General features: G+C 61.3%; 95 protein-coding genes and 2 pseudogenes (1 of these 97 only partly in view). 55 read left to right on the top strand and 42 right to left on the bottom strand.

The genetic code is table 11. From position 1 onward, the window contains the following. Positions 1-145 (top strand): annotated as a pseudogene (locus MHM84_RS06400) (electron transfer flavoprotein subunit alpha/FixB family protein); the annotation flags it as partial. Positions 146-532: 387 nt separating this feature from the next. Here the strand turns inward: MHM84_RS06400 and MHM84_RS06395 are convergent. After that, positions 533-1,789 carry a M20/M25/M40 family metallo-hydrolase gene (locus MHM84_RS06395; RefSeq protein WP_239263752.1) on the bottom strand — a complete coding sequence of 419 codons (1,257 nt, stop codon included), beginning with the start codon at positions 1,787-1,789 and terminating at the stop codon, positions 533-535. Between the two features lie 320 nt (positions 1,790-2,109). Continuing rightward, positions 2,110-2,334, bottom strand: coding sequence for a hypothetical protein (locus MHM84_RS06390; RefSeq protein WP_239263749.1), 225 nt, complete (start codon positions 2,332-2,334; stop codon positions 2,110-2,112). A gap of 324 nt (positions 2,335-2,658) precedes the next feature. Here MHM84_RS06390 and MHM84_RS06385 point away from each other — a divergent pair, with 324 nt between their 5' ends. Then, the gene (locus MHM84_RS06385) at positions 2,659-2,916 is read left to right on the top strand and encodes a hypothetical protein (protein WP_239263746.1); all 258 of its coding nucleotides are present in this window, start codon (positions 2,659-2,661) and stop codon (positions 2,914-2,916) included. On the opposite strand, the gene MHM84_RS06380 is transcribed toward MHM84_RS06385, so the two are convergent. Then, a complete protein-coding gene (locus MHM84_RS06380) occupies positions 2,873-3,184 on the bottom strand; it encodes a manganese efflux pump (protein WP_239263868.1) in 312 nt (103 codons plus the stop codon). The genes MHM84_RS06385 and MHM84_RS06380 overlap by 44 nt on opposite strands. A gap of 174 nt (positions 3,185-3,358) precedes the next feature. Here MHM84_RS06380 and MHM84_RS06375 point away from each other — a divergent pair, with 174 nt between their 5' ends. Next, positions 3,359-3,748, top strand: a complete 390-nt coding sequence (locus tag MHM84_RS06375; protein ID WP_239263743.1) for a hypothetical protein — start codon at positions 3,359-3,361, stop codon at positions 3,746-3,748. 82 nt (positions 3,749-3,830) lie between these two features. On the opposite strand, the gene MHM84_RS06370 is transcribed toward MHM84_RS06375, so the two are convergent. Then, positions 3,831-4,049 (bottom strand): hypothetical protein, encoded by a 219-nt coding sequence (locus tag MHM84_RS06370; RefSeq protein ID WP_239263740.1) that lies wholly within the window; start codon positions 4,047-4,049, stop codon positions 3,831-3,833. Positions 4,050-4,316: 267 nt separating this feature from the next. Further along, positions 4,317-4,532: a hypothetical protein gene (locus MHM84_RS06365; RefSeq protein WP_239263737.1), complete on the bottom strand. Its 216-nt coding sequence runs from the start codon at positions 4,530-4,532 to the stop codon at positions 4,317-4,319. Positions 4,533-5,233: 701 nt separating this feature from the next. Between MHM84_RS06365 and rnk the strand changes: the two genes are divergently transcribed. Further along, positions 5,234-5,644 carry a nucleoside diphosphate kinase regulator gene (gene rnk / locus MHM84_RS06360; RefSeq protein ID WP_239263734.1) on the top strand — a complete coding sequence of 137 codons (411 nt, stop codon included), beginning with the start codon at positions 5,234-5,236 and terminating at the stop codon, positions 5,642-5,644. A gap of 15 nt (positions 5,645-5,659) precedes the next feature. After that, on the top strand, positions 5,660-6,268 hold the full coding sequence (locus MHM84_RS06355) for a LysE family translocator (protein ID WP_239263732.1): 609 nt from the start codon (positions 5,660-5,662) through the stop codon (positions 6,266-6,268). Positions 6,269-6,288: 20 nt separating this feature from the next. Here MHM84_RS06355 and MHM84_RS06350 read toward each other — a convergent pair whose 3' ends face one another. Continuing rightward, positions 6,289-7,935 carry an acyl-CoA dehydrogenase family protein gene (locus MHM84_RS06350; RefSeq protein ID WP_239263730.1) on the bottom strand — a complete coding sequence of 549 codons (1,647 nt, stop codon included), beginning with the start codon at positions 7,933-7,935 and terminating at the stop codon, positions 6,289-6,291. 131 nt (positions 7,936-8,066) lie between these two features. Here MHM84_RS06350 and MHM84_RS06345 point away from each other — a divergent pair, with 131 nt between their 5' ends. Together MHM84_RS06345 and MHM84_RS06340 are read left to right on the top strand one after the other, a co-directional pair. Further along, entirely contained in the window at positions 8,067-8,612 is a 546-nt protein-coding gene (locus MHM84_RS06345) for an NUDIX hydrolase (RefSeq protein ID WP_239263728.1), read from the top strand. A gap of 120 nt (positions 8,613-8,732) precedes the next feature. Next, complete coding sequence (locus MHM84_RS06340) at positions 8,733-9,227, top strand: glutathione peroxidase (RefSeq protein ID WP_239263726.1); 495 nt, start codon at positions 8,733-8,735, stop codon at positions 9,225-9,227. A gap of 6 nt (positions 9,228-9,233) precedes the next feature. Here MHM84_RS06340 and MHM84_RS06335 read toward each other — a convergent pair whose 3' ends face one another. Then, positions 9,234-9,626 carry a hypothetical protein gene (locus MHM84_RS06335; RefSeq protein ID WP_239263724.1) on the bottom strand — a complete coding sequence of 131 codons (393 nt, stop codon included), beginning with the start codon at positions 9,624-9,626 and terminating at the stop codon, positions 9,234-9,236. Positions 9,627-9,796: 170 nt separating this feature from the next. Here MHM84_RS06335 and fabV point away from each other — a divergent pair, with 170 nt between their 5' ends. The 3 genes from fabV to MHM84_RS06320 are packed head-to-tail and all read left to right on the top strand — an operon-like array spanning position 9,797 to position 12,672. Next, a complete protein-coding gene (gene fabV / locus MHM84_RS06330; RefSeq protein WP_239263722.1) occupies positions 9,797-11,002 on the top strand; it encodes an enoyl-ACP reductase FabV in 1,206 nt (401 codons plus the stop codon). Between the two features lie 19 nt (positions 11,003-11,021). Continuing rightward, positions 11,022-11,705, top strand: coding sequence for a DUF2959 family protein (locus tag MHM84_RS06325; RefSeq protein WP_239263720.1), 684 nt, complete (start codon positions 11,022-11,024; stop codon positions 11,703-11,705). Further along, positions 11,695-12,672: a GlxA family transcriptional regulator gene (locus tag MHM84_RS06320; RefSeq protein WP_239263718.1), complete on the top strand. Its 978-nt coding sequence runs from the start codon at positions 11,695-11,697 to the stop codon at positions 12,670-12,672. The genes MHM84_RS06325 and MHM84_RS06320 overlap by 11 nt, the downstream gene beginning before the upstream one ends. A gap of 31 nt (positions 12,673-12,703) precedes the next feature. Here the strand turns inward: MHM84_RS06320 and MHM84_RS06315 are convergent, their stop codons facing one another. Both MHM84_RS06315 and MHM84_RS06310 read right to left on the bottom strand, forming a co-directional pair. After that, on the bottom strand, positions 12,704-13,336 hold the full coding sequence (locus MHM84_RS06315; RefSeq protein ID WP_239263716.1) for a class I SAM-dependent methyltransferase: 633 nt from the start codon (positions 13,334-13,336) through the stop codon (positions 12,704-12,706). Positions 13,337-13,408: 72 nt separating this feature from the next. Next, a complete protein-coding gene (locus tag MHM84_RS06310; protein ID WP_239263714.1) occupies positions 13,409-14,203 on the bottom strand; it encodes an SDR family oxidoreductase in 795 nt (264 codons plus the stop codon). 252 nt (positions 14,204-14,455) lie between these two features. On the opposite strand from MHM84_RS06310, the gene MHM84_RS06305 reads away from it, so the two are divergent. The 5 genes from MHM84_RS06305 to astB all read left to right on the top strand — a co-directional run bounded on the left by MHM84_RS06305 (position 14,456) and on the right by astB (position 20,728). Continuing rightward, positions 14,456-15,670 (top strand): aspartate aminotransferase family protein, encoded by a 1,215-nt coding sequence (locus MHM84_RS06305; RefSeq protein WP_239263712.1) that lies wholly within the window; start codon positions 14,456-14,458, stop codon positions 15,668-15,670. Between the two features lie 63 nt (positions 15,671-15,733). Further along, positions 15,734-16,798, top strand: coding sequence for an arginine N-succinyltransferase (locus MHM84_RS06300; protein ID WP_239263709.1), 1,065 nt, complete (start codon positions 15,734-15,736; stop codon positions 16,796-16,798). Continuing rightward, entirely contained in the window at positions 16,798-17,814 is a 1,017-nt protein-coding gene (gene astA / locus MHM84_RS06295) for an arginine N-succinyltransferase (protein ID WP_239263706.1), read from the top strand. The genes MHM84_RS06300 and astA overlap by 1 nt, the downstream gene beginning before the upstream one ends. An 80-nt stretch (positions 17,815-17,894) precedes the next feature. Beyond that, positions 17,895-19,367 (top strand): succinylglutamate-semialdehyde dehydrogenase, encoded by a 1,473-nt coding sequence (gene astD / locus MHM84_RS06290; RefSeq protein ID WP_239263704.1) that lies wholly within the window; start codon positions 17,895-17,897, stop codon positions 19,365-19,367. Positions 19,368-19,384: 17 nt separating this feature from the next. Continuing rightward, on the top strand, positions 19,385-20,728 hold the full coding sequence (gene astB / locus MHM84_RS06285; RefSeq protein WP_239263702.1) for an N-succinylarginine dihydrolase: 1,344 nt from the start codon (positions 19,385-19,387) through the stop codon (positions 20,726-20,728). Between the two features lie 68 nt (positions 20,729-20,796). Here astB and MHM84_RS06280 read toward each other — a convergent pair whose 3' ends face one another. Continuing rightward, positions 20,797-21,372, bottom strand: a complete 576-nt coding sequence (locus MHM84_RS06280; RefSeq protein ID WP_239263700.1) for an NAD(P)H-dependent oxidoreductase — start codon at positions 21,370-21,372, stop codon at positions 20,797-20,799. 140 nt (positions 21,373-21,512) lie between these two features. On the opposite strand from MHM84_RS06280, the gene MHM84_RS06275 reads away from it, so the two are divergent. The 3 genes from MHM84_RS06275 (at position 21,513) to MHM84_RS06265 (ending at position 24,090) form a co-directional block, all read left to right on the top strand. Continuing rightward, positions 21,513-22,406, top strand: coding sequence for a LysR family transcriptional regulator (locus tag MHM84_RS06275; RefSeq protein ID WP_239263698.1), 894 nt, complete (start codon positions 21,513-21,515; stop codon positions 22,404-22,406). Between the two features lie 147 nt (positions 22,407-22,553). Next, on the top strand, positions 22,554-23,522 hold the full coding sequence (locus MHM84_RS06270; protein WP_239263696.1) for an SDR family oxidoreductase: 969 nt from the start codon (positions 22,554-22,556) through the stop codon (positions 23,520-23,522). 70 nt (positions 23,523-23,592) lie between these two features. Beyond that, complete coding sequence (locus MHM84_RS06265) at positions 23,593-24,090, top strand: GNAT family N-acetyltransferase (RefSeq protein ID WP_239263694.1); 498 nt, start codon at positions 23,593-23,595, stop codon at positions 24,088-24,090. A gap of 48 nt (positions 24,091-24,138) precedes the next feature. Here MHM84_RS06265 and MHM84_RS06260 read toward each other — a convergent pair whose 3' ends face one another. Continuing rightward, the gene (locus MHM84_RS06260) at positions 24,139-25,176 is read right to left on the bottom strand and encodes an SDR family oxidoreductase (RefSeq protein ID WP_239263692.1); all 1,038 of its coding nucleotides are present in this window, start codon (positions 25,174-25,176) and stop codon (positions 24,139-24,141) included. 195 nt (positions 25,177-25,371) lie between these two features. Here MHM84_RS06260 and MHM84_RS06255 point away from each other — a divergent pair, with 195 nt between their 5' ends. Continuing rightward, positions 25,372-26,694 carry a DUF2252 family protein gene (locus MHM84_RS06255; RefSeq protein ID WP_239263690.1) on the top strand — a complete coding sequence of 441 codons (1,323 nt, stop codon included), beginning with the start codon at positions 25,372-25,374 and terminating at the stop codon, positions 26,692-26,694. Positions 26,695-26,696: 2 nt separating this feature from the next. On the opposite strand, the gene MHM84_RS06250 is transcribed toward MHM84_RS06255, so the two are convergent. Further along, a complete protein-coding gene (locus MHM84_RS06250) occupies positions 26,697-27,401 on the bottom strand; it encodes a response regulator transcription factor (protein WP_343218273.1) in 705 nt (234 codons plus the stop codon). A 134-nt stretch (positions 27,402-27,535) separates the two neighbouring features. Between MHM84_RS06250 and MHM84_RS06245 the strand changes: the two genes are divergently transcribed. Both MHM84_RS06245 and MHM84_RS06240 read left to right on the top strand, forming a co-directional pair. Next, positions 27,536-28,051, top strand: coding sequence for a molybdopterin-dependent oxidoreductase (locus MHM84_RS06245; RefSeq protein ID WP_239263688.1), 516 nt, complete (start codon positions 27,536-27,538; stop codon positions 28,049-28,051). Beyond that, on the top strand, positions 28,038-30,302 hold the full coding sequence (locus tag MHM84_RS06240) for an ATP-binding protein (RefSeq protein WP_239263685.1): 2,265 nt from the start codon (positions 28,038-28,040) through the stop codon (positions 30,300-30,302). Before MHM84_RS06245 ends, MHM84_RS06240 begins: the two co-directional genes overlap by 14 nt. 502 nt (positions 30,303-30,804) lie before the next feature. On the opposite strand, the gene MHM84_RS06235 is transcribed toward MHM84_RS06240, so the two are convergent. The 3 genes from MHM84_RS06235 to MHM84_RS06225 all read right to left on the bottom strand — a co-directional run bounded on the left by MHM84_RS06235 (position 30,805) and on the right by MHM84_RS06225 (position 35,062). Then, on the bottom strand, positions 30,805-31,995 hold the full coding sequence (locus tag MHM84_RS06235; RefSeq protein ID WP_239263683.1) for an EAL domain-containing response regulator: 1,191 nt from the start codon (positions 31,993-31,995) through the stop codon (positions 30,805-30,807). Between the two features lie 159 nt (positions 31,996-32,154). After that, positions 32,155-33,843 (bottom strand): methyl-accepting chemotaxis protein, encoded by a 1,689-nt coding sequence (locus MHM84_RS06230; RefSeq protein ID WP_239263680.1) that lies wholly within the window; start codon positions 33,841-33,843, stop codon positions 32,155-32,157. Between the two features lie 184 nt (positions 33,844-34,027). Continuing rightward, entirely contained in the window at positions 34,028-35,062 is a 1,035-nt protein-coding gene (locus MHM84_RS06225) for a LacI family DNA-binding transcriptional regulator (RefSeq protein ID WP_239263677.1), read from the bottom strand. A gap of 109 nt (positions 35,063-35,171) precedes the next feature. On the opposite strand from MHM84_RS06225, the pseudogene ltnD reads away from it, so the two are divergent. From ltnD to MHM84_RS06170, 11 genes and pseudogenes are all read left to right on the top strand, one after another. Next, positions 35,172-36,119 (top strand): annotated as a pseudogene (ltnD, locus tag MHM84_RS06220) (L-threonate dehydrogenase); the annotation flags it as partial. After that, the gene (gene otnK / locus MHM84_RS06215) at positions 36,116-37,435 is read left to right on the top strand and encodes a 3-oxo-tetronate kinase (protein WP_239263673.1); all 1,320 of its coding nucleotides are present in this window, start codon (positions 36,116-36,118) and stop codon (positions 37,433-37,435) included. The pseudogene ltnD and the gene otnK, both read left to right, overlap by 4 nt. After that, the gene (gene otnC / locus MHM84_RS06210; protein ID WP_239263671.1) at positions 37,432-38,079 is read left to right on the top strand and encodes a 3-oxo-tetronate 4-phosphate decarboxylase; all 648 of its coding nucleotides are present in this window, start codon (positions 37,432-37,434) and stop codon (positions 38,077-38,079) included. The genes otnK and otnC overlap by 4 nt, the downstream gene beginning before the upstream one ends. A gap of 37 nt (positions 38,080-38,116) precedes the next feature. After that, positions 38,117-38,911, top strand: coding sequence for a 2-oxo-tetronate isomerase (gene otnI / locus MHM84_RS06205; protein ID WP_239263669.1), 795 nt, complete (start codon positions 38,117-38,119; stop codon positions 38,909-38,911). Positions 38,912-38,964: 53 nt separating this feature from the next. Next, positions 38,965-39,933, top strand: coding sequence for a D-erythronate dehydrogenase (gene denD, locus MHM84_RS06200; protein WP_239263667.1), 969 nt, complete (start codon positions 38,965-38,967; stop codon positions 39,931-39,933). Between the two features lie 83 nt (positions 39,934-40,016). Beyond that, the gene (locus tag MHM84_RS06195) at positions 40,017-41,021 is read left to right on the top strand and encodes a TRAP transporter substrate-binding protein (RefSeq protein ID WP_239263665.1); all 1,005 of its coding nucleotides are present in this window, start codon (positions 40,017-40,019) and stop codon (positions 41,019-41,021) included. Between the two features lie 62 nt (positions 41,022-41,083). Then, positions 41,084-41,722, top strand: a complete 639-nt coding sequence (locus MHM84_RS06190) for a TRAP transporter small permease (protein WP_239263663.1) — start codon at positions 41,084-41,086, stop codon at positions 41,720-41,722. Next, positions 41,719-42,993 carry a TRAP transporter large permease gene (locus tag MHM84_RS06185; RefSeq protein ID WP_239263661.1) on the top strand — a complete coding sequence of 425 codons (1,275 nt, stop codon included), beginning with the start codon at positions 41,719-41,721 and terminating at the stop codon, positions 42,991-42,993. Before MHM84_RS06190 ends, MHM84_RS06185 begins: the two co-directional genes overlap by 4 nt. Before the next feature lie 15 nt (positions 42,994-43,008). Continuing rightward, positions 43,009-44,469: an aldehyde dehydrogenase family protein gene (locus MHM84_RS06180; protein WP_239263659.1), complete on the top strand. Its 1,461-nt coding sequence runs from the start codon at positions 43,009-43,011 to the stop codon at positions 44,467-44,469. Positions 44,470-44,479: 10 nt separating this feature from the next. Next, positions 44,480-45,595, top strand: a complete 1,116-nt coding sequence (locus MHM84_RS06175; protein WP_239263656.1) for a tartrate dehydrogenase — start codon at positions 44,480-44,482, stop codon at positions 45,593-45,595. Beyond that, a complete protein-coding gene (locus tag MHM84_RS06170; RefSeq protein WP_239263653.1) occupies positions 45,592-46,473 on the top strand; it encodes an NAD(P)-dependent oxidoreductase in 882 nt (293 codons plus the stop codon). Before MHM84_RS06175 ends, MHM84_RS06170 begins: the two co-directional genes overlap by 4 nt. 48 nt (positions 46,474-46,521) lie before the next feature. Here MHM84_RS06170 and MHM84_RS06165 read toward each other — a convergent pair whose 3' ends face one another. Genes MHM84_RS06165 through MHM84_RS06155 form a run of 3 tightly spaced genes read right to left on the bottom strand, consistent with a single transcriptional unit; the run spans position 46,522 to position 49,988 of the window. Continuing rightward, on the bottom strand, positions 46,522-47,862 hold the full coding sequence (locus MHM84_RS06165) for a four-carbon acid sugar kinase family protein (RefSeq protein ID WP_239263651.1): 1,341 nt from the start codon (positions 47,860-47,862) through the stop codon (positions 46,522-46,524). Continuing rightward, complete coding sequence (locus tag MHM84_RS06160; RefSeq protein WP_239263649.1) at positions 47,859-49,121, bottom strand: ribulose-bisphosphate carboxylase large subunit family protein; 1,263 nt, start codon at positions 49,119-49,121, stop codon at positions 47,859-47,861. The genes MHM84_RS06165 and MHM84_RS06160 overlap by 4 nt, the downstream gene beginning before the upstream one ends. 39 nt (positions 49,122-49,160) lie before the next feature. After that, on the bottom strand, positions 49,161-49,988 hold the full coding sequence (locus tag MHM84_RS06155) for a phosphogluconate dehydrogenase C-terminal domain-containing protein (RefSeq protein ID WP_239263646.1): 828 nt from the start codon (positions 49,986-49,988) through the stop codon (positions 49,161-49,163). 179 nt (positions 49,989-50,167) lie between these two features. On the opposite strand from MHM84_RS06155, the gene nanR reads away from it, so the two are divergent. Further along, positions 50,168-50,875 (top strand): transcriptional regulator NanR, encoded by a 708-nt coding sequence (nanR, locus tag MHM84_RS06150; RefSeq protein WP_239263644.1) that lies wholly within the window; start codon positions 50,168-50,170, stop codon positions 50,873-50,875. A gap of 7 nt (positions 50,876-50,882) precedes the next feature. Here nanR and MHM84_RS06145 read toward each other — a convergent pair whose 3' ends face one another. The 4 genes from MHM84_RS06145 to MHM84_RS06130 all read right to left on the bottom strand — a co-directional run bounded on the left by MHM84_RS06145 (position 50,883) and on the right by MHM84_RS06130 (position 56,337). Further along, positions 50,883-51,656 carry a PEP-CTERM/exosortase system-associated acyltransferase gene (locus MHM84_RS06145; protein WP_239263642.1) on the bottom strand — a complete coding sequence of 258 codons (774 nt, stop codon included), beginning with the start codon at positions 51,654-51,656 and terminating at the stop codon, positions 50,883-50,885. Positions 51,657-51,732: 76 nt separating this feature from the next. Further along, a complete protein-coding gene (locus MHM84_RS06140; RefSeq protein WP_343218277.1) occupies positions 51,733-54,528 on the bottom strand; it encodes an EAL domain-containing protein in 2,796 nt (931 codons plus the stop codon). A 137-nt stretch (positions 54,529-54,665) separates the two neighbouring features. Beyond that, positions 54,666-55,781, bottom strand: a complete 1,116-nt coding sequence (locus MHM84_RS06135) for a hypothetical protein (protein WP_239263640.1) — start codon at positions 55,779-55,781, stop codon at positions 54,666-54,668. A 67-nt stretch (positions 55,782-55,848) separates the two neighbouring features. Next, positions 55,849-56,337: a hypothetical protein gene (locus MHM84_RS06130; RefSeq protein WP_239263638.1), complete on the bottom strand. Its 489-nt coding sequence runs from the start codon at positions 56,335-56,337 to the stop codon at positions 55,849-55,851. A gap of 378 nt (positions 56,338-56,715) precedes the next feature. On the opposite strand from MHM84_RS06130, the gene MHM84_RS06125 reads away from it, so the two are divergent. Both MHM84_RS06125 and MHM84_RS06120 read left to right on the top strand, forming a co-directional pair. Then, positions 56,716-57,540 carry an SHOCT domain-containing protein gene (locus tag MHM84_RS06125; RefSeq protein ID WP_239263636.1) on the top strand — a complete coding sequence of 275 codons (825 nt, stop codon included), beginning with the start codon at positions 56,716-56,718 and terminating at the stop codon, positions 57,538-57,540. A 155-nt stretch (positions 57,541-57,695) separates the two neighbouring features. Further along, positions 57,696-58,409, top strand: a complete 714-nt coding sequence (locus tag MHM84_RS06120; RefSeq protein WP_239263633.1) for a DUF3581 domain-containing protein — start codon at positions 57,696-57,698, stop codon at positions 58,407-58,409. Positions 58,410-58,433: 24 nt separating this feature from the next. Here the strand turns inward: MHM84_RS06120 and MHM84_RS06115 are convergent, their stop codons facing one another. The 3 genes from MHM84_RS06115 to MHM84_RS06105 all read right to left on the bottom strand — a co-directional run bounded on the left by MHM84_RS06115 (position 58,434) and on the right by MHM84_RS06105 (position 60,378). Then, a complete protein-coding gene (locus MHM84_RS06115; RefSeq protein ID WP_239263631.1) occupies positions 58,434-58,823 on the bottom strand; it encodes an AAA family ATPase in 390 nt (129 codons plus the stop codon). A gap of 21 nt (positions 58,824-58,844) precedes the next feature. Next, on the bottom strand, positions 58,845-59,789 hold the full coding sequence (locus MHM84_RS06110; RefSeq protein WP_239263629.1) for a 2-dehydropantoate 2-reductase: 945 nt from the start codon (positions 59,787-59,789) through the stop codon (positions 58,845-58,847). 142 nt (positions 59,790-59,931) lie between these two features. After that, positions 59,932-60,378, bottom strand: a complete 447-nt coding sequence (locus MHM84_RS06105) for a nuclear transport factor 2 family protein (protein ID WP_239263627.1) — start codon at positions 60,376-60,378, stop codon at positions 59,932-59,934. Between the two features lie 123 nt (positions 60,379-60,501). Between MHM84_RS06105 and MHM84_RS06100 the strand changes: the two genes are divergently transcribed. The 5 genes from MHM84_RS06100 to MHM84_RS06080 all read left to right on the top strand — a co-directional run bounded on the left by MHM84_RS06100 (position 60,502) and on the right by MHM84_RS06080 (position 64,291). Next, complete coding sequence (locus MHM84_RS06100) at positions 60,502-61,560, top strand: ribonuclease Z (protein WP_343218272.1); 1,059 nt, start codon at positions 60,502-60,504, stop codon at positions 61,558-61,560. After that, a complete protein-coding gene (locus MHM84_RS06095) occupies positions 61,557-62,168 on the top strand; it encodes a cyclodeaminase/cyclohydrolase family protein (RefSeq protein ID WP_239263625.1) in 612 nt (203 codons plus the stop codon). The genes MHM84_RS06100 and MHM84_RS06095 overlap by 4 nt, the downstream gene beginning before the upstream one ends. Positions 62,169-62,242: 74 nt before the next feature. Then, positions 62,243-63,184 (top strand): DUF808 domain-containing protein, encoded by a 942-nt coding sequence (locus MHM84_RS06090; protein ID WP_239263623.1) that lies wholly within the window; start codon positions 62,243-62,245, stop codon positions 63,182-63,184. Between the two features lie 92 nt (positions 63,185-63,276). Then, on the top strand, positions 63,277-63,699 hold the full coding sequence (locus tag MHM84_RS06085) for a YqaA family protein (protein WP_239263621.1): 423 nt from the start codon (positions 63,277-63,279) through the stop codon (positions 63,697-63,699). A 100-nt stretch (positions 63,700-63,799) separates the two neighbouring features. Further along, on the top strand, positions 63,800-64,291 hold the full coding sequence (locus tag MHM84_RS06080; protein ID WP_239263619.1) for a hypothetical protein: 492 nt from the start codon (positions 63,800-63,802) through the stop codon (positions 64,289-64,291). A gap of 54 nt (positions 64,292-64,345) precedes the next feature. On the opposite strand, the gene MHM84_RS06075 is transcribed toward MHM84_RS06080, so the two are convergent. Beyond that, positions 64,346-65,815, bottom strand: coding sequence for an alpha/beta hydrolase (locus MHM84_RS06075; RefSeq protein WP_239263616.1), 1,470 nt, complete (start codon positions 65,813-65,815; stop codon positions 64,346-64,348). A 192-nt stretch (positions 65,816-66,007) separates the two neighbouring features. On the opposite strand from MHM84_RS06075, the gene MHM84_RS06070 reads away from it, so the two are divergent. From MHM84_RS06070 to MHM84_RS06060, 3 genes are all read left to right on the top strand, one after another. Further along, positions 66,008-66,334 carry a thioredoxin family protein gene (locus tag MHM84_RS06070; RefSeq protein ID WP_239263614.1) on the top strand — a complete coding sequence of 109 codons (327 nt, stop codon included), beginning with the start codon at positions 66,008-66,010 and terminating at the stop codon, positions 66,332-66,334. A gap of 362 nt (positions 66,335-66,696) precedes the next feature. Continuing rightward, on the top strand, positions 66,697-67,134 hold the full coding sequence (locus tag MHM84_RS06065) for a phage holin family protein (protein WP_239263611.1): 438 nt from the start codon (positions 66,697-66,699) through the stop codon (positions 67,132-67,134). Beyond that, positions 67,131-67,730, top strand: a complete 600-nt coding sequence (locus MHM84_RS06060) for a DUF3618 domain-containing protein (protein WP_239263608.1) — start codon at positions 67,131-67,133, stop codon at positions 67,728-67,730. Before MHM84_RS06065 ends, MHM84_RS06060 begins: the two co-directional genes overlap by 4 nt. Before the next feature lie 92 nt (positions 67,731-67,822). Here MHM84_RS06060 and MHM84_RS06055 read toward each other — a convergent pair whose 3' ends face one another. The 6 genes from MHM84_RS06055 to flhD all read right to left on the bottom strand — a co-directional run bounded on the left by MHM84_RS06055 (position 67,823) and on the right by flhD (position 73,648). Further along, the gene (locus tag MHM84_RS06055; protein ID WP_239263605.1) at positions 67,823-68,527 is read right to left on the bottom strand and encodes a YrhK family protein; all 705 of its coding nucleotides are present in this window, start codon (positions 68,525-68,527) and stop codon (positions 67,823-67,825) included. A 100-nt stretch (positions 68,528-68,627) separates the two neighbouring features. Then, positions 68,628-70,814, bottom strand: a complete 2,187-nt coding sequence (locus tag MHM84_RS06050; protein ID WP_239263602.1) for a pyrroloquinoline quinone-dependent dehydrogenase — start codon at positions 70,812-70,814, stop codon at positions 68,628-68,630. Beyond that, complete coding sequence (locus MHM84_RS06045; protein ID WP_239263599.1) at positions 70,811-71,215, bottom strand: hypothetical protein; 405 nt, start codon at positions 71,213-71,215, stop codon at positions 70,811-70,813. Before MHM84_RS06045 ends, MHM84_RS06050 begins: the two co-directional genes overlap by 4 nt. Positions 71,216-71,924: 709 nt before the next feature. Beyond that, positions 71,925-72,542: a cell wall hydrolase gene (locus MHM84_RS06040; protein WP_239263596.1), complete on the bottom strand. Its 618-nt coding sequence runs from the start codon at positions 72,540-72,542 to the stop codon at positions 71,925-71,927. Positions 72,543-72,744: 202 nt separating this feature from the next. Further along, positions 72,745-73,308 (bottom strand): flagellar transcriptional regulator FlhC, encoded by a 564-nt coding sequence (gene flhC / locus MHM84_RS06035; RefSeq protein ID WP_239263593.1) that lies wholly within the window; start codon positions 73,306-73,308, stop codon positions 72,745-72,747. A gap of 19 nt (positions 73,309-73,327) precedes the next feature. Further along, on the bottom strand, positions 73,328-73,648 hold the full coding sequence (flhD, locus tag MHM84_RS06030) for a flagellar transcriptional regulator FlhD (RefSeq protein ID WP_092843187.1): 321 nt from the start codon (positions 73,646-73,648) through the stop codon (positions 73,328-73,330). A 279-nt stretch (positions 73,649-73,927) separates the two neighbouring features. On the opposite strand from flhD, the gene MHM84_RS06025 reads away from it, so the two are divergent. Next, positions 73,928-74,122 carry a hypothetical protein gene (locus MHM84_RS06025; RefSeq protein WP_239263589.1) on the top strand — a complete coding sequence of 65 codons (195 nt, stop codon included), beginning with the start codon at positions 73,928-73,930 and terminating at the stop codon, positions 74,120-74,122. Between the two features lie 26 nt (positions 74,123-74,148). Next, positions 74,149-74,397 carry a hypothetical protein gene (locus tag MHM84_RS06020; protein WP_239263587.1) on the top strand — a complete coding sequence of 83 codons (249 nt, stop codon included), beginning with the start codon at positions 74,149-74,151 and terminating at the stop codon, positions 74,395-74,397. Between the two features lie 63 nt (positions 74,398-74,460). Here the strand turns inward: MHM84_RS06020 and MHM84_RS06015 are convergent, their stop codons facing one another. Beyond that, positions 74,461-75,036: a hemerythrin domain-containing protein gene (locus tag MHM84_RS06015; RefSeq protein WP_239263585.1), complete on the bottom strand. Its 576-nt coding sequence runs from the start codon at positions 75,034-75,036 to the stop codon at positions 74,461-74,463. Positions 75,037-75,198: 162 nt separating this feature from the next. On the opposite strand from MHM84_RS06015, the gene MHM84_RS06010 reads away from it, so the two are divergent. Beyond that, a complete protein-coding gene (locus MHM84_RS06010; RefSeq protein WP_239263583.1) occupies positions 75,199-75,495 on the top strand; it encodes a YciI family protein in 297 nt (98 codons plus the stop codon). 9 nt (positions 75,496-75,504) lie between these two features. Then, positions 75,505-76,485, top strand: coding sequence for a GlxA family transcriptional regulator (locus tag MHM84_RS06005; protein WP_239263581.1), 981 nt, complete (start codon positions 75,505-75,507; stop codon positions 76,483-76,485). Positions 76,486-76,499: 14 nt separating this feature from the next. Here MHM84_RS06005 and MHM84_RS06000 read toward each other — a convergent pair whose 3' ends face one another. The 4 genes from MHM84_RS06000 to MHM84_RS05985 all read right to left on the bottom strand — a co-directional run bounded on the left by MHM84_RS06000 (position 76,500) and on the right by MHM84_RS05985 (position 79,810). Further along, complete coding sequence (locus tag MHM84_RS06000) at positions 76,500-76,967, bottom strand: thioesterase family protein (RefSeq protein WP_239263579.1); 468 nt, start codon at positions 76,965-76,967, stop codon at positions 76,500-76,502. Continuing rightward, positions 76,967-77,923: an L-carnitine dehydrogenase gene (locus tag MHM84_RS05995; protein ID WP_239263577.1), complete on the bottom strand. Its 957-nt coding sequence runs from the start codon at positions 77,921-77,923 to the stop codon at positions 76,967-76,969. Before MHM84_RS05995 ends, MHM84_RS06000 begins: the two co-directional genes overlap by 1 nt. Continuing rightward, entirely contained in the window at positions 77,920-78,840 is a 921-nt protein-coding gene (locus MHM84_RS05990; protein WP_239263575.1) for a 3-keto-5-aminohexanoate cleavage protein, read from the bottom strand. The genes MHM84_RS05995 and MHM84_RS05990 overlap by 4 nt, the downstream gene beginning before the upstream one ends. 103 nt (positions 78,841-78,943) lie before the next feature. After that, positions 78,944-79,810 (bottom strand): cobalamin biosynthesis protein CbiX, encoded by an 867-nt coding sequence (locus MHM84_RS05985; protein WP_239263859.1) that lies wholly within the window; start codon positions 79,808-79,810, stop codon positions 78,944-78,946. 263 nt (positions 79,811-80,073) lie between these two features. On the opposite strand from MHM84_RS05985, the gene MHM84_RS05980 reads away from it, so the two are divergent. The 3 genes from MHM84_RS05980 (at position 80,074) to MHM84_RS05970 (ending at position 82,807) form a co-directional block, all read left to right on the top strand. Next, complete coding sequence (locus MHM84_RS05980; RefSeq protein WP_239263573.1) at positions 80,074-80,421, top strand: hypothetical protein; 348 nt, start codon at positions 80,074-80,076, stop codon at positions 80,419-80,421. Positions 80,422-80,884: 463 nt separating this feature from the next. After that, the gene (locus MHM84_RS05975; protein WP_239263570.1) at positions 80,885-82,009 is read left to right on the top strand and encodes a phosphatidylserine/phosphatidylglycerophosphate/cardiolipin synthase family protein; all 1,125 of its coding nucleotides are present in this window, start codon (positions 80,885-80,887) and stop codon (positions 82,007-82,009) included. Between the two features lie 99 nt (positions 82,010-82,108). Continuing rightward, positions 82,109-82,807, top strand: a complete 699-nt coding sequence (locus MHM84_RS05970) for a response regulator (protein ID WP_275445701.1) — start codon at positions 82,109-82,111, stop codon at positions 82,805-82,807. A gap of 10 nt (positions 82,808-82,817) precedes the next feature. Here MHM84_RS05970 and MHM84_RS05965 read toward each other — a convergent pair whose 3' ends face one another. Continuing rightward, the gene (locus MHM84_RS05965) at positions 82,818-84,809 is read right to left on the bottom strand and encodes a PAS domain S-box protein (RefSeq protein WP_239263566.1); all 1,992 of its coding nucleotides are present in this window, start codon (positions 84,807-84,809) and stop codon (positions 82,818-82,820) included. 191 nt (positions 84,810-85,000) lie between these two features. Continuing rightward, complete coding sequence (locus tag MHM84_RS05960; protein WP_239263564.1) at positions 85,001-85,900, bottom strand: LysR substrate-binding domain-containing protein; 900 nt, start codon at positions 85,898-85,900, stop codon at positions 85,001-85,003. A 152-nt stretch (positions 85,901-86,052) separates the two neighbouring features. On the opposite strand from MHM84_RS05960, the gene MHM84_RS05955 reads away from it, so the two are divergent. Continuing rightward, a complete protein-coding gene (locus tag MHM84_RS05955) occupies positions 86,053-86,388 on the top strand; it encodes a hypothetical protein (RefSeq protein ID WP_239263562.1) in 336 nt (111 codons plus the stop codon). Positions 86,389-86,504: 116 nt separating this feature from the next. On the opposite strand, the gene MHM84_RS05950 is transcribed toward MHM84_RS05955, so the two are convergent. Beyond that, the gene (locus MHM84_RS05950) at positions 86,505-87,419 is read right to left on the bottom strand and encodes a LysR substrate-binding domain-containing protein (RefSeq protein ID WP_239263560.1); all 915 of its coding nucleotides are present in this window, start codon (positions 87,417-87,419) and stop codon (positions 86,505-86,507) included. A 162-nt stretch (positions 87,420-87,581) separates the two neighbouring features. On the opposite strand from MHM84_RS05950, the gene MHM84_RS05945 reads away from it, so the two are divergent. Beyond that, positions 87,582-88,427 carry an EamA family transporter gene (locus MHM84_RS05945; protein WP_239263558.1) on the top strand — a complete coding sequence of 282 codons (846 nt, stop codon included), beginning with the start codon at positions 87,582-87,584 and terminating at the stop codon, positions 88,425-88,427. Between the two features lie 21 nt (positions 88,428-88,448). Here the strand turns inward: MHM84_RS05945 and MHM84_RS05940 are convergent, their stop codons facing one another. Next, positions 88,449-88,874, bottom strand: coding sequence for a hypothetical protein (locus MHM84_RS05940; protein ID WP_239263556.1), 426 nt, complete (start codon positions 88,872-88,874; stop codon positions 88,449-88,451). Between the two features lie 8 nt (positions 88,875-88,882). Beyond that, positions 88,883-89,215: an antibiotic biosynthesis monooxygenase gene (locus tag MHM84_RS05935; RefSeq protein WP_239263554.1), complete on the bottom strand. Its 333-nt coding sequence runs from the start codon at positions 89,213-89,215 to the stop codon at positions 88,883-88,885. Between the two features lie 462 nt (positions 89,216-89,677). On the opposite strand from MHM84_RS05935, the gene MHM84_RS05930 reads away from it, so the two are divergent. The 3 genes from MHM84_RS05930 to MHM84_RS05920 form a co-directional block, all read left to right on the top strand. After that, the gene (locus tag MHM84_RS05930) at positions 89,678-89,902 is read left to right on the top strand and encodes a hypothetical protein (protein WP_239263551.1); all 225 of its coding nucleotides are present in this window, start codon (positions 89,678-89,680) and stop codon (positions 89,900-89,902) included. A gap of 327 nt (positions 89,903-90,229) precedes the next feature. Then, positions 90,230-90,967: a PRC-barrel domain-containing protein gene (locus MHM84_RS05925; RefSeq protein WP_239263548.1), complete on the top strand. Its 738-nt coding sequence runs from the start codon at positions 90,230-90,232 to the stop codon at positions 90,965-90,967. 83 nt (positions 90,968-91,050) lie between these two features. Beyond that, a protein-coding gene (locus MHM84_RS05920; protein WP_239263545.1) for a metallophosphoesterase crosses the window boundary here: on the top strand, positions 91,051-91,215 show its 5' portion. Its footprint extends 780 nt past the window's final position; 165 of the gene's 945 nt are visible here — the first part of the coding sequence; its start codon is at positions 91,051-91,053; its stop codon lies beyond the right edge, outside the window.

The raw sequence follows: 91,215 nt of genomic DNA, 5'->3' as shown, positions 1-91,215 counted from the left end.
GATTCAGCACCTGGCGGGGATGAAAGACTCCAAGGTCATCGTGGCGATCAACAAGGACGAGGAAGCACCGATCTTCCAGGTCGCGGATTATGGTCTGGTTGGCGACCTGTTCCAGATCCTGCCGGAGATCGAGCCGAAGCTATAGGGAAGTTTTCACTTGGCCTTTCTTGGTGTTGCCACGGGGCAACACATAAGACTGCATCGAACTGTGCACACAGCGGCTCGTCACGATCAGGCCCGAATGGTCCAGTAGATCCCCTTACCGTCGTCATGCTTTCTCCGGCGTGAGCCAGCAGGCTCGCATAGCTGTGCTGCAAGTCATGAAAGCGCAGGTCGGACCGGTCTATATCGCACCTCGCATTCTCCCAGGTATGTCGTAGCTTGGCGTGGGTCGTATCGAACGGCAGCGCTTCGAGCCAAGGTCGTGCGCCATTGGTGATGGCACGACCCTGGTTCTACCCGACTTCGTATAGTCAGCCGCTGCACAGGAAGCCGCTGTACTTATCGTCCTGTCTGTCGTTCCGAGTGGCTGTCAGTGTTCCGGTTCGTCCTTGTCGGGGCAGGCCGAGCCCTGATGCCCAAGCGGACTGGCCTGATCCAGGCGTGGATGGTTGTCGAGAAATTCCCTATGCGGATCCGGCAGGGCGTCCAGCGCCTGGATCGTGCGGGTCAGGCCATGGATGGCTGCCAGCATGTCCTGGGTATTACCCGTCTCGGAGATCGTGTGCATGTTGCGGATAGGGAAGCCAATGGACGTGGCGGCACAATCCACGGCGGCCAGCACGCCGGCCATGCCGTCAGTGCCCGTGTCCGCTCCCACGATATCGCGCTGCATGGGAATGCCGTGATCTTTCGCAGTACTCTCGATAATCCGGTTCAACTGCTCGCTGGCGATGGCGCCAACCGCCAGGGTGAAGCCCTTGCCCATCTCCAGCGGCTGCATGCGCCTATCGCCGATACCTGGTGCTGCCACGTAGTCGTGATTCACGTCCACGCCGATCAGTACATCGGGCTTGAGTTCTCCGGCCAGTACCCGGCTGCCGAAACGTCCGATTTCTTCATAGCTGGCGATGGCATAGAGCATGCGTACCTGCCGGGTGCCGCCTGCCTCGGCGATTAGCCGCGCGACTTCGGCCGTGACAAAGCAGCCCAGGCCGTTATCCAGATAGGCGCCATAGAAGGTGTTGGGGCTGAAACCGGGGCGGATGGGACGGTTCAGGATGATGGAATCGCCGGGACGCACGCCCAGATTCAGTACCTGCTGTTTCTTGTTCTCGCCATGGATCTGCAGGTCCAGATAGATCTGCTCTTTCTTGATGCCTTTCTCGCCCGAGCGGACCGCCGGGTCGGCGAAATGGATGGCGCCCAGCGCTTCCACCGTGCCGCCTTGGATCGTGCGATAGCTGCCCGGCTCCTCCGGGTCTTCGCTGAACAGGATGACCTCGTGACCGACCACGACCGTAGGCAGGAAGGCATCGGTATTGATCCAGACCTTGCCGTCGTCGCCGATGCTGCGCACCTGCATGCGAATCTTGTCGGCGTGGCCAATGATCATGACCTTGAGCAGATCCTCCCGGCCCGGGTGGGAGTCCAGTACGATACCGGCATGCCCCTTGAACTGATGAACATGCCAGTCATCCGGTGCGAAGGACTCGAAATGCGGCTTGAGCACACCGTAGGTCATGGCGCCTTCCAACCCCACCGGGCTGGGTGCGGCGAGAATACGGCGCATCAGGTCGAACTGCTCGTCCGGCATGGGCCGGGTCCAGGGCTGATTCGTTTCGTCCATGGTTTTCTCTTTTCGTGCATGAAATTAAGGGTGTCTTCAAGCCCGGCAGTTTCCCACCGGCAGAGATGCGCTGGTGCTTGAGTGTAAACGTACCAGGAGGATATCGATGAGACGCGGGTCACTCGAGCCTTGTTATCTGGATACTACAGATAACTGATTCAAAAGGTCATGCGGGGCAACACGAAAGGGGATCGTCACCACCTGCAACTGATACGCGTCAAGCGCTGCGAGGCCCGGCTCGGCACCACGGCTTATTACTTAGGCGGGATCCTGGCATGACTACATGCCGCCCAAGGTATGCCAGGGCGGCATTCGACGACTTACCCTTGGACGACGATGGGGTCGTCCTGGTCGGCGTCTACCTGAATTTCAACGCCCATGAAAAGATTGGGGTTGGTGTCCGCCATCGTGGTCTTGGCCTGTTCCAAGCTATGCTGCATCAACTCAGCCATCTTGACGGGCGTCACGGTAATGGCTTCAGGGTAACGGCGCTTAGCCAGGCGATAATCGGTAATGGCGGCTTTCAGTTCGTCGGTAATGCTCATGTGCCCTCCTAAATGGCCGCGTACCTTAACATCGTAAGGCATGCTCCCCAAGCCACAATCTTACAGAATGGCTCTATCCCATGGGGGGTGTACACGACTTGTGCGTATCGACAGGCCCTGATTGAATCAATCTTTTCTTGTGGACGTAACGAATTGTCTGCAAAGAGAAATTTTGGTTCCTTCGTGTATACCTTGGTTGTACTTGGCTTGCCCATAGCGAATTTTGCTATATGCTGGTCACTCGTTAGCCACCGAGTGGATCGGCTGCGCTAGCACAGTCTGGTCACGGACAGACCAGGAAAATCCATTGTGGCAGGAGGCCATATGCTCAATCGTTCCAGAGAAGTGACGTGTTCCACGTGTTCTGGCATCAACTTCTGGAAAGGCAACCCGGAACCCACTTCATCATTGCATTGCCGTTACTGCGATAGCTTCGTCACAACCTACGATGAATACATCCGCAGTGCCATCCAGCGCGAAGCCGAGCAGTTGCTGGCACAGTTCACCGAAGCGCGTACCGCCGATGATCTGGCTTATCTCAAGCGCGTCCTGGCCGAGCCGGAGCAACGGCTGAGCGCTTGAAGCTCGCTGATTCATCCTGTTCGTACGTCAAGCCCAGGCAATGGCTTGGCGTACGAAGCGGGCGCAGCGCCTCAAGCTCAGGCGAATAGGCCCAGATGCTCGGCGAGGATCGCCGAGCCGATACCGATAAGAATGACTCCCCTGCGATTTCCGTCCGTTTACCCACGATCGTTCCCAGTACGCGTCCCGGCATCACGCCGAGCGTCGCCATAAGTAGCGTGGCTAGGCCGATAGCCAAGGCCGTCCATAGGATATGGACGTTACCCATGGAGGCCAGGCCGACGCCGACTGTCAGGGTGTCGATGCTGGCCTGGCACTCATGCCGCAGTATGGCATCCGTCACGATAAAGCAGGACGCACCAAAGCCTGATTAGGTGGCATTTCGAGGTTGTAGTCGGAGTGGTACGTTACGTTCGATAACAACACAAAGGCAGGAGGCCTTATGTTCAACCTTTCACGCTCAGTCGCTTGCCCACATTGCCAAGGCACCAACTTCTGGAAAGGCGACCCTGCGCCTGCCGATACACTAACCTGTCGTTACTGCCGATCTTTCATCACAACCTATGACGAGTACATCTACGAATTCGTCCGCGAGGAAGCGGCGCGTATGCTGGCTCAGTTCATGGAAACCGACTCCAAGCGTGACTTGGCATTGATCAAGCATGCATTGTCACAGCAAAGTCTGCCTGGCTACAGAAAGCCGTCATTGAGACGAGAGGCGACACTGGAACATGAGGTGGAGGTTGAAAACGCTCGCAGGGCAACGAAAGGGCAACTGATGCCGCGAGCAAGCCACTGGTACCGATACGATGAAAATTCCTTGAATTCGTAACGGAAAGGGCCGCTTTGTAACGATAACGAGGGGCGGCATATGCCGCCCCTCGTCACTGTGATAGGGATGCAGCGTCGACCATTCAGTGCACCACCTTCCATAGCTGTAGCAGCGGTTCCTTGACGCCATTGCGCCGAGCTACGTACTCCGCTTCCCGCCGGGCATTGGCAGCCTGCTCCACGCTCATCGGTCCATCGTCGAGGCTACGGCGGGCTGTCGCAATGGAGTGGTCTGCCCGGGAAATCTTGTCGATACCCAACCAGACGCGAATCGAATGTGCCGTTCTCTGTGTCTTATCCATAAGGGGCTCCTCCGTGTTTTCGCCTAGGCATTCCGTGCCTTCTCTATACGTTAGTACACATGCCGTTACATTCAAGGAAAAAAACGCCCTCATGGCACCATGGCAGAACGGCCATGCTGGATGTCGAGAGCAAGTGTGAAAACCGGTGAGTCTGACAGCAGGGGACTGGATTGCTTGCAGTGTGTTGCAGGGGGAGGGGCTATCAGCCCGGTGTGCCACCGGGCTGTCGTACACATTGGGGTTGGATGAAACGAAACGCCATGAGAGTCAATTCATCCGCTTTAGGACGGTGCAACGGCAGGTGTCGTGGCATACTTCGTCGACACGCAGCTGGTAGTAGGCCAGCTTCGTTACGTTGCCTTCCTTGGATACTGGGGAGTTACGATCGATGACATGGCATGTAACGCCTTCAGCCAGTTGATTCACGCGCGGCTTCAGCCACCATTGCGGTACTTCCAAAACTCTTCCGTTCACGAAATCCATTTCGATCTTCTCCTTCCTTGTTGGGGTGCCTACGCTAGGCTTCGTGCGGTTTCCTTCCGCTCGGCTATAAAACTAGACGACATGCCTCTGCTTGTCATGCTTGGCGTCATCATGGGCAGGCAGTTCGCACGGTATTGGTCAATGCCCGCTGACGAGAAGGAGGTTCGTCTGTTCGGCAATGTGGCGAATCGTTTCGATCACGATGTTGCCAGGGAACGTGCCGACAAAGTGCACGGCAAAACGTTAACTTTGTTGTCATGCATTAATTGTACATTAACTGTACATTGGCATGCGATGCCTATCTAAACTTGTACGGTAAGCAAGAACGTTGCCGTGGGGAAGTAATGGCGTTGGCAGGGCTGCGCCATCGTCCGCTGAGTGTCTTTGCCAAGCGTTTAATTCCCAATTTATTCACATGAGCTAATAAAGCCTATAAACCAGCGGCATCTCATTCGATAGGCATGTTAACTATGCGGTGTACAATGCCCCAGCTGTATCCCAGCTTTTGCATTCGCCCGGTGACTCGCGTCCCGGGCTTTTTTCGTATGTCGGTAAAGGGGTGAACTTTAGTCGCATGCGTTTGGCCTTACCGACAGGCGAGATAGGCGTTATGATCGGCAGGTCGACAGTCCTTCATGAATTTCGCATGAAGGACTGTTTTTTCTGCGCGATTGCGCATGGCCAAAGAGAAGGAGTCTCTGATGCCACGCCCGATGCTTGTCATGAATCGGCTGGATGCCGAACGTGTGCAACACCTGATCGACACCTGCGATCACCACAACCGTTCCGTTGCCGAAATTTTGCAAGCCGAACTGTTGCGTGCCGAAATCTTCGACCCCGAAGAGATGCCGGCGGATGTGATCAGTATGAACAGTCGATTCTGCTTCACCGAGCTGACCTACGGTAACGCCATCACGCGTACTCTGGTCTATCCACATGCCTTGGCGGAAACCCCGGATGGGCTATCGATCCTGGCCCCGGTCGGTGCTGCCCTGTTGGGGCTGCGGGTAGGCGAAGTCATCGATTGGCTACTGCCCGATGGGCGGCCGACGCGCTTGCGTGTCGACGCCATCCTTTGGCAACCGGAAGCCGCCAAGCAGTACCACCGCTAGCCAACCGAGGAAGATATGCCGCTAACGCTATGGTTATCACTGGCTGCCGTCTGCGCGATGGGGGCCATGTCGCCGGGGCCCAGCCTGGCCATGGTGCTGCGGCATACCCTGGGAGGCGGGCGTACACCCGGCGTCGTGGCTGGGCTCAGTCATGCGCTGGGGGTTGGGTTCTATGCGTTGCTGACCGTCTGGGGGCTAGGTGCCGTAATCACGCACCAACCCGTACTGTTTCAGACGATCACTTGGGGCGGCGCGGCCTATCTGGCGTGGTTGGGGATCAAGGCGCTGCGTGCTGGGCGTGGTGGCGCGCTGGAAGCCCAGGCCGCCATTACCAACCCCGTTCAGGCGGCGCGTGACGGCATCGTTGTCGCCCTGGCCAACCCCAAGCTGATCCTGTTCTTCGTCGCGCTACTCAGTCAGTTCGTCAGTGCCGACATGGGATGGGCAGCCAAGGCGATCATCGTGGCGACGGCGACGCTGATCGACGGTGCCTGGTATGTACTGGTTGCCGTGGCGCTGTCGCATTCCCGGGTGCTGCCATGGCTCCAGGCCCGTGCACACTGGATCAACCGCATCACCGGTGTATTGCTGATCGCCCTGGCATTGCGGGTATTGCTCGGCTGACCGCGTATCGGTGCTGTCCGTCAAGGCACGATACGCGACAGGATGGCGTCGAGCGGGGCGTCGAAGGGTAGCACGCCATACACGGGGCTGATGTCCCGGCCCAGCCGGCTGCGGCAGAAGGTCTGTGCCACTGCCTCGGGCGCATGCCGCAACAGCAATGCAGCCTGCAGGCACTGGGCCATCCGCTGAGTCAGCCAGCGGGCACTGGCTTCGGTCTCCTCCTGCGAGCTTTGCAACAGCGTGTCGAGCTGTACCAATGACCGGTCATAATCGTTCGACTGGCCGCGCGCCGTGGCTAGTTCGTCGCGCAGGGCGTCGATGCACTCGGGATGCCGCTCCAAAATACGCAGCACATCCAGGCAGATCACATTGCCCGAGCCTTCCCAAATCGAGTTGACCGGCGCCTCGCGATACAGGCGGGCGAGAGGCGTTTCCTCGACATAGCCGATGCCGCCCAGGCACTCCATGGCTTCGGCCATGAAGCCGGGGCCTCGCTTGTTGTGCCAGTACTTGGCGAGTGCCGGCAGCAGGCGGGCCAGGGCGCGTTCATGAGGGTCGTTCGGCATATCGAACGCACGCGCGGTACGCATCGTCAGTGCCAGGCTGGCTTCGGTTTCCAAAGCAAGATCGCCGATGACCCGTTTCATCAGCGGCTGCTCGGCGAGCCGGCGACCGAAGGCATGGCGCTCGCGAACGTGTAGCCAAACCTCCAGCAACGCCTGGCGCATCATGCCGGGCGGAGCGGTAGCGGCATCCAGCCGGGTCTGCTGCACCATCTCCAGGATAGTGGCGATGCCCCGATTCGGCGCACCGACGGCTTCGGCCCAGGCGCCACGGTATTCGATTTCCGCCGACGCATTGGCGCGATTGCCGCACTTGTCCTTGAGGCGCTGCAGTTCGATGGCGTTGCGCTCGCCATCCGGTGTGAAGCGCGGCACCAGAAAGCAGCCAAGGCCATCGTCGGTCTGAGCCAGGGTCAAAAAGGCATCGGACATCGGCGCGCTACAGAACCACTTGTGGCCGGTCAGGCGATAACCCCCGTCGTCGCGAACGGCCTGGGTGGTGTTGGCGCGAACGTCGCTGCCACCCTGTTTTTCGGTCATCGCCATGCCCATGGTGACGGCGGGTTTTTCCCAGGCGGGCACGGCGCGCGGATCGTAGTCCCAGGCCTGCAATCGCGAACACCAGGCATCGTAAACGCTCGGCTCACGGCGTAGCGCAGGTACGGCGGCATGGGTCATGGTCACCGGGCAGCAGAAGCCCGGCTCGGCCTGGGTAAGTAGATAAAGGGCTGCGACATGCGCCTGATGGCCGCCCTGATGCTCTTCCTCCCAGGCGACCGTATGCCAGCCATGATCGAAGGCCAAGTGCATGAGCTGATGATAGGCGGGATGGTAGCGGACCTCATCGAGACGGCGCCCGTGGCGGTCGAACAGGTGTAGTTCGGGAGGGTGGCGATTGGCTTCCTCGCCCAGCAACTGGAACTCGCGGCTGCCGACGGCGGCGCCCAGTGGGGCGAGACGCCTTGCCACCCATGCCGGCGCTTCGCGGGCCAGGGTGTCGCGGAGCGGCCTATCCAGGGCCAGAAAGTCGCGATCACGCGGGGGGAGCGGCTGGTTATCGACGCTGTGCGTGGCCAAACGGCTACGAGGGGCGCGGTCGTGCATGGCGGATCTCCTTGTTCGCTTGAGCATGGAACCCGGTCTTCCCTCGGTCAATACTGCCCTTGTCGAAGCGACGATGACGCCAGGTCGGGGTTTCTGGCATGCTGGACCGCTCTCATTTCGAGGAGCCAGACATGCCCGCCGACATGGCACGCACTGTTTCACCTGTCATCAAGAAAGAGCGTATTCAGCTCGTCGATGCCGCCAACCGGCCTTGCGGCAGTGCCGAGCGCGCCATGATGCGGCGCTTTCATTTCTGGCATCGTGCCACGTATGTGTTCGTGCTCAACGTACGCCAGGAACTCTGCGTCCAGGTACGCACCATGACCAAGGAGGTCTTTCCGGGACACTACGATTTGGCCACCGGTGGCGTGGTGGGTGCCGGCGAGCCGGTGCACGTGGCGGCGCAGCGGGAACTGGCCGAGGAATTGGGTATCGAAGGCGTACGGCTGCAACCGTGTTTCGGGTTTCGTTTCGCCGAGCAAGGCAATCACATTTTCGGCAGTGCGTTCCTGACCCGTTACGACGGCCCGCTGTCTCTTCAACCGGAAGAAGTGGCCGATGCACTCTGGCTACCGGTGACCGAGGCGTTGGCCCTCGAGCGGGCCACGCCGGACAGTCGCCTGGCATTGGAAATGATGCTCGAGCGCGGCCTACTGGGAGAAGAGATCCATGGCTGATGAGCGGAGTCGTTGGCATGCCGCCACGAGACATGGCATCGTTGACGTTTGGCCTATGGCCGGGCGATGTTTCCCGATAGCCGATGCGGCCTGAAGGCGACCATAGCGAATCGGCGGGTTATGCAAATCTATACACAGGACTGCCGTACCCAAAGCGGCGAACCTTTTAACCTGCGCGCACTGCGCGGCCAAGTGCTGCTTATCGTCAACGTTGCCAGTCGCTGCGGATATACGCCGCAGCTCAGCGAGCTCGAACGCCTCTACCAGCGTTATCGGTATAGGGGCTTCACCGTGCTGGCCTTTCCCTGCAACCAGTTCGCCAATCAGTCTCCGGAATCGGCGCGAGACTTTGCCGAATTCTGTGAGCGTAACTTCGGTGTGACCTTTCCGATCATGGAAAAAGTGCGGGTCAACGGCAGCCGGGCGCATCCCCTGTTTACGCTGCTGCGACGACAAGCACCGGGCGTGCTGGGCAGCACACCGATCAAGTGGAACTTCACCAAGTTTCTGGTTGGGCGTGACGGTCAGGTGATTTGCCGCTTCGCGCCACGTGATGGCATGCAGCGCATCGTGCCGAAGTTGGAAGCGGCGCTGGACACGCCGTTTTCAGCCTGATCGCGGTCAGGTAGGCGTTTCGCCGCGCTCTTCCATCAGTCGCGTCATCAGCAGGTTCCAGCGGTGCCGGGTCATCATCGTGGTCAGTCCGGAGAACAACGTCCAGAAGCCCTTGCGCCAGCCGCTCAGGCGCCGGTAATGAATGACCAGATGCGTCAGCAGGCGATTCTCGTCGAAACTGCGCCAACCTCCGGTCATCGACATCTGATGGCGCGAAAGCACCGGCGCCAGTTCCAGGCGAAAGATCCATTCCAACTGATCGAGAGACAGTTCATGACGCTCGATGACCTCGATCATGCGCTGGTAGTCGCTCTCGCGCGGCTCGCGATCGAGCCACAACGGCGCCAAGGCCAGCCATAATTCGCCGCGCCTGGCGACCAAGGTTTCGATCTCTTCCACGGCTTGCTCGCTACTTGTCGATCACGTCGGCATCTTCGACCATTGTTGGGGTGAGCTCAAGCGGGGCGGACAGAAAAACGTCTAGCCGCTAGAATAGCCGCAAATCAGCGGCTCCCGATTCGATGCCGTCTCGCGGAGCGTACTCAGTTCATGGAAAGCCGAGGTCTGACGTGATCATCAAACCCAAGGTTCGCGGTTTCATCTGCACCACCACTCATCCTGCCGGTTGTGCGCAGAACGTGCTCGAGCAGATTCAGGCAACCCGTGCCGCGATCGGCGATGCCGACAAGGCTCAGGGCCCGAAGAAGGTGCTGGTGATCGGCGCTTCCAGCGGTTACGGTCTGGCGGCGCGCATCACTGCGGCTTTCGGATATGGCGCCAGCACGCTCGGCGTATTCTTCGAGAAGCCCGGCACCGAGAAGAAGCCGGGCACGGCTGGCTGGTACAACTCTGCGGCCTTCGATCGCTACGCCAAGGAAGAAGGTCTCTACAGCAAGGCCATCAATGGCGATGCCTTCGCCAACGAAACTCGCGAGAAGGCCATCGAGCTGATCAAGCAGGACCTTGGCGAAGTCGATCTGGTGATCTACTCGCTGGCCTCGCCGGTGCGCAAGCTGCCCGACAGTGGCGAGGTCAAGCGCTCCGCGCTCAAGCCGATCGGCGAGACCTACCGCGCCACGGCCATCGACACCAACAAGGACACCATCATCGAGGCCGAGGTCGAGCCCGCTACCGAACAGGAAATTGCCGACACCATCCAGGTCATGGGCGGCGAAGACTGGGAGCTGTGGATCGATGCGCTCGACAAGGCCGGCGTGCTGGCCGACGGCGCCAAGTCGGTGGCCTTCAGCTACATCGGGACCGAGATCACCTGGCCGATCTACTGGCACGGTGCGCTGGGCAAAGCCAAGGAAGACCTCGACCGTGCCGCCGGAGAAATCGACAAGCGCCTGGGCGAGAAGGGCGGCAGCGCCAATGTCGCGGTGCTCAAGTCGGTCGTCACCCAGGCCAGCGCCGCCATTCCCGTCATGCCGCTATATATCGCCATGGTCTACAAGGTGATGAAGGAGCAGGGCCTGCACGAGGGGACCATCGATCAGCTAAACCGCCTGTTCCGTGATCGCCTGTATGCCTCTGGCACGCCAGAGACCGATGAAGCCGGCCGCTTGCGCCTCGACGACTGGGAATTGCGCGACGACGTTCAGCAGGCCTGCAAGGATCTGTGGCCACAGGTGACGACGGAGAACCTGTTCGACATTACCGATTACGCCGGTTACAAGCACGACTTCCTCAAACTGTTCGGCTTCGAGCGTGACGACGTCGACTACGATGCCGAGACCGATCCGGTCGCTGATTTCGATGTCATCCAACTCTGAGACAGGCAAGGGCAAGCGCATGACGAGGCGAACGCAACGCCAGCATGGCGCTGGCTGGCTATGGCCGTTGCTGCTGGTCGTGCTGATCGGCATGGCCGGCTGCCAGAGCGCCTATTACGGCGCTCTCGAGAAGGTCGGGATCCACAAGCGCGACGTATTGGTCGACCGTGTCGAGGAGGGCCGCGACGCCCAGCAGGCGGCCCAGGAGCAGTTCGCCTCGGCACTCGAGCAGTTTCGGGCGGTGGTGCAGGTACCCGAGAGCGAACTCTCCCAAACTTACGACCGCTTGAACGCGGAGTACGAGGATAGCGAGACCGCCGCCGCGCGAGTCGAAGAACGCATCGGGAGCATCGAGGAGGTGGCCGAGGCCCTGTTCGACGAATGGGAAGACGAACTCTCACTCTATCAGAGCGCCGAATACCGTCGCCTGTCCGAACGGCAGTTGCGCGAGACCCGGGTGCGCTATGGCGAAATGATCGAAGCGATGCACGATGCGGCCGACAGCATGCATCCGGTATTGCTGGCGATGCGTGACAACGTGCTGTTCCTCAAGCATAACCTCAATGCGCGTGCGATCGGGGCGTTGCGTGGCGAGGTGGAGGGGCTGGAACGTGACGTAGCGGCTTTGCGTCAGCGCATGCAGGCGGCCATAGCGCGCTCCGATGCCTTCATTGCCGAACTCGGCAGCCAAGATGCCTCATGATGCATCATTCCCTTTACCGCCCTTGGGGATAGACCGGCAGGTCGGCTTCGTGCTGCTGCCGGGCTTTTCCCTGCTCGCCCAGGCGTGCGCGTTGGAACCGCTGCATGTCGCCAATCAGTTGTCCGGGAAGCGGCTCTATACATCGGTGACCTACGGCCTGGATATGCGAGCGGTAAAGAGCGCCGCTGAACTCTCGCTATCGCCGCAGGGAGCAGTGGGAGGCGATGTCGGTGTGTTGGATGTGCTGTTCGTCTGCGCGCCCAGCCAAACAGCTAGCGTCCCCGCCGGCCTGCTGGAGTGGCTGAAGCGCCTGGCAGGGCGGGGCGTCGCCCTGGGCGGTATCGCCGGGGGAACCGACGTCCTGGCGCGTGCCGGCGTGCTGGATGGGTATCGGGCGACCCTGCCGTGGCAGAACGCCGACGCCTTCGCCCGTAACTACCCGGCGGTGCGCATGACGAATCAGTTGTTCGAGATCGATCGCGATCGGCTGACTTGCGGCGGTGGCACGGCGGCGATGGACATGATGATGACCCTGATCGGGCAGCATCATGGCCAACGCCTGGCCGAGTGCATTTCCGAGCATTTCGTATGCGAGCGTATCCGCATGGGCGACGAGCCTCAGCATGTGCCGTTGCGCTCGCGACTGGGCCACGCCCCCCATAGCCTGATCGATGCGGTCACCCTGATGGAGTCGAACATCGAGGAGCCGTTGACCACTCACGAACTCGCCGAGCATCTGGGCATTTCGCGGCGTCAGCTCGAGCGGCTGTTCAAGAAATACCTCCAGACCGTGCCCAGCCGCTACTATCTCGACCTGCGCCTGCAGCAGGCGCGCAAGTTATTGCGAGAGACCGACCAGGCGGTGGGCGACATCGCCCTGCAAACCGGTTTTTCCTCGGGGGCGCATTTCTCCACGGCCTATCGCAATCATTTCGGCATGACGCCTCGCGAAGAGCGCCTCATATGACAGGAGCGTTTGGGGCAACTCCCTCCGTAAGTCACGCTTGAGAAATGGCCGCCTTGCTGGCCACCAGTGCCCGAAATAGCGAGCCCATCATCACCGGCTCGTCCTGCTCGATCACGAATCCCGCCCGTTGCAGCATAGGGCCGGCCTGGCGGGTGATGTCGGTGGCGATGGCGGTCGTCGCCAGGTTGAGCGCGCGCCGGCCCCAGCCGGAGGGATGAGTGTCGGGCTGGAACTTGTCCATGACGCAGAGTTGGCCATTATCGGACAGGACGCGATGCGCTTCGGCCAGGCCGCGCTCGGGGTTCGGCATCACCGCCAGGATGAGATGCATGATCACTACATCGAAGTGCTTGTCGGGATAATCGAGGGACTCGGCATCCATGACGCGGGCCTGGCAATCGAAACCCAGGGTATCGGCACGCGCCCGGAAGCGCTTGACCATGGCCGGCGATAGATCGGTGCCGTGCAACTCGATGTCGCGAGGCAGGTAGGGTAGGTCGAGACCGGTCCCGGCGCCGACGATCAGTACGCACTGGCCGCTGTGCCAATCGACGGCCTCCAGAGCCTTGCGCCTCGCGCGGCGAAAGGCACGGTCGGCGACGACATCGTAGACCGGGGCGTAAAGGGTGTAGCGAAGACGGTTCCAGGCGGTGGTGTTGAGCATGCCGGCATCCTCCAGTCATTGCGCCATTCAGGCATACAATCCCTATCGGGACGCCAGCATGGCATGGGCGTGTTACGCCATGGTATCGACGATGCCGCCTTCCACGCGAAGTGCGGCGCCGGTAGTGGCACTGGCCTGGGGCGAGGCCGCATAAACGCACATGTAGGCAACTTCTTCCGGCGTGGCCAGGCGCTGGATGATCGAGGAGGGGCGGTTCTCCATCACGAAGCGCTTCTCCATGTCCTCCTGGGACACACCTTCCTTTTCCGCCATTTCGCGAATCATGTTGAGTACACCTTCGGAGCGGGTCGGGCCCGGCAGGATGGCATTGACGGTGACCTCGGTACCGGCCAGCGCCTTGGCGAGCCCACGCGAGATCGACTGCAAGGCGGTCTTGGTCATGCCGTAGTGGATCATCTCGGTGGGAATGTTCAGCGCCGACTCGCTGGAAATGAACTGCACCCGTCCCCAGTTGCGCTGCTTCATGCCTTTGGCGTAGTGACGCGACAGGCGTACCGCGCTCATCACGTTGACCTGGTAGAAATGGTTCCAGGTATCGTCATCGGTCTCGAAGAAGTCTTGGGGAGCGAAGATGCCCACGTTGTTGATCAGAATATCCGTCTCGGGCTGGGCGTCGATCACCGCCTGGCAGCCCTCGGCGGTGCCCAGGTCGGCTGCCACGCCATCGAGCCGGGCACCGCTCACCTCGCGCTGGAGCGTCTCGATGGCCTGGTCGACACGAGCCTGGGTACGCCCGGTAATGATCACGCTGGCGCCGGCCTCGGCGAGTGCCTTGGCGATGGCATGACCGATGCCCGCCGTGGACCCGGTGACGATGGCACGTTTACCGCTCAGATCGATATGCATGCGACGACTCCTACGATTGCTGGTTGGGCCAAAAGGAATACTAGCCTGCTAATGAGAATGGTGACGCTCGTGCCGCTTTCAAAGGGTGGGTATCGCAACGACTGCCGCTTTTCATAATTCGTCGTCCCATTGCTGCAAGCCGGCATTTGAGCGCCCGCTTATACTCAGGAACCAGAATGCGATAATCGTGAAACGCTATCGCCGATAACCGACGTTACGGTGCCTGACGAATCCCACTGGATGGAGACCACCATGGCCTATACCCCGACCCGCGAAGATTTCGACCGTTACATGGTGCCCAACTACGCACCGCAGAAGACCATACCGGTGCGCGGCGAGGGCAGCCGCCTGTGGGATCAGGAAGGTCGCGAGTACATCGATTTCGCCGGCGGCATTGCCGTCAATTCGCTGGGTCATTGTCATCCCGTGCTGGTCAACGCGCTCAAGGAGCAGGCCGACAAGCTCTGGCACCTGTCCAATATCTACACCAACGAACCGGCACTCAAGCTGGCCAAGGCATTGGTCGAACGGACTTTCGCCGACAAGGCCTATCTGTGCTCCTCGGGCGGAGAAGCCAACGAGGCGGCGCTCAAGCTGGCCCGTCGTTGGGCGCACGACACCTACGGCGAGCGCAAGGACAAGATCATTTCCTTCCGTCAGTCGTTCCACGGTCGCACCCTGTTTACCGTCAGCGTCGGCGGCCAGCCCAAGTATTCCCAGGGATTCGGGCCGGTACCCGGCGGCATCGTGCATGCCGAGTTCAACGATCTCGCTAGCGTACGCGAACTGATCAATGACGATACCTGCGCGATCATCGTCGAACCGATGCAGGGCGAGGGTGGCATCGTGCCCGCTACCCAGGAGTTTCTCGAAGGCTTGCGCGAGCTATGCGATCGCCACAATGCGCTGTTGATCTTCGATGAGGTGCAGTCGGGCATGGGCCGTCCCGGTACGCTGTTCGCCTACATGCGCTACGGCGTCACACCGGACATCCTGACCAGCGCCAAGTCGCTGGGCGGTGGCTTCCCGGTCGGCGCGATGCTGACCAAGGAGCATATCGCCAAGGTGCTGGTGCTGGGTACCCATGGCTCTACCTATGGCGGCAATGCCCTGGCCTCCGCCGTGGCTCTGGCTGCACTGGAAACCATCGATACGCCCGAAGTGCTCGAAGGCGTGCAGCGTCGCCACGAGCGTTTCCGCGAACACCTTGAGCGCATCAACGCCAAGTATGGCGTATTCCGCGAAATTCGCGGCATGGGCCTGCTGATCGGCGCACAGATGTCGGCGGATTATGCCGGACGCGCCCGGGATATCCTGCCGCTGGCCATCGAAGAGGGCGTGATGGCCCTGATCGCCGGTCCCGACGTACTGCGCCTGGCACCTTCGCTGGTGATTCCCGACGCCGACATCGACGAAGGAATGCAGCGCCTGGAACGCGCCATCGCCCGCCTGGTCGACAACGCTTGAGACTCGCGCCGGCTGCGGCATGATCGCGGCCGGCGCCATCGGGATCCGATAAGAGGGAACACCATGTTGGTCGTTCGTCCTGCCAAGCCGGCGGACCTGCCCGGGCTGGAACGCCTGGCCGGTACCGCCACCCCGAAACTCACCAATCTGCCTGCGCATCGCGACCGACTGGAAGAACGCATTACCCGCTCGCAGCGAGCGCTGGCGTGCGAGGTGGAGTTTCCCGGTGACGAGAGCTACACCTTCGTACTCGAGGACCTGGAACGCGGCGAAGTGGCGGGCACCGCCACCATTCGCGCCCAGGCCGGGGCCCATGAGGCGTATTACACCTATCGTCAGGAAACCCTGATCCATGCTTCGCAGCAGCTCAACGTGCGCCGCGAAGTCCAGACGCTGGCTCTGTCCCACGAAGTCTCCGAGGCCACGCTGCTATGTGCGCTGTCCTTGGACCCCCGCTACAAGGGGACCAGCGCCGAGAGTCTGCTGCGCCGCGCGCGGCTGATGTTCATTGCCCAGTATCCCGAGCGTTTCGCCAAGATCCTGGCGATTGCCTTTCCCGGCTATCTCGACGCCGATGGCGAATCGCCATTCTGGAACAGTGTCGGCCGCCACTTCTTCGTACGCGGCTACCAGGAGATCAATCACCTGGCCGGGGTACGCTCGAAAAGCTTCATCGCTGAGGTGATGCCGCAGTTTCCGCTCTATTTGCCGTTGCTCACGCCCCAGGCCCGGGCCGCCATCGGTCGCGAACATCCGCATCACGAGTCGGCGCTCGGCGAGATGCTCGCCGAAGGCTTCGTGCGCTCGCGGCACGTCGACATCTTCGATGCCGGTCCGGTGATAAAGGCCGAGTGCGAACGGCTGCAGACCGTGCGTCGCAGCACCTGGCATCCGGTACGCATTCGGCCGGCCTCGGCCCTGCCCGATGCCGAGCCGGCAATGATCGCCAACCAGAAGCTCGACGGTTTCCGCTGTGTCGTGGCGCGCTATGCGCTGTCGCCGACCGGCCAATTGATGCTTTCTCCGGAGCATGCCGAACTGCTCGGCGTCGAGGAGGGACGGGCGGTGTTGGCCGCGCCTTTGGCCTTGCCTGCCGGGGAAGACACCTTCGACGAGGGGGAGCTGTAATGCGCATTCGACCCATCGCTCGCGATGATCTGGACGATTTGCAACGCTTGGCCCAGGAGACCGGCGTCGGTTTCACCTCGCTGCCCGACAATCGCGAATTCCTGGCCGGCAAGATCGAGTCCGCCGCGCGTGCCTTCGAAGAGCGCACACCGGTCGATGATCGTTTGTACTTTTTCGTGCTGGAAGACGAAAGCAATGGCGAGTTGGCCGGCTGCTGCGCCATCGAGGCCCAGGTCGGGCGTGAAGTGCCGTTCTATCATTACCGGGTGGGCAAGCTGGCGCACTCGTCGGTGCAGCTCGACCTGCATCGCACCATCGACACGCTGTTTCTGAGCTCCGACCACACCGGCGATGCCGAGGTGGCCTCGCTCTATCTGCGCCCCGAGTACCGCCGCGACCGCAACGGGGCCTTGCTGTCCAAGGCGCGTTGGCTGTTCATGGCCCAGTTCCGCGATCGTTTTCCGGACAAAGTATTGGCCGAGATGCGCGGCGTGTTCGACAAGAATGGCATCAGCCCGTTCTGGCAGTGCCTGGGCAGCCATTTCTTTCCCATGGACTTCAACGAGGCCGATCGCCTGACGGGCATGGGTCAGAAGAGCTTCATCGGCGAGCTGATGCCCAAATTTCCGATTCATACCACCTTCCTCAGCGAGGAAGCCCGGGACTGCATCGGCAAGGTTCACGAGCACACCCGCCCGGCGCTGGAAATGCTCAAGAAGGAGGGCCTGCGCTGGGAAGGCTATGTCGACATCTTCGATGGCGGCCCCACGGTGGAAGCGTATATCGATGACGTTCGTGCCGTGCGCCTGTCGCGGCTGTGTCAGGTCGAGGTCGGGAAAGACCTGGCGCATACCGAGCGGCCGGGCTGGCTGGTATCGACCACCGGCATGGTCGGTTTTCGCGCCGCCTGGGTCGGCCGCGGCCCCAGCGAGGACGGCACCCTGACATTGACCGAGGAGGAGGCGTGCCGGCTGGGTGTAGGCACGGGCGATTCCCTCCGCGTTCTCGAGACGTGAGCCTGGCTGCGCTCGCTCAGGCCGCCAGGTTCGCAACAAGGTTTTGCAGTGCATCGTGATGCGCTGAACGGGAGACAACTATGCACGCCAGACAACAACTCTTGATCGGCGGCCAGTGGGTCGACGGCACGGCGCAAGCGTTCGACAAGCGCGATCCGATCACCGGCGACACGCTGTGGCAGGCCAGAGCCGCCGGCGACGAACAGGTAGCCGGCGCCGTTGCGGCAGCGCGCGAGGCGTTTCCGGGCTGGGCACGTCGTCCGCTCACCGAGCGCCAGGCGCTGCTCGAACGCTTTCGCGACCAGTTGGAAGCCAACCGTGAAGCGCTTGCCGAATGCATTGCCCATGAAACCGGCAAGCCGCTATGGGAGTCGCGTACCGAAGTCGGCGCCATGATCGGCAAGATCGGCATCTCGGTCACCGCCTACGCCGAGCGTACCGGCGAGCGCAGTCGCGACGTGGCCGGCGGCACCCAGGCCGTGCTGCGGCATCGCCCGCACGGCGTCATGGCGGTGTTCGGCCCCTACAACTTTCCCGGTCATCTGCCCAACGGGCATATCGTCCCGGCGCTGCTGGCCGGCAATACCGTGGTCTTCAAGCCCAGCGAACAGACCCCGATGACTGCCGACCTGACCCTGCAATGCTGGCAGGCGGCAGGGCTGCCCGATGGGGTGATCAATCTGGTCCAGGGCGCCGCTCCGGTTGGCCAGGCGCTGGCCGGCGATAGCGGCATCGACGGTCTGTTGTTCACCGGCAGCGTCAAGATCGGCCGGTTGCTGCACGAGCAGTTCGCCGGGCAGATGGGCAAGATCCTGGCGCTGGAACTCGGTGGCAACAATCCATTGGTGGTCAAGGACGTGCCCGACCAGGCGGCAGCGGTACTCACCATCCTGCAGTCGGCGTTTCTCTCCGGCGGTCAGCGCTGTACCTGTGCGCGACGCCTGATGGTGCCCGAGGGCGAGATCGGCGACCGGCTGATCGATGCGCTGGTCGAGGCCATCGGCAAGCTACACATTGCCGCGCCGTTCAGCGAGCCGGCGCCGTTCTACGCGGGACTGGTCAGTCCCGAGGCCGCCGAGGCGATGCTGCGCGCCCAGGACGACCTGGAGAACCGCGGCGGGATCGTGCTGTCGCGCATGCAGCGGGTGGTCGACGGCACCAGCCTGGTCACCCCGGCGCTCATCGATGTGACCGGCCTCGAGATACCCGATGAGGAGCACTTCGGGCCGCTGCTCAAGGTGCATCGCTACCGCGGCTGGGACGAGGCCATCGCCCTGGCCAACGACACCCGCTACGGCCTGGCGGCCGGTTTGATCGGCGGGAGCCGTGACGACTGGGACGACTTCCTGCTGCGCATTCGCGCCGGCATCGTCAACTGGAACCGCCAGACCACCGGCGCCTCCAGCGACGCACCGTTCGGCGGTATCGGCGACAGCGGCAACCATCGGCCCAGCGCCTACTACGCGGCCGACTACTGCGCCTATCCGATCGCCTCGATGGAGGGGGAATCGCTGGCGATGCCCGACAACCTGCCACCGGGCGTAACGTTATGAGGGGCAATGTGAACGACATGAACGTACAGGAAGTCAACTTCGACGGGCTGGTCGGTCCCACCCACAACTATGCCGGGCTGGCGCATGGCAACGTCGCCTCGATGCGCCACGGCGGCCTGGCCTCCAACCCCAGGGAGGCCGCACTGCAGGGCCTGGCCAAGATGAAGGCCCTCAAGGATGCCGGCTATCCCCAGGGCGTGCTGCCGCCGCAGCAGCGTCCGGATCTCGGCGCGCTGCGCGATCTGGGCTTCAGTGGCAGCAATGCCGAGGTACTCGAGCGCGCCGCGCGTGAAGCGCCGCAACTGCTGCGTGCAGTGTGTTCGGCGTCGTCGATGTGGACCGCCAACGCCGCCACGGTGACCCCGAGCGGAGATGCGCCGGACGCTCGCGTGCACTTTACGGCGGCCAATCTGCAGTCGAGCTTCCACCGCTTTCTCGAGCCGCAGACCACCGCTCGCGTGCTGGCGGCGATGTTCCGCGACGAGGCACATTTCGCCCATCACCCGGTGTTGCCGGCGACCCCGGCGTTCTCCGACGAGGGCGCGGCCAACCATACCCGCCTGGCCGCGACGCATGGCGAACCCGGCGTGCATCTCTACGTCTACGGTCGCCAGGCGTTCGGTGGGCGGACTGAGCCCAAGCGCTTCCCGGCCCGCCAGACCCTGGAGGCCAGTCAGGCCGTGGCACGCCAGCACGGGTTGTCCGATGCACAGACGGTGTTCGCCCAGCAACACCCGGACGCTATCGATGCCGGTGTGTTCCACAACGACGTGATCGCCGTTGGCAACGGGCCGGTACTGCTCTACCACGAGATGGCCTTCCTCGATGAGCAGCGCACGCTCGACGAACTGCGCAGCAAGATGGCCACGCCACTGATTCCGGTCCGCGTACCCAGCGAGGCGATCGGCCTGGACGATGCCGTGAGTTCGTACCTATTCAACTCGCAACTGCTCACCCAGCCCGACGGCTCTGGCGCCATGACGCTGGTGGTGCCTGGCGAGTGCGAGGAGAACGAGGCCGTGTGGCGAACCATTCAGGATCACCTGCTGGCCGGCAACAACCCGATCAACGAGGTGGTGGTCAAGGACGTCAAGCAGAGCATGCGCAACGGGGGCGGCCCGGCCTGCCTGCGCCTGCGTATCGTGCTGTCCGAAGTCGAGCGCCAGCAGTTGAGCGGGCGCGTGCTGCTCGACGACGCGCTGTATGGCGAGCTTACCGAATGGGTCAATCGTCACTACCGCGATCGGCTGGCGCCGGACGACCTCGCCGATCCGCAGCTCGCCGAGGAGACCCTCACCGCCCTGGATGCGCTCACCCGTATTCTCGCACTGGGCAATGTCTATCCGTTCCAGCTGGGCTGACGACGATCGGCCAAGGTTAGTTGCCTCTCGGTTCCCCGCCTGTCGGCGGGGTTTTCGTCAGGCTGCGTTCAGAAGGTGCGCTTGAGGTGCTCGCGATAGGCGGCGATATGGCCTTCGATATCGGGCGCCTTGATGACATCGTTGGCGAGGAAGGTGGGGAGGGCTTCCAGACCGACGAATTCCTGCGACTTGTGGAACGGGAAATAGACGGCGTCCACGCCGCGGCCCGCAAAAAAATTGCCGGGTTCGTCGAAAGCCTCGGCCGGGGCATTCCAGGTCAGCGAGAGCATGTAGTGCCGGCCTTGTAGCAGGCCTCCGCTGCCATAGTGGCGGCTGGCATCGTGACGAGAACGGCCATCGCTGGCATACAGCGAACCGTGGCCGGCCGTGAACACTTCGTCGAGGTACTTCTTGACGGTCCAGGGCGCGCCCATCCACCAGCCGGGCATCTGGTAGACGATGGCATCGGCCCACAGGAACTTTCGGACTTCCTCGTCGATATCATAGCCGTCATCGACCTTGGTCTCCTGCAGCTCATGACCCATTTCCGCCAGCGTACCGCGCGCAATGTCGTGCAGTGTATCGTTGTAGCGACCGCCAGAATGGGCAAATGCCTTGCCACCGTTAATGAGAAAAATCTTCACGGTCTCTCCTGTCGAGTGAGATTGCGATTATGGATGGACGTATTCTGGCGAGGTAGAGGTTGACGAAAAAGCCTGTAAACTGGGAAAGATAATTGACTTGAGGGCAACAATAGCGCGGCAGCATAGCCGTGAACCTAACCATGAAAACGACCCTGGAAGAATATCTGGCATTTCGGACGGTCGTGGAGGCCGGCTCGATCACGGCTGCCGCCGATCAGCTTGGCCAGACCACCTCGGGAGTGAGCCGGACGTTGCGTCGTCTGGAACAGAAATTGGGCGTCACTCTGCTGCGCCGAACCACACGCAAGCTGGAGCTGACCGACGAAGGGCGCGAGTTTCTCGGTCGCACGCGTTCGATTCTCGATGCCGTGGACGCGGCTGAAGAGCAGATGGCGTTATGCAGTCAGCAGCCGACGGGGCGCCTGCGCGTCAATGCCGCGCCGAGTTTCATGCAGCATGTCATCGTGCCGCTGGTCGGCGAGTTCCGGCATCGCTATCCCGGCATTGCTCTGGAGCTGGATACCCATGATCGCTATATCGACCTGCTCGAACAGCGCACCGACATCGCCATTCGCTTCGGGGAGCTGCAGGACTCCTCCTTGCATGCGCGGTTGATGGGGTACACGCCGCTGCGCTTGCTGGCCAGCCCCGATTATCTGCTCAGGCACGGGGAGCCCCGGAGCGTTGCCGAGCTGAGACAGCATACGCTGTGCGGCTTCAATCGGCTGGATGAACTGAATCGCTGGCCGCTGTTCGACACTGCGGGGCAGCCGTTACTGATCACGCCGGATATTGCGGCCTCCAGCGGCGCAACCCTCCAGGCCCTGGCCGTAGCGGGGCAGGGCATCGTTTGCCTGGCCGATTACATGACGCGCAGCGACCGTGAGCAGGGCCGCCTCGTGCCGGTGTTGGCGGCCCAGACTCAGCATATGCAGCAGGTCATTCATGCGGTCTACTACCGCAATACGGCATTGTCATTGCGTATCACACTGTTCCTCGATTTTCTCGCCGAGCGCCTTGACGGCCGTCTGTGAACGCGTCTCAGCATGAGGCTGGCTGGCCCTCGTCCCGCTGCCTGGCTGATGTTCGACTACGTTAAGACAGGCCCAAGTACATCCCGCGAGCCGGATTCGCGAGTTGTATGGGTTACGTATGCCGCAACCCACAGGAAGGAGACGGATATGTCCCATGATTTGCAGGATGCTGTCGTCGTCATCACCGGTGCCTCCAGCGGCATCGGGCGCGCCACTGCCCACGAGTTCGCGCGTCAGGGAGCGGCCCTGTTCCTGGCATCCCGCGACAAGCAGGCGTTGCATGACGTCGCCGAGGAGTGCCATCGGCAGGGTGGCCAAGCCAGGATCGTCGTGGCCGATGTGACGCGGTCAGAAGATGTGGAACGCCTGGCGCGGACCGCGTTCGACACGGCAGGCCGTATCGATGTGTGGGTCAACAATGCCGGTATCGGTACGTTGGGTGCCTTCGATGATATCCCTCTCGAGGCGCATGAGCAGGTCATCCAGACCGATCTTCTCGGCTATGTGCGAGGCGCCCATGCCGTATTGCCCTATTTCAAGCGCCAGCGGTCGGGCGTGCTGATCAACAACATTTCGCTGGGCGGTTTTGCCCCCCAGCCGTATGCGGCGTCCTACTCGGCGGCCAAGTTCGGCCTGCGTGGATTTGCCGAGAGCTTGCGTGGCGAGTTGCATGCCTGGCCGCATATCCACGTCTGCAACCTGTATCCTGCCGTCATGGATACGCCCGGATTCCGCGATGGCGGCAACTACACCGGACGAGACATCAAACCCGTGCCCCCCGTTTACGATCCGCGTCGTACGGCACGTGCCATCGTGAATGTCGCCCGTCGTCCGCGGCATAGCGTGTATGTAGGCAGCACGTCGCTACTGGCCAAGTTCGCTTATGCGCTGCTACCCGGTTATAACCAGGCCAATGCGCGGATGGTCGAATCGGCCCTGAGCAGGGCCGACGCCGATGCTACCTCGTCGGGTAATCTGTTCTCGCCGCCCGCTGGCGAGCGGCGTATCGATGGCGGGTTTCGTCAGCCAACCTCACGGCGAAGTGGCGCGCTCATCGTGACGACGGCCGCCGTGGCGGCGCTAGGCGTCTACTGGTATCGGCGTCAGCGGCACTGAGCCGCGGTGCGTTCCTCCTGTCGGTGGGTGATGGCGTATACTGACCCGCCATCTACCGCAGGAGGACGGTATGACCCAGCCCACCACGCCCACTATCGAGGCGTTGACTTGCGATTCTCCCCATCTGGAAACCGTCGTGACCTGGCAGCACGAGAGTTGGGGGCATCTAAACCCGTCGCTAACGTTCGATGCGCGTTACGACGAGGTGTGTGGCGAGTGCGGGCCCGGCGGGGTGCCGCGTGTTTTCGTCGCCCTGCATGAAGGGCAACCCATTGGCACCGCCAGCCTGATCGAGAGCGACATGACGACCCGCCCGCAACTGACGCCCTGGCTGGCCTCGGTCTTCGTTCCTCCCGAGTGGCGCGGGCAGGGCATTGCCTCTCGCTTGGTGCGGCGGGTCGAGGAAGAGGCACGCTGGGCGGGCATCGAACGATTCTATCTCTATACGCCCGACCAGCAGGCGCTCTATGCGCGTCTGGGCTGGCAGGCGTATGAATCCCTGACCTATCGCGGCGAGGCCGTTACCGTCATGACCCGCTACCTGAACGACGACACCCCGATCGCTTAGATCGGGGTGTAACGTTCCCCTGTCTGGCCAGGCGTAATTGGGCCAGTCTTAGCGGTGCCTGAACTTGTCGGGCGATGCCCTGCCGGTCAATGCCGCAACGCCGAGTACGGCACCGGCGACAATCGCCGTGGTCATCAGCGGATGCAGCGAACTCCGCGTATAGATGCTCGACTTCGACACATGACTCGGATAGCTGGTCGTCTCGCGCAGGTCGCCTCTAGCCGGCGTGTGGAGGCCAAAGTGCTGATGACGCTCGCTGTTTTCCGACTTCTGCTGTTTCACCGCCGTGGCTTCCATGATCTTGTCGGCCAGGCGTGGCGCGAACTGTCCCAAAGCGGAAATCATCTTGCCGCCACCGCCCACGAACATGTCGCGGTGAGGATGCACGGCACAGTGCAGGATGGCTTCTGCCACGACACGCGGATCATACAGGGGCGGTGGTAGGGTGGACTCCTCGGCCATGTAGTTCTGCGCGTGTTCGGGATAGGGCGTGGCGATGCTGCCCGGCTTGATCAAGGTCACGGCGACAGGCTCGCCGGCTTCCTCGAGTTCCATGCGCAAGGCATCGGTAAAGCCCTTGACGGCATGCTTCGAGGCGGAGTACATGCCCTGAATGGGCAGGGCGCGATCCGAGACTGTCGAGCCGAGGTTGATGATGACACCACCATGTTCACGTGGCTTCTGGGTAAAGTAGCGTGCTGCCTCCAGCGAGCCATGCACGACACCCCAAAAGTTGGTATCCATCAGCCGCCGGTTGTCTTCCATCTTGATGTCGAGCATGCGTCCGTAGATCGATACGCCGGCATTGTTGACCCAAGTGTCGAAGCCGCCGAAGCGGCCGATGGCGGTGGCGGCGACCTCGCGGACCTGGGCTTCGTCACCGACGTCGGCGACCACATAGGTTGCCTCGGTGCCGGCTTCGTGACACTCCCCGACGAGCAGCGACAGTGCAGTCTCGTCGCGTGCCGCCAGTACCAGTCTCGCGCCGTGGTCGGCCGCCATGCGCGCCGTGGCCAGGCCGATACCCGTCGTCGCTCCGGTTATCACGATGACCTGCTCATCGAGCGGTTTCAAACGCAGTGCCATATTGCTCTCCTTGCCCGTGGTCACAGGCGTTGCAGTGCATGTAGGGTTCATTTCCCTGTGGACCGTCCGCTAAGCATAGAAGCCAAGCCAGAATTGCAAAGTGCAGAAGCTCGATCGTGGGCTTGGCGTCGCGGGCCGTATCCGTCACGCTGCATGCTGGAGGCACCGTCCCATTCTTGTCGAAGGAGCCTGCGCATGTCGCAGCCATTGACGCGCCACAATCGCCCCCGCCAGGTACTCGAGGCCATTGCCACCGCCAATGCCGGGCTGTCCGATGCCCAGCGCGAGGCCAAATACACCAAGCTGGCCGAATCGCCGTACCGCTTCTTTCGCGGTACCAACCATCTGTACTGGACCGATGTCTGGCACGACTGGCGGTTTGCGCTGTACGGCGGCCTGCCTGAGACCCAGACTTGGTTGCAGGGTGATGCCCATGCCTACAACTTCGGTGCCTACGGCCATCACGACGATAGCGTCCGCTATGGCATGGACGACTTCGACGACGCATTGATCGGCGACTATCAATACGATGTCTGGCGGTTGGCGATCAGCGTGGTGCTCGATGCCCGAGAAAATGCCGGTCTGTCGCGCAAGGGCATTCGCAAGGCGCTGAAAGCGCTGCTCGAAGGCTATCATGACGAACTGGCCGGCCACGTTCGCGGCGAGACGCCCCAGGCAGTGACGCTGAACAACGCCAGGGGCATCCTGGCGCCCTTCATGCAGTCGGTGTCGGAAACCTGCAGCCGGGCGAAGATGCTGGAGAAATGGACGCGCCTCGGCGATGACGGACGCTGCTTCACCGAGCGACCGAAAAAGCTGGCGCCCCTGTCCCTGGAGCAGTCGACCCAGCTTCGTCAGGCCATCGAGCAGGAGTATCCCAAGACGCTGCAGGGGCATATCGCGCATGACGAGGCGAGCCACTTTCGTGTCAAGGACATGGCCAGCCGGCTCGATGCGGGAACCGGCTCGCTGGGGCTGGAGCGCTATTACGTGCTGATCGAGGGTGGAGCGGCACATGAGCACGACGACGTCATACTCGACATCAAGGAACAGACGCCACCGGAAGGCTGGCGGCTGATGAACCACGACGAGAAGCGTGCCTGGCGGCGGGCCTTTCCCCACGAGGGCATTCGCCATGCGGCGGCCTTCTGCGCAATCGCCGAACACCCCGATATCTATCTGGGCTGGTTGCACCTGGGCGACAAGGTATTCTCGGTGCGCGAACGCTCGCCCTACAAGGTGGATTTTCCCACCCAGCGCCTCGAAGGGGCCAAACCCTACCGCAAGCTGACCAAGCAGTGGGGGCGCATTCTGGCCCGTGAACATCTGCGCGGTGCCCGTGCGCTGAATCAGGACGATCCGGCCCGTTTTGCCCGCTGTGTGTGTCAGCGGCTCGATGGCCGTCTCGACAACTTTATCGGCATGGTCTCTACGCTGGCCAGAAGTTATGCCGACTGCGTGACGCAGGACTACCGCTTCTTCGTCGATTCACATGTCGCCGCAGCCGCTAAACGATAATGTCAATGCGCCATGACCTGCGCTTCCAGCCGGTAGCCATGCTGGTAGATGCTGCGCAGGCGCACGCCATGGCTGCCGTCCAGGGCCAGCTTGCGGCGCAGCCGGCTGATATGGGTATCCACCGTGCGTGTCGAGATGTCGCCCTTGATGCCCCAGACGACTTCCAGCAGATGGGCACGCGAGAGAAGTTCGCCGGGGTGATTGAAGAACAGCGAGACCAGGCGGAATTCGCGCTCTGTCAACGTCACCCGTTCACCGGCGAGTTGCACTTCGCGCTGGTCGCCATCGAGCGAGTAGGCCCCGAGGCGCTCGGTGGCGCCTTGTGCCTGCAATCCGGTTCGCCGGGCGAGGGCGTTGATGCGTGCAGAGAGCTCGCGGGGGCGTAGCGGCTTGGCCAGGAAATCGTCGGCGCCACTGTCCAGCGCCAGTACGATGTCTTCCTCCGTCTGGCTGGCGGTAATGAACAGGATCGGGCCTTTCCACCCGTCATGCTGACGCAGGTGAGCGGTGACGTCCATGCCGCTGGCATCCGGCAATCGCCAGTCGATGATGAACAGATCGAACGCCTGGGTCTGGATGGCCCGGCGCAATTCGCTGGCGCGCATGAACTGCGTGACCCGATGCCCGGCGGCGATCAGGCACTGTTCGATGAAGTCCTGCTGATCGGCATCGTCTTCCAGCACGCCGATATGCAATGGGTTTGGCATGTTTTTCTTCTTACCGGTAGCCACCGGTCGTTGTTTGAATACGGTCGGTCACACCCTTGTTCGTGACAATGGTTCACAGTTCGAGAGCGAGAGTTCGCAATACAATCGATGCGTCGGCAACCGAGGACACCGCCATGTCGCTTTTCCGCTCACGAGCCTTGTTGGGCGGCCTTTCGGCCTTTTTACTCTTTTCTATCGGCAGCCAGGCCCTGGCGCTTGAGGCACCGACCGGGCCGGTGATATTGGTGGTCAGCGGTCACATCACCGAAACCAACGTCGGCAGCGCGGCGCATTTCGACAGCGCCATGCTCCAGGCGCTAGAGCAACATGAGACCGTGACCGGGACGCCCTGGCATGAAGGCCGGGTGACCTTCAACGGCCCGTTGGGCCGCTCGCTGCTGGAAACCGTAGGAGCGCAAGGCGACACCATGAAGGTGACCGCTCTCAACGATTACTCGTCCAACATCCCTGTCACGGATTTCGAGCGGCATGACGTGATTCTGGCCATGTCCGCCGATGGACGCCGTCTGCGGGTGCGGGACCAAGGGCCATTGTTCGTGATCTACCCCTTCGACGAGGAGCCATCGCTGCTCAACGAAGAAGTCATTCACCGCTCGGTCTGGCAGGTGAAGGCCATTGAAATCCAGTGATACCGCTAGGGCATCGGGGGCCCTGTCGATGCAGTCGCTGTTATCGCGACGCTTTCGGATCGCCACGTTCGCGGCGATCCTGTTTTTTCTTGCCGCGCTGGTCACCGGTGGGCTGATCTATCAACGCCATCAAGCCATAGAAGGCCGTTTGTTGGAAAACCTGGTCTGGGCGGCCTATCAGTTCGACCGCGAGGTCCGAGAATTCCGTTTCGCCTTGCTGGATGAGGGCAATGACTCGATCGATGACGCCTTGCTGCGCCATGAAATACTCTACAGTCGCATGAACCTCTTGCTGCGAGGCGATATCGCTCGATCGATCGGGGACGTGGCGGGGCTGGACGAGCTCATTCAGCGCGCCAAGCGCTTGGTCGATGATACCGACGCTCTGCTGATGACCTTGCCCGACGATGTGACGCAGCTATCGGCGGGACTCACCCGGACACTTCTCGACAGGAACCAGACACTGCAATTGCTGACCGGCGATATCCTGGTCGATATCAATGCCCACGTCGCGGAAATGCGCACTTTCGAGCGCCAGGAACTGCTCAAGCTCTATTGGGTGGTATTGGTGCTGGTCGTTCTGTTGATGGCCTCCGGCGGTGTACTGGTCAGGGCGCTGGTGCAGGAGGGGCGGGCACGCTACGAAAAGGCCCGGCAACTCGAGAAGCAGGCCATTCAGCTCGATGAGGTGGCTCGCCGTGCCGAAGCGGCGAGTCGGACCAAGTCGGAGTTCATGGCAATGATGAGTCATGAGATCCGTACGCCGCTCAATGGCGTGATCGGCATGTCCGATCTGCTCGGCGACGAACGACTGACGCCTCGCGGTCATGAGTATCTATTGGCCCTCAAGCAGAGCGCTGCCGGGCTGCAGGTGGTAATCAACGATATCCTGGATTACACCAAACTCGAATCCGGGGCCCTGGATCTCGATGATCGGCCGTTCAGTCTGGCTGCGTTCATCGAACAGGTCTGTGCCGGCTATCGTTTGCGTCAGGACGACCCGGCCGTGCCGCTAACGTACCAGCTCGATGCCGAGCTGCCGACGTTCGTCAGCGGTGACATCGATCGCCTGCGCCAGGTGCTGATGAATCTACTGACCAATGCCTTCAAGTTCACGGACGAGGGTTTCGTCAGGCTCAGCGTAAGGCGCGCCGGCGAGCAAGACATTCGCTTCGAGATCCGCGATACCGGCTGTGGCATTGCAGCGAACGATCAGAAGCGTCTGTTCGCCCCATTCACCCAAGTCGATGCCTCGATTGCCCGGCGACACGAAGGTACCGGCTTGGGACTGGCCATCTGTCAGCGCCTGACCCGAGCCATGGGCGGCGAAATAGGCGTGAGCAGTCAGCCGGGGTTGGGCAGCGTGTTCTGGTTTACCGTCAGGCTCCCCGAGACGAGCCCTGTCGAGCCGTTGTCGCGCATCGTGACGGATGGAGCGGGACTCGATCGCCATACGATCCTGGTGGTGGAGGACAACCCGGTCAATCAGACCGTGACCGCCGCCATGCTCGACTGGATGGGGCAGGACACGATAGTCGTCGATAATGGCGAGGAAGCGCTGGCCTGCCTGGCATCGAACGTAACCATCGACCTGGTACTGCTCGACATGCAAATGCCGGTGCTGGATGGGCCGGAAACCGCATGCCGCTGGCGAGCGCAGGAACTCCCTGGCCAGCATCTGCCTATCCTCGCCATGACGGCCAACGTCATGCCCGAGCATCGCGAAATCTGCCTGCATAGCGGTATGGACGAGGTGATCTGCAAGCCCTTCACGCGGGAAGCGCTGTATGGCCTGCTCTGCGATCATCTTGGTCCCTGTCGTGCAACTGGCGAGGCAACGACCGCTCGAGCCCAAGACACAGCGGGGCCGGCTTCACTGCCCTCGAGCAGCGAGACGGCAGACGTTGCACTGATAGATACCGCCACTCAGGCAGAGTTGCGCGACACGCTCGAGGCAGACGCCTTGAGTGGGTTGCTGAAGACGTTCTTCGCTCGCTTCGACCGCCGCCTGGTTGCGATGCGGCAACATCTGGAAAGCGAAGACCATCAGGCATTCGAGCGTGAATCCCACTCCCTCAAGGGGGCTGCCTCATCGTTGGGCTGCCTGGCGATCGCCGAACAGGCGCGTGTCATGGAACAGCGGGGGCCGCTTGTCGATACCGCCATCCTACGGCGTGACTTGGAGCGCCTTGCCGATCTGGGCGTTGCCACGCGTGACGTGCTGCTCGGAAAATCGACAGTGCTGAATTGATACGTGGGGCTGCCGCTGTATAAGGTTTGGCCGCGTCATCCTCGAAGGACGTTTTCTCACTTTGCCCGTTGGATGGGCACGGGTTGGGCCTGTCAGGTCATTGAATGCGCGCTGCATAACGCTGGGTTTTATTTTTCAGTGGAAAAATTAAAAAAATATTAACTATTCCTTGTACAAGAAGTGGTCATCGGTTAATCTTGTACACGTTCGAGCGGCGATGAGTGGCGGTCGTCGTGCTGCAAGGATGCAGCCAATCGGATCGATTGGTCGGGGCATGGAGTGACGTACAGGACAGGATGTCCAGGGCAACAGGAAGTTGCCTGAACGACAGGGAACGTCATCGTATCAGGGAAGATACCTTCGACAGGAAGTCGAGGCCAAAGTCAGGGAAGCCCCGTACCACGCCCAAGCCCCGGTGTTAACGCACCGGGGCTGATTTGTTTGCAATTCAGGCTCCTTCCTCTCGGTAAGTTCCGGCAAGATCGCTTGCGCAGCGGTGGAACTACTCCATGCTCAGTCTGGCCTCGGGTCGAATGACACCCCCAGCGCCGGCAGCTTGGCGAAGATACCATGCATCGAATTGCATCGCGGGCATAGGGCGAGCGAATAAGTAGCCCTGGCCGATGTCGCAGTGGGCGTGACGTAACAAGGCTTGCTGCTCCGGGGTTTCGATGCCTTCGGCCACGACCTTCATGTCGAGTCGGCGACCCAGGTCGACAATGGTCAATGTAATGGCCCGGGCCTCACGGTCCTCATCGCACCGCGAGACGAAGCTACGGTCCAGCTTCAGTTCGTCGAATGGCAGTCGGTAGAGCTGGATCATCGAAGAGTAACCGGTACCGAAGTCATCCAGCGCCAGTCGGCAGCCACGTTCGCGCAAGGCCGACAGGATATGCCGTGCATAGCCGAGGCACTCGATGCCTGCCGACTCGGTCAGTTCCAGCGTCAGACCCTCGAGATGCGGGGTGTGACGGACCACGATCCGGTCGAAGGTCGTCAGCACGTTGGGTTCCTTCAACAGCTGGGCGGGAATGTTGATGGCCACGTCCAGTGCCCAGCCATTGGCCTTCCAGCGGGCCTGCTGTGCCAGGGCGAGGTCGAGTACGTGCCAGCTCAGTTCGACGATACGATGGCTGCGCTCGGCCAAGGGAAGAAAGCTATCCGGTGTGATCAGACCGCGCTGCGGATCCTGCCAGCGCAGTAGAGCCTCCACGCCCAGTACCTGCCCCGTTTGCAAATCGATCTTGGGTTGGTACGCCAGAAAGAAGTGGCCTTGACGAAGGGCATTGTCCAACGCGCCGATGGAGGGGGGCCTGTGCCGGTCGGCCAAGGATTGAATCACGCCGTCGAGCCGCTTCAGCAATTGGCCTTTGGGGATAAAACCGAGCATATGCATCCCCTGGCTCTTGCCGGTGTCGAGCACGGTTTTAGCCGTCTCGTCGTTGCAACCGCTGAGCAGCACCACGGCCGCGTTGAGGCGCAAGTCGCGCAGGTATTGCAGGATATCGAGCCCGGTAAATTCGCCCAGCCCAAAGTCGAGCAGGATCAGGTCCACGTCGAGCAGATCCGGCTGACGGGCCAACTCATCGAGGCCGCCCACCGTGATGACCTCGAAACCACGACGGCGCAACAGATGCTGGCCCAACAACTGGATTTCAACGTCATCATCGACGATCAAGGCGCGCTGTGGCATGGCATGAAAACTCCTGACAACGTGGCTGACGGCTCTTATCAAGTGTCCGGCGCAGAAGACAACGGTAGGCGGGAACAAAAAGCCCGGCGTGGTTGAGCGACACGCCGGGAAGACAGGGAAACTATTTCCTGTATGTCATGCCTGTCACGACTGGCGCGCTCAGAAGGATGTCCACTCGTCGTGCTCGGCCGTCTTGCGTGTCGTCTTTGCAGGCTTGCTGGGTGAAGGCAACGTCTTGCTCATGGTCGGCTTGGCAGCCTGACGGATTGTTGCCGAGGTGCCTTGCGCGGCGTCGCTCAGGCGGAACGAGGCCACCAGGGCATTGAGCCGCTCGGCCTGCTCGCGCATCTCGCTGGCCGCTGTACTCGATTGCTCGACCATGGAGGCGTTGTGCTGGGTCATGTTGTCGAGTTCGGTCACGGCGGTATTGACCTGGCCGATGCCGATGCTCTGCTCCTTGGCGCCGGCGCTGATCTCGCCGATCACGTCGGTGACGCGCTCGATGCTCTCGACGATCTCCAGCATGGTCTTGCCGGCGCTCTTGACCAGTTGCGTACCGGACTGAGTACGGGTCACCGAGGTGTCGATCAGCTTGCGGATGTTGCTCGACGCCTCGCTGGAGCGACTGGCCAGCGTACGAACTTCCTGGGCGACCACCGCGAAGCCGCGGCCATGTTCGCCGGCGCGTGCCGCTTCCACCGAGGCATTGAGGGCGAGGATGTTGGTCTGGAAGGCGATGCTGTCGATCAGGCCGATGATCTCGCTGATCTGGCTGGCAGATGAGTTGATACCGTCCATGGTGGTCTCGACCTGCTGCATGGCCTTCTGCCCTTGGCGGGCGATATCCATGGTCGAGTGAGCGAGCTGGTTGGCCTGCTGGGCGGCGTCCGAGGTATTGCTGACGGTCGAGGAAATCTCCTCCATCGAGGCCGAAGTCTCCTGCAGGTTGGTCGCGGCCTGCTCGGTGCGGGAGGCCAGGTCCTGGCTGCTCTGGGCGATCTCGTCGGCGGCGGTATGCACGCTTTCTGTGCTGGCGCGTACCTGCTGCAACGTCTGGTCGATACGTGCGATGAAGGCGTTGAACTGAACGGCCAGGTCGCCGATCTCATCGTTGCGCTTGCTGTCGATTCGGGCAGTGAGGTCGCCGTCGCCTTCGGTAATCTCGCGGATGCGCCGGGTGATCTGACGGATGGCGCGCGACATGAACAGCGGTCCAACCAGCGCCAGTGTCACTGCACCGAGGAAGACCAGGATCGAGAAGGTCACGATCGCGGTCTGCTGGGTATTGATGCGCTTCACGGTTGCGGCTTCCAGCACTTGTATGGTTTCTTCGGCAGTGATTTCGGCACGATCGTAAATATCGCGCAGTGCATAAAATGACTGCTTCGAAGTGGATTCAAGGTTCTCGATCGCCTCCGTCATGTTGCCTTGGGAATGAAGTGCGAAGGTTTTTGCAGATTGCTGAGTCCACGCTTGGAAATGCTTATCGAATTGCGTCAGTTTCTCGATAATTTCGGGGTGGCCATTCAATTCACGCTTGAATGTCTGCATGCCTTCATTAGCTTGGGCAGCGTTTTTGCGATACTCGTCGAAAAGCGTGTTGGCTTCCGGACTGCCGGGCTCCGCATGCAGGTATTCGAGTTCGGCGACCCGTGCCTGGTACAGGTCTCGGTCAGCGTTCAAGACAGCGCTCAATGCTGGGGTAAACGTGTCGCTGAACTCCAACATGCGCTCCTTGACGCTGCGGGTCAGCATGAAATCCGTGATGACGACCGCCAACAGGGCCAACGCCACGCCAATGAAGGCGACGGCGTATTTCACGCTGATTTTCTTGAAGTGCCTGGTCATGACGTACCTTTCTCTAGGAAGAGCTGGTGACTAACTTGGCGCAACAGTAAAACTCGGCCATATTGTTAGTCGACTACATGTCATGACTTGTCACGTTTGTTCACGTTCAAACTTACGTTTTTTTAAACTTGAACTTTTATGACGTTTTTTAAAGTGGTGTCCGGGTTTTGGGCGTGGCTGTTTTTCAAGTGCTTTCCCCTACGCAAAGTTCGAACCCGACATCATGAATCACTTGCGTAATCGGCTTACCCTCGATGCGCGCGATGACCTGTTCGGCAGCAATCCGTCCGATGGCTTCGCGCGGCGACACGATGGTGGTCAGACGAGGGGTGATGTGCTGGCCGAACGGCAGCCCGGTGAAGCCGGCGATCGCGATATCGTCGGGTACGCGAACGCCGGCCCGGCTGGCATGCAGGATGGCGCCGACAGCTAGCGTGTCATCGGCACAGTGGATGGCCTCGGTGCCCGGCCGTTGCCTCATCACATGGCGAAATGCCTTGGCGCCGATGTCCAGCGCACTGGCCTCGGGCCATTCCTCCAACGGCGCTTCCAGGCCGTATTCCTGCAACAGATCGCGATGGCCCTCGTAGCGCAGGCGGGCGCGATAGTTTCCGTCCATCTGCGCACCGGCATACACGATGCGCCGATAGCCTTGGCCGATCAGATGCTGTGCCATGCAGCGTCCGGCAGCGTAGTGCGACAGCCCCACGTTGAGATCGATGCCCTGGCCGAGCTCCATGATCTCCATGACCGGCTTCTGCCAGCGCTTGAGCATGGCGGTGCAGGCAGCGTCGTGACGCAGCCCGGTGGTCACCAGAGCGGAGGAGGACCAACCGAGGAAGGTCTGCACCAGTTCGTATTCACGGCGCATGTCGTATTCGGTGTTACCGAGCAGGATCTGGTAGCCGTGTTTCTCGAAGGTAGTCTGCAGCCCCTGGATGACCTCGATGAACACCACGTTGGACAATGACGGCACGATCACCGCAATGAAGCGCGAATTGGCCGAAGCCAGGCTGCCGGCAAGCATGTTGCGCACGTAGCCGACGCGTTCAATGGCGGCCTCGACGCGCTCGCGGGTGGCCGGGCGCACACTGTCGGGTGAGTTGAGTACACGCGAGACGGTGATCGTGGAAACCCCCGATTCGCGAGCGACGTCGGCCAGAGTCGGGTTGTCGGCCCCGCGTCGCTTACGACGTTCCGGCGGTCCTGAGTTAGACATTGGTCGCGCTCCCGTTCCCGAGGCTTGCGTGTTCTGAGAGGGTAATCTAAACCAGATGTTAGCGCTAACATCCAAGGCGATACAGCGATAACAACGACAAGGTGGAACACAGGAGACGCCAATGGCCGAGCGCGCCACGAACGCCGCAACGATAGGAGTCATCGGCCTGGGAGCCATGGGGCTGGGCACGGCCACGGCCCTGCTGGAAGCGGGGCTTGAGGTGATCGGCTGCGATATCAGCGATGTCGCCCGGCAGGCCTTCGAGTCGCGGGGCGGCACCAGCGTGGCCACGCCGCCCGAACTGGCGGAGCACTGTGATGTCGTGCTGGTGGTGGTGGTCAATGCGGAGCAGGTCGAGTCGGTACTGTTCGGCGAGACGGGGATGGTGGATCGGCTGGCACCGGGCAGCCTGGTGATGCAATGCGCCACGGTGGCGCCGAGCTACGCCAGGGCGCTCGGCGAACGGCTCGAGGCCGCTGGACTGCTGATGCTCGATGCCCCGATCAGCGGCGGGGCGGCCAAGGCACGCCAGGGCCGTCTATCGGTGATGTCATCGGGCAGCGAGGCGGCCTACATCAAGGCCGGGCCCGCCCTGGAGGCCATGGCCGAGACGGTCCATCGCCTGGGCGATGCGCCCGGTGCCGGCTCCAGCGTCAAGCTGGTCAACCAGCTACTGGCGGGGGTGCATATCGCCGCCGCCGCCGAGGCCATGGCGCTGGGCATCCGCATGGGCATCGACCCCGACACCCTCTACAAGGTCATCACGCAGTCGGCGGGCAATTCCTGGATGTTCGAGAATCGCGTACCGCACATTCTCAAGGGCGACTACACGCCGCTCTCCGCCGTGGATATCTTCGTCAAGGACCTGAATATCGTGCACCAGACCGGGCGCGAACTGACCTTTTCCATGCCGGTGGCGGCCAGCGCACTGCAGCAGTTCACCGCCGCCAGCGGTGCCGGGTATGGACGCGAGGACGACTCGGCCGTCGTCAAGGTTTACCAGCGCCTGTCCGGGATAACGCTGCCTGCAGCCAACGATGAGGAGGCTGAGGCATGAGTATCGTGCTCGGCGCCATAGCCGACGATTTCACCGGCGCGACGGACCTGGCCAACAACCTGGTACGCGCCGGCATGCGCTGCATCCAGACCATCGGCGTGCCCGACCATGACCTGGACGCCGATGACGTCGACGCAGTGGTCGTGGCGCTCAAGTCGCGCTCCTGCCCGGCGGAACAGGCCGTGAACGATTCGCTGACAGCGCTCGCCTGGCTGCAGGCGCAGGGCGCGCGCCAGATCTTCTTCAAGTACTGCTCGACGTTCGACTCCACGCCGCGCGGCAATATCGGCCCGGTCGCCGATGCCCTGCTGGAGCGTCTTTGGGCGACCCAGCAAGAGCAAGTGAAAGGCGAGCAGACGGTGATGGTACCGGCGTTTCCGGTCAATGGGCGCACCGTCTACCAAGGGCATCTGTTCGTCGGTGATCGCCTGCTCAATGACAGCGGCATGCAGCATCACCCCTTGAACCCCATGCGCGACGCCGATCTGGTGCGCGTGCTGGCCCAGCAGACGCCGCATCCGGTCGGCCTATTGGCCCATGCCACCTTGGACCAGGGGGCCGAGGCTGCCCAGGCGCATCTGGCCGAGCTGCGGCGGAAGGGCATTCGCCACGTGATCTGCGATACCCTCGATGAAAACGATCTGACTGTCCTCGCCGAGACGCTGGTCGACCTGGCGCTGGTCACCGGCGGGTCGGGGCTGGGTCAGACACTGCCCGAGGTTTACCGCCGGCGCGGCTGGCTGGCACCGGTCGCCAATGCCGGACAATTGGCGCCTTCTAGTGGCGCCGCCCTGGTGCTGTCGGGCAGCTGTTCGCGTGCCACCCTGGGCCAGGTCGAGCATTTTCTTACGTCTCATGAGGGGTTTGCGCTGGACCCGCTGACGCTGGCCGACAGCGACACGCAGATCGAGGAGGCGCTGGCTTTTGCGCGGGCGCGCCTGGACGAGACGACGCCGGTGCTGATCTATGCCTCGGCGTCGCCTGAGCAGGTCGAGCAGGCCCAGCAACGCTTGGGCGCGGCGCAGGCCGGCGAGCTGGTCGAACGGGCCATGGCCCGACTGGCCCGCGAACTGGTCGGTACCGGTGTCGGCCGGCTGGTGGTGGCCGGCGGCGAGACCTCCGGCGCCGTAGTCTCGGGGCTGGGCGTGACCGAGCTGCGCATCGGCGAGCAGATCGACCCCGGCGTGCCGTGGACGCAGACCCAAGTGGCCGGGCGCGATGCGCCGCTGTCGCTGGCGCTCAAGTCCGGCAACTTCGGTGGGGTCGACTTCTTCACCCGAGCCTTCGCGGCCCTTGGGCAGGGAGCGACCTCATGAACCGCCACGACGACAACCGCCTGCGTGAGCAGATCGTCACCTACGGCAAGTCGCTGTTCGATCGCGGCCTGACCATGGGCTCGAGCGGCAACATCAGCGTGCGCCTCGACGACGGCGGCTGGTTGATGACCCCGACCAATGCCTGCCTGGGACGGCTCGATCCGGTGCGCATCTCGCGACTCGACCGCGACGGACGCCTGCTCGACGGCGACAAGCCCACCAAGGAAAGCTTTCTGCACATGGCGATGTACGCCGAGCGCCCGCAGTCGCAGGCCATCGTGCATCTGCACTCGACCCATTCGGTGGCGGTATCGTGCCTGCCGGACATCGACACCCACGACTGCATTCCGCCGCTCACCGCCTACTACGTGATGCGCGTCGGCCGGCTGCCGCTGGTGCCGTACCACCTGCCGGGCGACACCGCACTGGGCGACGCGGTGAAGGGCCTGGCCGGCCGGCACAGCGCGGTGCTGCTGGCCAATCACGGCCCGGTGGTGGCGGGCAAGTCACTTGAGGCGGCGGTCTACGCCACCGAGGAGCTCGAGGAAACCGCTAAGCTGTTCCTGCTGCTGCGCGGCCAGAACCCGCGCTGCCTGACGCCGGAACAGGTAGCCGAGCTCGAAGCGCGCTTTCCGCGCGACTGAATCGGCAACCCACAACGACAAGAGACAGGAAGATTTCATGATCAAGCTGGCCGCCAACCTCAGCATGCTGTTCACCGAGCACGACTTTCTCGAGCGCTTCGCGGTGGCGGCCAAGGCCGGATTCCGTGGCGTCGAGTATCTGTTCCCCTACGCCTATGCGCCGCGCGAGCTGCGTGCCGCCCTGGACGACAACGGCCTGCAGCAGGTGCTGTTCAACCTACCGCCGGGCGACTGGGAAGCGGGTGAGCGCGGCCTGGCCAGCCTGCCGGGGCGCGAGGCCGAGTTTCGCGACAGCGTCCATGAGGCGCTGCGCTATGCCGAGGCCCTCGACTGCCCGCGCCTGCATGCCATGGCCGGGCTGCTGCCGGCGGAGGCCGACGAGGCGACCCGCGAAGCGCACATGGCGACCTATATCGACAACCTGCGCTACGCCGCGGGGGAACTGGACAAGGCCGGGCGAACCCTGCTCATCGAGCCGATCAATATCCACGACATGCCGGGGTTCTTTCTCAACCGCCAGGCCCAGGCTCGTGAGGTACTGGCACGGGTCGGCGCCGACAATCTGCGCGTTCAGTTCGACCTCTACCACTGCCAGATGAGCGAAGGAAACCTGTTCGCCAATCTCGAGGCACAGTTTCCCTATCTCGGGCACGTGCAGATCGCCGGCGTCCCGGGGCGTCATGAACCGGATGTCGGCGAAGTGAACTACCCCGCGGTGCTCGAACGCCTGGCAGCGCTGGGTTACGACGGTTGGGTGGGTTGCGAATACAAGCCGGCGGCGGAAACCGCCGCCGGGCTGGGGTGGGGTGCCGCCTACGGGCTGCAGGCCTGACCAGTCAGGTCTTATAAGCATGGTTGCGTGACGAACAACGATAAGGAAGGACGATGCACGTATTGATCACCGGCGCGGCCGGCTTTCTCGGTCAACGCCTGACCAGGACGCTACTCGAGCGAGGCGACATTGCTGGCAGGGCCGTGACGCGCCTGACGCTCATCGATCAGGTGGCACCGGTACCGCCATCTCACGACACGATCCGGCTCGACTGCCGGGCCATGGACATTACCCGCCCCGGCGCGCTGGACAGCCTGCTCGGCGAGCGTCCCGAGGTCATCTACCACCTCGCCGCCGTGGTCAGCGCAGCGGCCGAGGCCGACCTCGACCTGGGCATGACCGTCAACTTCGATGCCACCCGCGCCTTGCTGGAAGGCTGTCGCACGGCCGGTCTGGCCGAGACGCGCCTGATCATGGCCAGTTCGGTGGCGGTCTACGGCGGTGAGCTGCCGACAACGCTCGACGACATGACGGCACTGACGCCGCAGAGCTCCTATGGCGCCCAGAAGGCCATGTGCGAGCTGCTGATCAACGACTACAGCCGGCGTGGCCTGGTCGATGGCTGTGTGCTGCGACTGCCGACCATCGTGGTGCGCCCCGGGCGACCCAACGCCGCCGCGTCCAGCTTCGCCTCCAGCATCCTGCGCGAACCGCTCAATGGCGAGGCGGCGATCTGCCCGGTACCCACCGACATTGACCTGTACGTGATGTCGCCGGGGCGCGTCATCGATGCACTGCTGCATGCCGCGACGCTCCCGGGCGATGCGCTGGCACCGTATCGTAGCGTGATGTTGCCGGGGCTGACCGTCAGTGTCGCCGCCATGCTCGAGGTACTGCGCGAGGTTGGCGGAGAAGATGCACTGGCCCGTGTAAGTCACGCGCCCGACCCGCGCATCGAAGCCATCGTCGCCAGCTGGCCGGCACGCTTCGAGACGCGCCGTGCCGAGCGGCTCGGCTTTACCGGCGACCGCGACTTCCATGAAATCGTACGCACCTTCATCGCCGAGCGGGAGGCATCCTGAGGCAGGACTTACAAAAAGCACAATGATTCACTTGGCGGCAGCGCCGCCACACCACGAAGCGTAACGCGAACGAGGACACAACAATGACAGCACGCTTTGCACGCACCGCTCTGACCACCACCATTGCCGGCGTCGCCCTGGCATCCACCAGTCTCGGTGCCCTGGCGGCCCAGACCGTCACGGTCGGCCATACCACCTCTGACAATTCCCACTACTCGGTGGGCGTCGACGCCTTCAAAAAGACCCTGGAAGAACTCAGCGGCGGCGAGTTCGCCGTCGAGGAGCACCCTTCCGGTGCCCTGGGCGGTGAGCGCGCGATGATCGAGGGGCTGCAGATCGGCACCATCGATACCATCATCACTTCCACCGGTCCGCTCGGTAATTTCGTGCCCGAGACCTACGTGCTCGACCTGCCGTTCCTGTTCGCCGATTACGACCAGGCGCGCTGCGTGCTGGATGGCGAGATCGGTCAGGACCTGCTCGACCAGATCGGCCAGAACAACCTGGTCGGCCTGGCCTGGACCGAGAACGGCTTCCGTCACCTGACCAACAGCCTGCGTGACGTGAAGACGCCCGAGGATGCGGCGGGTCTGAAGATACGCACCATGGAAAACCAGATGCACATGGCCGCCTTCGAGGAGATGGACGTGCATCCCACGCCGATGGCTTTTCCCGAACTGTTCACGGCGCTGCAGCAGGGCACCGTCGACGGGCAGGAAAACCCCGTGTCGGTGATCCTGACCAGCAACCTGTGGGAGGTCCAGGACCATATGACGCTGACCGGCCACGTCTATTCGCCGGCCATCATGCTCGCCTCGCCGGTGCTATGGGACGGCCTCAGCGACGAGCAGAAGGGCTGGTTCACGCAGGCCGCCAAGGCCGGGGCCGAAGCGACCCGTGCCGAGGTCTCGCGCCTCGAGACCGAGGGGGTGAAGGAGCTCAAGGACAGGGGCGTGACGGTGGTCGAGAGCGTCGACAAGTCGCAGTTCCAGGAAGCCGTCGAACCCTCCTATTCGGTGTATACCGACCAGTACGGCAGCGAGATGCTCGACAAGATTCGCAACAGCGAATGTCTTGCCAGCAGCTAAACACAGCACTCTAGGAACCTCGCCACCCCCAACTCGGGGGTGGCCGATGCAAGGTGACTGCCATGCTGGAACTCTTTCTGCGCCTCGAGCGCTTCACGTCACGTATCGCACTGATCGCTGCCGTCGTGATGCTGATCGTCTCGGTATCGCTGGGCTTCTATCAGGTGCTGACACGCTTCGTGTTCGATGCACCGTCGACCTGGTCCGAGGTCATGTCGCGCTCGGCGATGATCTGGTGTGTCTTTCTGGGCGCGGCGGCCTGCTTCCGTGGCGGCTACATGATGGCCGTCGAGGTCATCTACAAGCTGGTGCCGGCCCGGGCCTTGGTGTGGCTCGAGCTGATGGTCTCGCTGTGCTGTCTCATCGTGCTGGGGATCCTGGCCTATTTCGGCACGCAAATGACGATACGGGTCAGTCCGCAGACGCTGTCGGGCATGCAGATTTCCATCGCCTGGGTCTATGCAGCCATTCCCGTTGGGGCTGCCTTTTCGGTGCTGGCCGTGCTGGCGCGCATTGCCGCCCAGGTAACCCGGCGCGAGCCGATCGGCCCCGCCGAGGCCGAGGCGTTGCCCGAGCGCAAGCAGAACCTGTCCCCGATGCCTGCCCGTCAGGCACCGCGCCCTGATGACGTGGCGGCCAGCACCGACAGAACGCCGGCCACGCCAACCCCGACCGGAGCCACCGGGAGAACCCGCTCATGAACCTGGCCATCGGACTCTCGTTGATCCTCCTGTTCGGCCTGGGCGTGCCCATTGCCGTTTCCATCCTGCTGGCCTCGATCATCGGCATCGAATTCTTCTCGCGGCTGCCGCTATTGATGGTGCCGCAGCAGATGTTCGTCGGCATCGACAATTTTCCGCTGATGGCGATCCCGTTCTTCATCCTGGCCGGCAACCTGATGGCCGCCGGGGGCATTTCGCAGCGTCTGGTGGACCTCGCCAAGTCGATCGTCGGTGGCCTGCAGGGTGGGCTGGCGATGACCTGCGTGCTGACCTGCATGATGTTCGCCGCGGTGTCCGGGTCGAGCGTGGCGACCACCTTCGCTATTGGCTCGATCCTCATCCCGGCCATGGTGCGCCACGATTATCCGCGCCCGCTGGCGGCCTCGATCCAAGCCTCGTCCGCCGAACTGGGCGTGCTGATTCCACCGTCGATACCGCTGATTCTGTATGGCGTCAGCACCGACACCTCGATCGGCCGGCTGTTCATTGCCGGTATCGGGCCGGGGCTTTTGATCGGAGGGGCGCTACTGCTGTTCCTCTACCTGTTCTGCAAGGTGCGCGGCTACGGTCTGCGCGACCGTGAGGAGCGCCAGGCCTTTCCCACGGCATTCCGGCGGGCCTGGGCGGCCATGCTGATGCCGGTAGTGGTCATCGGCGGTATCTATGGCGGCGTGTTCACGCCCACCGAGGCCTCGGCGGTGGCGGTGGTCTATGCATTGATCGTCGGCGGGCTGGTCTACCGTGAGCTGGGCTTCGGCGACCTGTGGCCGATCTTCAAGCAGAGCGTGATCTCGACCACCACGATCATGCTGATCATCGCCGCGGCAACGCTGTTCAGCTTCCTGATCAGCCGCTCCGGGTTGCCCTCGGACGTGGCGGCCTGGGTAACCCAGGTCTTCGACAGCCCGATCTCGTTTCTGCTTGCCGTCAATGTGATGCTGCTCATCGTCGGGATGTTCGTCGAGACCTCCGCCGCCATCCTGGTGCTGGCGCCGATCTTCACGCCCATCGCCGTGCAGTACGGCATCGATCCGGTGCACTTCGGCCTGATCGTCGTCGTCAACCTGGCGCTGGGCATGTTCACGCCGCCGCTGGGCGTCAACCTGTTCGCCGCCTGTGCGGTGGCCAGGCTGTCCATCGATCAATTGATCCCCTGGCTGCTGCGCTTCGTGCTGGTGGTGCTGGCCTGCCTGATGGCGATTACCTATCTGCCCTGGATATCGCTGGGGCTGGTCGATCTTCTCTACTGAGCGAGGAAAACAACAATGCATGAGCTACCCGAAATGCCACCTCGTGCGGCGCTGATTGCCGGCGAGTGGGTGACGACACCCCACACGCTGCGCGTGGAGGCACCGGCCACCGGCGAGACGCTCAGCGAGATCGCCCGCAGCGAGGCGGAACACGTCGAGGAAGCCGTCAGGGCCGCGCGGCGCGCCTTCGACGGCAAGCTGGGCGAGTGGCATCGCTGGTCTGCCCGTCAGCGCGGCGAGTGGCTGTTTGCCTTCGCGGCGGCCATCGATGCCGATGCCGAGTCACTCGCCGCGCTGGAGTGCGCCGATACCGGCAAGCCGATGAGTCAGGCCAAGGGCGACATTGCCGTCTGCGCGCGCTACTTCCGCTTCTATGCCGGCGCTGCCGACAAGCTGCACGGCGAGACGATCCCATTCGAGAACGACTTTGCAGTGATGACGCTGCGCGAGCCGTTCGGCGTCTGCGCCCAGATCATTCCCTGGAACTATCCGTCGCAGATCTTCGGGCGCTGCGTGGCTGCCGCGCTGGCCGCCGGCAACACGGTGGTGCTCAAGCCCGCCGAGGATGCCTGCCTGAGCGTGCTGCGCCTGGCCCAGATCGCCACGCGCTGTGGCCTGCCGCCCGGCGTGCTCAACGTGATTCCCGGTCTGGGCAGCGAGGCGGGCGCGGCATTGTCGGCACACTCGCTGATCGATCATCTGTCGTTCACCGGCTCGCCGGTCACCGGCACGCTGGTCACCCAGGCGGCAGCGGCCAATCACGTGCCGGTGACCATGGAACTGGGCGGCAAGTCCCCGCAGGTGGTATTCGCCGATGCCGATCTCGATGCCGCACTGGCGGCGGTGGTGCGCGGCATCATCCAGAACGCCGGCCAGACCTGCTCGGCGGGTAGCCGCCTGTTGGTCGAATCGAGCTGCTACGACGCGGTGGTGTCGCGCCTGGCCGAACGCTTTTCGGCGCTGCGTTGCGATGCCGGCGAGAAGGACCCGGATTGCGGTCCGCTGATCAACGCCCGCCAGCGCGAAAAGCTCGAGACGCGGCTCGCCGAGGCCAGGGACGACGGTATTCGCGTCGCGGCTGCCGGCCAGTTGGCGGATGGTGCGCCCGCTGGCGGCCACTTCATGGTGCCACAGATGCTCGTCGACATTCCCGAGAACCATGATGTGGTGCGCGAGGAGCTGTTCGGCCCGGTGCTGGCGGTGCAGCGCTTCGATAGCGAGGAAGATGCCGTGCGCCTGGCCAATGCCACCGACTTCGGGTTGTGCGCTGGTATCTGGACTCGCGATGGCGGGCGCCAGTTGCGCCTGGCCAAGCGCATCCGCAGTGGCCAGGTTTTCGTCAACAACTACGGCGCTGCCGGTGGCGTCGAGCTGCCGTTTGGCGGGGTGGGGCGCTCCGGCCATGGCCGCGAGAAGGGCTTCGAAGGGCTGAAGAGTTATACGCAACTGAAAACCGTCGCCATCAAGCACGGCTGAGGAGACAACGATGACCTACAGGATTGCGGTGTTACCGGGCGACGGGATCGGCCTCGAGGTCGTGCCGGAGGGGCTTCGCGTGCTGGAAGCGGCGGCGAAGCGCTTCAACCTGTCGCTGGCGTTCGAGCAGTTCGACTTCGCCAGTTGCGCCTACTACATGGCGCACGGCGACATGCTGCCGGACGACTGGTACGAGACGCTGACCCGCTTCGATGCCATCTTCTTCGGTGCGGTAGGCTGGCCGGACACCGTGCCCGATCACGTCTCGGCGTGGGGCTCGCTGCTCAAGTTCCGGCGCGCCTTCGACCAGTACGTCAACCTGCGCCCGTGCCGGCTGATGCCGGGCATCGAAAGCCCACTCAAGGGACGCGGTCCGGGCGACATCGACTTCATGGTGGTGCGCGAGAACACCGAGGGCGAGTATTCGCGTGTGGGCGGCCGCGTGTTCGAGGGCACCGACCGCGAAGTCGTGCTGCAGGAAACCATCATGACCCGCACCGGCGTCGACCGTGTGCTCAAGTACGCCTTCGAGCTGGCAGCCACCCGCTCCCGTAAAAAGCTGACCTCGGCGACCAAGTCCAACGGTCTGTCGATCTCGATGCCGTACTGGAACGAGCGGGTCAAGGCGATGAAGGCGAATTACCCGGACGTCAGTGTCGATCAGTTCCATATCGATATTCTTACCGCCAACTTCGTGCTGCATCCCGACTGGTTCGACGTGGTGGTGGCCAGCAACCTGTTCGGCGACATTCTTTCCGACCTGGGCCCGGCCTGTACCGGCACCATCGGCATTGCTCCCTCCGGCAACATCAACCCCACACGCGAGTACCCCAGCCTGTTCGAGCCGGTCCATGGCAGCGCGCCGGATATCGCCGGAAAAGGCATCGCCAATCCCATCGGCCAGATCTGGTGCGGCGCGATGATGCTCGAGCACCTGGGCGAGGTCGAAGCCGGCAAGGCCATCGTCAGCGCCATCGAGATGGTCATGGAGCGTGGCGATCCGAGCGTGATCACGCCGGACCTGAAGGGCAACGGCACGACCGAGACGCTCGGCCGAGCCATCGCCGAGGCGCTGACGGCGGGCGACGCCCAACCCCAGCCAGCCATGGAGGAGGAGCGGGCATGAGCAGACCCTATCGCGTCGGCATGGTGGGCATCGGCCTGATGGGCCATGGCATTGCCACCAGCCTGCTGCGCCACAATCATGAATTGTGTTTTCTCGATCATCCCGGCAATCAGCCGGTTGATGATCTGCTCGGCAAAGGCGCTGTGCTCAAGCACAGCGCCCGCGAGGTCGCCGAGGCGTCCGAAGTGGTCATTCTGTGCGTGACCGGCACGCCTCAGGTGGAAAGCGTGCTGTTCGAGCCGGGTGGCGTCATCGAGGGGCTGGGCAGTTGCACCATCGTCATCGACTGTTCCACGGCGATTCCCAGCTCCACGGTAAAGATAGCCGAGCGAGTCGCCGAGGCCGGCGGACAGTTCCTGGATGCCGCCATGACACGCACGCCCAGGGAGGCCGCCGAAGGTCGCCTGAACCTGATCGTCGGGGCACCGGACGAGCTGTTCCGTGACGTGCTGCCGCTGCTGCAGGACTTTGCCGAAAACATTACCCATGGCGGCCCGGTGGGCTCGGGTCACAAGCTCAAGCTGTTGCACAATTATGTCTCGCTGGGCTTCACCGCGGTGCTCGCCGAGGCTGCGTCGGCGGCACGGCATGCCGGGATCGCCGACGATGTGTTCCTCGAGGTGCTGGGTAATGGCGGAGGTGCCGGCGTGGTGCTCGAGCGATTGCGTCCGTTCATCGCCGCCGACGACCCCTCGGGGTTCCGTTTCAGTCTGGCCAATACGCTCAAGGACGTCGGCTACTACAACGCCATGGCCAAGGACGTGAAGGCACCACATCGGGTCGCCGAGGCCATCGAGGCGTTATATCGCGAGGTCAACGATCAGGGCCATGGCGACCGCCTGGCGCCGGAATTGATCCGTATCCTGGAGGAGCGCTAAGGGAGGAATTGCCGAGACGCAGACCTGGCGTCTCGGGACTAAACCCCGTCAGTGTCGGGTGCGGCCACCATCGCGGATGGCGGCGAAATAGCTGTCGCTGCCGATCTGGCCGCCCTTGAAGGCGATCTCCAGGCCATCGAAGCGCGCGTCATCGCTATAGGCCATGCACAGCGGCGACCCCGGCGTCTCCGGCAATGGCAGGCGTGTGGTCAGGGCATGGATACCCAGTTGCTCGATGGCATGGCTCGAGGTATCACCGCCGGCAACCACCACGCGTGTCAGGCCTTCGGCAATGACCAGCTCGCGCAGGATCTCACCCAGGCGCCGACCGATGCCGTGGCGGGCCTGCTCGGTATTCAGCATCGGATCGGCGGCATCGGGGCCCAGCGCGGTATGCAGGATCACGCTCACGCCGGCCTGCAGGGCCCCCAGGCCGCGCTGCAATGCCTCGTCGCGTGCCGCCTCGCCGGTTGCCGGGTCGGCCAGCCGGGCGGCGTTCACGGCAATGGTCTGGAAGCCGTGGTCTTTCGCCCAGTCAATCTGGCGGGCGGTGGTTTCCGAGCAACTGCCCGAGACCACGGCGATTCGCTCCACGCCGCCGGGGTCGGCAAAGCTTGGCGGCGGGCCGATCAGCCCTAGGTTGCGCCATTCGGGAATCAGCGCGTACTCGACACCCGAGGAGCCCACGACATAGCTGCCACCGGCCTGGCGCGTGCGCCACAACTGGTGACCTACGCTGGCCTGGGTGGCTTCATCGATGACATCGTAAAGCAGCGCCTGATGACGGCGTTGCCAGTCGTCGACACGCTGGTCGATATCCTCGGCGGTCAGCGAGGCCAGATCCGCCAGGCCGATGTCCAGTGCGGTCTGAGCGGCGAGGTGGCGGCGCAGATCGGCTTCGCGCATCGGCGTCACCGGATGGTGCGCCATCACCGGATGCCGGTCGATACGATACACGTCGCCCCGATAGGCCGCGAACAGTTGGCCGAAGGCGGTATAACGCTTCATCTGCGGCACGCCGACCACGATCGGCACGCAGGCCTGGCCGAACACATCGCGCCCGATCTCCAGCGCACAGCCGATGCTGCCGGTCCCGGGTGCGCTGTCGAAGGTCGAGCAGGTCTTGTAGTGGCACAGCCCGGCACGGCGTTCACGCAGCCAGCTCAGCGCCGACGTCAGGTGCTCGTGCATCCAGGCCGGCGACTCGCTGCGGCTGGTGCCGGCCAGCCCGATGGCGCGGCACGCCGCGAAGCGGGCCAGCTGCTCATCGTCGGGGATGGCCGTGAACAGCACCGTCGGCACGCCTCGACTGCTCAGGGCCTCCAGGGCATCGGTCGAGCCGGTCAGGTCATCGCCATAGTAGGTGATGAGTGTCTCGGTCGCGCTCATGGGAAGGTCTCCAGGGCCTGGGCGAGTTCGCGATGCTCGGCGGCATAGGCTTCCAGCGTCACGCCCTGAACGGCGGCATCCCAGGCCTGGCGCAGGCTCTTCACGCCGCTGGCGATGCCGTCGGGATGGGCCATGATGCCGCCACCGGCACAGAAGATCAGGTCGGTGCTGCCCAGCGCCTGGTAGGTATCCACCGCCTGACGTGCCGTCTGGCCGGAAGAGAATACCGGCATCACCTCGCAGCCCGGTGCAGGTGGGGCGAACATCGGCATCAGGCAGGTCCGGGCGCTGGCGATGACGCTGTCATCGGCCTCGCTGAACTTGTTGGCCAGGCCGTTGACGTGGATATGGTCGACCCCGGCCAGACGCCAAAGCTTCTGGTAGGCGATGAAACTCATGCCGATGTGCGGCGAACGGCTGTAAATACCCCAGCCGGCGCGATGACCGTGCAGGGCCAGGCGGCAATGCCTGCGCAGGTATGCGACCCCGGTCAATCCCACGCTGTTGAGCGCGACCATGGCGCAGATGCCCCCGGCGGCCGCCACGTAGTCGTGGTGACGCAGCATGGCATCCAGGTCATCGGTGATATTGAAGGCGTACATCACCTTGCGCCCGGTGCGTTCGGCATGGGCGTTGATGATCGGCATGACCGCATCGACACGCGCCTCGAGCGGGTTGTGCGGCCCGTTGGCCTGCAGCTCGTCGTCCTTGATGAAGTCGATGCCGCCCTCGACGAGCTGCTCGACGACCTCGGCGGTCTGCGCCGGCGACAGGCCCACGCTGGGCTTGATGATGGTGCCGATCAGCGGGCGTCGCTCGATGCCGGTGAGTTCGCGCGTGCCGGCGATACCGTACTGCGGTCCCGGATAGGCCGCGGCGAAGCTCGCCGGCAGCGTCAGGTCAAGCAATTTGAGGGCCGAGAACTCCTTGAGCTCGAACAGGTTGCCGGCCACCGTCGAGAGCAGGTTCGGCAGCGACGGCCCCAGGTTGGCGATCGGCCAGGACAGCGTGACCCGCGCCCGCTGATAGCGTGGCATGTCGCTGCCCCTGGTCGGACGCACCGGCAGTGAAGGTGTCTCGACGCACTCGAGCCGCTCGATGCGCTCGACGATGGCACCATGGTTGGCGCGCAACTCGTCGGTCTCGTTGGCCAGCCGGGTGAAGGTGCCCGACGATTGTTCGCCGGCCATCACCTCGGCGGCCCGCTCGACCGGGTAGGGTGTCTCGATGAGATAGCTGGCGTGGATCCGTTCGCTCATGGTGAACCTCCTGTCAGACCCTGCGGTCAACGCCTGCGATCAGGTGATGCGGCGGATGCTTTCGGCGATCTCCTCGGGCTCGAAAACCTTTTTCCAGTCGTCGCGCATCAGCATCGGCTTGCCGTTTTCGATGGCCTTGTTGCAGGCATCCGAGAACGCCCCGGGCTGCTCGTCGAAGATCACGGCGGAGAGGATGTTCATGTGGCCGAGCAGGAAGTCGCGGGCACACTGCTGGGAGACGCCGCGCGCAACGACTTCATCCATGGCTTCGCGCATGACGGCCAGCAGGGTGGCACAGACCGTCTCCGAAAGCCCTGGCTCGAGCAGGGCCATCTGCTCGACGCTGACCCGGTGCGAGCGGCCCACCGGGGCGTAGATGGTCCGGGCGATGCGCTCGCCGAGCTCGAAGCTGTCTTCCGGCCCCTGCATCAGGGCACTGACGATATGCTGGGTGGCCTTGAGGCCGCCGAAGTAATCCTTCTTGGCTTCCAGGTCCGTCTCGTCGTTGAAGATCGGCGGATGGCAGGGGTGGGTGACGAAGTAGGTCAGATCGTCACGCGCAGGCAGATGACCGGCAAAGGGCGCTGCGGCATCGAGCGTGACGACCATGGTGCCATTTTCCATCATCGGCGAGAGCTGGTGGGATATCTTGCCGACCAGCGTGTCCGGTACGGCCAGGATCACCACCTCGGCATTCGGCACGGCACGCTCGGCATCGGTGCATTCGATGCCCAGTTCCTGAGAGAGTCGCTGTCGTCCCGCCTCGCTGACCTCGACGTGGTCGACCGAAAATTCCGAGCCCTTCAGGTTGCGTGACAGCCGGAACCCCATCTTGCCGCCGGCGCCGATCAGTGCGATGCGTGTCATTGTCGTTGTCCTGCCTTTGCCGATTGGTAGGGAAGAAGCGAATTGCAACTGGTATGATGACATGACAAGTTGGTTGGGCTGTCAAACGCGACTTTGGTCGCAATATCAGCCTTTCCACCAGGCTGCACGCTGCAAGACGATTGAATACACTGCCTTCCGGCCACCGCAAGAGACACGCCATGAGCGACACCCTGAAGATTGCCCGCCGCAAGCTATCCGACGACGTGTTCGATCGGCTATACGCCATGCTGCTCAATGGCGATTACCGGCCGGGCGAGAACCTGCCGTCGGAGCGCCAGTTGATGGAGATGTTCGGGGTGGGGCGGCCGGCGGTACGCGAGGCGATGCAGTCTCTGGAGCGTGCCGGCCTGGTAAGCATTCACCATGGCCAGCGGCCCACGGTCACCATGCCGACGGCGTCGGGCGTGCTCTCGCAGATCGAACTGACGGCCATGCATATGCTGTCGAGTTCGCCGCAGTCGCTGGAGCAGCTCAAGGAGGCGAGGGCCTTCTTCGAACTCGGCATGGTTGCCCGGGCGGCGGAGAAAGCCACGAAAGCGGACACCGAGCGGCTGGAAGGCCTGCTCGAGGCGCAGCGCGCCCATCTGAATGGCGATGCCGGCGCGTTCATCAAGGCGGACATGTCCTTTCATGTCGCCATTGCCGAGATTACCGGCAATGCCATCTTCCTTGCCGTGAGCAACGCCATGCTCGATTGGCTGGCGAATTTTCATACCTCGGCGCTGCACTGGAAAGGCAACGAGCAAGTCACGCTGGAAGAGCATGCGCGCATTCTCGAGGCCATTCGCCGGCATGACGGCGATGCGGCAACCGACGAGATGCGAGCGCACCTCGATCGGGCGGGGAGGTTGTATGTGTTGACGTGAGTTCAGCTCATGAAAAAGTCACGCTATCCAGCGACAGGACTTTCTGGTGGTACTGTCGAGTCAGTGTCTCTTCGACATGGCGATACAGGGCCGCGAGTGTTGGCTGCATGTCGATGACAGCTTGGCGTTGGTCGATATAGAAAGCATGACGTTTTCCGTGAAAAACCGTCAGCTCACCCACCCGCTGAAAGCGCAATCCCTGTATAGCCAGCAGTCGAGGCAGTCGAGACTCCATCATGGCAAACACATGGTAATGACCGGTCAGCCCGACCAAAGCCGTCGCTGCAAGGAACAAGCTAATACCGATAAGCGGAAAAGTACGGGCTTCATCGGGCGAAAACGATGGATGGGTGGCATCGGCGACATCGATAAGATGCTGTTTTTGCGAACGATGGCGAAAATAGGCGGGTACGGCCAGACGAGATATCTCGCATACTTTTTCTCGAGGAAGCTTCTGCGGGTGCAGTTGGGGATGAGTCAGGCTGTCCGTACAGTGTTCTTCGAGGGGGAGTCGTTGCAAATGGGCCGGCCCAATCCCGAGTGCAGGCACCATTCGCATACAGCCGGCGCTTAGTCCACTACGCTTATGCTCCAGCATGACCATCAGCGATTTTTGATCGTAAAGGTCGCTTTCGAGCCTTAAGTCAGCATCCTCTGTCATTTGGTAATCGAGTTCCCGCCGGAAAACGGCATGGCGCAATGCATAGGCTCGTTGCCTTTCTGCTTCAGTCGCCACCAAGCGGAACTCAAACGACGACAAAAAATCGTTGAGTACGTTCAAGCCAATTCCCTTCGTTCCATATCCTTGTGATGACCGCTCGTTGTTTGCTGGTATGCGTCTTTATTGAAACGGATTGTTACTGCTTCACACCGTTTTTTGCAAGTTGCTGCGCAAGAATATCTTTTGCCGGTGAGGGGCGGCCAATATGGTATCCCTGTGCATAAGTGATGCCATACTCCTTGAGGATGGGAAGCATGGCTGGATTATCCACGAATTCAGCGATCGTCTGTTTGCCGAAGCCTGAGGCGATATCAGCGATCGCTCTGACGATGAGCCTATCCTCGGGGCTATCCAGCAGTTTCTGAATGAATGAGCCATCTATCTTGATGTAGTCAGCGGGTAACTGGGCCAGGTAATGGAAACTGCTGAAGCCCACGCCAAAGTCGTCGAGTGCAGCCTTGCAGCCAAGGTCTCTGATATCTTGCAGAACACCACGAGCCGTCGAAAAATCCGTAACCGCTGCCGTTTCGGTGACTTCGAGAATCAGTTGATGAGGGTTGGCACCGCTGGCTAATAGTTCCTGCTGCAGGAACTTTGCAAGACCACTGTCGTGAAGCGATTGGCCCGACAGGTTGACTGCCAAACTAATACCGCTGTCCCTCACTTGATTAAGTAGCCGTAGACTCTCTTTGAGCACCCAACGATCCAATTCCACGATCTGTCCGCTACGTTCGGCGATCGGAATGAACAGGCCAGGCATGACGTAATTGCCATCATTACCATGCATGCGCAGTAACGCCTCGAAATGCTGGGTTTCACCATTGTCGAGACGGGCAATGGGCTGAAGCAGAAGTTCGAAATCACCCGTGCGGAGGGCTTCGCGAATGCGCTCGACCCAGTAGACGCGCTGCTGAAGTTCCTTGCGAGAGTAGGCATCCTTGGAGAGTAAATACCACCGCTGTACTGCGCTCTCCTTGGCTCTGTACATGGCAAAGTCGGCACTTGCCATGATGTCGGCCGGGCTTGTGCCATGCTCGGGATAGAGGGCAATGCCCATACTGCCGATTGCGCGATGACGACGACCGCTAATGGCAAAGCTGGTCGTCTCCAAGGCCCTCACGATGCGCTCGGCGGTTTGTGTCGCTTCATCGGCATCGATGTTCTCGATGAGAATCGAAAACTCGTCTCCCCCCAATCTTGCGATCCTTGCTTCGTTACCGATCTCGGCTTCCAGCGTTCTGGCAACCAAACGCAACAACTGGTCACCGGCAGGGTGTCCACTGAGTTCATTGACTTCCTTGAACTGGTCGAGATCCAGGAACAGCACGGCCCCATGGGCGTCTGGGACCAATGTGCGCTCGAGCACCTCCTGGAAATAGCGCCGGTTATAAAGGTCGGTTAGCGGGTCGCGGTTCGCTAGCCAGGCGAGACGCTCCTCGGCGATTTTACGTTCGGTGATATCGATACCCACCGAGATCAGCGTCCCGTCGCCACTGTCCCTGCCGGGGAGTGGGGCGTGATACCAAACGATACGCCGGCTTTCCTGCGTGGCCGCCTTAAGAGTGCCTTCTTCCTGGCTGGGGCGGTCAAAGGGGCGAGTGCGATCCGGCTCGGCGAGCATGAACACGTCAATGAAGCGGCGACCCAACAAGGCTTTACTGGTCTGACCGGTCACGCTTTCGGCGTATTGATTGACGAGCCTGATGCGCCCTTCCCGGTCCTGAGTCAGAATCAGGACATGTGCTGTATCCAGCAGGCCGGTGATGAAATCCCGTTCGAGTCCCAGCTCTCGGAGTCGTTGAGTCAATTCCCGATCGCGGTTGGACACGGCGCGTTCCAAAGCCTCCAACTGCATTGCAAGGTCGAGGGTAGCGCGCTCCAGAGTGTCGGTTTCATCCATGAATGGACCTTGCTTGGGATGAACGGATTGGGTAATCGCCGGAAAGTCTCGCTGTGCCAACCTGGGTAGCAACGAGGCCAGGCGGCGTAGCCGTGCCATGGGAGGCCACAGTATCCACATCAGGAGTCCTTCAGCGGCCAACCAGCCCGACAAGGCGACCAATAGCGTGCTCTGGGTTTCTGTTCGGATATCCGCTATCTGGTCCGTTATGTCTGAAAGCAGCAAAAAATAACCTGCAGACGAGTAATCGCTACTCTCGCCGATGCTCAGCGCAATTAACTCATAGTTTCGGCCTTGATAATCGAATGTCCAAGGTGCGTCGAGAAGATGAGAGAGACCAATGTCGTTTGCAGCAGACTTAAGAAGCGGCAAGCTGGCTTCGCCATGGGTCAACGTCACCAAACTCCCTTTCCAGGGCGCAATGTGGCGCTCGGACCTGCCTGGGAGAGCATTGGCATCGTCATTCGTCACCAACAAGGCGACTTCGCTCTCCGACATACTGCGCAGATAGCGTGTGACGTCGGCCAATGAGCGTGAGAACAGCACCAGACCTACACTGCTTCCTTCCACCAGGACTGGAACGGCAGCATATTGACGGCAGTCGTCGGCACAGCGCAGTAAGGTCTGAGGGGTTTCCGTAGCCATGACGTGCCGGATCATGTCGGAAATTAGCTGGTCTTCATTCCCGCCCAACGATTGGCCTACGGAAGTCAGTGACTTGCCGCGAGAATCAAGGACCCGTATCTCGTCAATACCTGCATCCAGCTGTAGGGTGGGCCATAGTGGATCGAGTACATCGGCAGCCGCTTGGCCATTGTCCTGCTGCATGGCGTGACCGAGCCTGTCGGAAGCGGATACCATGCCGGCCAGCAACTGCAGTTTCTCGGCCGACTCGTCTATGGCGAGTTCGATCTCGCTGGCACGCGTCTGGTAGATGGATTGGCGTGCCTGGGCGAAGCGATCCGTCAGGCGATCGTGACTAATGACGGTGAATAGCGAGGCAAGCCCCAGCAGCAACAGGCTGGTCAGCAAGATGGCACGCCAAGTGATACTGCCCCGCAAATGCCGTATGCCTGGTACTGCCAGAAAGCGTCTAGGCGTCAATATCCACTCCTTCCTGGTCGGTCGACGATCGTGAGCGGTCGTGTGGGGCCTGTAATGAGGCACGGTCAAAAGCGAAACGAGGCTTGCATGAGCCACATGTCCCAATACTTCTCCCGGTTAGCCTCGCTTTGGCGATTGATGATGGGGAGCCAGCCTGTGCCTTCAACGAGGTGATATTCGGTGGAAAGCATGATTTGGGGGGTCAATCTCCATTGCAGCCCTGTTGTCCAGTCCTTGGCATAGCGTGAGTAGGCCGGTCCATACCCGGCGTTTTCATACTGGTTGCCCCAGCGGTCTTCCCGGTCATTGGCCAGCACGTCATAGCGCAACAGCCACTGCCAGTCTTTTTCAAAGCGACGGGTATACTGGACGTACCAGCTCTCACCAGTCATATCGAAGTTTCTACGCGAATTGTCGAACCCCTGCAGAGAGAGGCTGCGCAGGGCGTATTCCGCTGTCAGGCTCCAGTCTTCCTCGTTGTATTGAAACGACAGTATCCAGGGTTGGAAATGGAAATCGGCACTGCCCGGTCCGCCTGGGCCCGAGTCGAAATGAGCGTCAACACTAGCTGCGCTCAGAGCTCCGATGATTCGCCCACCATCGTGCTCATAGAGCAGCTGCCCAATGAAAGAGGTACGGCCATCCAGGGAACCCGGTTCCTCGCCGAGCCCCAGGGATTCGACCAGGTCATCGTCAGTTCGTGGTGTTCCAACGCCGAACTGGGTTCGCAAAACGCCTGAATCCAGGCGCTCCTCACCATAGATAGCTGCGCCATCGGCAGCCAAAGCCAAGGAACGCGTGCGCTCGAAATAGATGGACTGAGGCAACAAAATGCTGGGACGCGTAAAGGCGACATCACGTGTCTGGTTGTAGAAACCGAATGGATTCTTGAATCTCCCGATTTGAAGGCCAAGGCGTCGCTCTTCGGAAGAAAGGAACTGATAGTCGACGATGCCGTAATCGAGCACCGGTGACGTATCGTCGGAATAAATGCCTGCACGACGACTCAATAGCTGTGCCGCTACCAGAACATCACGATGTGGGCGCAATGAGGCATTCAGCCCCATCTCACGGTATTGAAAGCTGCCGTTATCGTCGCTGCTGGGGCCAAAGAAATCGTTTCCCTTGCTGATAACCCAGGCCTGACTGAGAAAACCATGTACTTGAAGAGTGTCTGCCATGTCATTTGCCATGGCCGGCGATGCAACGCAAAACAGGCCTGCTAATAGGCCCCCTCGAACCGGAGCCTTATTTTGCCAGCGACAGTATACGGACGCTGTCATTCACGTAACCTCTTTGTATGTAACCCAAGCCACCCGGTGTCGAAGCAACGTGGTGAAGGAGTTCGGCCTGTGTTGAAACTCGGTTGGGGGCCTGGCCGGTCCCCGAAAAAACGGCACGATCCCAAGCCAGTCGTAACTGGTGGGGGTAAACGTCAAGCAGTGACTTGGCGAAACGAGCATGTATAGGGTGGCTATCGGGAAGTACGAAGACACTGACAGCCTGTCCATCGGGCCAGGTTCGCTGGCGCATGCCAAAGATGGCGCGTGCCGTATCCCGCGCCAGCGTGTCTACTCGAACATTGGGATGGGCGATCATGATCACGTCGTTGGGGTCGTCTGCCCAGCTTGTCAGGCAAGCCAGGCTCAGCGCGATCAGCACCAGCCAGCGCGCAGCAAAGCTCCGGGTTAGCCTGTCCAGCTCCGTCGTTGTCCAATCCCGCCGACTAGGTGGCATTTGTCGATTCCAAATGAGGAAACCCAATATCCGCCATCATCAAAAATTTTGAGAAAAATCATTCTGTTGAGAATTTATGCTTCATGTAGTCTGGTTCAGGTGGAATGAAAATGCACCGTATTTTTGCTTACCGGATATTACGTACTTAGTGCTGCGGATTGCAAAGCGGTACATTTCTTCCTTTGCTGACCTGCCTCAGTTTGCCACGCCGACGCGCTTTCTCTTCGTTGAACATCGACGCTTTCCGAGGCGTTTTCAGGGGATGCTTGGTGCACTGTCGTCCCAAGCCGGGGCTTGTTCAGGCGCGTCCGTGAGTCATCGTTCGGTCGCGATTCTCGACTAGACTGTGGGAATCCAGTTCAGACAGGGTGGGTAGCCATGCAACGACTCACGCCGCAAGGGCAGGCGATCGTCGACGATCTTGCCCGACGCCATGGCTTCAGTGCCGATGCCGTGACCCACATGCTGTTTGCCGTGCGCAACGGCAATGGCGGCATGGCGCAGTTCTCCCATCCCGAATTCGGTGGCTCCGGCCAATGGATGCGTGGCGGAATGCTGATGCTCAGTGACATGTTCAATCACTCCCTCAAGGGGCGTGTCGACGCGCTATGTCATGAGATCGCCGATATTCTCGCCAACCAACCGGGTTTATTGCAGACGAGTGGTAGTTTTCAGTCCCAGAGCCAGGGCGGGGGCGGACAGCAACAGGCTGGCGGTACGCCGCAGGGTATCTCGAGCCTGTTCGTGTCCGACCCGGCCGATCGCTGGTGGCCAAGCGAGCTGGGCGTGCCCAACGCTACCGGGGCACAGAATGACGTGAGCTACGCTTATTTTGCCGATTCCCGTCGACTTGCCGTGCGAGCCGGTGGCAATGTCCGTATCTACGATACGGGCGATCATCGCATCGGTGGCTTCTCCCAGCAGCAGGGCATGGGCGGATCGTTCACTTTCACCAGCCAGCATGGCAGCGTCGATCTGGCCAGCTTGCCGTTGGTCTCACATGAGGATCGCTCGTCTCGAGAGTCAAGCCCCGCAAAACCGAGCACCTCAGAGCCAAGGGCCGTCACGACCAAGCCCTCCGCGGGCGCTGCGGAATCCGATGTCTTCAATGCTATCGAACGTCTCGGTGGCCTCAAGGAAAAAGGGCTTTTGACTGACGAAGAGTTTGCGGCCAAAAAAGCCGAACTGTTGAAACGACTGTAGCGATGACGGGACGCGTCACCCCGAGACTTTTTTACGCTGATGGCCGATATCCTCTGGTCTTGGCTGGCCTGGAATGATAGAAACAGTCACCCGGGCAGTCTCTGCAAACAGTAACGATACCGGTGCCTCAGTGGCGTTACCGGTGACAGGACCGTATGTTTCTCGACGATTTCTACACCTTGGCCGATGAGCGGCTTTGCATTGCCGCGGAGCAAGCCAGTCAGTTCGCCAAGCAAATGGCCGGCGATTACAACCCGATTCACGACCCTGAGGCACGCCGTTTCTGTGTCCCGGGCGATTTGCTGTTTGCGTTGGTACTGGCGCGTCATGGGTTGTCGCAACGCATGACATTCCATTTCCGCGGCATGGTCGGTGCTGATGTGCCATTGACTATCCGCGAGGACGAAGATGGCACGCTCAGTATCGTCGACGATGCCGGTAAGGAATATCTTTGCGTGGAGCGCAGTGGCGAGGCTACCCGCGATCCTGTCGTGATCGAAGCCTTTACGCGGCGCTACATTGCCTTTTCCGGACGCAACTTTCCGCATTACCTGCAGCCATTGATGGAAACCCAGGGGGTGATGTTCAACCCACAGCGGCCACTGGTCATCTATGACAGCATGGGGTTCATCCTCGATAGCCTGGACGTTGCGTCGCTCGACGTGGAGTTTGCCGGCTCGAGCTTCGAGGTCAACGGCAAGCGCGGCGAGGCTCTCCTGGAATTCCGCATGCTGTCCGGTGGCGAGGCGGTCGGCAGCGGCTCCAAGAAACTGGTGGTGAGCGGCTTGCAGCCCTATGATGCCGAGGTCATGGACGCCTTCGTCGAAGACTTCAACCGGCGCAAGCGCGACTACGACGTCACCGTCTGACCCCGATGGGTTCGACAACTAGCGCTACAGCCTGACGTTGAAGCGCTGTCGCATGCGCTCGACGTCCTCCTCGGGTACGTCGTGAAGCGAGTTGCCGCCATGGCGGTTCTCGACGATCAGCGAGAACACCCGGTAACCGTGCTCCTCGGCCAGCTTCATGTAGGGTTTCATTTCCCGGGTGCGAGTGAAGGTGTTGGCCACTGCGATGTCGTCGCCGCTCTCCATCGCCCGGGTCACGGCGACCTGGCAGTTGCGGTGCGCCGGCCACAGGCGGTCGACATCGAACCGGTAATTGCCCTCGGCATCGTAAAAGTAGTCGTCCGCCGCGAATACTCGCGACGGATCGACGATGCTGTGCGCCAACGTGGTCTTGCCCGCGCCGGGCAGGCCGCGTATGAGGTAGAGGTTGGGCATGCCGTTATCTTCCTCCGTTCCTCAGCATTCCGATGAAGGTTCGCCACGGGCCGCTCGCTCCTGGGGCAGCAGAGCGGCATAGATTAGGGCGTTGACTGGCGTTGCCACGCCGCATGCCTCTCCCAGACGCACCACTGCCCCATTCTGAGACTCCAGTTCGGACGGGTGACCGTCCATGATGTCGCGCTGCATGGAGGCGGTGCCCGAGGCTGGCAGAGCGTCAATGAACTTCAAGGCACGCTGGACGGCGTTGTCCGGCAGGGCGACGCCTCGCGCACGCCCGACCTGGACGATCTCGTCGAGGATTCGTTCGATCATGCCGCGGGTCTGCGGTAATTGGCGGCTCACGCCGATGGGCACGCGAGTGATGGCGCCGATCCCGCTCATGGCACAGATGAACAGGAATTTGCTCCAAAACGCCACGGTGATGTCTTCGGGAATTTCGGCCTGAACGCCATGTGCCCGCTCGAAGGCGAGCTTGAGCGTTTCGAGACGCTCGCTGGGGCGGTTGTCTCGCTCACCGAAACGTACGAACGGATCGACGCCCGCATGCACGATATGTCCAGGGGCGTCGCGGTAAGCGAGAATGCCGCACAGGCCACCGACGGCATGCCGTTCGCCCAATGCGGCGGCGACCTGGTCGGCGGCTTCCACACCGTTCTCGAACGGCACCACGAAGGTGTTTGCGCCAATCATCGGCCGCATGGCGTCCACGGCCTCGGCGACTTGCCAAGCCTTCACGGCCAGAATCACACAATCCACTTTACCCACCATGGCAGGGTCGTCGGTGGCCTGGGCATTGGCGATATGAAAGTCGCCGGCCACGCTCTTCACGCTCAGGCCGTCTCGCTGGATCGCTGCCAGATGCTCGCCCCGGGCGAGGAAAGTCACATCCTCGCCAGCTTCGGCGAGGCGACCCCCGAAATACCCACCGACGCCGCCAGCGCCATAGATCGCTATACGCATGTCATGCCCTTTTGCCTGGATGGCTTGGAAAAGTCATCAGTATAAGAAGCCAGGCCGAACGGACACCACCATGGCGACGTAACCCATGAGAAGGCCCGCATGAAAGCGGGCCAGGTCACCATGGGTGGGAAGGGAATGACGACTATGGCTGGAGATCGAAAAGTACCTTGCCGGTTTCCATGTCGAACGGGGCCGAGAAATGCTCGTGCACGGCTTTCCATTGGCCGCCCAGCTTGCGATAGCAGACGGTGCCTCGCATCCAACTCGCCTGCATCTCGCCTTGTTCATTGGTTCCGCCGCAGTGAGTCAGCGAATGGCTGTAGGCCACCTCATCTCCCGCCACGATCGTTACCTCATGCAGCTTGAATTCGATCGGGCCCTGGCAGAAGCCGAGACATTTCTCCCAATGTTCCCGGTAAGCCTGCTGGCCCTTGATCTGCAAGGCGAGAATTGCATCGAATGCCACGATATCCGGGGCATAGTGGGCCATGATGCCGTCCAGGTCCTTGGCCAGGAAAGCCTGGATCCAGCTATCCATGAGAGCCCGGATCTCGCTTTCTGCGCTGATGTTGGCCGTCGTCGTGTTCATGAAGGAAGTCCTCGTGCATGCCAGGGTTGAGAGCGTTGGCGTGTTGCCATGTCCTTGTCGTCTGGCATGGGGGCAAATCGACAGCCGACGGGAAATTTTTCTCACGAGGCGACGCGCAGATTGGTGAGCACGCTGGTCTGCCGCTACCCTGATCATTGCCCTGTCCTCGAGACATGGATCGTCAGTCAACGACAGTGTGTCGATATCGATATGGAAATCGTCTTTCTCGGAACCTCCGCCGGGGTGCCGACCCGCAAGCGTAACGTCACGGCCGCCGCGCTCAAGAAACAAAGCGGCAAGGCGTGGTATCTCATCGATTGCGGCGAAGGAACCCAGCACCGTGTATTGCAGACGCCTCTATCGCTGCATCGGCTGGAGGCCGTTTTCATCACTCATGTGCATGGCGATCACTGCTATGGCCTGCCCGGCCTGTTGGCCAGTGCCTCGATGGCCGGCCGCCGTCATGCACTCACCATCATCGCGCCGGCATCGATTCGCGACTTTCTGGATGCCATCCAGGCGACCACTGGATTGCATCTGACTTTTCCGCTGGAGTTCGTCGCAGTGGAAGCGATGGACGTATCGCTCAGGTTACCGGATTTCGCCGTAGAGCCCGTGAAACTCTCGCATGGCGTGGCGTCTTACGGCTTCGTCTTTCATGAGCGCGGCGTGGAAAGCCGGCTGGACACCGAGCGTCTGGACACGCTGGGCGTACCGCGCGGGCCGGACTGGGGGCGGTTGCATCGCGGCGAGGACGTGACCCTGGACAATGGCACGCAGGTACGCAGCGAAGACGTGCTATTGCCCGAGCGACCGGCAAGAAAAGTGGTGATCTGTGGCGACAATGACGATCCGCTGCGGCTCGAGACGGCCTGTCGCGGGGCTAGCCTGCTGGTTCATGAAGCCACCTACACGGAGGATGTGGTCGAACGGCTGGGCACCGACAACCAGCACAGCACGGCGGCCGCCGTAGCGACATTCGCCCAGACCATGGCGTTGCCCAACCTGATCCTGACCCACTTCAGCCCGCGCTATCACGACAACCGTCAAGCTACGCCCAACATCGACGATGTCGAGCGCGAAGCACGTAGCCACTATCGCCACACGCTCTACCTGGCCCGAGACCTCGAGACCTACCGGCTCTCGCGCGATGGTGAAGTCCACCGGGTGGAGTGGCCATGACGACGCCCCGAAGCCTATGGACACTGCCTCTACTCGATTTCCGTGAGGCCATCGTGCAGCGCGCCAGTCCGGGCTGTGGCGCCGCTGCCGCAGCGTCGGCAGATTTGGGGTTGGCGTTGGTCATGAAAGGACTGCGAATCAGTGACGCCAAGCACCCCGATGCCGAATGCAAGCGGCTGCTCGACGAAGCGGAGCAACTGCTGGAAACGCTGGCCGACCATGCCGATGGCGACATGCAGGCATTCGAGGGCTATCTCGAGGCGCTGCAGATGCCCAAGGACAGCGAGGCGCAACGTGAGCGCCGTCATCAGGCCTTGGACGCCGCGACGCAAGAGGTGAACCGGATTCCGTTGGTTACTGCCGAAGCCTGTCTGGCGGGGCTTGCCCTGGCGCTGCAGGCTCGGCCGTTGACCGAGGCCTATTTGCAGAGCGACGTGATCGCCGGAGGACTGTTGCTGCACTCGGGGCTCAGCGCCGTGCTATTGAACGTGGATGCCAATCTCAGTGGTCTCGACGATGGCCGGCTACGGGAAAAAGCGGCCCATGAGCGTAAAACCCTGCAGCACGAGGCCGACGAGTCCCTGCGCCGACTGCGTGCACCAACGTGAATCGGCGATGTGGCAGTGAAACCGCAAATAACTGTTATGCTGATCCAGCCTAACCTAGCGAAGAGGACGCCCCCTTGGCCGGTGCGAGCTTACTGACCCTGATCGATGATATCTCGACCATTCTCGATGATGTGTCGGTGATGACCAAGGTGGCGGCCAAGAAGACCGCTGGCGTACTCGGCGATGACCTGGCGCTCAATGCGCAACAGGTTACCGGCGTCACGGCCGACCGCGAACTTCCGGTGGTATGGGCAGTGGCCAAGGGCTCGTTCCTGAACAAGCTGATCCTCGTCCCGGCCGCGTTGCTGATTAGTGCCTTCATTCCCTGGGCGGTGACGCCCCTGCTGATGCTGGGCGGTGCCTTTCTGTGCTACGAGGGTTTCGAAAAGCTGGCGCACCGATTCCTGCACAGCAAGGATGAGGACAAGCTGCACCATGACGAACAGGTCAAGGCGCTCGGCGATCCCAACATCGACCTGGTGGCCTTTGAAAAGGACAAGATCAAGGGCGCCATACGTACCGATTTCATCCTCTCGGCGGAAATCATCGCCATCACATTGGGTACCGTAGCCGGGGCCAGCCTGACCCAGCAGATCGTGGTCATGTCGGGTATCGCCATTCTCATGACCGTCGGTGTGTATGGCCTGGTGGCCGGTATCGTCAAGCTCGACGACCTGGGACTCTATCTCGACAAAAAGTCCGGTCAGGTATCTCGTGCCATCGGCAGCGCCATCCTGCGAGCCGCGCCGTACTTGATGAAAAGCCTGTCGGTCATTGGAACGGCAGCCATGTTCATGGTCGGTGGCGGTATCCTGACCCATGGCATTCCGTTGCTCGAACATGCCGTGGAGGATGTCTCGCATGCCTCGGCTGCCGTTCCTGGCGTCGGCGTCGTACTCGGCACGTTGGGAACCACGCTGCTCAACGCCCTGTTCGGTATCGTTGCCGGGGGGGTGGTGCTAGGTGGGGTGAAAGTCATTGGCCGTCTCGCTGGCAAGCGCGGCACGACACACTGAGCCGGTTGCAACGTTGTCATGGCTGCCGGACACTCGCCCGGCAAAGGGCTACGCTGTAACCCGCAATTCACCCATGAAAGAAAGGAGCGGATGTGACGGGATACTTTGGGTTGTTCACGTCTTCCTTCCTCGCGGCGACCCTGCTTCCCTTCTATTCCGAGGTGCTGCTGGCCGGCCTGTTTCGTGCCGGCTATGAATTCTGGCTGCTGTTGGCGGTCGCTACGGCGGGTAACACGCTCGGTGCAGCCGTGAACTGGGCCTTGGGGCGCTACCTGGAACACTACAAGGACCGGCGCTGGTTTCCCTTCAAGGAGAAGAAGCTGGGCCATGCCCAGCGCTGGTTCAACCGCTTCGGCGTGTGGTCGCTGTTGTTGGCCTGGCTGCCGGTAGGGGGCGATGCACTGACCTTCATTGCCGGCCTGCTACGCGTTTCCTTCCCGATCTTCTTCGTGTTGACCGCCATCGGCAAGGGTGCGCGCTATCTGGTCGTGCTATTGGCCATGCAGCAGTTCTGAGCGGTTTTGCCATGCAATTTGCCATGAACGGTGAATGCCGAGCATGGCTGCGCGTCCACCTGCTATGTTGAAGGCGACAATCGTCAAAGGAGTGCCAGTCATGAAACTGATGTCGCTTTCGCTGTTGGCCGCCATCGCGTTCGCCGGGCCGGCCCTGGCCCAGTCGCAGGGCAGCGTCCAGCTGTCTGAACAGACCACCAGCGGCTACGGCGCCTATGTCGCCGATGGGCAGGGCAGGACGCTCTACATGTTCACGACGGATACGCAAGGCCAGGGTGACACCCGGGCCAAGAGTTCCTGTCAGGACCAGTGTGCCGAGGCCTGGCCGCCACTGACGCTGGAAAGCGGTAAGCCCCAGGTCGGCGAGCAACTGCAGGAGGGCCTGGTGGACACGTTCCAGCGTGAGGATGGGAGTACCCAGGTCACCTATGGCGGTTGGCCGCTGTACTACTTCGTCAAGGATCAGGCGCCGGGCGAGGTCAATGGTCAGGACGTCCATGGCTTCGGTGGGGAGTGGTATCTGGTGGCCCCTGACGGCTCGAAGAACGAGCAGCAGCCCGAACAGGACACCCAGTCGCAATCCCAGGGCTAAGTTCCGAGGCTGACGCGGCAGGGGCCGGCGCGATTGCCCCTGCCGTCATTCCCGTTATTGCAGCGCCCATGGCTCCAGCGGTACCTCATCGGCACAGCGCGTGTCGATCTTGGCCATGGGATCGTCGAGAAACGCCGAGATCACCTGAGAACGGCACTCGGTCACCGGGCTATGTCCCTTGGCCTGGATCTCGATGGTCTGCAGGTTGGGCATGGTGCGTGACAGCACGTCTCCCCAACGTGTGCCGCAGCAAGGGTCCATCTGTCCATGAATCGACAGGGCCGGCTTGTCCGACTGCAGCGGATCGCTGTGTGAGCTCGGCACGTCGCCATCCACGCCCCACCAGGCACATACCCACGGCGGCTCGAACCCCAGGATACCCGGTTCGCGCTGTATCGCAGCGCGTGAGTCGGCCGGGGTGGGGCGGTTGGTGCCCATGTCGTTACAGACATGGGCGAGGAAATAACCCAGGGCGTAGTTGGGTGCCTGGGTATCCGGCTGGTATTGATCGATGCGGAAGAACTGCCCCAGTGAGGAATAATCGTCGGCCTGGATGTCGTTGACCAGGCGCGGTAGCTGGGCGTAGTCGCTGGGCAGCATCAGGTAGAGCGTATCCAGGAACGCGGCGCCATCGAAGTAGAGGCGCTTTTCCTGACCTTCGTCCTGCACCGTGGCGACATAAGGGCGATTGTCCAGCGCCCGCCGGGCCCGGTCGATAGCCAGGAACCAGGCCGGCAGTTGCTCCCGGCAGCGCTCGCTGCTCGCCGTGCACAGCGCAAGCACGTCGCTGAAGGTCTGCTTGGCGACGTAGAACTCGTCCAGGGGCGAGCGGTTGCGCAGGCTGGTGAACCAGGGCCAGCCGAGGATCGCTGCACGAACGTGGTCAGGATGATACTGGAGATAGGAGAGTACCGTCCCGCTGCCCGTCGATGAGCCGAAAGCGTCGATGGTGTCGTAGCCCAGCAGGCGACGAATCTCGTCGACATCGCGCGATACGGCGTACTGGTTGTATTCCGCCACGTCGATGCCTTCGCTTTCGAGCTTGCGATAGCAGGCGCTCACTTCGCCGGTCATGGCATCCATGCGCTCCATCGGGTCCAGTGACGATGTGATGGCCGGGGTATGGATGATGTTGTGGTAGGGGGAAACCTCGGCATAGTCCGGGCAAGCCAGAGTCGGCTTGGCATGAATGAACCCGCGGTGATCCATGACGACCAGGGTGCGATCACCGATATCCTTGCGCAACTGCTCGACATAATCGCGGTTGCCGATCACCGAATAGCCGGGTCCACCGGGAAAGAAAACGACCGGCGGGTCGTCCGTGTTGCCTGCCTGTTCCGGTGCAATCACTGCAACCGGCAGCTCCACCAGGCGGCCGTTAGGATCGCTCCAGTCCTCCTGACCATAGAAAATATAGCACTCGGCCTGCATGGCCTTCAGGGCGTCAGTGACGCAGTCGGCGTTCTCTAGGCGGGGCGTCTCTTGCGATGCCGATACCTGACGGGATGTCTGCTCTTGTGCCAAAACGATTGAAAGTGGGAGCGCAGTGAAAACTAGCGAAATCGCCATACTTCGAACTAGGGTTAAAGGAGAAAGGTTCAGGAAAGAACTCAAGCGTTTCATGCGACCTCCATGTCCTGTTTGTCGTTGGGTTGGGAAGCGCTTACTTTCAAGCTAGCGACATTGGCTGACGGATCAAGTCAAGGAGGATACGGAATGCCAATGACCACGAAGTACCTGGAGCGTGAGCCAGCGCGCAAGGATATCGATGCGTTGGAAGAGCCGACCGTTCTCGAATTCGGCTCCCCGTGGTGTGGCTTTTGCCTATCTGTGCAGCCGATCCTGGCCGCGGCCATGGAAAAGCATCCCGGTGTCAATCATCTCAAGATCGCGGATGGGCGGGGGCGTCGGCTGGGGCGCTCCTTTCGAGTCAAGCTGTGGCCCACGCTGGTTTTTCTCGACAATGGTCAAGAGGTCACGCGCCTCGTTCGGCCACCGGATACCCATTCAATCTCTCAGGCACTGGAACGGATCGATGGCTAACTTCAGAAAACTGGCCATGTTGGCCGCCATGCTCATAAAGCTCGTGGATGAATATCTCGCCGGTGTGCGCTATCGGCAGGTTGCGCTTCGCCAACGTCCGACATGGCGCAGATCGGGGCTGCCTGCCGATCCGGCAAGGTCCACCAGGCATTACGGTTTGTATCCGATACGCAGCGTACCGAGATGCCGCCCCTTGGGAATGGGGCGCCCTCATGCCTCGGCTTGGCCTGGACGTTGCCGGAAGCAACGGGTTCAGGATGAGGGATAAGTTAACTGGAAGGTAAATGTCATTGCCTTGGCGGTATCTTTGACTACGTTGGTAAATGCCAACTCAGTATTACGTCTGTCAAGGAGAGACACTCATGGATGAAGAAAACAGAAACCGTACGGAAAGTTCCATGCTCGGTTCACTGGTTTCGAACCTGACGGATGAGATCAGAACCCTGATTCGCGGCGAAGTGCGTCTGGCACAAGCCGAAATGTCCGAGAAAACCTCGCAAGCTGCGAAAGGCGCAGGTTCCATTGCCGCTGCCGGTGCCGTGCTGTTCAGTGGTTTCCTGGTCTTGCTTGCCGCTGCGGTCTATGGGCTCCATGCAATCATCGATTACGGTTCTACACCGTGGCTGTCGGCGCTCATTGTCGGCGGCGTGGTACTGATCATCGGTGCCATTCTGGTGCAATCCGGGCGCAAGAAACTCCAGACGTTGGATTTGACGCCGCAAAGAACAATGGACAGTCTCAGAAATGATAAGGATGTGGCCAAGCATCACAGTGAACACGTCAAGGAGGGCAGTCAATGAGCGATAAGCAAGATAGACGCAGTGCGGATGAGATAGAAGACGAAATCCGCCAGACGCGCGAGAACCTGGACGATACCCTGCATGAGTTGGAAGACCGGCTTTCGCCGAAGTATTTCATGGACTCTGCCTATAACCAGATTCGCAATGGGGGTGCCAACGAGTTCATTGCCAATCTCGGCAACACCGTCAAGCACAATCCGATCCCGGTTCTGCTGATTGGTATCGGGGTGGGTTGGTTAATGATGTCGCAAAACCGGAGCGGACAGAAATCCTCCGACAGGTCCATGGGTAGACATCGCCATGACACGGAAGGGCGGTATAGCAAGCCGGGCACGGTGATGCCGGCTACCTCGAGCGAGGCGGCACCGCACGCCAGCACTGTGACCGGGGCGAACCGTCCCGTGACGACGGCTGGTACGGGAATGGCTACGACCGGCTCCTCCATGGACCGGGAGGTCGTCGGTGAGGCAACACATCTGGGCACGGCCCAGCATAAAGGGGGGCAGCCCCGCCCGGGCGATTCCGAGGTCATCGGCGAACCAACGCATCTCGGCACTCGGCAGCATCGCGACGGCTCGCCTGGCAGCAAGATGTAACGCTTAGCACCCTCGTGCGAATCGTTCAGCCCCAACCTTGGTTGGGGCTTTTCTTTTAAGCCAATACCCTTTAACCAGTACTTGGCGTGGCGTCACTCGCCATTGCTCTTTCTTTGGTAAAAGCGGTGGTTCCGATAAGCTCGGTAGAAGTTAGCCATACCTCCGGCGAGAAACAGTAGGCTAGCGAAAATGAACTGGGCTGCCAGATAAGTATGTAGGGTGTGGGCAAGCTGCGATTGATGGTTCGGCCAAAGATAGGGAATGGAGGCGACGATAAATAGAATGGAGCCGATGACGAAAGATATAGCGACGGCGTTCAGCAGTTGCAAAGCGACCATCGATCCGGCTTGGGTGATTTGCGTGACGTTAATGGTGGCGCCAATGGTAAATAGGCCGCTGCCGACGATGAAACACCAGGCGCCCCAACGCTCCAGGCCCAGTCTGGGCAGAAAGAACGCACTGCCTACCAGAAACAGGACACACCCGATGACGTAGCCCGTCGAGGTAACGAATTCGAGAACGGTCTTCCTGCCATGCGATGAGTGATGCCGGTAATGGTTGACGGTTTCGAGAAAGTCATTGGCCGTGACCGTCAGATAGATCAACGAGCCCAGAATGAACAGCCAGGCCCCTGCTGCAGCGTGTTTCTCGAAAGCGGGCAGGAAAAAGACACTGCCAACCACGAATGATGCAGCGCCCACGACATAGGCCGAGGCATTCAGCCCTTCCCACAAGAACGTTTCCCGTTGCGGAGCCTTTCGATAGCTGCGTCTGCGGTTCGTGATCTGATGTGGCATGAAACCTCCCTGTTTGTTTCCTCCGGGTGGACATAAGAACAATCAGTATAAAAAACCACCGGGCAGAGCCCGGTGGTCGGATGGGTAACGCTAGCCGAACCTAGTCCGGCAGGGCATAGGAAACGACCTGATCGCTCACCTTTGGCAACAGGATCGAGTTGCCGCCGACGATGAACGTCACGTACTGCTTGCCCTGATACGTATAGGTCGCCGGGATAGACACTGCCGGGGCTTCGACCTGGCTGCGCCACAGCTCTTCACCGGTCTCGACGTCGAGAGCGCGAACCCGTGAATCCATCGACGCGCCGATGAAAATCAGCCCGCTCTTGGTCAGCACCGGACCGCCAATGGTCACCGAGCCCCATGACGCGGGCATGTAGAAGCCGTACTTCTGGACCTGACCGAACGGCTTGTTCCATAGACGCTCGCCGGTCTTCAGATCATAGGCTGCGATCGTGCCATAAGGCGGTTTCCAGCAGGGCATCCCCGCCCAGTTGAGGAAGGTCTGAAGGTGGAAACCGTAGGGTACGTCGCCTTGGGCGTAGTAACCCCCGGTTTCGCCTTGCTGCTCGGCCTGCTGGAACTCGTCCCGCGGAATCAGCTTGTAGATCTGAACCACGTGGTTGGAGTTGACCACATAGATACCCGTCTCCGGGTTGACTGCGCCGCCGCCCCATTGCGTGCCGCCGGTAGTCGGTGGGAAGGCGATGCTGCCTTCCAGGCTCGGCGGAGTGAACTTTCCTTCGTAGCGGTACTGCTCGGCACGACGGCTACATTCACCGAAGCTGACGATGTCGGCCAGCGTCGATACGCCCGGCCATTCGTCAGGGATCACCGGCTCGGGCGTGGGTACGTAAGGCTGGGTAGGTGCGGCCTGCTCCCCCTCGATATCCGAAGCCGGTACCTCGCGCTCCTCGATGGGATAGATCGGCTCTCCCGTCTCGCGGTTGAGTACGTAGAGGAAGCCTTGCTTGGAGGTCTGCACCAGGGCGGGAATGGTTTCGCCATCCTTCTCGATGTCCACCAGCGTCGGCGGGGCATCGGTATCGTAGTCCCAGATATCGTGGTGCACCAATTGACGACTCCACACGACCCGGCCGGTCTCGGCATCGAGTGCCGTCACCGAGGTGGCGAGCGGCAGCTCTTCGGTGCGGTTGCCACCGTAGTAGTTCGGGCTGGGCGAACTGACCGGAATGTAGACCAGGCCCGTCTCGGGGTCGACGGACATCGATGCCCACACGTTGGCCGTGCCGGTACGTTGGATCACTTCTTCCGGCAGGGCGTGGAACATCCACTTCAACTCGCCGCTGCGTGCATCGAGAGCGAATACCGTGCCGGGAGGGGCGGCTGCATCCGTCCAGTCCTTGCCGGCCCAACCCAGGTAGAGCGTATCGTTATAGACAGTCGGTGGCTGCAGTAGCGACAGCGGCCACTTGTCGTTGACCGTGTTCCACTGGTTGACGTTGACCATGCCGCTCTCGCCGAACTCGCTGCAGGGCTCGCCCGTATCGGCATCGACGCCGTAGAGTTTGGCATCCATGGTGCCGATGTAGACCATCTTCTGGCATGCCTCGCCCTCCTGGGGATCGTCAGCCTGCCAGTAGGCCACGCCGCGGTTCTTCATGTCGGGCTGAGTGAGCGCTTCCAGCCGGGCATCCGGATCGAAGCTCCACTTTTCCTCCCCGGTACCCGGATCCAGGGCAATGATCCGGTAGAAGGGCGTGCCGATATAGAGCGTCTCGTTGACGAACAGTGGCGTCGCCGACCACACGGTCATCGGGATATCGCCACTGCCGTCAGAGACGTCTCCGGTGTGATATTCCCATGCCTTCTCGAGCTGGCCGACATTCTCCGGGGTGATCTGGTCCGCTGGAGAATACTTCTGTGCGCGTAGATCGCCATTGAACGTTGCCCAGGCGTTGGGCGAATCCATCCACTCGTCCGGCTGGGGCGGCGTCGGGTCGAGTCCCTGAGCATCGGGCGCGGGCGGTGTGCCGGCAGGGCCTGTCGATACGCGTCCTTTCTTGAGAGTCGGCGTAGTCTGCAGGTCTCTTTCGGCGGTCGTCGGCTGGTCTTGTTGGCCTTGTTGGTCTTGCTGGGGCTGTTGGCTCTGCTCGCCGTTTTCCCCGTCCGTCTGGGTGCCTTCGATATCGGTAATGCCCTGAGGCTGGCCACCGGTCGGTCCGGGCGCGCTATCTTCGTCTTGGGAGTCTTGGGCGTGAGCCGAGCCAAGCGCACTGGCCAGCAGTAGCGTGGACAACAATGTCAGTGCTGAATGTCGAGTCATGACGACATGGCCTCCCGGTTGGTGGTTGTCGGGTGGGAGCGTTTACCGCTGGCAGGATCGGCGAATACGTGGATGAGCCAAGCGATCAATCCGGCCACCATGAGCCATACCAGGATCGTGGCTTCCAGCAGGTAGGAGGCGAAACCCGTGCCCAGCAGATCGATCAGCAACAGGGCGCTGACAAAGCCGCTCAACCCACGGGACATGCCTCTGACGAAGGTGATCAACAACGATCCGATCACCAACATGGCAGTGGAGAACAGCACGAGGTAAGTGCCGAAGGTATAGGAGATGCCATTGCCTACATTGAACGTGTTGATGGCGGCCACTATCACGGCGGCGATCGAGACCGCCAATAGCAGCCAGGCGCCATAGGCGACGCCACGGGTGTGTTTGGCCATTGTTGCGTCCCTTCCCTTGAACGGTTCTGAATCATCGACAGGTTAGCGCGGCCCAGCGGAGTCGATCAGACATCTCATTGCGCCACGACTGGTAAGTATAGGCAGCTGCATGACTTTTTCCTGACGAATCGGAGAAAATCCAAAGTCACGAAAAGAGCGTATGTCGGGAGGAGTCCGCTTGTATTAAACGAAGGTGGTGTTGTTTCGAGTGGGCAGGCAATGGAGACTAGGAGCCATACAGCTCGCCGGCCCGAACCGAAAGGCTACAAGAACAATATCGGGCTCTGAATAAAAAAAGTCCCCCGAAGGGGACCAGGGGAGCACGCCAGCTCACTCGGTTGATCGCCATGATGAGGCGACGTTGAAAACGGGTGGCTTGTCCCGGCGCAAGCTTTGCCATGGGACGTCAGGAGCAGTCATTCCGCGCCTACCATGCCAATAACTATACGAAAACTGCGCCATAATAATAAAAAACCTTCAAAAACAAGCCGTTAAAAAGATTTAAGTATTTTTTTCGAGGGGACATGCCCTCTTTCAGAGACTTTCTGCACCAACAAGAAGCGTTTTTGGCCCGGATGCATCACTTCAACGCATGTATCCGGGCTTTGTCTATTCCTACCTTGCTTACGTGTCATTCCGATGACGACTCGGCTTTCTTGTAGCGGTCTTCCGACCGAGAGCATGGCAGGCGGCTAGGCTAGGCCTGGTTTCAACGGGCCTGCCGATAGAAGAGCATCTCATCGGTCGTGAAAGTTCGGGTAAATTCCGAGGCCCAGTGAGGCATCACATTACGGTGGTGAAAATACTGCGCACCATCGGTGTGGTCCTTTAGTTGCTGATTCAGCGCCTTGCGGGCGATTTCCTTGGCGATGACATAGGCCTCCGTCTCCTGGGCCTCGTCGGGGCGACCGTCACACCACCACGAGAACTGGCAATTGCCCTGTTCCGAGCCCTGCTTGACTACTCCGCAAACGGTATCGGGAAAGCCATCGTGACCCAACCGGTTCATCACCACGTTGGCGACCGCTTCCATATCCGTTGCGCCTTCTCCTCGCGCTTCCCAGTAGATCGAGCGTGCCAGGCAAGTGATGGCGTCATCCAATGGCGCCTCTCCGACAGGATCCACTGCCTGGGCGCCGGGCCGCGTGATCAACTCGTCGGGCTCGGGGGGACGGCCGCTGCCTTCGGCCGAGGCTTCCTGTTCCAGCACTTCCGCTTTCTTTTCGGCAACCTGTGCACGTTGGGCGAGTTCGATGGCGAGGGCAGGGGTGGACAACATCAAGGCAACGACGCAGATGGCGCTTCGCACAAGGCGGATAGGCATCATGATGACTCCCGATCAGGCAATCGGATCATCATGCAACAAAGCCAACGCTCCGGGGTAGTTCCAACAGCGATATTGGCAGGATGGTTTGTTTCAGCCTGAGATCATCAATGGAGAAGTCCCTTTGACTTATCTTCTGGCTATCATGCTGCGTGTCGGCATCCGACAAACCACGCTAAGTGGCAAAGGAGTCGATACGCAGGAGTCAGGCAGTGCCTGCTCTGCGATGATGGTCGTCGATCTTGCTCTGGCGACTCCTGGCCGTCTTGCCGGCACGAGACGGGGGCTGGCAGATGCCACAGACGAAATGCTGTACAGGGCTATGTGCGTGGGCGACGAACGGTCCCCGGCATTCCTTGCAGCGTGATAGCTGTAGCAGATCGCTCTCGAAGAAACGCACCAGAGTCCAGGCGCGCGTCAGCCCGAGCACCGGCTCGTTTTCCTCCAGCATGACGTGCTCGACGTAGAGCCGGTAGGCCTTGACGAAGGCCGGGAGGCGCTCGCATCCAATGTCGTCGCACAGGCTGCGGTAGATGTTGTAGAACAGCGAGGCGTGGATGTTCGGCAGCCAGGTGACGAACCAGTCGGTCGAGAAGGGCAGCATGCCCTTGGGCGGGGACACGCCACGGACTTCCTTGTACAGCTTGATCAGCCGGGCACGGCTCAGCTCGGTTTCCGTCTCGAGTACCTGCAGGCGGGCACCAAGCTCGATAAGCTCGATCGCCAGTTGCACCTGCATCATCTCGCTAACCAGACTCTTCATGCTCACCCTCACGCCGGGTCGGCATTCAATGACCGGAACTCGAGAAACGATCTGCCGCCATGAGCAGGGCCGCATGGGTCTGGGCCATGCCCAGTTCACGCGGGTTCTCGAACAATTTCATGAGCTGGTCGGGGTCGACATACGCCAACCGACACAGCAACTGATTGGAGCGGGCCATCTGACTCAACTGCTTGATGGAAAGCGACGCCATCAAGTCCGCCATGCGCTCGTCGATCTTCAGTCGAAACATTGCGGTTTCCCGGTCTTCCTTCAGCATGCGCTGGGCGAGGAGCAGGTACGCCAGGTTCACCTCCTGGATATCTTCGAGAAGGCTTTCGTTGTGCATATTCCATCCCCCTTAAAGACATACTGTTAAAGTAGCAAAGTCTCATGAGTTGTCATTCGGGCTCGGTATGAATCGTCTGGACAATAAGCGTGTCAGCGTTTGCCTGGGATGACTGCGAAGCTGCCAGAGCCGATTGACTCCCGCTTACTTTTGGATACGCTAGAAGAACGCCGCACAGGCGTCCCCGTCCGCGGAAAGGGCTGCGCCCATCGCTTCGATTGCCGACTTCCATACGAATCCCAGCCTGGCTGGCGGACACAGGTGCATGGAGGGAATCGTATGACGACGCATCTCCGGCACGATGCCACCTCACATGGTCGACTCAACCTCGAACAGCAGCGCAAGCGCGCCAAGGAACTGCTCAAGGCGGCACTTGCCCACGAGCCTTCCGCTCTGGCTCGAGTGGCCCGTCATATCCCGCTGCGTGAATCCACCCTACGACTCGCCGATGCCCAGTTCGTGATGGCCCGCTGACGGTCGGCCAGGCGTTCTCCCACTTGATGCGCGAATACGAGCCGCTGCCCTATCTGGGTGACTTGATGTTCTGGTGGCTCATCCAGCCGCTGACCACGGCACCGGAACCGGCAATGGCCTTGTCCAGCACCGACAAGGAATGGCCGCAGCGGCGTCTTTTATTGACCGATCTGGGCCGGGAGATGCTCGAAGGGCGGCGCAACTGGCTGGATTACGCACCGGGAGAGCGTTGGGTGGGAGGCATCCGGATTGCGCCGCGACGCAGCAATAGCTGAGCATCCCGGCGCCGGCTGACACACTTCGCAGCCATCGGCGAAGTGTGTCGAATGGCAAAACGATCAGCCGGTCTGGCGGCCGGTGAGCTTGTCGCGGAGCCGGTCGACCATGCCGACGCCCGGTCCGACGCTCTTGTGGAACAGCTCGGAATGGGGCGCACTGGGGTGCGGGCGGGTCGGCGCCAGTTGCTTGGCATTCTGCACCTTGTTGCCCATGTCGATCAGTTGATCCTGAGCCAGATGCTTGCGCAGTGAAGGGAACTGATCGGACTCCTCGTCATCGGCATGGTGACGCAGTTGCTTGTCCAGTTCCTGCACCAACGCCATGAACTGTGGATCGGCCGCATCGGCGTCTTCCAGCTTTTTCATGACCTGCACGATCTCGTCGTGTTCCTGCTTGTCATGTTCGACTTCTTCCTTGCCGTTCGGCAGGTGCTTCTCCATCGTCGGATAGACATACATCTCCTCGGCAACGGCATGGCGCATTACCTCGGCGATTACCGTTTCGACCAGGTCACGGCGCTGTTGGGCATCCGGTGTATGCGCGGCCTGAGCGAGCAACTCGGTCATCTCACGGTGATCGGCGGTCAGGATGTCGACGACATCCGTTGCTGGACGGCTGTCATTGGTCACGGTCATGACTCCCTCCTTGGGGTCGTTATTTATTGAGTGTTACTGCAGTTCCCAACATAGTACCGCTCAGGGATTCGGGCCAAGTCGGGAAAGCTCCTGTGGCTGAGCTGCCGTTGATACCGGCTTGTGTCCGTGTGTAGTTGAAAGCATATGCGATAGGAGTGGAACATGAAGCAATACGCCGTGGTGGCCTACGATTACACGGACGACGAGGCGCTCGACCGTCGTTTGGCCAATCGCAACGCACATCTGGAAGGCGTTCGCGAACTCGCCAGGCAGGGAAAGTTTCTCAGCGGTGGAGCGATCCTCAACGATGAAGGCAAGATGATCGGCTCCAATGCTCACTTCCGGTTTGCCGATCGGCAGGCGCTGGATGCCTGGCTCGAGACCGAGCCCTACATGACCGGCCGCGTCTGGGAACATGTCGAGATCCGCGAAGTGAAGCTCTTCGACCCGAACGCTTGAACGTTGTCTATGCGTCTCGACCATTCCGGCCCCTGGCCTGAGTCGATCGGTTTTCTGCTGTTGCCGCGCTTCTCGATGATGGCGTTCTTCTCGGCTGTCGAACCGCTGCGCATCGCCAACCGTATCAGCGGCAAGACGCTCTTCGAGTGGCTATTGATCAGCGAGGACGGCGGTCCGGTGAGTGCCTCCAATGGCATGACCCTGCTTGCCGACCACTCTATCGATGAGCTGCAGACGCTGCCGTCACTGGCGGTGTGCAGCGGGTTCGACCCCGAATGCCACCCGACCCGCAAGCTGACGCGATGGCTGCATCGTCTCGACGCGGCAGGCTGTGCGCTGGGCGGGATCGATACCGGCTGCTTTCTGCTGGCCGCGGCGGGGTTGCTCGATGAGAAACTCGTCGATGGCGAGCGGATCACGCTGCACTGGGAAAGTCTGCCGGCCTTTCGCGAACGCTTCCCGGCGATTGCCACCTCCGACGAGCTTTTCGAGCTGGGGGCCCGGCGCTTCTCCTGCGCCGGCGGGGCGGCGGCCATGGACATGGCGCTGGAAATCATCGCCCGGCGTCACGGTGCGCAACTGGCCATCGACGTGTCCGAACAGCTGGTGCACGAACGTATCCGCACCCGACACGACCAGCAACGCATGTCCCTGGTGCGGCGCCTCGGCACGCACAACGCCCGGCTGATCGAAGCGGTGGCCCTGATGGAACGTCATGTGGAATCGCCGCTGGCGCTGGCCGACGTGGCTCGGCGCAGCGGCGTGTCGTTGCGCCATCTGCAACGGCTCTTCGAGCGCGAGCTTGGCCGCTCCCCTCGGGACTGGTACCTGGCATTGCGTCTCGAACGGGCCCGCCACCTGCTCGAGGAAACCGACCTCGACATCTTGGCGGTGGGGCTGGCCTGCGGCTTTGCCTCGAGTTCCAGCTTCTCGCGCGCCTTCCGGGAATATTACGGCGAGACGCCCCGGCAGACGCGCCGAGGCAGCTGAGCGAATCGCTGGCTTCAGCGTTTGGGCGGAAGGCCGATACGCCGGCCGGCGAGTTCCGGCCAAGCTGCCACAGGCGCTGCTGGCAGCTCGGCGATGGCCCGGCCCACCGCCTCGGGAAAGGGCGCCGGCCGGGCCCCGTCGGCAGCCGTCGCCATGCCCATCAGCATCTGCTCGCTGGTTGCCAGCAGGTTGCCGTGGGTGTCGCGCATCTCGAAGAAGACGTGCAGGCGCTTGGCGTCGCGATCCAGCAGCGTCACCTCGATCTCGAGCGCCTGGCCCTCGTGGACCTCGCGCCGATAGCAGAGGTGGGTCTCCAGGGTATACAGCGTATAGCGCTCCTTCTCACGTCCGGCCTCGTCGAGGCCGATGCGCTCCATCAGCGCCTCCACACCCAGCGAGAACACCCGGGCATACTCGGCATCGTTCATATGGCCGTTGTAATCGACCCACGCCGGGGCGACGCGGGTGGCAAGCAAGGGCATCAGATGCGTCCCTCCAGTCCTTCGGCTTCGGGCCAGTATTTCTGCACTAGCGCCAGCAGTTCGACCAGAAAATCGTCGCGGCGCCGGTCGAGCTCGGCGACCGGACGCCCGGCGGCCTGAAACTCGCAGCCTTTCACGACCCGATCGATCAGCTCGTCGGTCAGCGCCGGTGCCTCGAGCCGGGTCCAGGGCAACTTCAGGGCCGGGCCGAACTGCTCGAGCATGTGGCGCATGCCCTGGTCTCCACCGGCCAGATGGAATGTCAGGAAGGTGCCCATCAGCGACCAGCGCAGGCCGCAACCATAGACCACGGCGGCGTCGATTTCCTCGGTGGTGGCCACGCCGTCATTGACCAAGTGCAGCGCCTCGCGCCACAGCGCCTCCATCAACCGGTCGGCGATGTGTCCCTCGATCTCGCGGCGTACCACCAGCGGGCGCATGGCCAGTGTCTGATAAAGGTCGCGGGCCGTATCGATTTCGGCGGGTACGGTGACGCTGCCGCCCACCAGTTCCACCAGGGGCAGCAGGTAAACCGGATTGAACGGGTGGGCAACGATGACCCGGCCCGGCGAGCGAGTGCAGTCCTGCTGCAGGTCACTGGGCTTGAAGCCGGACGTGGACGAGCCGATGATCGTCTCGGGCGCGGCGACGGCATCCAGCCTGGCGAGGATCTCGCGCTTGAGTTCCAGGCGCTCGGGCACGTTCTCCTGGATCAGGTCGGCGCCTTCAACGACGGCTTCCAGGTTATCGACGAAGGTCAGCCGCGCCGGATCGGCACCCTCGGCCAGTCCCAGCCGGGTCAGCGATTCCCAGGCGTTGTCGACGAAGGCGCGTGTGCGCGCTTCAGCTCCGGCGGCCGGATCGAAGGCCACCACGTCCCAGCCTTGCGCCAGCGCCCGGGCGATCCAGCCGTTGCCGATCACGCCGGTACCGACGACGCTCAGTTGTGGGCTCATGTCTCGCCTCCCGTAGTATTCTCGGTGGCCTTGCCGGTGCGCGGGTCGCGCAGCCCGAGATGGGAGCGGGTCTCGGCCGGAGACATGACGCGGGCACCCAGATTCTCTATGAGGGTGACGGACTTCTCTACCAGTTGCGCATTGCTGGCCAGCACACCCTTTTCAAGATAGAGGTTGTCCTCCAGGCCGACCCGGGCGTGGCCGCCCAGCAGGAGAGCCTGAGCCACCATGGGCATCTGATGGCGGCCGATGCCGAAGGCCGCCCAATGTGCGCCGGTCGGCAGCTTGTTGCGCATGGTCAGCATGGTCTCGGTGTCGGCCTCGGCGCCCCAGGGGATGCCCAGGCAAAGCTGGAACAGCGGATCGCCGTCGATCAGGCCTTCCTGCTGGAGCTGGCGGGCGAACCACACGTGACCCAGGTCGAAGCACTCGAGCTCCGGCTTGACCCCGGCGGCCTGTACCAGGCGGGCATGTTCGCGCAGCCAGTCGGCAGGATTGACATAGACCATGTCGCCGAAGTTGAGGCTGCCGCAATCCAGGGTGCACAGCTCCGGTAGCAGCTCGCCCACGGGGGCGTGACGCTCGGCCGGGGTCTGGATGTCGGTGCCGGGGCCGCCGCGGGTCGGGTCCCCGGCATCGGGAATCCAGTCGCCGCCGCCCCCGGCGGTAATGTTCATGACGATGTCGACGTTGGCTTCGCGTACCCGCTCCATCACTTCTCGGAAGTGGTCGACCGAGTGACTGATGCCGCCGGTTTCGGGATCGCGTACGTGGATATGGGCCACGCTGGCGCCGGCGCGGGCAGCGTCGATGCAGTCGTCGGCGATCTGCTTGGGCGTCACCGGCACGCTGGGATTCTTGCCGACGGTATCGCCGGCACCGGTGACGGCACAGGTCAGGATGACGTTACGGTTCACGTTGCGCTTCCTCCGTGGGGTTCGAACGTGATCCATTATCGAGCCAGCATGCCCCGGTGTTTTGTCGGCGGGCGTCGATTAATGTGCGTAAGGCGACAGACGCTCAGGTGGCGCTTGTTCCGGTTGCCGGTATTACCGTGAGTAGCGGCTTGCCGGCAAGAGCCTGCTGCAGGCGAGTGACGAGAATATCCACGATGGCGTCGTTTTCCCCCACCAGACGCGTGGTGACGACGTTCAAGCCGGGCGACTGTGCCATCGCCCGCTCGCAGATTTCCGCAATGTCGCCGCCTTCGCCGGCGTGGCGCCCCGGGGAAAGAAACAGCATGGACAGGATCACGTCGCCTTGGGCCAGCGCCGGCGAGGCCAGCAGGTGTTCCAGCAGCGGCTCATTGAAGCGATAGGCCTCGCCATCGCGGCGCTCCATGGAGGCAAAAGTGACGCACCCGGACTCATCGCCGAGCAGCACGCTCAACTGGCCGGCAAGGTAGTTGCGCACCGCCGTCACTTCGGGGATCGGGCTGCCGTGATCGACCAGCACCACCTTGGGCTGCGCCAGGCCGGCCATCCGTTCGCGCACGTTGTCCGCCAACAGCTGCGCCAGGCGCAGGTCCACCGACGCCTGGGTGTCGACCAGGGGCAGAGCCACCTTGGCGCTCAGTTGCGGGTAGCTGGCCTGCACCTCGGCCAGGCGCTCGGGCAGGTAGCGGGTCAGCGCCTGGCTGGGGCCGAAGAAGAACGGCAGGATGAGCAGCTCGCGCACACCCTCTGCCGCATACCGCTCGGCCAATGGTCCCAGCGTCACGGCCTTGCGGCCGTCGAGCTGCTCGGCGGGAATCTTGAAGGAGTGCAGCAGGGATGCGGCCTCGACGGCCTCGCCGGTGGCCTGGCTCAGGGCGTGGGCAAGGCGACGCAGGTTGAGCGTGGCCTGGGGGCGCAGGGAGCCGTTGTCGATGAGCACGATCTTTCGCAGGGAACTTTGCATGGAGGCCTCTGGGCTGGCGCCGGAGAAAATGCCGACGGACATGACGGTCGGTCCATCACACTATCGTGCAGGAATGCGGTCAAGTCGCATGGGATGCCTACGTGCCAGCGAAAGCCGAGTATGAACGGTTTTTCTTGGCTGGTGCTTTCGCGACCCTGCCGATCGAACACGTTTGGCGGCCTCTCGCCGCGGGAGTAAGTTAAGGGTTACCATCCCGCCCTTTGCCAACAGGCCGAGTCCCGAGCATTGCCATGACTGACGATCCATCGCTGCCCGCCCAGGTTCGGCACGTTCTCGAGACTGCACCCCACGAGGCCTTGCCGATGACCTATCAACAACTCGCCGAGGCAGTGGGCCTTTGCCCGCCACGCACCATCCAGCGTGTGGCTCGAGCATTGGAAGCGCTAATGCGCGAGGACGCTGAGCAGGGCCGACCTTTCATTGCCGCACTGATCGTCAGCCGGCGAGGGGAGGGAGTGCCGGCACAGGGTTTCTTTGACCTCGCCGTCGAGCTGGAGCGTTTTCCTGCCGACCCGGCGCAGCATGCCGGGGCCTATCGGGAGGAGTTGCGACGGGCCATGGCGCGACGCGGACAGTGACAGGTGGTTAAACTAGAAAGCCCGACCATTTGGCCGGGCTTTCTAGTACTGCTTTCCTTGCTGCTATCACAGGCATCCTGCCCGTGCATCCTTGGTACTTGAGTCGTCCTTGTACTCGGTCTTCCCTGATTGAACATCCTTGCCCAATGAGTCTCATGATACACGGGGTTTGTGAACTTTTTACTAACCTATGTGCCTTAGGCGTGTAAGAGATTGCCGCCAAAACGCGTAGGCATTTGTGATGGTTATCTAAGCCAGATGGGATGATTAAACGTAAGGCCATGAAAATAATGGATTAATTATTAAGTTATTTTGTTACATTCTTTATGGTTTTTTTAAAACTTAGGGTTTTTAATAAACAAAGGTTATAGCTAGCATGGAATGTAAAAAAGTAAAGTATTAAGGCGATATTAAGTCAAAATTTTGTATCGTTTTGTCATTATAAAAGCCATGGAGGGTATTAATGACGCGCAGTGTATGGCGAAGCGGCAATCAGTTTACTTTATTACCGGAAGGTAAGCGCTACATACCAGAAATACTCGCAGCCATTGACGATGCGAACGAGACGATTCTGTTCGAGCAGTACCTGGCCGAATCCGGTCATCTTGCCGACAGGGTCATCGATGCCCTCGTTCGGGCAGCAAACCGCGGCGTTCACGTTCAGGTTCTCTTCGATGGCTACGGTGCCAAGGGCTTGAAGCAACGCGACAGGGCGCGATTGACGCAGTCGGGTGCTGCCTTGCGCTTCTTCAATCCGTTTTCCACCGGGCGTTTGAGTCACAAGCTGACGCGAGATCATCGCAAGCTGGTATTGGTGGATGGACGCGTAGCGTTCACGGGCGGATTCTGCCTTACGGATGACTTCCTCGATAAGTGGTACGACATTGCGCTACGTATCGAAGGACCGGTGGTCAGCGACTGGTCGGCACTATTCACCAAGCTCTGGGACTCGCCATCGACCCAGGGCAAGGACAGCCTGCCGAGTCTGGAAGATGTGATGTTGACTGAGTCGGCCGAACCTCGTGAACAGGGCATGCGGGGGCGCCTGATCTGGGGGCACGGACGCCGTGACCAAGCGATTCGGTACTCTCTTCAACAGCGTATTTCGGCAGCCACCCAGCGGGTGTGGGTCTATACGCCTTACTTCTTGCCGACGCTCAGTTTGCGAAGGCGCTTGATGGCCGCGGCACGACGCGGCGTCGATGTTCGTCTCCTGGTAGCCGGTAAAAAGCACGATCATCCCAGCGTGCGCTACACAGGACAACACTATTACGGAAGGCTACTGCGTGCAGGTGTACGCGTCTATGAATATCAACCTTCCTTTACGCATGCCAAGTTTTGCCTGATAGATGACTGGAGCACGATAGGATCGTGCAACTTCGATCACTGGAGCCTGCGCTGGAATCTGGAAGCCAACCAGGAAGTCGAAGACGGCCGCTTTGCCGCCGATGTCGCCGCGCTGTTCGAAGACAATCTTGAGGTTAGCCAAGAAATCTGCCCGGCATCGTGGAGACAGCGCCCCTGGCGTCGTCGGGCGCGTGAGCGAGCGCTTGGCACCGTAAACAGTTGGGCGACCCTGCTTCGTTGAGTTTTTACGAATCGTTCTTTCATCAATAGGTGCGTTCAACGAGGTTCAGGAACCACAGTGATATAGCAAAGCAAGCTAAGGATGGGTAATTGCTTGAACATGGAAAACAAGGATCGTGTACTAATCGTCGAGGACGACGAGCGCCTGGCGAAATTGACCCAGGAATATCTTGAGGCCAACGGCTATCAGGTAATCATCGAGGCAAATGGCACACTCGCCGTGGAGCGCATCATCGAATTGCAGCCTGGCATCGTCATTCTTGATTTGATGCTGCCCGGCACGGACGGCCTATCTATCTGTCGACGCGTGAAGCCGTACTATTCCGGCCCGATACTGATACTGACGGCACGAGTCGACGATGTGGATCAGGTATTGGGGCTGGAAATGGGGGCTGATGACTACCTGTCCAAGCCGGTGCAGCCGAGACTGCTGCTTGCCCACGTCAATGCACTCATACGGCGCAATATACCAGTCAAAGGCGGTAGTGGTCCGTCCCGACTGACTTTCGGTAGGTTGATGATCAGTGATGCGATCCGTGAAGCTTGGCTCGACGGGGAACGCATCAACCTAACCAGCTCCGAGTTCGACCTATTGTGGCTGCTCGCTGACAATGCCGGCCGTATTTTGAGCCGCAAAGAAATATATTCGTCGCTACGTGGCATCTCATTCAACGGACAGGAGCGAGGCATAGACATACGCGTGTCGCGCATTCGGCCCAAGATCGGCGACGATTCCACCCATCCGCACCTGATCAAGACGGTACGCAACAAGGGCTACATGTTCGTCAAGCGACCTTGAGCCAATGCGCTCATTTCGCTCGATGCAATACCAGGGGTACGCTCAGTTCGATGCGCGTACCCTCGTATGGCATAGAGTCGATACGCATTTTTCCGCCGACCTGGCGCAGTCGCTCACGTACGCTCGGAAGCCCAAGACCCGTGCTGTGGCTTCCAGATCGTTCGAAAATCGTGTGGTCCGCGCCCCGGCCGGTGTCCTCGACACGAATCACGATATGATCGGTCGCATTTACGAGTTCAATTCGGGCGTGATCCACACCCGCGTGTTTTTTCACATTGAATAGCAATTCGCGGACAATCTGGAACAGCAGCACGCGCAAATCCTCATCTTGGAGCGGGGATTCGTCGTTCGCTGCAATCGTTACCGTGAGCCCGTGCAACTCCAACATCTGGCGCTGCAACCATCCCAGCGCAGCCAGGAGGCCTTCTTCCTTCAGGATGGGGGGACTCAGGTCCACGGTAAGCTGACGAGTGGTATCGATTGCCTGTCCGATCAATGCATGAATCCCATCGACGGCCTCATAAAGCGCGGCCTGCCGCTCGCATTCAGCCATCTGACGAACCAGGTGCAGCTTTATTTGCACACCGTAAAGCAACTGCTGCATATCGTCATGCAGCACCTGCGAAATGCGCCGGCGTTCTTCTTGCTCGGCCATTGTCAGACGTAGTGCCGTGTCGCGCAGTTCTGCCTCGGCATGCTTCTGCTCCTCGATGTCCATGGTCATGCCGACCCAACCGCGAATTCTGCCCGCGTCGTTCCACAACGGCACTGCACGGGCCGCCGTCCAGCGCCAGCGCCGGCTGGGCGCGTGCCAAAACCGGAATTCGGCATCGAACGGTGACGTGTCCGTCACCGAACGTTGCCAGGCCGCCATTGCCCCCGGACGGTCGTCGAGGTGGACTGCATCGATCCAGCCGTCGCCGAACCATTGCTCCCGTGTCTGGCCTGTGAAGGCACGCAGGGAGGCCGAATCCTCGTTGACCTTGCCCGTAGCATCCGTGGTCCAGACCGCTAATGCCGAGGCGGCGATCAAGGCACGAAAGCGTTCTTCGCTTTCGGAAAGCGAGGCGGTGCGTTCGCGCACCAATTCATCGAGAGAATCCATCGCCACGCGTTGTTCATGGATATCGGTCGCCGAACCGAACCAGCGCTCTATGCGTTGGCCATGGTCGTTGCCGGGAACGGCTTCGACCAGAAACCAGCGATAGGTACCGTCGCCAGCACGCAGGCGGTGTACGCTACGAAAGCGCTCGCCCCTGGCAACGGCTGACCGGTATTCGCGAACGACGCGCTCGCGCTCTTCGGGATGTATGGCGTCGGCCCAGCCACTCCCGCACGCTTCGGCCGCAGATTGTCCCGTATGGGCCATCCAGCGCATGTTGCTCCACGTCCATTCACCGCCGGGGCCTGCTTCCCAGAGAAGCTCCGGTACCAGATCGGCAACGGCACGAAACCTGGCCTCGCTCTTGGTCAGCTTGGCATTTACGCGCTGCAGCTTACGGCTGCTATGGAGGAGTTCGGCGGATATCTCATCGTAGTTGGCCTGTAGCGTATCCGCCCGGCTCCGGACCCGTTCCTGTACCTGGGTGAGATGAACGTATTCGGTCACGTCCTCGACGCGGTGGATAATGAAGCGCAGGTCGCCCTCGGGAGACATCACAGGGATGTTGATCGGCGTCCAGTAGCGCTCATCGAAGGCTCCTTCACTATCGCGACGGGGGATGTCGTAGCGCTGGACCGCCATCGTATCGGCCATATACGTGCTGGCGACCCGCTCCAGCGAGGCACGCAGGTTGGTTACGCCCGACGCATCGGGATCCGCCGGATTGTCCGGAAAGGCGTCGAAAATCGACTGGCCAAGCAAATGCTTGCGCTTGGAGCCGGTAGCGCGCAAGTAAGCGTCGTTTACGTCGACGACGGTAAAGTCGGCCTCGGGCAGCAGGATCAGGAAAGGAGTCGGGGCCCTCTCGAACAGAAGGCGGTAATCTGCGTCGGAAAGCATGAAAACCACTTGGTGGAGTCTGAAAGATAGGAGGAGGGCGCTTCTTGCTATGCGCTTGATCCACCACTGCTTCGCATGATTGCGCGTGAATTAGCCGTATCAGCTATTTACCCGCCTATTTTATGACTGGGTCTGTCTCGGTGCCATCAATGTCGAACATCGTCTTACACGATAAGCGTAGTACTGCTCGCTTAGCGAAGCGTCCGAAACGCTTCCTTGACGTGTTCGGCCAGTGTCTCGGTTGCCGCCCCTGCGCCGGGTCGACAAACCATCGTGACCTGTGAGTTGCCCAGTGGAGGCAGCCTGGCGTCGTTGTCTACTCTGCACAGCGGCGGGCGCACCAGGCCCTGGGGCAGGGGCGCCACGGCAAGGTCCGCCTGTAGGGCGGCCTCCTGACCACTGCAACTTTCGCAGGAATAGGCGATGCGGTACGCCAATCCCGTACGATCCAGCGCCGAAAGCGCCATTCCGCGCCAGGGGCACCCGTGGCTCGCCAGCGCCAATGGCAACGGTGAACGCTGCGCGGCGACACCACCTTCCAATCCTGCCCAGACTAAGGGTTCCGAATACACGATCTCACCCAGGCCCATGGCCTGACCGTCGTTGCCCACCGTCATCAGGATCAGATCGAGCTCTTCGCGTTCCAGACGCTCATGCAGGTCTACGCTGCGACCGACCACGACGTCGACCTGCACGCCCGGATGCGACCGGGCGAAGTGAGCCAGTACGCGCGGGAGGATGCGCGACCCCACGTCGTCGGCCGTGCCAAAACACACCGTTCCCTCCAGTGAAGGCGACAGGAAGTGCGTGACAGCCTCCTCGTTGAGCCGGAGCAGCCGACGACCATAACTCAGCAGCACCTCGCCTTCCGGCGTCAGCTTGACCCGGCGTGCCTCACGCACGAACAGCACTTGCCCGAGCGTTTCTTCCAGGCGTTTGACCTGCATGCTCAATGCCGATGGCGTGCGGAACACTTGCTTGGCGGCCTGTGTGAAGCTGCCGCTTTCGGCAATCGCCACGAACATGCGCAGCACGTCGGTATCCAGTAGCGGCAGGGAACTGCGCTCGAAGGATGGAGGCGTCGAAGACATGGTTTTACCTTTCAGAATTACTTAACGATAAGTGTAATTCTTTTTGTTTGATTGAACATCGGGTTCCCACCATTCTGTCGATGAGGTCGCGACCCTCAACGGTTCCTGAGTTTTGCCAATCCATGAACTGGCGCTAGCCGGGAGGTATCGTCATGTCCGATCTCGAACACGTCCGCCGGGCCATCGACAAGTTGCCGCGTCCTCGCACTCCGCTCCAACCGGAATTTTTCATGCCGGCCATGCCCCCGTTGGGATTGATCACGGCGCTGGAGAATCGTTGGTATGCCTGGCGGCGGCGACGCCTTGTCCGTCGGTACTTGCTGCCTTTGCTCGCCTATGACGACCGAATACTGGAAGACATGGGCCATCACCGCGACGATATCGAATGGGCCTTGCGGCTGCCGCTGCATGAGGATGCCCTCGCCGCGCTGGAGCAGCGACGCTGTCAGCGAAACGGCGCGTCCATCAGAGAGTGCGGCGGGCAATGAAGACGACTGCAACAACCAGCCTTCGCATCGTGCCGCCCGGCCTGGTATTGACCGGGGCGCACGCATGAATTCGGCGTCACCATGGCAACGGCGTACCGTGGTGAGTCGGAGCAGGGCTACCCAGGCGAACGGGAGGTCGCATGAGGTGCTTCCGGCGGCGCCGACTCCTGTCGAAAGCGCTCACCTTCTTCAACCAGCCAGTCGCGAAACAGGGCGGCCTTGCGCGAGCTTCGTGGGGGCCGCAGAACGACGTACTCGAGCCCGCTAGGCAGGAAACCATAAGGGGCCACCAGGCGGCCCGCACGTATATCGTCAACGACCAGAATCCATGGGGCGATACACGCGCCCAGCCCGGCGACGGCGGCTTCCAGCAGGAAGTAGAAATGCTCGTAGGTCGGGCCGCGAAGATCCATCAGGCCAACGCCGGCGGCCTTGGCCCAGTCCCGCCAGGCATGCGGGCGCGTGGCGGTGTGCAGCAGCGTCATGGCCTCGAGTCGTGGTCGATCGCCTGAATGGAATGCAGGCGCCATCACCGGTCCCACACGTTCGGTGAACAATGGCGTCACCTCGGCCCCGGTCCTCCAGGCGCCATCGACGTGAATGGCCACATCGAAACGGGCACGCTCCAGATCCAGCGGTCCGTCGGAGGCGCTCAGGCGTACCTCGATAGCCGGATGCGCGGCTTGGAAGCGATGCAGACGCGGAATCAGCCACCGCAGCATCAGCGTTCCCAGACAGGTCACATCGAGCGTGCCCTCTACATCGTCCGTGACGCGGCGTACCGCCTGCTCTAGATGCTCGAACCCCGGCGTCAGTCCGTCCAACAGCTCGCGCCCCATCGGGGTGAGGCGCAGCGCCTGCTTGGGTCCTTCCAGTAACGCCACGCCAAGATGAGCCTCGAGCCGTTTGATCTGGCGGCTCACCGCACCGTGGGTGACGTGCAGTTCAGCGGCGGCGGCCGTCATGCTTCCCAGGCGGCCGACGGCCTCGAAGGCGCGTAGGGCGTTGAGCGAAGGCAGGCTGTGCGGCATGTGAGTTTTCCTGACAGGCAATGTGCCGATAAGTCGTTAGGCCTTTGATCTCTTGCCATGATTTCCTGGGAGCTCGACAAAATGGCCATATCGTCATTGAGCCGCTGGAGGCACTCGTTGTCCAGTCTCGTGGCGAGTGGTTGAGGCATGAGGGGGCTTGCAATGGAGTCAGGGCTGTTTCTGGCCATCCTGGTGGCGGCGATGCTGCATGCCGGTTGGAACGCACTGGTCAAGGTGGGGCTGGACCGCTTTCTGGCGGTCTCATTGATTGCCATGGCCGCCGGCATTGTCGCCTTGCCGGCGCTGATGCTGGTGGCACCGCCGCAGCCCGCTGCCTGGCCGTGGCTAATAGCATCGATGCTCCTGCACATCGGCTACAACGTCTTTCTCGTCCAGGCCTACCGTAGCGGGGATCTGGGGCAGGTCTATCCCATCGCCCGAGGCGCCGCGCCACTGCTGGTAGCCGTAGTGTCGGCCATCGTCCTGCATGAACTTCCTTCACCGCTGGCCACGGCGGGTATTGGCGTGCTGGTCGCCGGTGTGGGGCTGATGTCGTGGCGTGGCGGACGACATGCGCAGAAGCTGGAAAGGCGTGCGGTAGGCGCGGCATTGGCCACCGCAGCTTTCATCGCCGGTTACACCTTGAGTGATGGAATCGGTGCGCGAGCCAGTGGCTCGCCCCCGGGCTACATCGCCTGGCTGTTCGTCGGCAATGGCCTGGTCATGTTTATCCTGCTTTTGGTGACGCGCGGCGTACAGGTCCTGCCAGCGCTGGCCGGACATTGGCGGGTCGGGCTACTCGGCGGCGCCATGTCGCTGGGCGCCTACGCCATCGCCATCGAGGCCATGACCCTGGCACCGATCGCGTTGGTCGCTGCGCTGCGCGAAACCAGCGTGCTGTTCGCCGCGCTGATCGGTTGCGTGTGGCTGAAGGAGCCGCTCAGCCGTTGGCGGGCATTGGCGGCACTGACGATCGTCACCGGCGTGGCCATGGCCAAGGTCGGGTGAAGATCGGCGGTGACTAGCGATTCATGCCGTTCGCCAGTCCGCTCCGGTCAATTCGCAGGATATCTGCCATAACCGCTCGGCGATGGCCGTGTCCCGCGCGTTAGCAGCGATATAGGCGCGTTTGGGCGTGCCGCGCGTCTCGGCGAAACCGGCAGGGCCGATATAGTCCCTGGGACGCACCTCTTCGGCGGTTGCCGCGAAAAGGGTAGGGCGTGCGCCTTCGGCGGCGGTTTGGGTGATCAGCGGCATCAACAGCTTGAAAAGACTGCCCACCATGGCGCGGCTGGCGACACCATGATCGAACAGCGCCGTGCGGGACAGGCCGGGATGTGCCGACACGATGACGCGGAAGCCCTGACGGATCAGCCCTTTGGCGGTCTCGAAACCCAACCCGGTGTTGGCTCCGGTGACGACCGCCAACGGCGCTTCACTATCCTGATCGACCATCGGTACGTTTAGGTATCGTTAGCTTCGCTAATCGTCTGGATGACCTCGAAGCCCTCGAACTTCGGCGGGCCCAGGTAAAGGCCTTCACGGCGACTTTGACCAGCATTGGCATGTGCCGCGCGGAACGCCTCGGAGTGCGTCCAGGCATCGAAATCTTCACGTGACCGCCAGATGGTATGCGAGGCGTAAAGGACGTGATCCTCCTCATCGGGGCCACGCAACATATGGAACTCGACGAACCCCGGCAGGCCCTGCAGATGAGTTTCCCGCTCCAGCCAGATCTGTTCGAATTCTTCGGTTCTGTCGGGATTGACTCGGAAACGATTCATGGCGATGAACACGTTGGACACTCCTGATAGCGAGTTGATAGGCATTCTCAGACGAAGATGACACTTTCCTCGCTAGCGGGCAAGGCGAGTGCAGGCGTATCAGCGATACCTCCCGTAGTACCGCTACTCACCCAGAAGTTGAATGCCGGCAGTGTAGTTAAACTACAACGACCCGTGCACCTAATGGCGCTTTGTGAGAGGACTCGTCCTGGCCCATAGTGAACTCACGGTGTCAGGCAGGTATCGCTACCTCGATTCACTGACCTGATACCCGGCTACAACCTGAGCGTCATGTCTACTTTGATCCAGGCGCCAGGAGCGAAGGTCTTGAAACGCTTATGACCCTGCCGCAGTGCAGCCTTGGGTGCTTACCTGGCCCGGCATGCGTAGCTAAGGCACCAGAACGCCATCGGAGATGGCAACCCAGAACGGGATTTTCCCAGGGTAATGATGACCTAGCATGAGGATTGAACCATGAACTGCATGCAATTGACTCAGCAAGCCGACCTTATCGCCAGTACCTTCAGCAAGCAGGACCTTGCCAAGGTGGTGGTTGCCTTGAAGGCCAGTGGCCACTCACTGCAGCATGCCGTCGAGGTACTCGACACCATCAATGCCTGCCAAGGCTACACCCTCGACCAGGCCTGGGACGAAGTGCTCGCCGGCGAGACTCGCGTCATGACCGTCAACGAGGACTGATTGTCCTTACTTCTATCATGAGCGTCCCTCCATCGGCTTAGCAAGATCCCGAGGGTGCGCCATGCTCTCCTAGAGCCGAGGCTATAGCCTCGGCTCTCTATTATTCCGATGGCCTTGCCGCGCCATGCTGCACAGAGGCGAATAGCCAATGTGCTTGTCTGGCCAAAAGTTATTATAGACAACACGAAGCTATTGCAATCAATTACAAATAAGTGGGTCGCTTGTTTTTATAAAATTAGCATCCTACTTACCGATTACTTATTCGCTTTACAAGAACCATTATGACTTCTAGGGTGAAATCACATTTAGCAAGAAGGGAGTTTTGCTATGTCGATGAAGCGTAACGTTTCGGTTATCGCAATGGCAGTGGCATCGGTAACCGCCATGAGCCAGGCGCAAGCTCAGACCAATGAGAACGCCTCATTGGAGGACTGGTCTTATGACACTATCTATCAGCAAGGTGGGATACGCGCAGATAACCTGATGGATACGGAAGTGTTCGGTCCTGAGGGAGAAGAGATCGGTAGCGTCGAAAACGTGCTCATTACAGAAGATAACAAGATCGGTGCGATCATTGCACAGGTCGGTGGCTTCTGGGATATCGGTGACACCCACGTTCTTGTCCCTTGGGAAGATGTCGAACTCACCGATGATGGGGTGCAGATCCCTGTCACTGAGGACAATGCAGACGACTATGGTCTGTTCGATAGCGACTGGATCACCAAGCAAGACCTTAGCGCGACCCAGCAAGTGGACGATGACGTGGCAACCGGCTCTAGAGTTTGGAAACTCTCCGAACTGCTGGACGACTATGCCAGCATTGGTCAGGGAGTCGGCTACGGTTACGTAGATAATGTCCTCTTCTCACGCAATGGCGAGATCCAGACGGTCGTCATTGAAGCCGACGAAGCCTACGGTGGCGATGCGTACGCTTATCCGTTCGCAGGCTATGGCAATGGTTGGCAGCCCGGCTATACGACCTACTCGCTCCCGTATGGTGAAGATGAAGTCGGAAACCTGGAGCCCTTCGATTATGACGAATATGATGGGCTTTGGGATATTTAAACTATCTTTTGGGTCAGTTTTTATATGGGAGGGGCAATGCAGCCCCTCCTTTTTATGCGCATGAACGGGAATGCGATGGGTAAATGAAGTTTATCAAGTATTCGTTGCTTATACTCGCTGTTTTCCTCGTGTCACTGATTCTATGGGGCATGTTCGTTGCACCTTATCAAGTCGACTACCAAGAAGAACGGGTCAAGATCCCCAACCTGCCGCCAGCATGGCAGAACCGGCAGGTGGCCCTCATCGCT

The sequence above is a fragment of the Halomonas sp. McH1-25 genome (genome assembly GCF_022348165.1).
GTDB lineage: Bacteria > Pseudomonadota > Gammaproteobacteria > Pseudomonadales > Halomonadaceae > Modicisalibacter.
The sequence above is the reverse complement of the archived record's forward strand: the minus strand, read 5'-3'. Positions and strand labels throughout refer to the sequence as shown.

Bases quoted from the DNA above. Each gene is read 5' to 3' on its own strand.
- MHM84_RS06125 (WP_239263636.1), top strand. From the start codon at position 56,716: ATGCAACGACTCACGCCGCAAGGGCAGGCGATCGTCGACGATCTTGCC.
- MHM84_RS06105 (WP_239263627.1), bottom strand. From the start codon at position 60,378: ATGAACACGACGACGGCCAACATCAGCGCAGAAAGCGAGATCCGGGCT.
- MHM84_RS06300 (WP_239263709.1), top strand. From the start codon at position 15,734: ATGTTGGTCGTTCGTCCTGCCAAGCCGGCGGACCTGCCCGGGCTGGAA.
- otnK (WP_239263673.1), top strand. From the start codon at position 36,116: ATGAGTATCGTGCTCGGCGCCATAGCCGACGATTTCACCGGCGCGACG.
- MHM84_RS05965 (WP_239263566.1), bottom strand. From the start codon at position 84,809: ATGCTTTCCGACGCAGATTACCGCCTTCTGTTCGAGAGGGCCCCGACT.
- MHM84_RS06355 (WP_239263732.1), top strand. From the start codon at position 5,660: ATGCCGCTAACGCTATGGTTATCACTGGCTGCCGTCTGCGCGATGGGG.
- MHM84_RS06275 (WP_239263698.1), top strand. From the start codon at position 21,513: ATGAAAACGACCCTGGAAGAATATCTGGCATTTCGGACGGTCGTGGAG.
- MHM84_RS06045 (WP_239263599.1), bottom strand. From the start codon at position 71,215: ATGGCCAAACACACCCGTGGCGTCGCCTATGGCGCCTGGCTGCTATTG.
- MHM84_RS06265 (WP_239263694.1), top strand. From the start codon at position 23,593: ATGACCCAGCCCACCACGCCCACTATCGAGGCGTTGACTTGCGATTCT.
- MHM84_RS05940 (WP_239263556.1), bottom strand. From the start codon at position 88,874: ATGGTCGATCAGGATAGTGAAGCGCCGTTGGCGGTCGTCACCGGAGCC.
- MHM84_RS06060 (WP_239263608.1), top strand. From the start codon at position 67,131: ATGAGCGATAAGCAAGATAGACGCAGTGCGGATGAGATAGAAGACGAA.
- MHM84_RS06270 (WP_239263696.1), top strand. From the start codon at position 22,554: ATGTCCCATGATTTGCAGGATGCTGTCGTCGTCATCACCGGTGCCTCC.
- MHM84_RS06320 (WP_239263718.1), top strand. From the start codon at position 11,695: ATGCCTCATGATGCATCATTCCCTTTACCGCCCTTGGGGATAGACCGG.
- MHM84_RS06020 (WP_239263587.1), top strand. From the start codon at position 74,149: ATGCGCGAATACGAGCCGCTGCCCTATCTGGGTGACTTGATGTTCTGG.
- MHM84_RS06050 (WP_239263602.1), bottom strand. From the start codon at position 70,814: ATGACTCGACATTCAGCACTGACATTGTTGTCCACGCTACTGCTGGCC.
- MHM84_RS06325 (WP_239263720.1), top strand. From the start codon at position 11,022: ATGACGAGGCGAACGCAACGCCAGCATGGCGCTGGCTGGCTATGGCCG.
- MHM84_RS05975 (WP_239263570.1), top strand. From the start codon at position 80,885: ATGACGCGCAGTGTATGGCGAAGCGGCAATCAGTTTACTTTATTACCG.
- MHM84_RS06040 (WP_239263596.1), bottom strand. From the start codon at position 72,542: ATGATGCCTATCCGCCTTGTGCGAAGCGCCATCTGCGTCGTTGCCTTG.
- MHM84_RS05945 (WP_239263558.1), top strand. From the start codon at position 87,582: ATGGAGTCAGGGCTGTTTCTGGCCATCCTGGTGGCGGCGATGCTGCAT.
- MHM84_RS06305 (WP_239263712.1), top strand. From the start codon at position 14,456: ATGGCCTATACCCCGACCCGCGAAGATTTCGACCGTTACATGGTGCCC.
- MHM84_RS06380 (WP_239263868.1), bottom strand. From the start codon at position 3,184: ATGGGTAACGTCCATATCCTATGGACGGCCTTGGCTATCGGCCTAGCC.
- MHM84_RS06110 (WP_239263629.1), bottom strand. From the start codon at position 59,789: ATGCGTATAGCGATCTATGGCGCTGGCGGCGTCGGTGGGTATTTCGGG.
- MHM84_RS06115 (WP_239263631.1), bottom strand. From the start codon at position 58,823: ATGCCCAACCTCTACCTCATACGCGGCCTGCCCGGCGCGGGCAAGACC.
- MHM84_RS06055 (WP_239263605.1), bottom strand. From the start codon at position 68,527: ATGCCACATCAGATCACGAACCGCAGACGCAGCTATCGAAAGGCTCCG.
- MHM84_RS06135 (WP_239263640.1), bottom strand. From the start codon at position 55,781: ATGGCAGACACTCTTCAAGTACATGGTTTTCTCAGTCAGGCCTGGGTT.
- MHM84_RS05980 (WP_239263573.1), top strand. From the start codon at position 80,074: ATGACTGACGATCCATCGCTGCCCGCCCAGGTTCGGCACGTTCTCGAG.
- astB (WP_239263702.1), top strand. From the start codon at position 19,385: ATGAACGTACAGGAAGTCAACTTCGACGGGCTGGTCGGTCCCACCCAC.
- MHM84_RS06170 (WP_239263653.1), top strand. From the start codon at position 45,592: ATGAGCAGACCCTATCGCGTCGGCATGGTGGGCATCGGCCTGATGGGC.
- flhD (WP_092843187.1), bottom strand. From the start codon at position 73,648: ATGCACAACGAAAGCCTTCTCGAAGATATCCAGGAGGTGAACCTGGCG.
- otnI (WP_239263669.1), top strand. From the start codon at position 38,117: ATGATCAAGCTGGCCGCCAACCTCAGCATGCTGTTCACCGAGCACGAC.
- MHM84_RS06190 (WP_239263663.1), top strand. From the start codon at position 41,084: ATGCTGGAACTCTTTCTGCGCCTCGAGCGCTTCACGTCACGTATCGCA.
- MHM84_RS06155 (WP_239263646.1), bottom strand. From the start codon at position 49,988: ATGACACGCATCGCACTGATCGGCGCCGGCGGCAAGATGGGGTTCCGG.
- MHM84_RS06350 (WP_239263730.1), bottom strand. From the start codon at position 7,935: ATGCACGACCGCGCCCCTCGTAGCCGTTTGGCCACGCACAGCGTCGAT.
- otnC (WP_239263671.1), top strand. From the start codon at position 37,432: ATGAACCGCCACGACGACAACCGCCTGCGTGAGCAGATCGTCACCTAC.
- MHM84_RS06390 (WP_239263749.1), bottom strand. From the start codon at position 2,334: ATGAGCATTACCGACGAACTGAAAGCCGCCATTACCGATTATCGCCTG.
- MHM84_RS06345 (WP_239263728.1), top strand. From the start codon at position 8,067: ATGCCCGCCGACATGGCACGCACTGTTTCACCTGTCATCAAGAAAGAG.
- MHM84_RS05950 (WP_239263560.1), bottom strand. From the start codon at position 87,419: ATGCCGCACAGCCTGCCTTCGCTCAACGCCCTACGCGCCTTCGAGGCC.
- denD (WP_239263667.1), top strand. From the start codon at position 38,965: ATGCACGTATTGATCACCGGCGCGGCCGGCTTTCTCGGTCAACGCCTG.
- MHM84_RS05930 (WP_239263551.1), top strand. From the start codon at position 89,678: ATGAACTGCATGCAATTGACTCAGCAAGCCGACCTTATCGCCAGTACC.
- MHM84_RS06260 (WP_239263692.1), bottom strand. From the start codon at position 25,176: ATGGCACTGCGTTTGAAACCGCTCGATGAGCAGGTCATCGTGATAACC.
- MHM84_RS06160 (WP_239263649.1), bottom strand. From the start codon at position 49,121: ATGAGCGAACGGATCCACGCCAGCTATCTCATCGAGACACCCTACCCG.
- MHM84_RS06250 (WP_343218273.1), bottom strand. From the start codon at position 27,401: ATGCCAAACCCATTGCATATCGGCGTGCTGGAAGACGATGCCGATCAG.
- MHM84_RS06195 (WP_239263665.1), top strand. From the start codon at position 40,017: ATGACAGCACGCTTTGCACGCACCGCTCTGACCACCACCATTGCCGGC.
- MHM84_RS06065 (WP_239263611.1), top strand. From the start codon at position 66,697: ATGGATGAAGAAAACAGAAACCGTACGGAAAGTTCCATGCTCGGTTCA.
- MHM84_RS06255 (WP_239263690.1), top strand. From the start codon at position 25,372: ATGTCGCAGCCATTGACGCGCCACAATCGCCCCCGCCAGGTACTCGAG.
- rnk (WP_239263734.1), top strand. From the start codon at position 5,234: ATGCCACGCCCGATGCTTGTCATGAATCGGCTGGATGCCGAACGTGTG.
- MHM84_RS06120 (WP_239263633.1), top strand. From the start codon at position 57,696: ATGTTTCTCGACGATTTCTACACCTTGGCCGATGAGCGGCTTTGCATT.
- nanR (WP_239263644.1), top strand. From the start codon at position 50,168: ATGAGCGACACCCTGAAGATTGCCCGCCGCAAGCTATCCGACGACGTG.
- MHM84_RS06225 (WP_239263677.1), bottom strand. From the start codon at position 35,062: ATGTCTAACTCAGGACCGCCGGAACGTCGTAAGCGACGCGGGGCCGAC.
- MHM84_RS06095 (WP_239263625.1), top strand. From the start codon at position 61,557: ATGACGACGCCCCGAAGCCTATGGACACTGCCTCTACTCGATTTCCGT.
- MHM84_RS06365 (WP_239263737.1), bottom strand. From the start codon at position 4,532: ATGGATTTCGTGAACGGAAGAGTTTTGGAAGTACCGCAATGGTGGCTG.
- MHM84_RS06370 (WP_239263740.1), bottom strand. From the start codon at position 4,049: ATGGATAAGACACAGAGAACGGCACATTCGATTCGCGTCTGGTTGGGT.
- MHM84_RS05995 (WP_239263577.1), bottom strand. From the start codon at position 77,923: ATGAGCCCACAACTGAGCGTCGTCGGTACCGGCGTGATCGGCAACGGC.
- MHM84_RS05970 (WP_275445701.1), top strand. From the start codon at position 82,109: ATGGAAAACAAGGATCGTGTACTAATCGTCGAGGACGACGAGCGCCTG.
- MHM84_RS06375 (WP_239263743.1), top strand. From the start codon at position 3,359: ATGTTCAACCTTTCACGCTCAGTCGCTTGCCCACATTGCCAAGGCACC.
- MHM84_RS06080 (WP_239263619.1), top strand. From the start codon at position 63,800: ATGAAACTGATGTCGCTTTCGCTGTTGGCCGCCATCGCGTTCGCCGGG.
- MHM84_RS06070 (WP_239263614.1), top strand. From the start codon at position 66,008: ATGCCAATGACCACGAAGTACCTGGAGCGTGAGCCAGCGCGCAAGGAT.
- MHM84_RS06245 (WP_239263688.1), top strand. From the start codon at position 27,536: ATGTCGCTTTTCCGCTCACGAGCCTTGTTGGGCGGCCTTTCGGCCTTT.
- MHM84_RS05960 (WP_239263564.1), bottom strand. From the start codon at position 85,900: ATGTCTTCGACGCCTCCATCCTTCGAGCGCAGTTCCCTGCCGCTACTG.
- MHM84_RS06010 (WP_239263583.1), top strand. From the start codon at position 75,199: ATGAAGCAATACGCCGTGGTGGCCTACGATTACACGGACGACGAGGCG.
- MHM84_RS06310 (WP_239263714.1), bottom strand. From the start codon at position 14,203: ATGCATATCGATCTGAGCGGTAAACGTGCCATCGTCACCGGGTCCACG.
- astA (WP_239263706.1), top strand. From the start codon at position 16,798: ATGCGCATTCGACCCATCGCTCGCGATGATCTGGACGATTTGCAACGC.
- MHM84_RS06395 (WP_239263752.1), bottom strand. From the start codon at position 1,789: ATGGACGAAACGAATCAGCCCTGGACCCGGCCCATGCCGGACGAGCAG.
- MHM84_RS06025 (WP_239263589.1), top strand. From the start codon at position 73,928: ATGACGACGCATCTCCGGCACGATGCCACCTCACATGGTCGACTCAAC.
- MHM84_RS06180 (WP_239263659.1), top strand. From the start codon at position 43,009: ATGCATGAGCTACCCGAAATGCCACCTCGTGCGGCGCTGATTGCCGGC.
- MHM84_RS06235 (WP_239263683.1), bottom strand. From the start codon at position 31,995: ATGCCACAGCGCGCCTTGATCGTCGATGATGACGTTGAAATCCAGTTG.
- MHM84_RS06015 (WP_239263585.1), bottom strand. From the start codon at position 75,036: ATGACCGTGACCAATGACAGCCGTCCAGCAACGGATGTCGTCGACATC.
- MHM84_RS05955 (WP_239263562.1), top strand. From the start codon at position 86,053: ATGTCCGATCTCGAACACGTCCGCCGGGCCATCGACAAGTTGCCGCGT.
- MHM84_RS06385 (WP_239263746.1), top strand. From the start codon at position 2,659: ATGCTCAATCGTTCCAGAGAAGTGACGTGTTCCACGTGTTCTGGCATC.
- MHM84_RS06165 (WP_239263651.1), bottom strand. From the start codon at position 47,862: ATGAGCGCGACCGAGACACTCATCACCTACTATGGCGATGACCTGACC.
- MHM84_RS06185 (WP_239263661.1), top strand. From the start codon at position 41,719: ATGAACCTGGCCATCGGACTCTCGTTGATCCTCCTGTTCGGCCTGGGC.
- MHM84_RS06175 (WP_239263656.1), top strand. From the start codon at position 44,480: ATGACCTACAGGATTGCGGTGTTACCGGGCGACGGGATCGGCCTCGAG.
- MHM84_RS06130 (WP_239263638.1), bottom strand. From the start codon at position 56,337: ATGCCACCTAGTCGGCGGGATTGGACAACGACGGAGCTGGACAGGCTA.
- MHM84_RS06005 (WP_239263581.1), top strand. From the start codon at position 75,505: ATGCGTCTCGACCATTCCGGCCCCTGGCCTGAGTCGATCGGTTTTCTG.
- MHM84_RS06340 (WP_239263726.1), top strand. From the start codon at position 8,733: ATGCAAATCTATACACAGGACTGCCGTACCCAAAGCGGCGAACCTTTT.
- astD (WP_239263704.1), top strand. From the start codon at position 17,895: ATGCACGCCAGACAACAACTCTTGATCGGCGGCCAGTGGGTCGACGGC.
- MHM84_RS06315 (WP_239263716.1), bottom strand. From the start codon at position 13,336: ATGCTCAACACCACCGCCTGGAACCGTCTTCGCTACACCCTTTACGCC.
- MHM84_RS06000 (WP_239263579.1), bottom strand. From the start codon at position 76,967: ATGCCCTTGCTTGCCACCCGCGTCGCCCCGGCGTGGGTCGATTACAAC.
- MHM84_RS06230 (WP_239263680.1), bottom strand. From the start codon at position 33,843: ATGACCAGGCACTTCAAGAAAATCAGCGTGAAATACGCCGTCGCCTTC.
- MHM84_RS05925 (WP_239263548.1), top strand. From the start codon at position 90,230: ATGTCGATGAAGCGTAACGTTTCGGTTATCGCAATGGCAGTGGCATCG.